The organism is Legionella sp. km535, assembly GCF_003990085.1.
Lineage (GTDB): Bacteria > Pseudomonadota > Gammaproteobacteria > Legionellales > Legionellaceae > Legionella > Legionella moravica.
The window spans coordinates 1-110,615 of the sequence record NZ_RZGU01000014.1 but is presented as its reverse complement, the minus strand read 5'-3'; the positions used below and the strand labels follow the sequence as shown (position 1 = coordinate 110,615).

Below are 110,615 nucleotides of genomic sequence, written 5' to 3'. Positions count from 1 at the left end.
CTCTTTTTGATTTTGGCACCAGGTTTATCGCTATTTTAAAGGCATAATGAGCGGCAACGTCCAGGCGATTGGCCTGGGGATTTTTTTGACAATAACTCTGGGTCAACAGAGCCATCATTTGCAATTCTCGAGGCGTGATTAACACGTCGGTGGTTGAGCAATCCACCATAAATCGATACACATCAAGAATAACGCCAGACAGTTGAACGACTTCGGCATCATCAAGAAATTGGTGTTCCAATGCCGGTTTTAAAATCTTTTCAAACAAAACAGCAACAGGCAACGGCTCAAACTCCACCGCATTTCCGTGACGCTCAAAAAGTGTTGCAAGCCGTCGCTCATCACCATAACTCACCGGATTTCCAGCAAAAATCACTTTATGCTCGTCACTCAGAGGATAATAGGCACCCTCATAAAAAATACCCGAAGGAGTATGGAACAGTCCTTCAAATAAAGACCAATTCCCCGAGTTTAAAGTCGCCTCATCCAAAAACAGGTACTTCCGACCGGTTCGGGCATCCTGCGCCCAGGATTTTATCGCATCGATGCCTTGATGCAGTTGTTCTCCCTCGTGCACGAGCTCCTGGGTTACAAAAGTCGTTTTTCCGACCCCAGACAGTCCCGAAAGAAACACATAGGGCGCTACGTCAAGCATTTGGTGCACTAAAGCGATTCGTGCCTGGGTAGATTCTTCTGCCTCCTGCATGGCCGTCATTGGATTTAGCGCCGCGAGGGGTTTGATTTGTGCCGTGTGCTGAGACAGCCCTGACCAGGCCGCATGACGTTTATGACAGTCAGGAAAGGCCTGCCAATACCTGGTTCTGGCTTTTAGTTTGCACAACGGTTCGGTGGCGATAAACGGCTCCAGTTCATGAGGAAACTCACCAAGGCAGACTCTTTTATCCTGTTCACTGACTTCATGAACCTGGGTTTCAACCCATTGAAAACTCTTTAAATCTTCGGTAATCAAAAGTAATCGTCCGGGCTCTATCCCTGTTTTCTTCCGTTGCACGATTAAAGACGCTAATTGGTCTTCCAGCTCTTTAGAAAAATGCCCTTTCAGAACAATATTCTTGCCTTCAGATAAAGCGTCGAGCAACCAGGATGAACGTTGATGAAATTCAAACTGAAGCGCGGCTTCATTCAATCGTCCGTCAAGACGCGTGAGTAAATCAGAAACCATTAATTCTGATACATCAATAATATGCCAATTCTGTTGGGATGCTGCCAACAGGGTAAGCGTTACATCACTATCCGTACTGTGTATCACTTCAGTTGGGTAAGGAAGAGCCTGATGCCAATTCGTCCGTTCCACAGGATTCACTACGGTATTGAGTTCCAATGAATCAGGAAGTGATGCTCCCTGAGCACACTGAACTCTTAATTTGACCTGATGCTTTTGGCATTCAGTTAAAATCCTGGCCCAGTCATCTAATGAAATGGAGCGAGTGAGCATCACATCCAGAGTACTGTGCTGTGCCTGCTCGATCAACCCCGGTTCTTTTCTTAAACTGCGATCACTGGCTTCGGGGCGGTAAAAATGAAAATAATGGGCCAGACGGTGAGGATTCAGAACATGAGGAACCTCATTCTCGCTGGTGTCCTCATCGGATAAATAATCGACCTGAAGCCATTTTTTTAATTCATTCAGAGCATATCCCTCTTGTTTATTCAGTTGGATAAGAGCTGGGACAGGAATGGAACTGCCGGGGAAATAGCGTGTTCCAGGATAACCGGCTTCCATCCAAAACAGGTTAAAATCCTCATCATCCCAAGGGCCATTTTGAATGGTAATGAGTCGCCCTTGCAGATTGGACAAAGCTCCTTCCTGAAAGGTCAAATGAGAGCCATCCAGATCCCAACGACCTAACAAGCGCTCTTTCCAATCACTGGCATTGAATAAATTGATCACCACTCCCTCAGCAGCTTCCTCATCGATGGCGGTGGCTAATGGCGGGACCGATTGTTCTAATTGTTTTGCAGGGATGGGGCAGCGTTCTTTGGTGTTAAATCGCGAATAAAAATCATCCCCCTGATAGCAATCCGGTTTACTGGTATTGTACAAACCAATAATCTGGACGTGTTCAGGCACTGGTGTTCCGTCGGCATAGCCCTGTTCATCAAGCAGCGCGTTAAAGCGGACGATTTCCTCAGCAGAAAAGTGCTCGTAATTCACCAGGAGTACCGGTGATTCCAGCCGATAATCCTCGGTTAAAAAATCATGAAGCGGACCGCCCGGTCCTTTGCGTAAAGTACCGCGATTATTGAGATCTCGTTGAATAAAAGAGGCAGAGCAGATTAAATCATCCGGGGAATGGATGTAATACACGGGTCTATTGTTTAAATGACATTGTCTTTGTAACGCAAGCCGTAGTGCGTGCACCGACGCTGTAGAGTCAAGTTCAATCAAATGCTTTTTGTTATCGGTAGGGTGTAACACCTGCTTGCAATATCCCTCCAGTGTATCGACTGATTTTGAGGGTTTATGCCAGGTTTTCAATACCTGCTCAAAATAATTACTATCCGAACTGCTTCTAAGAGCGTCAATGAGTGTACTGGTCTCTTCTGAAGGTTGTGACGGCGCCGGACAACCCATTATTTCAAAAAAAGAAGAATGATATTTAGGGCCTGATCTGAGTAGTGTGTTAATTCCTTGCTGTTTTTGTTCCGGAGTCAGCCGTTTCATGCTTTTTTTCAACATGGCAGAATAATCATTTGCGCATACGCTTCTCAATTGAGCTAATAAATTACAGGTCAACTGCACTGTGTGAGGGATATTAATCCCTCTGAACCACGCAGGAATGCCCTGTAAATCCTTGAGCAACACACCTTGAAGTGCATCAACACTAAATTGAAAATTCTCGGGGATGAGGTCTAACAACTGCTTGGAACTGCTCCCATAAATTAAATGAAACAATCCTCCGTTTTGAATGAACTGATTGGGATCACGAATTTCGGGAACTATGACATCTTCGTCCATTTTAATACGAATCAAATGACCTAAATCAGTATGAATATGGTGCATGAGTTCCGTTGTAGAAACGGACTTAACCCCTTCTTTGTAGTTAGGGTTATAAATCAGCCACTGACCATCCTCGATTAAACGGATGCAGAGCGTATGCCAGAAATTGGATAGGATGCATCCTTGTTGCAACTTGATTTTCAGAGGATTTTGTATCGGATCGTCCTCTAAGCCAGAGAAGAGTACTGAGGATATCCAATCATCGATATCATCATCATTCAACTGAAGACGAGAACCAAAGATAGTATCATTTACTGAATTGCTGATAAGAAAATGCTCCAGACTGTCTCCAATGTATTGAACATTCGATTTCATGCTCAATTGATATTGCTGAATGACCTCCCAAAGCTTCTTAAAATCATTCTTTAATTCATCACTAATTGTAGATAACTGGCCATCCCAAGTCTGCAATCGAATAATGAGATCATTCCACTCCTCAAGGGTGCTTCTTTGAAACAAATGACTTAAAGCAGTACAAATTCCATCCTGAATTTTGGGTATGTACTGTGTGTTGATTTGGTTTAAACTGAAGTATTGTGAGAGCTTTTCAATAATCATGTTTTGATCTATTGATGAACTCTTACCTTTGAATTGAAATTTAAAATCTTCCGGTGTCGGTTCAAAGTCTTTGTAGTCTGCAAGATTATATTCCAAACCTGGCTCATCATCACTACACTGCTGATGATCACTATCATAATCGTCTTCATCTTCATCTTCATAATCCCATCGAAAATACACATCAAGATCGGGGTACTGTCTGGATACTTTTTCACTAAAAGCGCTACTGATATTAATGCAATAAATTAAACTCAGTGCTTTGAGGTTTGTCGCAGTCTCTACGATTTGCCATACGGATTCATGATTGATGGTTCCATTAACATCACTCAAATCAACCGCCTCAAGCTTCTTACACGAAGAAACATCATAGACCAGATCCAATCTACCCGTGGCGGTATTCTTGATAAATCCAAGTCTTTTGAGGTTAGGGAAATACTGAAGTAACCTCTTTAAATTCTCTTCTTTTGCAAAAAAAGACTCTGAGATAATGAGCTCTTCAATCTGTTCCAAACACAAGGCATTCTGTTCTGGAAGATTGACAAAATTAAAATCATTAAGATGAAGACACTTAAGGTTCGTTAGTTTATTACTCAAAAAGACAGAGACACTCTCATCCCAAATCAGGCCAGATAAACAAAGATATTCAAGCTGACTCAGTAAATCCTTGTTGATTTTATCCAATTCAAAAGAACCATGATTTTTCCTATAAGTCTGGTCTCCCAGGGTGAGTTTTTTTAAGTTGGGAGTTATCGACAGAAAGGAATTTAATTCCTCAGTAGTTAAAGCGGTGTTCATGAAGTCCATTTCTCTCATGTTGAAACATTGCGGTATATCTAATAAATTATATCCATCCATTGCACCAACATCTCTTATTGTGCTGTTAATAAAGAAAAATTGTTGAATGGATTGTGCTTGTTCCTTCAATAATTGAAACACTTGTTTTAATGAGATTCTCCCCAGGAGTATTTTCAAAGATTCTAACTGAACCCCTTGGGTATTCAGAGCCGATTTTGTTTCCATCCACCGAATTGAAAGCCCTTTAAGATTGGGAGCGGCGATTATAAACCCATCTAACTGTTTGATGTTCTTTTCCACACTTAGATAAATCAGATTCTTCAAATCAAAATCGGCGGGATTAATAGTACTTTCAGGCGAATGAAAATGAAGTTGCTCTAAAGATGATGCATTGGATAATAGTTCCAACCATCGTTCCTGAGTATACGCAGCTGGTGTAGGATTAATAACTTTTAGGCACTTTATGTCATTAATACCAGGAAATGCCTTCTTAAAGCGGTCTAACTTCAAAGTGGATTCTTCTGGCAATATGTCCTCAACCAACACATTTAATGGAGGATTTAATTGTTCAAGAGACCCTTTAAGGATTAATCTGTCTTCTTCATTGAGCCGCATATAATCGCTTAGATTAAGCGTACGAGGGGCATTAAGCTCTTTGCTGCCAATCAAGCGATCAACCCAATAATCATCGAGAATGAAGGTTTCATCCTTAGACATTCGATGTCGCATTGCGGCTTTAATGATAAGGTCTTTCGGATGCGTCATTCGGATATCCGATCGAACATCCTTTCGATCGAGGTTCATTACATCATCCCTTGATAAGGGATAAACTTGACCAAGTTGTTGAATGTATATGGAAAAACCCTGTTCCATTAACTGCAGTAATGCTTCCTGAACGACTGTAATTTTATGATAGGACCAGTGTTCTGCAGTCCAATCACTCAGAATAAGCTTTTTAGGTTGCCGCACAAAACTGGATGGTACTATCCATGGGGCTTTAGACTGGATGAGTTTATTGACATCCAAAACATCGGTTGGCGTGTGGCTATAAGCAGGTTTTGTCTGCGACAGCGTGTAATAAAACTCAACAGGGATGCTCATTTTTAATCTCACAATGTATCATTTATCCAGTCATGCCATCTTATTATCTCAGCAGTTGGAACTGTAATAGTCCTGACCGCTCTACTGGAAAAAAGATGCGCCACAAAATCCTCTGACTCAAATTATCGAACAGTAGCTGATCTAAAATAATACAGCTCACATATTAAGAAATAATGAAAATTGGCAGTAAATAATTAATAACGGTTATTTATTTTTTTAATGGCTTTTCTCCATATCATAACTTGAATGATTGGGTTGGATTGACAATTTGATCGTAATAGCCTCGAAAAAAATCAGCTGCCCAGCATGAATTAGACCATGCTTCAGCCGTTTCTGGTGAAAGAAATACAGCCTGGATATTCAAATTTATATCAATACACTATAAGATTACCCAGATGCACTGACCCCTCGGGCAGTGACTTTATTCATTATTTTGGAGGACTTGATCCATGAGACAGGTACCTGATACAAAGTCTTTAAACTCGATTCAAATCACATTCTTCACCCATACAGGGAGAAGTCTATGAAAATTCATGATTTTAAAATGAACAAACAGGCAGGTAAAAAAATTTCCATGCTGACCTGTTACGATTATCCCTCTGCCCGCATCATCGCTGAATCGAATATCGATTGCGTTTTAGTTGGCGATTCCGTAGCAATGACCGTACACGGGCATGACACGACCATAATGGCGACCATCGAGATGATGGAGCTGCACACGAAAGCAGTTGCCCGTGGCTTGAAACAGCAATTTTTAGTAACCGATCTTCCCTTTTTAAGTCATAAACTCGCTCTATCTCAAACGGTTGATCAGGTAAAACGCCTTTTACAGGCCGGAGCCCACGCCATAAAGATTGAAGGAGCCGATGAAGATACCTGCAACACCATATCCTATCTGGTCAAAGCGGGTATTCCTGTGATGGGTCATATTGGCTTAACTCCTCAATCTATTCATCAACTGGGTGGCTACAAAATCCAGGGAAAAAATCAGGAGCAAGCCGATCACTTGGTACAACAGGCAATCGCGTTGGAACAAAGCGGCTGTTTTGCGTTGGTCATTGAATGTGTTCCCCAAAATCTTGCTAAAACCATCACTAATTCACTCGTTATTCCAACTATAGGAATTGGCGCAGGATCTGATACCGATGGGCAAGTGCTGGTATGGCATGACATGCTGGGGTTGCAATCCACATTCACCCCCAAGTTTGCAAAAAAGTACACTCAAGGCAAAGACATCTTTCTTGATGCAATCAATGCTTATGTTCAACAGGTACAGCACGTTAATTTTCCAACCCCTGAATATGCCTTTTAAGAGAGCCGCTCATGCACATTTTTCATAACATTGATGAGTGGATAAATTGTCGCAACAGTTTATCCACCGAACTTAGCTTGGGATTTGTCCCAACCATGGGCAATCTGCATGCCGGACATGCATCCTTATTGTCCAAAAGCAGGGAAGAAAATGATCGTACCGTGTCCAGTCTGTTTATAAACCCCACTCAATTTAACAATCCTGATGATTTTAATCATTATCCAAAAACGTTGGATGCTGATCTCGAATTAATGGCTCAATCCGGAGTGGATTTTTGTATTTTACCCAATGACAAAGAGATGTATGCTGATGGTTATACCTATCAGATCCAAGAAAATAAGCTGTGCCAATTAATGGAAGGCAAACACCGGCCAGGCCATTTTAATGGTGTTCTGACCGTGGTCATGAAATTACTGAACATAGCACGCCCCACCCGGGCGTATTTTGGTGAAAAGGATTATCAACAGTATTTGCTTATTCAAGGCATGGTCAAAGCCCTGTTCATGAATGTTGATATTAAAGCGTGTCCAACGGTTCGAGAAGAAAGTGGTTTGGCCTACAGTTCACGAAATAACCGTTTATCAAGCGAGCAAAAAAAACGTGCCGAGAAGTTTGCACAGATATTCCATCAGAACAAACCTTGTGTAATGATAATAAAAGAGCTAGAAGAACAGGGAGTCACTGTGGAATACGTTGAAGAATACCTGGGCAGGAAATTTGCTGCAGTGTTTATTGATAAAATACGTTTAATTGATAATTATCAAATCTGATGATCCAGACTAATTGGTATGTCATTACAGGCGCACCTTCGTCGGGTAAAACGACCTTAATTAACCAATTAGCAAACGCTGGCTATACCATTGCTCCCGAAGTCGCGAGGGACTACATTGAAGGTTTGTTGGAAACCAACCTCACTCTGGATAATATAAAACAGGATAACTTGCGACTTCAAAGGGGAATACTGGCTATCGCGCTAAAAAGAGAGCGGCGATTACAAACCAATCAACTCATTTTTTTTGATAGAGGAACACCCGATAGCCTGGGTTATTTTCGCTATTATAATATCAAAGCAGATCAAGTCGCTCACTCGTGCCAGCGTATTCGTTATAAAAAGCTGTTCTACTGCCATCAGTTGCCTTTGGAGCATGATGCTGTTCGAGTGGAAGATGATTCGAGTGCTCTAAAGATAGGGGAATTAATCTACGAGGCCTATGATCATTTAGGCTATGAACTGATTGAGCTTCCCGCAGTATCGGTTGAACAGCGTATGTCCATTATTTTGTCTCATGTATCCGGAAAGTAGATAAACACAAGCTCTGGGTTATGAGTTTTGGCTGTACATTGCAATAGCTGCTGCAATTACTGCCGCTTTATGATTAGGTAATGATTTATTTGAATATTTTAACCATTCAGGATGAGAATCAATCAGATGGGTCGTCAATCGCCCCTCCTGAAACTCTATGGATTGAATCATTTCAAGATAGTACGAAATAGTCGTCTTAACCCCAAACAGGCGCATTTCTTCCAAGGCACGGCGCGATCGATGCAATACTGAAGGCCAGTCAAGAGCCCAAACAGTGAGTTTGGCACATAAGGAATCATAATCCGGCGGAATGGTATAACCGGTATAAATGGCACTGTCAGTACGCACACCTGGCCCTCCCGGGGCATAGTAACGGGTTACGCGACCAAAACTGGGTAAAAAATCATTCTGCGGGTCTTCTGCATTGATACGAAATTCTATTGCATACCCTCTGGAAATAATGTGTTCCTGATTCATTGATAATGGTTCGCCAGCAGCGATCCGAATTTGTTCTTGAACAATATCAACGCCAGTAATTTGTTCGGTAACGGGGTGCTCAACCTGTAAACGAGTATTCATTTCTAGAAAATACACATTATTTTCATCATCCAAAATGAATTCGACAGTACCTGCGTTGGTGTATCCCACTTCTCTAGCGCCTTTGAGGGCATAACTAAAAAGAAGCTCCCTGGTTTGTGGATCCAGATTGGGTGAGGGAGCTATTTCTACCAGCTTTTGATGGCGGCGTTGCACGGAGCAATCTCGCTCAAAAAGATGCAGCACCTTTCCATAATGATCCGCCAGAATTTGAATTTCTATATGGCGAGGATTTTTAATAAATTTCTCCATATAAATGTGCGCATCGCCAAAGGACTTCTCTGCTTCGGATTGCACCCTTTCAAATTGTTGTGTGACCTGGCTTGCATCATGGCATAATCGGATCCCTCGACCACCGCCACCGAACGTAGCTTTGAGCATCACTGGATATCCCAGTTTTTTTGCGCAGGCAAGGGCAGCATCAATTGAATCAAGATTACCCTCACTGCCCGGAATAGTAGGTATGCCCGCTTTTTTCATAGCATCACGGGCAGCAATCTTGGAACCCATCGTTGCTATTACAGAAGAAAGTGGGCCAATGAATACAATTCCAGCCTCTTCACAGTCTTTGGCAAATTCCGCATTTTCAGACAAAAAACCATATCCAGGATGGATGGCCTCACATCCGGAAGCCTTGGCACATTCAATAATCCGTCGCCCATTCAGATAGGCTTCAAGTGGATTTTTGCTTAAGCAATGAGAATGAGATGATCGTTTTACATGCAGCGCAAAACGATCCGCCTCACTATGAATTGTTACAGTGGAAATACCGAGTTCCTTGCAGGCTCGCACAATACGCAATGCGATCTCGCCCCGATTGGCTATGAGGATTTTTTTAAACATTAAGCCCCTTAAAGCGATTAATTAAAAAATCTCATGCAGAAAGTGACGCATGGCCAATAGTGAACGTTGCTCCGCCAACGAATTAAAAACCAATCCCAATGACGCATCATGTGCCTGAGGATTGGTAAATGCATGCTGGACATGTCCATACATATGAACTTGCCAATCAGCTTTGGCCTCTGTCATTTCCTGACAAAAAGCATGCACTTGCTCGGGTTTGACCATGGGATCATCATAACCATGTAAGACCAAAATTTTCGCTTTAATGTGTTCTGATTCAAGATGTTCGGGTTTATTTAAAATACCATGAAAAGTCACAACACCTCTAAGGTCAGCTCCGCTGCGTGCCAAATCAAGGGCGCATAAACCACCAAAGCAAAAACCAATTACCGCAATTCTGGTCTTATCCACCTCAGGTCGTGCTGCCACTGTATGATATGCAGCAAGCAAGCGATCCCTCAAGAAGGCGCGATCACCAATCAAAGGCTGCATTAAAGCCATTTTTTCTTCATTGCTTGCACCTAGTCGACCCTGACCGTATGCATCCAAAGCGAATCCAACATACCCCATTTCAGCGAGCATTTTGGCTTTTTGGCACGCAAAATCATTACGGCCAGTCCAATCATGGGCAACAATCACTGCTGGACGAGGAGTGGTACTCTGTTCATCGAAGGCTAAAAATCCATGTAATTCCTCAGCCCCATGATGATAGATACACTTTGCTTCATACATATTCTGTCCTTATAAATAATAATGAAAATAGTCTAGGACAAATAGAATAAAAGTCCAGTAATTCAAGAACGATAATTCATTTTAGGGCGTGTTGACAATTGTCAACACGCCCTAATGGACTTCGCTTTGAAAACCTTGAAATTGAATGATGTGTTACCGGATCCCAAACTCAAAAGCCCAGTTTAAAGCCACTTTCGGTTTTTTGTACATTCGTTTCAAGACAGGATGATAATTCAGCCAATTTCGCTTCATCACTTTGATCACTCAGGCAAATTTCTGCTACTTTTCTGGCAGTACCTAAATTGGAACGCGATTGAACTTCATCCAAAAGGGCTAACTCCACTTCGTGCAATTGACTGCTGAACGTTAAAAACAGAGTCTTGGCAGGATCCTTGACCTTAAGAAGACGAGGATTTTTAGGGTGTCCAACAAGTTCCATTATATCGGACTGTTTGCGTAGCTGATTTAGTTTTATTACTTCTTCACCAAAATTCAAATACTCTGCAATAACTCGAAATGCCTTTATTTTACTTGAATAAGTTGTAAACACCATAAACCCGTAATTAAATTAAAATAGAGTCGATTTAATCATTTTGACTGCTTATTTGTCAATAAAACAAATTATTGGGCCTCCGTAGATAAAAAAACCATCATGCCCACACAGGCGGGCAAGACAGGTTTTTTGTCATGTACAGAACTGGTTGATTCAATCCAGAAAACTCAAAGGGTTAAACTAAGCAAGGCATGTGCCTGTTGCTTTCGTCAGATGTTGAAGCAACCTCTGCTGAAAAGAATGCATAGGGATTTGTTGATGTTGATGACAATGCTTGCCTGGATAACCTCAGCTCTGGTATCAAATCCCGAACAGAAGCCAGTATGTCTTGATGGCTCTTGGACAAAAACAAAAGACCGGTATCGGATACACTTACCGAGAGAAGCGCATCAAGACGTTCAGATTCCGGTATCAGTTCTAAAATGATTTTCAATGACTCAGGGTTTAATTCGTGTATAAACAGCGTCACCCTTTTGTCATAAACTTCGCGAATAGCGTCTAACCTTTGCTCTACTGAAATCAGTTCGAACAAGATAAACGCCAGTTCAGGGTTTGAAGCTGCTTCATGCACAAGCTACAGCCAAAAGGACTAGATGTTCTCATTATGCCAAACCTTTGATCCTCAGGTATCTTTTCCCAAAGGGCTCTCAGCAATTTTGGATTGCGCAGTGTGAGTTTTGACAGCATAGAACCACCATTGTCTTTCTGAAAAATGGCATCAAGCCATTGAGCTTCAGATAAAAGATCGAAAATGGCAGCCATGGACTTAGCGTTATACAATAGGTCGTCTAGCAAACTATGGCCATCACTATTTTCCTGACAAACAACTTCAACTCGTTGCTCTTGAGGAAAAAGTTCTAAAACAATTCGCAATGATTTTCTACTTGATGCAGCATAATCCAACACCCTCTTACCCCAATCATTGACTTGACACACTGCCTCAACCCTTTGCTCCTGGGGATAAAGATCAAGAACATATCGTAACGATTTGGAATGGGTTGCAACCTGGTGCAGCAAGGTCTGACCATGGGGATCAACCTGACGTGCGATCTCAAGCCGTTGAGCTTGCGGGAAAAGCTCCAAAATAATTCGCAGTGATTCGTAAGTTTGAACAGAATAATCCAACACACTGCGCCCATACTCATTAACCTTAAGGACAGCATCGCGTTTTTGGTCTTCGGAATAAAGCTCCAGAACCATGTTCAACGATTCCCTATCTTCTGTAGCCAAATGCAGCACCGTAGTGCCATAATGATTCACTGTATTGACCGCTTTAAGCCTTTGAGATTCAGGCAAAACTGCCAGGAGAATTCTCAACAAATCAGGTTTCATCGCAAATCGATGCAGTATCGTATACCCACTTTCATCAAACTGGCATATTGCATCAATCTTTTGCGTTTCAGTAAGACCATTCAAAAAAGCACTGAGTGCATCAGGGGTGGTACACTGATGCAACAGAGTTTCTTCCTCTTTAACCGAATCAAATGTGCTATTTTCGTCTTCATCATCATATTGACGCTCGTCTTCAGAACCCGTAGTTCTTTCTGGTGATTCGAGACAGAATGGCGTCTCAGATGCCTGAATATTGTTCGATATCCCCGCTAATATGATCGCATCAAGCCTTTGGTCTTCGGGCAGTAATTCAATGATGGTTCTAATTAATCCCCTTTTTTTTCCCGCTAAATTTAATACAGAAGCACCTGAACTATTCTTCACACTAAGAGCCTCAAGCCTTTCTTGTTCTGGATAAAGGTTGAGAAGAATTCTCAACGATTCAGAATGAACGGTCGCCTGATGCAGGACTGTATTGCCTTCATGATTAGCGTATCGAACTGCGTTTCGCTTTTGAGCTTGTGGATAGAGCTCAAGAAGATCATTCAGCGTGTCAGGATAAGCGGCAGCATCATGCAAAAGAGTATTGCCATGACGATCTGGAAGTCTAATGGCATCTAACGTCTCATTATGCTGAATCGATTCAAGAAGAATTCTCAATGATTCTCGATGAGCGGTCGCCAAATGCAATGTCATTCTGCCAGAAAAATCAGACATTCGAATGACGTCCAGTATTTGGTTTGCCGCTAATGATTTTAGAATTACCTTTAATGATTCAGGGTAGGCTATCGCTAAATGCAATACACTAAAGCCATAATGATTCCGAAATGAAATGGCCTCAAGCCTTTGACTCTTGGGAATCCTCTTAAGAAAAGCGCTCAACAGGTACGGCTTAGGTGCAACCAGGTGTAATGGTGTTACACCGGAACCTAGCATTGGACGAACAAGATGAAACGTACTGCGTTTAGAAAAAAGATTAAAAATTGCCAGATGCCGTTTAGTAATGTTTTCATCCACAGATAAAATCCCCGAAACCATACGAATAAGAGCCTCTGATTCATCCCAGGGTTGATTCTCCAAAACAAATTGAATCAGTTTTTTAAAAAAAGAATAATTCTCTTCGGTCAAGAACAATGAGGCATCTCTTGGACGAGCAAAAGAATAAGGTGCAGATTGTTGATTTTCATTTAAAAAATTATAAATGACTTGTTTTAATTCACGCATCATTTTTACCAAATGCAAAGGACTTAATCCATTCTCATTCAAAGAGCCAATATAGGCCCCCTTTTTATCCCACTCCAACACCTCATTTAAAGAAACCGCCAATGGATTTTCATTCAAAAAATTATAATAAGCCCGATTAACAGCGAGCAATTGCTCAAATTCCCCGGATCGTTTTCCAGCTAAATCCTGCAATAAATCGAAGGGAAAATGCCAGGGCTTGTCTTGTCCTGAGTAAATAAAGAAAGCAATTGTTTTTTTCAAGAGCTCGTTATTCATCAAGGGTTCAGTAAGACTAAACTGATGAGAAAAAAGGGCTCGGATTCTATGCTCAACAATGTGCTGAAACTTAACGGTTTCACTCTGATTGTAATAGAGATACGGCATTGATTTTTCATACAAAAAACGTTGTCTTTCTGAACTCCTGTACCCCTGATAATCAACTGGTTTTAAGGTGACGGCAGGATAAGTGGAAAGTGACACACGATCTGTAATACCACTGGATTCTCCTGTGTTGACTCGGTTGATCCCCTTATCTTCGCAAAGGAGTAAACCCAGGTAACGATACATGGTGGCAACCAAACTCGAAGAGACTCTGGGTATCGCTTCTATCGAATCAAGACACAGATCACCCTGAGTACTTCTCCAAACCCAGGCCTGTGCAAGAACAGGATCATTCAAATTGGGATGATTTTCATCGCCTTCAAACAGCACATAAAAAGCACCATTTGGTGACTTAATTCCATGTATCACACAGTCAATTGCTTTACTATCCAAAGATTGACAGCAGTAGGTCATTTTGCCAAGACATACCGCAAGAGCCGCTTCTCGAACGTTTGAGGTATTTAGTTTGGTCAAATATTTGCCGGGATAACCCACATCTGAGCCTTTCAGAGTAATAGCAGGAATAGCCTTATCATCATTATTTCGGTCCAACGAATTAAACAGGGCGATACTTTTTACATTAATCCCATGATCAATCATGAATTGTTGTGCGAGTTGGTTCTGTAATTCATGCTCTTCATAAAAAGCCTGTAAAACAAGCAAAGATGCCTGATCCAGGGATATGCCTCTGGCAAGTGCTGCCAATTGCAAATACAAGCGAGATTGTTCTTGCCTTAAACTGTTTACCCGACCTGTACGTGTTACTTTATCAGCCAAGGTTGGGTTTTGGACAGGAGTTTGCACAAGTGATCGATACATGCGGCTTACCTTTGCCAGCTCTTTTTCCTTGTCTTTAATGTGTTGCATCTCTATACGAGCAGGCGAACCTAATGAGCTAATTCGCTTTATGGCCACTGCATGAGCCAGTAGTGTTCTAAAGCGTGGATTCAGCATGTTTGCTTTCATCTGAGCCATTTTTTTCCACATGGCGAAATGACTCTGCTCCATGGGAGGTATATCAAACCGGCAGGCATCATAAACTAAATGTTTGACTTTATTTCCTTTAGGAAAATTAATGAGGTACTGATAAACCGCTTTTTCATTATCAAAAATGCAGGATAATTTCCAGGCATGCTCTTTTGCTATTCCCTTTCGCTCTTCAAGATACGCCAATTGACACAGCGGAAGTATCTTTTGATAAAGGGCTTTGTTCTCATGAGGCATGCGGGGTTTTAAGTGTGAATAAATCGTAGTATCTACCTGGCTGCTTGATGCCGCATATGCACGATCTCTCTCGCCTGATTGATCTTTAAAAAAGATTCGAGCGATATAATCCGCAGCGTTAGAACCATTTTCTTGCTGAACTCTTATCAATAATCGCTCTAACCGACGTTTTGCTTTTTCCTGATGTAGTTTGTCCCTAAGCTGGACGTGAATTCTAATCTCTGCACTCATGTTCTGAGTATCAGTATTTTGGCTGCCTTTTTTGATAAGAATGATTTTTTTCAGTATTTTGGTTAATATCATCAGTAAACCAGGAATGTTTGTTTTATTTTGACGCGGAGTGACAATAGTATCATTCTGTCGCCAATTTCATATACATTGCCCAATAAACCCAGGAGAAAATCCTTTATCCTGGCTTATAATGGATGAACAACAGAATTATTTATCACTCTATTTACGTTTATAACCACCCTCTGAACTCAAGAGAGTTCTCAAGTTCAGAAGTGGATTTGCTGACTGATTATTGAAGGGGTAGCCGATTACTCATAGTTGATGATGCAATTTCTTAATCAACGTAGGACACGCAGCACTAAACGCATTTAATGTTTCGTAGTAAAATCATTCACAGTTTCCTCCACTAATTCCTTGCTAATGCTACTGGCGGAGGCTGCATCAATACAGAAAAAGCCTCTCCAACGTGATGAAGAATGATTAACTTTTCGTTCATCCTGGACGGGTTCGGACTTAGTATCAACATTCACCTTTTGGCAGGAGTTATACAACGTGATTAATGCGTCCAGACGGTGAGCAGGAAAGCTGTCAATTGATTTTATTGCATTCGTTATACCTAAGTACATGGATGATTTCGCTTCATAATGCCCTTTCATTTCTTTGGCTAATATTTTGGCAGCGTTTCTATCTCCTTTTGCCTCCCAAAGCAACATAATCGCCAATGTCCCAGAGTTTCCCATATGCGCGGCAATTTCAATTGGTGTAAGTCCGTCCTCTGATGTCAAACTGAAATCATGATGCAAAGGCAAAATCTGTAACAATGCTTTTTCTTCATGAATGGTAGCAGCAAGATGCAGATCGGTTAAACCAAAACTGTTCAGATCTTTAGTTCTCATTTCTTGAAATAATTGCTCTAATTCGGGTGTTCCTTTCGCTAAAAACTCAGCTGTGTTCTTGTGTTTGTTTTCACTATTAAATCGTGCCCCATAAAGCAACAGGCAACGCACCATTGAGGTATTTTTCATTTTAACGGCCAAGTGCAATGGGGTATTGCCTTGTTCATTTTGCTGATTGACAGGCACATACTGATGACACAACCATCGAACCAAATCAATGTTTCCACTGCGAACAGCGCAATGCAAAATCGAGTCATTGTTGTCATTCCTTGCATTCGTCTTAGCGCCTCGTGCTATCAAATTTTGCACCATGAGCAAATGTCCGTTCACTGCTGCTGAATGCAGTAAGGTATTACCGAAGTTGTACTCAAAATCACCATAATCATAATGCTTGTTAATTCGTTTTAACGCTTTTTCTGGATTGATATCCAGTACTCTGGACACCATATTCCAATTATTGGTTATTGTGGAGTGAAGCAACGCAACCTGAATCATGATGCTTGAGAACTGTTTCTTATGAGTAAGTACTAAATCCAATATGTCTTCATGACCTTGGCTAACAGCCGCTAACAGTACGTGCTCCAGTTCCTCGGAAAATAGATAGTGATGTTTCATTTTTGCAATCAAGATGCCGACCATCTCGGTATATCCTCGCGACGCAGCAATTCGTACCGGAGTCATATGATGACTGTTACTAACCCACGGATTGGCGTCATGTTCCAGCAGCCACTGCATTGAGGATAAATTGTTAATCATCGCGCACATATGCAGTAGTGTATTATTTTCTGTGTACTGAGTATTTAAGACCACATTTTGGTTATATAAGATATCGACTATATCGAGGTATCCATAAACCAGCGCTATGACCAATGGTGTATAACTCAGGGAGTTAGGCTTATCTGTTTTAATATTCTTCAAAGTCAGCAGGTATCTGGCTGTATCAGGATGTTTAAATCGCAATGCGACGAACAAGGCAGAGTCAGCGCTGATGTTTACAGCGTTTGCATCTGCTCCTTCACGAACTAACCATTGAACTACCTCCGTATGACCATTCCATGCCGCATGAATTAAAGGGGTATTGCCGTATACGTCTCGCTCATTCAAAGCATTATCCGAATAGAGTGCTTGTACTAAATCCAAATGACCATAGAAGCATGCCAACATAAAGGGAGTATAATCATTACTTTTCAGTACTACTCCATCAGCCATCAATTGTAGAGTCCGTTCCAGATCGCCCTGACGAATAGTATCGTAAAGTACATCATGATCAGGCTGTTCAATATTATCGGTTGGTTCACTTTCACCAAAAACTGGTTCTAAAGCTACAAAATGTGCCGTTTTAACGAGTTCAGTATACATAGACGCTCCTAAATCCATTTATGAGTGAGATATAAATAAGCTACTTTTTTACTTTAACTGAATTAATTATCATTGTAACCCTTTAAACTAGGTTGACTCTGGCAAAACAAGAGTTCCAATCGTCCTGATAAATTTCACCAACATCCAGTCCTCTCTCCTTGTAATTTTGGTCTAAACTTAAAATAAAACCTGAGGGGAATATCATCATGATGACCAATTCACTCACATACATAAGAGATTTTTTACATGCACAGCTTTGCTATCAACTGTTCATTACTCCCCTTCATTTTCCCTTGGAAAAAAAATATCGGGATTTTGCCAAAATGGCATGTGAGTATATCGAAGTAAAACGCAGCGAAGTGATCCACAAAGAACAACCTCGCCATCATGTCATTCATCGCTTTGCTCCAGCAAAAACACCTAATGGCAAGAAGATTCTGATTTCACATGGCTGGATGTCGCGCGCTGCTTATATGGTCCGCTTGATCAGAACCCTGCATCTGCAAGGTTATGAGGTTTATGCCCTTGATTTCCCAGCGCATGGTGAGGCACGAGGTTTACAACTACCCTGGACTGACGCCGTTGCAATTTTAAAAGAAACGATTAATCAATATGGCCCGTTTCATGCCGTAATCGGGCATTCTTTTGGTGGTTCGATGTTGTTAAGTACTTTAAATTTAGCAGGTCAACTTCCTGAATGGCAGTTAAATTCCAGGCCGGATCGTGTTGTATTAATTGCATCACCAACTCAAATGCGCACTCCTGTTAATACGATTGCACGACGCTTGAAGCTCAGTGGACATGGTTATTTGCAACTGCGCCAGTTAATCCGTCAGCAGGCAGAAATTGATCCTAAATTAATTCGGTTACGATATTTTACTTCCCAGACTCCCGATACTCCCTTTTTATGCATTCACGGAAAGAACGACAGCACCGTACGGCCGAGGGAGTCCATTATTTTTTGCAGAGAATATAAAAACGCCAACCTGTCATTACTACCTGATGCAGACCATGTAAGCGTATTAATGGATGAACGGGTAGAACAACTGGTCAGCGATTTTTTAAGTTAAATCGTTTTTTAAAAGAAGCTTAGCCTTCCATGAATTGACGAATTTTCTTCATGGCGTTTTTTTCAAGCTGCCTGACACGTTCTGCGGATACACCATATTTTTCAGCCAAATCATGTAAGGTTAATTTTTCTTCGGCTAACCAACGTTGCTGAAGAATATCCTGGCTGCGTTCATCAAGCTGTTCCATAGCGCACATCAATTGCTCACGGCCTTGATCACCAGTATCTTCTTTTTCCAGCATTAACGCAGGATCATCATTAACATTGAATAAGTACCGCTCAGGCGCTTTATAAGCATCATCATGCTCATCCGCTTCAGGAGCATCATACGGCGAGTCCATGACGTTTAAACGCTGCTCCATCACTAATACATCTTCTCGGCTCACGCCCAAATCTTTAGCAACAGCGTCCACTTCTTCATTGCTAAACCAGCCTAAGCGATTTTTCATTTGGCGAAGATTAAAAAATAATTTGCGCTGTGCCTTGGTTGTTGCAATTTTGACAATACGCCAATTACGCAAAACAAATTCATGAATTTCTGCTTTGATCCAGTGCACTGCAAAAGAAACAAGACGGACGCCCATTTTAGGATCAAAACGTTTTACTGCCTTCATTAAGCCGACATTACCTTCCTGAATTAAATCATTCAAGGGCAAACCATAACCTAAATAGCCTCGAGCTACTCGAACCACATAACGTAAATGAGCAAGAACAAGGCGTCTTGCCGCTTCAATATCTCCTTCAGCATGAAAACGCTCCGCACAAGCAATTTCCTCTTCCAAACTCAACATTGGAATTTGATTTACCCGATGAATATAGGAATCAAGACTACCTACGGGTAGATTCATTGCAGCGAGTTGCAACTGTTGACTCATACTACTTCCTCCAGTCATCAACACTAAAGTAATTATCAAATAGATTATACACTAATTATAAGGTTCTATAGAAGCCAGTTGCCTTTTCACCGACAATCGAGCTCCAAGCCACCCGAGTATAATCGCAAAAAGCACAAGTATCAAGATTTGTCTTATTGACAGCCCTGCAAGCGGATAATGCATTTGATAGGCAATGGCCAATTGGTTCACTACAATACCTAAGCTCAAAATAAATATATTGACTAAAAACACAGCACAAATGGCTCCGGCCATCCCATACCAAATGCCAGAGTATAGAAAGGGCCTGAGGATAAACGCATCAGTAGCACCAATTAGTTTTAATATCTGGATTTCTTCCTGCCGATTCCGGATAGCAAGGCGCAAGGTATTACCAATAATTAAAACAACAGCCAATGCTAGTAAAGCCATAAGCGCATTGGCCAAATTGGCTACAAAGCCCAGGATGGCATGCAATCGACTAATCCATTCCATATCCAGCTTGACCTGCTCCACTCCTGGCAATGCCTTTAATTGCCTTGAGAGCAGATCCAGTTTTGCTGGCGAATCAATAACCAGTGCGGGTACGATTTCAATGACAGAAGGCAAAGGATTTTCAGGAAGGTACCGCATAATATCATGCATCCCCTCCTGTTGGGTTAATTCAGACAATCCTTCCTCAGACGATTTTAAGGTGGCCTGGCCAACTCCCTCGGTGCTGCGTACCTTCTCCTGCAATTGCATTTGCTCGGCTTGAGTCAGTGAGGGTTTCAAATACAATGAAATATGGCCGCCCTGTTGCCATCCAATAGTCAAATTTCCAAGATTATCGGTAAACACCCAAAAAAGGGCGGGTAAAGCCAAAGCAATGGCAATAACGACTACGGTCATCATCGTTCCCAAAGGCTTCCGGCACAACAAATTCAAGCTTTGCGCGGCAGCCTGAGCATGATATACGAATAAAGATCGCGTCCTTTTTAACACAGCCGTCCCCCTTTAAGCATCACGATACGATGCTTCATTCTGGCTATCAGAGCCAAATCATGTGTTGCTATCAGAATGCTTACCCCAACCTGATTGAATTGTTCAAAAATAGACATGATTTCAGAGGACAATTTGGGATCCAGATTTCCTGTTGGCTCATCAGCCAGTAGCAATGCCGGTTTATGGACTACTGCACGAGCAATCCCCACGCGCTGTTGCTCTCCCCCGGAAAGATGCACCGGCAGCATTTTTTCTTTACTTAACAAACCGACCATATCCAGAGCTGCATGCACGCGCTTGGCAATCATAGGATAAGGTTCTCCCTGAATTTGCAACGGAAGGGCAACATTATCGAAGACAGTCCGATCATTGAGCAAATGAGGGGATTGAAAAGTAATTCCCAAATGGCTTCTATGGGCAGCAACATCTCTTTTTTTAAGCTGATTTAACTTCAGGCCATTCACGATTAATTGACCTGATGTTGGCCACTCCAATAAAGCAATCAATTTAAGAAAAGTACTTTTGCCAGCTCCAGAATGCCCCGTAAGAAAGGCCATTTCGCCCTTTTGCATGGAAAAACTCACCTGACTTAATGCTTCGAAGCCGCCCGGATAACGTTTAGTAACTTGGTCAAATGTGATCATCATTGAATATTGCACCGACAAATTGCGCTGCATCAAAGGGCCTTAAATCTTCTATGCCCTCACCAACACCCAGATAACGAAATGGTATCCCTAAATCATTAGCTATGGCAAATAATATCCCGCCTTTGGCTGTTCCATCAAGCTTGGTCATGGTTATCCCGGTTAGTTCTACCGCTTCATGAAACTGACGTGCCTGATTCAGGGCATTTTGCCCTATACTCGCGTCCAGAACCAACATGGTTTCATGAGGCGCATGGGGATCTATTTTCTGTAACACCCTTTTTACTTTCTTTAATTCTTCCATCAAATTATTTTGCGTATGTAAACGACCGGCTGTATCGGCAATTAACACGTCCATTTTTCGAGCCTTGGCAGCCTGAAGAGCATCAAAAATTACCGAAGCACTATCTGCACCTGTATGCTGTGCTATTACAGGAATGTCATTTCGTTCCCCCCAGACATGTAATTGTTCCACTGCAGCAGCTCTGAAGGTATCGCCAGCAGCCAGCATCACTTTTTTGCCTTGTTTTTGAAATTGTTTTGCCAGTTTGCCAATAGTGGTTGTTTTACCCGCGCCATTAACCCCAACCATTAACAGAACAAAAGGTGAATGATCGGGAGTTTCAAGAGATAGAGGTTGTTTTTCTTGCCCCAAAATGTTCTGTAAATGTAGTTTCAAGGCCTCATAGACTGCATCCCCATCCGATAATTGTTTTCGCTCCAAACCATCGGTAATTTGTTTCAAAACGGCTTGAGTAGTATCTATTCCCAAATCCGCGCTGATGAGCAAGGTTTCCAATTCTTCCAATAAGTCATGGCTGATTTCTTTTTTTCCAAGCAACAGACGGCCAATACCATCTCCCAGCTGATGCCGGGTTTTACTTAAACCTCGTTTCAGGCGCGCAAATAATCCCTCTTTGGCCAGCGGTTTTTCAGTTTCCACTGCTTCAATTTCGGAGTCAGGCGACGTTTCCAAACGCTCTTCTGCTGGAATATTAGGCTGCTCAGAGGCCTCAATAGGCGCTGAGTCTTGATTTCGTTTAAACCATTTAATCATTTTAGTGTACAATTCCCGAGAAATATGAAATTCTATCAGCTTTTTTGCTTTGAGGTTAATTTATGCGCAAAATACTTATCACCCTGCTTATGGTACTATCTTGCCAGACCTTTAGCCAAGTTCAAGAGTATATCTTGAATAATGGATTAAAAGTATTGGTTAAGGAAGATCATCGCGCACCGATTGCTGTTTCCATGATCTGGTACAACGTTGGTTCGGCAGATGAGCCAGGCGAATTGACTGGTGTTTCCCATGCAATTGAACACATGATGTTCAAAGGGACGAAAAAATTTCCTCAGGGCGTATTTTCCAAAACGATTGCGGCTCAAGGCGGACAGGAAAATGCCTTCACCAACAATGATTTCACAGCCTACTTCGAAAAAATCGATGCATCCCGATTAGCCACCAGCTTTGAACTGGAAGCGGACAGAATGAACAATTTACTCCTGGACGCTAATGAATTTGCCAAAGAAATCAAAGTGATTCAGGAAGAGCGTCGTCTGCGTACCGATGACAACCCGCAAGCCTTGGCTTTTGAGCGTTTTCTGGCAACTGCCCACCTATCAGCCCCCTACAACCACCCTGTTATTGGATGGATGAATATATTGCAGCAGATGAGCGTCGAAGACCTAAAAAAATGGTATCAAGCTTATTATGCACCCAACAATGCCACCCTGGTGGTCGTTGGTGATGTAAGCCCCGAGAAAGTGCATGCTCTTGCGGAACACTATTTTGGATCCATTGCCAAAAAACCCGTTATCGAAAGAAAACCTCAGATTGAACCGCCTGCGTTGGGTAAGAAATCGATAGTCATAGAAGCACCAGCTAAATTGCCTTTATTCATGATGGGCTTTACAGTTCCCAGCGTTAAAACAGCACAAAATGCTTGGGAGCCTTATGCATTAGAACTGATTGCAGGCATCCTGGACTCAGGAGAAAGTGCGCGATTTGCAAAAAACCTGATAAGAGGAAGCCGTGTAGCCACAGGAGCAGACGTCTATTATAATCTGTATGCACGGTATCAGACCCAATTTATTATGTATGGCGCACCCAGCCAGAATGCTCAGGTAGCCGATCTGAAAAAGGGGCTTCTTGCTGAGTTAAATTCGTTAAAGATTACCCCGGTAAGCGAAAAAGAACTGAAGCGAATTAAAAATCAAATTATTGCTCAAAAAACATTTGAAAAGGATTCCATTTTTGGCCAGGCCATGGAGTTGGGTATGTTAGAAACGGTGGGTATTGGCTGGAGAAATACCAACAATTATGCTGAAGCAATTAACAACATTACACCAGAACAAATTCAGAAAACTGCTCAGCGGTATTTCCAGGAGCCGAATATGACTGAAGCAGAATTAAAGCCCACGAACAAAAATGAGGTAAAATCATGAGAAAATTCAATGCATTCATTACAGCTCTGATTGTACTCTGTTCACAAAATGTCATTGCGAATACCTTTAAAACTGAAAAATGGCTTACCTCTAATGGGGTACAGGTTGTATTCTATCAAGCCATGGAAGTGCCCATGCTGGACATCAGCATGGCCTTTGCCGCTGGATCGGCCTACGATGGCTCTCACTATGGACTTAGCGCACTAACTGCACATCTGATGAATCAAGGCAATGGAGGTAAAGATGCGACAGTTATTGCCGAAGCTCTAGCGGATACAGGCGCACAGTTTGATGTTGAAGTCAGCAGGGATATGGCCGTTTTTAACTTGCGGACTCTGACCAGTAAAGACGCTTTGCAACAATCAACCCAAGTATTTAACCAAATTATTAACCATCCTGATTTTCCGGATCGCGCATTTGAAGATGAAAAACAGCAACAGCTAATGTCTATAGAACAGGTTGATGAATCTCCGGATGATGTTGCAAGCATTAACTTCTTTAAAACGCTCTATCAAGAGCATCCATACGCTCATCCGGTTAATGGTACCATTCCTACTTTGAGCGGCATTACCCAGAAACAGGTTGTCGAATTCTACAAAAACTATTATGTAGCCAATAATGCAGTTCTTGTTATGGTCGGGGCACTGGATAAGAAACAGGCTCATCAATTAGCAGATCTCTTAACCAAAGAGCTGCCTAAAGGAAAATCAGCAGCGGCCATTCCAAAAGCCAATCAGTTAAATAATGCAGAACAAATCAATATTCCTTTCCCCTCCTCACAAACTGTGGTCCGATTGGGTCAGATTGGAATTGATCACCACAACCCGAACTATTTCCCTCTTATCGTAGGTAATTATATTCTGGGAGGCGGTGCCCTCGTGTCACGATTGGGAGTTGAAGTAAGAGAAAAGCGAGGATTGACTTATGGCGTGGACAGTCAATTTGTGCCCATGCCCGGTGAAGGCCCCTTTATCATCAGTTTATCAACCAAGAACGATCAAGCGACCAATGCATTGGATATTACTCATCACACCTTGAATCGTTTTATCTCCAATGGACCAAGTAAAGAAGAACTGGATTCCGCAAAAAAATACTTAACCGGGAGCTTTCCACTGTCATTATCCAGTAACCGGAATATAGCAGGATTGTTACTACGTATGGCCTTTTACCACTTGCCTGAAAATTATTTAGATACATACGTTCAACGAATTAATGCCGTTACTCATGATGAAATCAGGCAAGCATTCAAAGAACAAGTCAATCCTGACAAATTATTACTCGTAACAGTAGGACAATCTTGAAACACAGCATTCGTATTATAGGCGGCCAGTTCAGAGGCAAAAAAATCCAGTTCCCCGATGTAGAGGGTTTAAGACCCACACCGGATCGGGTTCGGGAAACGCTTTTCAACTGGTTAATGATGGATATCAAGGAAGCTCGCTGCCTGGATGCATTTGCAGGTAGCGGCGCTCTGGGCCTCGAAGCCTTTTCACGAGGCGCATCAGAAGTGGTCTTTATTGAGCAGTCTCCACTCGCTCATGCCAGTCTGCGCCAGATTATTGCTCACTTTAACCATCCGGCTTTAAAGCTGGTCAAAGCAGATACCTTGTCTTATTTGCAGCATTGTACTCAACAATTCGATATTATTTTTTTAGATCCTCCTTTTGCAAAAAACTACATCCCGCAATGCATCCAGATCATCCATCAAAAGCAGCTCCTGCCGCAAGGAGGTCTTGTTTATATTGAATCACCAACAGCGATTGAGCTGGATGAACAACACTGGCAACAATTAAAATTAAAACAAGCGGGACAAGTCCTGTTTGGTTTATTTAAAAAACTCTAAACAACAATATCTTGACAAGGAGCCGTGCTCCTGTTTCAATCAAACTAATACTCCTAGATATAAAAGAACATTGAATGAGCAATAAGATTGTCATGATGTTTATTGTTTCAGCCATGCTGGTCGGCTGTGCTGGTACATTGAGAAAACCACCCGTTAATAATCCCAGTGACGATGCTACTATTAAATTGGCAGAAGCCGCTGTGTCCGTAAGTGACTCAATGCTTGAAATGGCTCGAATTGAAAAAGTGATTACGCCGCCAAGTAAAGACAATACACTGACAATACCCAATGCCTATAACATGCAAGCAAGAGCCAGTGTTGACTGGTCAGGCCCAATAGAAGAACTCACTGCCCGAGTAGCCAAGGCAGCTCATTTTAAATTACGTGTTCTGGGACAAGTACCAGCGGTACCCGTTTTAATAAGTCTAAGCTTAAAAGACGTAAGCTTGGCAGAATTACTTCGTAATATTGACTACCAGGCAGGTAAAAAAGCCAATATTCATGTATACCCTAACAGTCAGGTTGTTGAATTGCGCTATGCCAAAATTTATTCCTAGTTTAACCATTATACTGTCAGCCTTGCTGATTGCCTGTACGTCTTCCCGAGGAAATCTGGGAGATACAGGCTCATTGGCAGGTATTCAATCCATGGCTAATTCCAAGTACACCCGGGTTCAATCCAAGAAAAAGATGAGCAAGATTCGGGAAATGGCGCTGAAAGATATTGCGCTCAGTCTAGGCGCACAGGCAGGATTAGCATGGCGCGCAAAAATCATTGACCAAGATTTAACCAAACAGGCGAGAAACCTGGACACCATTTACGATTTTAACTCTCTTGTTCTTGAGCATAATATATTACCCCCTGTATTACTTGAAGGCAGAAACACGCTGAATCTGGCGGATGCTCAGAGCATACGCGTTTCCGACCGCACCTATAAAGTAGCCAAACAAGCCCATTTTATCACTACGCCGCCTACCTGGCGTCAGTATTTGTGGATGGATTATGTAAAACCCGAAGCGCCTAATTCCACACTACTGCCTAAAACTAAAGCTGAAAAAGAATTATGGTGCATTTATACCGCAAAAGGATGGAGAAATGGCATAGAACAAGCCAATACCATTCTTGAAGAAAACATAGCGCGAATTAAGGAAGATTTTGGTGGAATGATTCTCTACCGGAAACTATTAGCCATGAATATGGTATCTCCACCCTACGTCTCTCATACTGATCTGGGCGTCACCGGAGATGGTTCTGAAATCCACATAGATGACAGAGTACTGAGAATTACTGCCTTGCCAGCACTCAATGTGAACAGCAATGAGTGGAAAGCGGCCGTTGCCAAAGACGAAAATGCACTGGAACAGTTTAAAAATATGGAAAAAATTGCGAATCAGTCTAAAATTATCATAACGAATAAATCCTGGCAGCCCACCATTGCTCCAGTAAATTAACGATGAATTATGACTAATATTAACTTAATGCCTGATGAGCCCACACGGTTTACTCCAGTATTCATGGATAGAATGCTGGAGCATGCAGAAAGTTTAAATGCGTCGGATATTACCATACAGACTGGTGAGCCTATCTACGCTGAAGTCTACGGAAAATTACTAAAGATTACGAATCGACGTTTATCCAATACGGAGTTAGGCGATTTAATCAATGCCATTTATGGCCCCAACGCCACCACACAACTTTTATCGGGTAAAGACATCGATACTCACTATGAATTTCGCCCAAATCGTGGGGTTCGTTATCGATACAGGGTCAATGGTACAGCCTGTCTGGTTGAGGGACATGATGCCATTCAATTGACCTTAAGAACCATTCCAACTACTCCCCCTCATCTGAGCAGTATGAATCTTCCAGATAACATACTGGAAGCCATAGCGCCACAGGAAGGCATTGTATTCATTACAGGAGCAACGGGTTCTGGAAAATCAACTCTTCTGGCATCAATCATCCGCGAGTTAATTGAAACCGCTGACTCCAACCGAAAAGTGTTAACTTATGAGTCGCCCATAGAATTCGTTTATGATGAAATTGAAACCATATCGTCTGTGGTCAGCCAATCTGAAATTCCCCGACATCTGCCCAGCTTCGCGGATGGGGTGCGAAATGCCTTAAGAAGAAAACCACGTTTGATTATGGTGGGTGAGTGTCGTGATGCCGAAACAATAAGCGCGGCTTTGGAAGCTGCACTTACAGGGCATCCGGTCTACACCACACTGCATACCTCAGGTGTTGCAGAAACCATGCGTCGTTTGGTTACTTCATTTTCTGGAGAAGAACGTTTGGGACGAACCATTGATATTCTGGAAACCATCCGGCTGTGTATCTGGCAAAAGCTGGTTCCTACAGTTGATGAAAAACGGGTTGCATTAAGAGAGTATCTGGTTTTTGACGAAGAAGTCAGGGACATTCTACTTGAGGGCGATCCGAACGATGTCACTTCTGCCACTCGAAAATTGGTACGCCAAAAAGGTCAATTAATGACCTGGGACGCAAAAGCAAAATTTGAGCAAGGTATTATCAGTGAACGTGTATACAAGCTGATTATTGCCGGGGCCAAAGAGTATCAGCAATAAAAGAAAGCGTTCAATCATTCTCATCTTATTTCGTTAAACCCTATCCGTCTTGATAGCTCTTGATCCATTTCCTCACATCTGGCTAATCAATAAATCCCTCCTGGAGCTCGATTATTCTCGCTGATTTCCCAGCCAACTCGCTGTTTATTTTAAAAAAGGCTGGTACTATTTGTTGTTTTATTGAGGAAGTCCAGGACAGTAACAATAAGCTGAAAGGAATACCAAACGTCCTGCATTGAGACCAATAACTGCCTGCTCTATATTTTCAAGGATAAGATATATCATGTACTATAATAAGAAGCTGAAACAATTAATCAGTGCTCTGACTTTGTATTTTTGCACTGTACTTTTAACAACTCTCAACGCCACCAATACCCCCTCCTCCACTAACTCCCCTCTAATCGAAATAAAAATATTGGGAATTAATGATTTTCATGGCCAAATCAGTACAGGAAGAATGGTTAAACATGAGCCCGTTGGTGGAGCTGCCGTGCTCGCAGCATACATTAAGCAAGCCCAATCAGGAATGGAAGATCGAACCATAATCACCATCATGGGCGATCAGGTAGGAGCATCCCCTCCTTCTTCAGGGATACTTCATGATGAGCCCACCATTCTGTTTACTAATAGCTTGGGCAATAGACACTGCAGTACCGAAGCGCGCATGAACCCCCTATGCAATATAGTTGCCACGGTGGGTAATCATGAATTCGATAAAGGCCAAAAAGCGATGTTCGACCTTATTTATGGCACAGAAAATCCGCCAACAGACCACTGGATTTCTTTGCCAACTTATCCCGGTGCAGCCTATCCGTATATATCTGCCAACATTGTTGACGATCAAACCGAAAAACCTCTTTTCCCTCCCTATGTCATTAAAGTTATTGATGGTGTTCCGGTAGCCTTTATAGGGGCTGTATTAAAAAATGCAGCGGGTTCCATGTTCCCTGATAATGCCAAAGGAGTTAAATTTCTGGATGAAGCCCCAACCATAAACCGGTATGTTCCCGAAATGAAAGCCCAAGGAGCTCAAGTCATTATTGTGCTCATTCATGAAGGAGGCAATCAGGCTCCCTACGAAGGAGATACCAGAAGCAATTCTCAAGTTGATGGTGAAATTAATAAAGTGATCGAACAATTAGATGATGACGTGGATGTGGTGATGGCCGGTCATACCCATCAATTTCTTAATGCCTATATTCCCAATCATAATGGGGTTAATATTCTGGTTACCCAGGCATACAGTTACAGTGCCGCGATAGCGGAAGTCAGCTTGAAAATAGATGCTACGAGTCATAAACTAAAACAAAAATCTGCTCGAATTATCACGACCTATGCGAACCGCGGTCCTGGAACACAGCCTGATGAAAAAGCACTACAGTTGGTTAAATTAGCTGAAGACACAATAGAACCCATAATCAACAGTTACATCGGAACAGCTCAAAACTCATTATTAAGAAAACAAAACGATGAGGGTGAATCCAACCTGGGCAATCTGATAGCCGATGCCTTTAAAAATGAAATGAATGCGGATATAGGTCTGACCAATCCAAGCAGCATGCGTGATGACATAAAATCGGGTCTGGTTAATTGGGGGCATATATACGCTGTTCTTCCTTTCGGAAACAAGATTGTCAATGTTACCTTAACAGGGCAAGATCTTTATGATCTATTGGAACAACAATGGATAGGACCTTATGACAACATGCTGCAAATTTCCGGTCTGACTTATAGTTATGACCTGAAAAAACCATTAGGTCATCGAATCATTACCCTGTTCCATCAAAACAAACCACTGATTAAGAATAAAACGTACACCATCGCCACCAATAATTTCCTGGCTACTGGCGGTGGAGTATTTTCAGTGATGAAGCGAGGAACAATAATCAAAGTCGGCGATAGCGATCAAGATACTGTCATGAACTACATTAAAAAAGTACCGCAACCCTTCACTTCATCTATAGAAGGCAGAATACAAAGAGTCTAGAATCTGTTGACATGTCATCTGTCGCCTACGTGACGCGGCAGGTGACCTATCAACAGACTCAAATAGTTATGATAAGATATTGATACATAATAACAATTAATCTTGAGAAATCACCATAGACAGGAACGCTGAACGTTATTATAAAAGCTCTAAGGCTTTATTTCTTCCGGTAAAGCCAATAGAAGAAATTAATGGTTTTGAGCTTGTACTTGGATCTCGTCATTATCTATTTCGGGAATGTGAAACTCCGTTTAATAACATCAGCAGTTCCAACATTGCAGCCAATAAATACTGTACGAGCAAATTATTGGAAAAAGCGGGAATTCCTGTTCCACAGGCAGTTGCTCTCCATATCGAAGATTTTCAGCAAAATAAAACCAGAGAATTGATTGACGACCTCAAATTTCCCTTAGTCATAAAACCTTTGTTAGATGGCTCTAAAGGCAAAGATGTTTTATGCAATATTCAGACATTAGATCAGCTCATGCACTTTTTAAGTCACTATTTCACTATCTACGATTATTTAATAATCGAAGAATTTCACGGAAATTTAAATTCATATCGAGTGCTGGTTTTTAACCGACGGGTTATCGGTGTAGTCCGACGATATCCTGCGTGCGTAATCGGTGATGGCACACATACTATCGAACAACTGATTGCTTTGACCAATAAAGAGCGAAAAACAATTAATGATTTTTTAGGCCCCATCGTAATAGATGATGAGGGTAAAATTAAACTGAAAGAACTGGGAAAGAGTACCGATTATGTACCCGCTGTTGGAGAGCGAATTACTTTAGCCTACACCTCTAATGCTACCCGTGGAGGTACCTATGAGTCTCTTGGTACGCGCATGTGCAAGGAAAACCGAAGGTTGATGAGCAAAGTTGCTTCAGTATTAAATTTAGGACTTGCCGGGATTGACGTAGAATGTGCCGATCTCAATATTCCAATAACTCAATCGAATGGCGTTATCATCGAGGTCAATCATAGACCCAGTATTCGTATTCATGAACTGCCGTTAACCGGCAAACCCCATCTTGTAACCCAAACGATCATGCGTTCATTTATCTACCGTCATCCACTGAGCTATTTATATGCGCTTTATACACACAAACCCACTTCATTTTATATAAGAGCAACTACCGCATGCATATTAATTGCGATACTTTATTGGTTAGCAATTTAAATACCGATGCTTCAGGCCATTATCCCCAATTAAACTCTGTTTTATATCTGGTTTCCGAGCTTATTAGACGCATAAGTACTATAATTAAAAGAAAAGGAATTAATAACAAACTCCATGATGTGATAGAGGTAACCAAATGAACTCAATTCAGCTTTTAGATGCATCCTTAAGAGATGGAGGGCATCGAACGAATTTCCATTTTAGTGATGATGAGTTACGGGGTATTTTACTGCCTCTTGATAATTCTGGTGTAGAGTTCATAGAAATTGGTTACCGCAATGGTTCTTTGCACCCCATAGCGAATATAGGCCGGGCAGGAATAACAGGCAGGGACTATCTGCTTTTCTGCCAATCCTTAATTAAAAAATCAACGATTGCCGTAATGGCGCATCCTAATAATATCTCTGAAACCGATCTGTTGGAGCTAAAAGACTGTGGCGTTGGGTTGTTAAGAATCTGTATTGCTAAAAATAAATTGGCGGATGCCTTTTCTGTTATTCAACTGGCGCAAAAATTGAAATTCTTGGTATCCGTGAACTTCATTCATATGACCTACTACACCGATGACGAATTAGATGAAGTAGTTGAACAGGTCAGCCACTACAAGCCGGATATAATTTATTTTGCAGATTCCAATGGCAGTATTTTACCGCAGAGACTCAAAGCCATTTATGATCGGTATACAAGCAACTACACTATTCCCTTTGGGTTTCATGCCCATGATAATATTGGCCTGGCTCAATCCAACGCGTTGGCAGCTATGGACGCCGGTGTTCAATTTATTGATGCCTCTCTAGCCGGAATGGGTAAAGGTACCGGAAACCTGAAAACCGAGTTTTTCATTGCCTGTCTGCACGCCAATCATGTTAAAAAATATGATTTACAAGCCGCATTAACTGCATCAAACTACGTACGGGATGCGCTTAATATCGGTCATGAGGCAATTGAAATGGATGAATTTATAAGAGGAATTTCCGATTTTTCAACTGCAGATCTTAAATCATATACACAAAAAACAACTCCTGGTCATTAGTGTGTATTGACCAATCAACACCCAAACTCCCGCTGACTCGGCGCGGAACATTGGAACTAAGTTGAAGGATACCCAACGCAACCTGAATATTTAAAAATTCACCCATGGGATCATAATGAAAAAAAAGAAAATATTGGTTCTGACTCCCGATACACCAGATCCATCATATATTGAATTTGTTGTCAGCCCATTAGCCTTTCTTGAAGATGAATACACGATTCACCCCCTGGACTCGCTATGCATCATGGAAGACATTCCCCAATCTTCTTTTTACCATTTATGGGCACAAAAACTGAAAGAGTACATTCTTTTGTATGATGCTTTTTTTGGATTTTCCTTTGGTGGAGTCATTATTCAACAATGCTTTTCTTTATTCGCAAACACTGAAAAACCCATAGTACTGTTTTCAACGCCTACTTTTGCCGATATCCCTCTTAAAAATAAACTGCAAGAGGTTGTTGCACTGTGTCAAAACAGGCAGCTTGATTTAGCGCTCCAAACTCTTTATCAACACGTTTACTATCCCAATGCTGTGCCCTTACAATCTCATAATATTTTAAATAATTCAGAAGCAGCACAACGAGTAATCTATGGATTGAATCGTGTTTTAGAGACCGATTCCACTTCAATAGTGAGAACATGTCCCGTCAAACACCTGCATTTAATCGGTGAACACTCTCATTTAGTCAATAAAGACAATGTAGTTCAACCTAAAACAGGAACTCTCCTTCAGGTCCCTGAAGCAGGAATGAGAGTATTAAGAGATAATCCCCATTATTGCCAAACAGTCATATGGGAGGCGTTACATGTTTAAGGCAGATGAGGTTTTGAAAATAGCCGTTTTACCTGGAGATGGCATCGGGGCTGAAGTGACGCAAGCCGCAATTCCTCTGTTTGAGGTCTTGCAACTCCCCATACAGCTGAGTTTTGGGGACATTGGATGGCATTATTGGAAAACAGAGGGCACCCCAATCCCAGACAGAACCTGGCGACTCATTTCTGCTTCAGATACCGTATTATTAGGAGCAATCACCAGTAAACCTCAAAGAGAAGCGATAAAAGAACTGGCGAGCCAATTTCATAAAGATTCTCTCGGTTACAGTTCACCGATTATTCAATTAAGACAAAAGATGGATCTTTTTGCGAACATCAGGCCGTGCTTTTCTATTAAAGACGATAAACAGCAATTCAGTTTTTGCATTATACGTGAAAATACTGAAGGTCTATATTCAGGTTTTGATTATTATCCATTGCCTGAATCACTAATCGAACTAATCCATGAAAAGGAACGCTGGCGGACAATTCCAGGAAGTGAGATCAGTTGCTCTTTAAGACTACAATCAAAATCAGGGTTAATCCGTTTATTTCAGTTTGCTTTTGATTACGCTACCACGCAGGGCATGAATCGAGTTACTTTTGCCGATAAACCCAATGTATTACGACAAAGCAGTGATTTTGCCCGAGAGGTTTTTGAGGGTATTGCCAGTCACTATCCGCACATTAAAGCAGACATCTTAAACGTGGATGCTGTGGCTTTATGGTTGATTAAGCGACCGGAAGAATTTGGAGTAATTGTTGCCGAAAATATGTTTGGCGATATATTGTCTGATGTTGGAGCCGGGGTTATGGGAGGATTGGGGTTTGCGCCCAGTGCCAATATTGGCGTAAAAGGCAGTTATTTTGAGCCGGTTCATGGTAGTGGCACACGAATGAAACCACAGAGTGCTAATCCAAGTGCGATGTTCTTAACCATTGCCATGCTTCTCAATCATTTTGGTTTTAAGACGCAAGCAAAAAAAATCGGGGATTCGGTAGCAACCATTGTCCGTGAAGGGCGTTATACCACTTATGATTTGGGAGGTTTTAGCACGACAATGGATATGGCTAAAGCAATTATTGAACACTACTTGCGAATGGATACTGCAACCAATACCCTTAAAAATACAGAACGATTACCTTCCTCCATTCAGAAACTTAAAGAATACAGTACTTCAGAGCTATCCGATGCGCTTGATGCTTGTGGTGTTGAAGGGGCCTTGCTGAATATTAAACCGTTAATACCTGGACTGAAACTTGTTGGACCGGCTTATACCGTCCAATACAAAACAAACAAAAGAAAATCGTCAACGTTTAAAAATGCAGCGAATTATATTGATAATGTACCGCCTCATTCCGTCATCGTAATCGATAACCAGGGTAACAATGAGTGTACTGTTTGGGGCGATATTCTGACTCAGACTGCTCAGCACAATCATGTAGCAGGTACTGTCGTTCATGGAGCAGTTCGTGATGTTCAGGCGATTCGGAAAAGCACCTATCCCTTATTTTGTTCGGATGTATTTATGCGTTCAGGTAAAAATCGTGTTCACAAAGCGAATGAACAATGCCCGTTGAACATTAATAATGTCATTATTCATCCGGGTGATATAATTGTTGGCGATGATAATGGAGTGATCGTCATTCCAATACATTGCCTGGCAGAAGTTCTCGATAAAGTGGAACGTATTCAATCAAACGAAAACAAGATAAAAGATGCAGTGAACTCAGGCAGTACTCTGAAACAGGCTCGAACCAGATTTCATTACGATCAGCCCTGGCTGGATCATAAAAAATAAGGAATTATCGTGCAGAATCTTGATGCATATGATTTGATTGATATTCACTATCATGCCAATCCAGATCTATATCTGCGTCGCTGGGACGCCCTTGAAACAGGTAAAATCTATAAGAACTGCAATGGAATTGTCGTTTTAAAAAGTCATCTGGGAGCTACCAGCATTCAGGCCACTCTGGCTCAAAGAATGGGGCTGCCTGTATTGCCCTCATTAGTGTTAAATCATCTCGCAGGAGGGATCAATTATCGAGTTGTCATTCAGGCACTCAATGAATATCAACCCTTAATACCGGCCAGGATGATTGTACATTTCCCAACAATAACAGGACGAGCAATCAAATCACGATTATCTCGAACATTAACTCATCCCCAATTATCACCATTCAGTCTGTGTCCTGAGACACTTTTTAATGATAACAGCCAACTGAGAAAAGAAGTGATTGATGTATTAAAGATGGCTAGAGATTATCCGATTGTCCTTTCTACCGGACACGCATCAGCCGACGAAGTCTATCAATTGGTAGATGCCTGTATTCAATATAATGTAACCTCTTTATTACTGAACCAACCAGCAAACCCACTCACCAACTTACATGCCGCACAATTAAAAGAATTAGCTCAAAACGAATTTATCTGGATCGAACAAACGTCGTTAACTTATTTGTTACACCACCAAAGTAAAGAGGATTTTTGTGAGGTACTCAGCTCGTTACCCAGAGTGATATACAGCTCTGATCTGGGACAAACCGACCAATTGGACATTCATCAATGGATTGATTATTCAGAACATTTGTTTACTGAGCTAAGAATATCCAAGCAAAGAACAAAAGAACTGGTTCTTCTCAACGCGATAAAAATTCTAGCGTTATAATCTCGTACTGTTCTCAAACACCTCTTCCGCCTATTGATTTTAAACTAATCTGTATTCATGGGCTTTCACTGGATTATTCAAAAAGCTCTCGTAAAAAATCCAGGGTAGTTATCCATGAGCGATTATCAGCACGCTCATTGTAATGCAATCCCATTTCATCATCATTAGCCTTCGGATTAGTAAACGAGTGTTGAGTATGCCCGTACATATGAATTTGCCAATCGGCTTTTCTTGCGTTCATTTCATCGGCAATATGATGTATCTGATCTGGTTTTACCAAAGGATCATCATAACCATGCAAAATGAGAATTTTACTTTTAATCGGTTGATAAGCAGAATGCTCAGGAGAAGTAAGCAAGCCATGAAAACAGACGACTCCCTTAACTGCCGCTTGTGAACGAGCTAAATCGAGGACACATAATCCGCCAAAACAATACCCTATAGCCGCAATCTTAGTATGCTCAACAAAGGGCAATGAAGCTAATACATGAAATGCCGCATTAATTCGGGAAGCTAATTTAGACCGATCCTGCATCAAGGGGGCCATTAACGCTCTTCTCTGTGTTTTATCCGCTCCTGTCCGTGCGTCCCCATACATATCTATAGCAAAACCCACATACCCCATTGCGGCAAGTTGTCTGGCTTTATTGCACATACTTTCACTTCGGCCAACCCAATCATGCACCACCATAACAGCTGGCAATGGATGAGACACATTGCTGTCGTACGCAATGTAGCCTCTGCATTGCGTTGAATCGTCTTGATATTCAATTTCCTTCGTTGTTATCACATTGAATCTTATAAGAAAATAATGAGTACTATATAAAAGAGAGCATAGAGAATCAAATCGTATTTAAATCCCACGGCTGTCCCATTAAAAATGTGACGTCTTTCCGAGCGTAGCGAGGAATCTCCTGCAAATTGGCACAATCTGAATTAATGCATTAATTATCATTACCTTTTAAACTCTTTTTTTTACAAGGAATTTAATGATGTCATCAGACGTACGCAAAGATCATGCTCCTGAAAATAGGGCGATGGTTCGGCATATTATTTTGAACAGGTTACAAAATACCAAAAAAAATTTAAAGATATGAGCATTAGGCGCCTGCAGAAAAAGGCTGGCTCGGGAGACTCAACTCTTGATATGATTTTAATGGCTGCATTTTAATGGGATCGTGCAACCTTGCAGGAGATTCCTCGCTACGCTCGGAAAGACGTCATTTTTTTAATAGGACAGCCGTGATTTAAATCCTTTGGCAATTACTCTAGTCGTTCAATATACAAACCACTGAGAAGAAGAAAGCGATCGAGCCAGTCGATCGCTTTTTGAATGGATTTCCGATTACTCTGCGCCGGCTCCACCACCAGGCGGTTTTCGACCACCACCACCGCCCCCACCGGAGGAAGGTGAAGAACTTGGTCCTGTTTGACTACCGGAAGCTGTAGCATCTCCCCCTGAAAGAGATTGACTTCTAATGCCAATCCCAGTTTTTTCAAGTTGTTCATCTGCGATACCGCCCAGTTTTTGACCCATTTGGGATTGCGCGCCCTGGGTCTGTTCAGCACCAGCTTTTACCCCTGCTTTTAACTCATCGCCCCAACCTGCTGCTTCCTGGCCAAGACTTTCAGGTGTACCACCTATCCAGCGTAAAACCTTATCGGGCAAATAAGCAATCAAACTAAATGCTTTTTGCACAATAATAAGGTACATCGTGGTATATATTAATATCGAGAAGAAGTAAGCATAGACTCCCGCCCAATCAGTATAACCTCCTGTACCAGATCCTTCCTGCGGCTTATCTTGACTTGACATTTGGAAACCGCCATACTTGGTACCGGATTTATCCAGATCATAATTACCCGTTTGAATAAACGATATGGCATGATCGAATCCCGCATTCAATATCCAAACACCAACATAGGACAAGGCAATTGCCGCAATATATCCAATGATCATCATGGAGGGTCTTAAAAACACATTCATCAATATCATAACGGCTGCTTCGCCTTTACCAAAAGCATCATGACCTTCAGGATGTGTTACCCCCAGAGCAACGATAGGAGCCGCGACCATGGCTTCTATCACGGCAATAAGCCAGGCAATCGAACCAAAGGTAAAAATCATATAGGGCAATACGGGTATATAATACGCCGTAACAAACCCGACCGAAACCATGGTTCCAACCCATGCCAGTAACAGGGGCATGGCTAACCCGATTAATGCAAAGATAAACAATCCAAAAGGAATGATAATTGCACTACTCACCGCTATATTTACGAGCATAAGCCATAAATTAGCCGAAAAGTTAATGTACATCACCCCCATGTTTGCCAGAGCGACGATCGGATTGACCCCCGGCTCCGATACCTTTATCAATCCCGCTTTAAATATTTCTTTCATTCCTTCCAAAGGAACCATCAAAAAGGCCATAACAACTTGATTAATAATATCTGAGAACATTTTCAAGAGCATGTTATAGATATTTCTGAATATGGCGTTATAAAATAAATTACCAAACATTCTTCCCAGACAGAATGAGAAGAATAGTATTCTGACTCGACCGCATTCAAAATCCCCTTTTGGCAGATAATATTGCTCCGTTGAAATACTAAATTTCATCATATTGGCAAATTGAAGCGGGGCTATCCCTGGCTGCCCTGGTAGTCGAACCATTACTGAATTATTGATAAACCCATATACAGTTGATGATTGCAGGTTATTGACTACCTTACGTTGTGCATCATCCTTCAAACTGGGTTTCTGAACCATATCACCTAACGAAGAACCATTAATTACTGATTGTACTTTATCGAGAGGTGCCTTATCGCCACCAAACCAGGAGCATAATAAAGCATAAGGACCAACGCAGGTTTTATTCGAACCAAAACTTGAAATCAGATTTGTTGGATCGAAAGTACTCGTGTCCAATCCAGTATTGGAATCAAATTGATTTGCACTGGTTATTGCATTGCCGTTTAATCGCACCAAATCAAAGAAATAAGAGCCGGCCATAATCCAACCCTCATTTGTTGCTTTATTAATAAAATCACGGGATGAATTATCATTCTTCGCATCATTTGCTTGCCTGATAAGATTAATTGTTGGCATCATGATGGCGTTATAATCAGTAATTGCTCCTTGGAACTCTGTCCCGTTAAATAATACACCGGCATTAGTACCTGTTGGTGTCGGTACAGGTCCCCAAATCTCGCATCCTTGTGAATAATCAGTACAGATTTGTCCTTGGGCAGTATAGGGAACACCAAATTGCTGCTTGGCGACTTTTGAGAAGTTAGTAGTTGTAGATCCTGTGTTCGTACTTGCCAAATCAGGATCGTTATTAACAATGACCTGCGCGACGGAAGATAAAGTAATATACATTTGCTGAATTGCGATTGCCCTGGACATTTGCGCTGTCTCAAGCTGGGAATCGGTAAGCTGTTGATAAAGATTGGGTCTTTCGGTCGTATTTTTGCCATTTTTTGACGTTGTAGTCATTGTTTTATTCGGATCGACCAGATCACTTATAGTGTTCCATTTAATGGTTCCACAAATTCCATTTAAAAAATACAAGGGCGAATTTGAATCAAAATTAGGCATTGGCAGAGAATAGCTGCTGGCTCCTTTGTTATTATTCTGAGTCATCACGGCATTAACCGTTCCCAAAAAGTCAGGAACCGTTGTTTTGCAAAAATTATCCATTACGGGTGTTGGATTCCCTGCACAAGGTCCCACATCATTGGCTTGAGATTCCAGATAACTTTTTCGTTGTGCTTCTATTTTATTTTGCAAGCCCAGCATACACACCTGGCCAGCAAGAATAGTCATTGCCCCATCGGACACACCACCAGTAGCCGATGCAGTCAATGCCTCCGTCGGGTTGGCTTGAGCCTGGATGATAACCCCTCCTCGATTTAGATACCCCAAAGCGGCTTCCCAAACTTTATCTGCCGCCCCAATACCCTGGACGATGACCCACATGACAAAAATCTGCATTAAACAATAGCCTGATGCCTTTGGTATGAGCAAGGCTAAACCCATAGTGGAACGCAAAGGAATCCAGATTGAAGACCATTTTTGTCCAAGCATCTGGCCTTCATGAGCGGTATTCATAGTGGATACCAGCAGGGTGTACATAATGATGATTCCACCCAAAGCGAGCACCGCAGAGTTGAAAACGCCAAACATGGTGCCCATGATCTGGCTTCCCGTGCCATGCAACACGCCGTCAACTACACCAAATAAGTTCCCAAGAAAAATAACGGAAAGATCGCTTGCTGGAGGAGCAAAACTCAATGCTGAGGAATCGGCAGCGAATAATAGAGCAGGACATAAGAACAGAAGAACAGTTAAAACCAGTTTATTCATTCTTTCTCCCCCATGATACCTTGCTTATACCATTCTTTGATTGTACAACCCAATTTTCTATGTTTAATTTGGAAGTACCAAAAATGGTAACGAAATGCCAAAACCAGTGCGATCAACATGACGACCAGACTCACAATAACCGCTTTAAACGATCCATAAAATAATTGATAACCGGTGTAAAAAAGTATCATTACTGCAGCGGCTAACATCACCATACTTAATCGAAATAATGCATTTTGCTTTATTAACAATTCAGCTTCAGATAACTTCAGTTTATTTACAGCCGAATCAAAAGACTCAACCTGAACATTCTTCTGAGTGACGAATAAACGCTTGAACCCGTTTACCAGATAACTGCTAAACGCCTTCATCCTGTCCCAGTCAGACCATGCACGAATGTTGATGATTCGCTTGAAAATACTTCCAATCCGCTTACCCGATTTCTTTTTCATATTTTTTACTTTTTTAATAATGGACTTTTACCCTTCATAATATACTATAGTAGTATGTAGTGGATTCGTCCATCACCTTATCACAGTAAAAAAAGAGTAAAAAATGCCTGATCTCAGCCACGAAGCATCTGCTAAATATTGGTTTGAATATTTAGATCCCATGATTTACAGGGTAATTACCTTTATGGAAAGTGTTGAGGACTGGACTCTTGATGGAAATCCTGAATTTGAAGAAGCAATGGCTCAGCTAGGCAGAGAGCTGGATGATATTGAGAAAATTGATCTGGGGATCATGGCCGAAGAGGAAAAATTTATCCGTATTGTAGGGAACATTAAGTCAGGCAGAGGACTACGCTTGCTGCAGGCAATAGATACTGTTCATCCAGGAAGTGCATCAAGAGTATTAATTCATGCCGAGGAAACCAGTATTGGCAGCCATGATCCTGCAGGTTTTTTTCTCAAAAGAAATATAGTATTTGAACGTTTACGTTTATTGTCGCGAGTTTTTTGTCAGTACCGCCTGAAACTCGTTTTACGCGCACTTGAAGGGGATGAATAATGAAGTTACTGTCAAAATGTTCACTAATGACGTTGTTATGCCTTAGCAGTTATTCTGTTGTTGTTACCGGTACCGACAATATTATGGACACGCCAAATCCAACTCAAAGCAACAGCAACAGTGATCTGACCAAATATTTAAAAAATCTGGGAAATTTTCTGGGCTTTGATTTGACGACCAACAATCCTCCAACGCCACCAAAAGATTTCACCACATCGTTACTCAATGAAGTGGATGCCAGTCTCTTTCAAAACTATGTATTCAGTACTTTTTTTGGCGCAATTCCAGTCAACGCAATGAATCAAATCGTGAAACAATTTGTACCGACCTCGGTTGCTGGCGCCAAGGGTATAAACGATCTTGCCAATTTAACGTTTAAGAATTACGGTGACGACTCTGCGTCTAACGCATTGGGGGTTACTGCTTCTTCTATGCTGGATCAGGCAACGAGCAATAAAGGTTCATATTTGCCCGATCCGGTTAGTCAGGCTGTTTTTAACATTTTGGGAACTCCGGATTATACCTATTGTATGGATAACAATGGTACCAACTGGAACAAAGGAGAATGCCAATATAAATATGAAGATAAAGTAATCTTTAACACGGCTGGCTATATACCTAAAGTAACAGAGTACTTTAGTTACAACTACAATCAAAAATTCATCAATCAACTCAATAGTAATTCATTAATAGCACCATTAATGTACTCAGAAGATCAAATTCCTTATGATGCAATGCAACCCTCATTAAAACCAGGCTCTACTCCAGGTTTAACAGCACAGAATCAGGCTCAACTTGCAAATAACTTCATTCGCTATGTCTCTGGACTGGTATCACCCTCAGCTTTACCTAAAATGAAAGACTATGGCGATTTGTATGATTTGGCAACCAAAAACATGGGAGCAAATCCTCCAGACGCAAAACAAATGCAAGCCCAAGCCACATTAAGCAGCTACTTTAACAACCTGCGAATTTACGCGGCGCAAAGTTCCGTTGGAATCAGCAACTTATACTACATCATGTCCAAACGATTGCCTCAGGAGCAACCCTCTGCTGGCAACGGTAGTTCATCCGTGGTTTCTAGCCAGGCATTAAGTGAATTTAACATGGCAACATGGCGAATATTAAATCCTAAAGCAAAAACAGGAGCTGATGGTCTTCCAACCCAGTGGATGCAGCAATTGGATACTGCGTCTTCAGCTACGATTCAAAAAGAAATTGCCGTATTACTGGCAGAAATTAACTATCAAATGTATTTGGATCGCCAATTGCAGGAGCGAATTTTATTAACCAATACGATCATGTTGATGCAAAATTTAAAAGCCAGTGAACCTTCTGCCGATTTTAGCAATCAAGGTAGTGATGCTGAAGCCACTAATGCTGAAACCAGCGAATAAGGTCTTAATTTAAGCTCCTGGTCCCAGCCAGGAGCAAATTCATCCTCAACACGATTACACCTCATAGACACAAACCCAAGATAATGCCTTTAAAACAGCCGTGCATATCTCAAGAAAATACCATCAGACTTGACAATCAAATCGTTTCCCTTCACTCCCAAAATGGGCCTTGTATTAAATCCAGAAACTCCAGCCAGCTCCAGTTCAATAGTGTTCTTAAATCAAACAAATTATTCTCGTTTTAATTAATTTTGGTAAAACAGAGGTGCAAAAAATAGCTGATATGATATTATTCAGATCAAAATATAAATATGCCCTGAAAGTACCTTCAAGGGAATAATTAATCTCAGGATGAGTTAACCTTTATATACATCAGTGAACAGTTATGTCCAAACCCTATGTTTTTTATATCAGCGGGATGAGCTGCACGAGTTGCAGTAACGGAATTGAATCATTTCTAAGAGGAACTGGAGCCCTGGAAATAGAATCTTTTCATGTTGATTTCTCAACTCCAGATCCCAAAAAAACCACCATAATATGTAGCCCAAAGCTTGAAGCAACTGAAGTAAATCACCAAGAGTTTTGGAATAAAATAAAAAACTACATTAAGGAGATGGAATACGATTGCGAAGATTATCATTACGAGCCACATAAAAAAGACACAAAGCCAGCACACTCGACAACCTCAAACCTCGAACAAAACAGCAACTCACAAAAACAAACCTCCAACACCCTATGGGTACTGGGAAAAAAAATTCTGACCTCTCATTGGTTTCTTGGAGCACTAGGATGCATTTCAGGAATTGGATTACTGGTACTTACCTTGACGATGGGGGCATTACCTCTGATTGCCATGATCCCTATTGCCAGTCTGAGTGTTGTACTGACCCTGATACTCGGGGCGCGCTCCTACCATGAAGCATGGAAAAAATTAGTTACCACACAAACCTTAACCATGGACACCCTGTTTGCGATAAGCACCATTTCAGTGGTTGTGGTGTCACTTGTTTCATTTTTCATACCCTGGCTTCCAATGATGTTTGAAGCAGGATTACTTATTTATGGCTTCAGGCATATCGGTATTGCTATAGAAGAAACAATCAAGGAAAAAATCAGTTCGGTACGCTTTCAGGACAGGGTTCCAAATCACGTCAGACTGTCCTTGCCTGACGGTACACAAGAAATCGATTTAAATCAGGTTAAGACCGATGACCACATTTTAATCCTCCCGGGTGAAATCATCCCGCTGGACGGCCATTGTGTGAATGAAAGCAGTATCTATACCACCATCATCACCGGAGCGATTTTACCCAGACATTTTCGTTCAGAAGAAAAAGTACATGCGGGGATGCGGCTCGCGGAAAATGCTCCTGCTTTAAAAATTCGTGTATTAAAACCTGCCCACCAATCCTTTCTTGCCCGTCTTGATGCAGGTATTGATCAGTCCATCAATGAAAAAGCTCCTCTTGAAATAAAAACAGGGCAACTTCTTGCCTATTTTATTCCTACGGTCATCGCCCTGGCTATTACCTCCGGAATCATTATCGGAGTTTTCTTCCCTGCGGCAATCGCAATACAATGTGCCATATCGGTTCTGGTTTCAGCCTGCCCTTGTACCTTGGGCTTAATTATCCCGTTAGCAGTAAAAACAGGAATTCATAAAGCAGCAGAACATGGGGTACACTTTAAAAACTCCAAAATCCTGCAGGAAGCAGAACAAATCGATACCGTAGTATTTGATCTCAATGGCACTTTGACTACAGGAGTTCCCGTTGCAAAAGATTATTCAGTGATGAGTAACGCCACTATCACCCGCGATCATTTTTTGGCTCTATGTGCTGCTTTGGAAGACAGTTCAACTCATCCCGTCGGTAAATCAATACACAGTTACTGCAGCAAAAACAGTTCAAGCAAATTGACAGTTACCAAACCTAATGACACCCATCATTCAGGTATCTTTGGTTGTATCAATGGCAAGGATTACACCATAGGCAGTCCATCGCTAATGAATGAGATGGGTATTGCAACGGCAACCATCGAAGCAAACCTCAATCTGGAAGCGGGAGATAGCCTTGTATTTCTAGCTGAAGAAAACAATCTAATTGGATATATTATTATTACAGATCCTCTTCGTAAGGATGCCTTTAAAACAATCAAAGCATTGGCCAACATGGGCAAGGAACTACATCTATGTACCGGGGCTGATGAACAAACGGCATTACGTTATGCCAAAGCCTTAGGGGTCACCAATATCCATGCAAACGCAGTGGCCACCACTTTGGAACACGGTGATAAATCCAAACCCGCTTACATTAAAAGCTTACAGCTCAAAGGACATAAAGTAGCAATGGTGGGGGATGCCGCCAATGATGCTCAAGCCATAGCGGCAAGTGATCTGGGCATTGCTGTACTGTCTCAGGATAGTGATGAATTAACCCAGCAGCATGCTGGCGCAGTCATTCAAAAAGGAACTTTATTGCCAATAATTAGTACCTTTGCTGTTTCTCAACAAACGGTGGCTAATATTAAAGAAAATTTGCTTTTTAGCCTGGGCTATAATATTGCTGCGGTGCTGATCGCAGGAGGTTTATTGGTAGCCATAGGAATCACTCTGAACCCTGCGGTGGGAGTCGCCTTAATGGCAATTCAAGCCAGCCTCATTCTGCTCAATGTCTATCACTTTAAAGTACAACCGGTAAAACAACTTCAGGAAACCGAACACCCGAAAGAGCAATTCAGCTCATCTCATCAAGTGATCAACAAGCAGGCACAAACTCATCAGACCACTGCGTCTAATGTGCATGATAAAAAACCTGGTTCTATTGAGACCAAATTAACGGACTCTAATTCAGGCTATTCATGGAGTTTATTCACTGGTTCTGATTCAAAGGTCAATAAAATGCAAGAGCAAGCTCAAAACCAATCCCCTTTGCAATGTGCTCCGTGAGTTGAATTATATAGGCCTTCCGTGTGCCTTGGAATGTGTTTAACTAAACCTGCCGCAAAGGGATTGGCACAGTGTTTTATACCCTCGGCATTGGGTCATCTGACTATTGAGTTAAATGAAGGGAAAAACAATCTTGTCTTAAACCGCTTCTAAAAAACACACCAGAATCACATCATCGCTTTATCTTATTCATTAAGAATGTAAATCCTGCGCTTAGCAAAGTTTGAAATAAAATTAAAGGTACGGTGTTCTCTTTTCCTGAATTTTTTACCAGAACTCGAGGCGCTGTTATTGCCAGGGCATTCAGTAACACGCTTAAAAAACGCCCCGATTTACGATATTTGATTGCCCAAAAAACGGTGGGACTCAAAAGAACGGCAACAAAAACGCCATACTGATTAATGACGTTTTTTAAATAAGCATTATGAATGTGCAGTTGATGTTGATGATTGTTTAATTTCTTTGTTATCAACATTATCTCTAATTTCGTTTTTTTCCGTGAGTTCATGTTTTTTTGGCTCTTTATTCGCTAGAAATTCCCGTGTATTTACAAAACTCATATTTTTTAAATTAATACTTAGGTACTTTATTAAAACAGCCAGGAAGATGGCATTAGCAATCAATAGTACAGCACAGGATAAAGGAAGGCTTTCCAGTAATCGGTATAAGTAATATCCTGAAACAACCAGGGTGGAGAGCCAAACTGACAGGAGAATGACGAATAGCATACAAATATTCAAGACTAATGGAACGATACTCTGACCTGCCAGCCGCGCTTCATACTGTACCAACGATAAAAAAGTCTTGCCCAAATTGATGGATTCGGAAATAGAACCCTCCAAGTGTTCCAATACTTTGATCATTTTCTTAAAAATGCAGCCAATAACATACCGACACCCGCAGCGACTAGAACCGAGGTAAGAGGCTTTTCTTGAATCTTCTGTACCAGTTTATCGGAGTATTCTTTAACGGCCTCTTCAGCATCTGATACTTTATTGATACCTTCATGATAGACTTCATGAGCAAACTTTTTCCCTTCATTCAGTAATTCTTCTGCGGCTGCAGCAACATGAGAACTATTGGGATTTTGATTTTTAGTTTCAACTTTAGATTTTGTAGAAGCCATTTTAACCATCCTTGTAAAAATTATATTATTTAGTGTAGTTCAGATAGCAGTATTTTGCACTAAAGCTTCTCTTAATGCAGTATGACTCAACAAAAGCATGGGGGTATGTTAAATTACCACCCCCTGGTATTCTTTTAAAGAGTAGTCCTTTAGAATGCTCCCAAAGATCAGGAGTCACAATGAATCATTTTTTGCATGGCATGCTTTATTTATTTCAGGGTTTTCGACATCTTCTGTCTCCTGGACTGAAGCGATTTATTATCCTTCCAATGACATTAAATTTTATCTTGTTTACAGGATTATTTTATTTTACTTATCATTATGTGTTCACTTTCACATCGTACTATTTGGATAAGTTACCCTCCTGGTTAAGTGTTCTCAGCGGGGTATTTTTTATCATCTTTATAATCAGTTTTTTCTTACTTTTTTTCTCCATGTTTTCTGTGGTATTTAACGTCATCGCGGCTCCCTTTAATGGTTTATTAGCGGAAAAAGCCCAAGTTGTTCTGTATAGCAGCCAGCCCCCCTCCCAGCCTTTTATTAACATGGTACTTCGCAGCATAAAACGTCAAGGGCAATTTTTAAATTACTATATACTGCGCTTTTTAATCGTCTGTCTTTTATTTTTCGTGCCCTTCATTCAACCAATTTATCCTTTTATATGGTTTGTGTTCACCGCATGGATGCTCAGTGTGCAATATCAAGACTTCCCAATGGATAACAATTTAGTGAGTTTTATAGACCTGAAACAGAATGTAAAAAAAAATAAAATGCGTTCGCTAGGCTTTGGGACAGGCATCAACTTAGTCAGTTTTATACCCATAATGAATATCCTGATCATGCCTGCAGCCGTAATTGGAAGCACTATGTTGTATTGTGAAAAAAATAAAGATTTACAAAAAAAATCGGCGAACCTCAATTAAAGCAACACAACTTTGGTTTAATATATTGAGTTATGAGGAGCAAGAAAGTACCGATTCAGTCAAAATCACGCTCCCTATAACAAAGTCCTCAGGCAAGATTCATGAGGTGTCACCCTTAAAGGCTATAAAGTTGGAATTCCATCCGGCCATTGCAACCAATTTTTATCAGGATAAGGCAATGTTAAATCAACCAGATGCAAAGTATAGGCATGCCTTGAACGAGCCGATAAATTGGCCTTGCTTTTATGAGGTACTCGCCCATGCAATACAATCAACGTTCCTTTTTCAACAGGCAAGGGGACACTGCGATCTTCAGGCCAGGGCGTTGTATCATACTCTTCAAAATAGATCTCATTGCCTTGACGAAACATTCGCTGCTTTAAGGGAGTGTTGTCAGGACTTGGAATAATTTCAAGACACCCGTTTTCCAAAGTAGCCTCTTCAAGAGCAAACCAGAATCCAAGGGCATCGCTGTCCTGACCATAAATATAAGTGCTGTCTTGATGGCAAAGCACTTCTGCACCTATACCTGGTTGCTTGAAAATGTACATGGATTGGACCAACCCAATTGTCTTCAAACCAAGTTGATGGGCGATATTTTTTATCCGTTCATCACGGGAATGCTGTCTAAAAACCGGATCCAACTCATGCAGGGCATGGCCGATCTTATTTATTGATTGCTCAAATGGGCGGGTTTGTACTCCCTGCTCATCAAAAGCCTCGGCTTCAAAAAAATAATGAATTTTATCCCCGGAATCTAAAAAATACTGTTGTTTCGCATGCTCGTTGGTTAAAGTTGAAAACACTGTTTTCGGAATGTCATCCTGATTAATCTGAATGAGGGTCTTTATTCTATCCCGCAAAATATCACAGACTTCTTTTGTAAAAAAATCCTGAATAACCAGATAACCATTAGTGAAAAAAAAATCACATTGATCATTAGAAAGCTGCATCCTAAGCTCCTGAAAAATCATATAAAAGAGCAATTAACCCTGGCCTGTCGAGCGCTTAAAAAATCCGAGCTAATTGCTCCATCACGTCATCTACTGAAATAAGTTTCATGGCCTCTTCCCCATGCACTTGTGTTCCCCAAGCGTTCTTAGCCAGGGAGCGTCCCAAAACGGTTTCCACTGCCTGTGGATATCGATTAACAACCAAATGCTGAAATGTATAAGGTCCTGAAATTAAGGGATTAGTCACTGCGTGCAGGGCAACCACAGGTGTATTTACAGCGGCAGACATATGTGAAGGCCCAGTATCAGGGCAAAGTACTGCCTTTGCCGAACTGATAACGGCCAGCAATTGCTTGGGTTTGGTTTTTCCGACTAAATCAGTTGCAGGAATCACTTTAAGTATCTGATCAGCCAGCAATCGATCGTATTCTCCAGGACCGCCAGTCAACACGATTTGCGCATCCCATCGCTCCATGGCCTGTTGCAAAACAGTAATATACCGATCAACTGGCCAACTTCGCTCTGGTTTACTGGCTGCTGGGTTCACAACCAAGAGAGGATCTTTTTGTGGTAAATGGTTTTGTGCCCACTCATAGTCAGCGGAAGATACCGGTAAATCCCAACGAATGACGGGTTCTTTAACACCTAAAGGTTCAGCGAACTTTAAAAACCCCTCCAGAGTATGTTCCTGTCCTGGAGCGATTCGTTCTTTCACAAATAACCCATGTGCGTCATTAGCACGATGAGGATCGTAGCCAATTTTACGCTTTGCTTTGATTAATGGATAAAGTAAATTAGTTCGCAGACTAGCCTGTGGAGCTAATAAGATGTCAAATTGGCGCCCACTCAGCTGTTTTTTAAATTGCCAATAATCCGTCAATGATTTCGGTTTATTAATCACAATAAACTCAATACCATCCATTCCTTCCACCAGATCATAGGCTGGCCGGGAAATGATCCAGGTTAATTGAGCTTCAGGAAAACTGGCTTGCAACGTTCTGATTAATGGAACCAGCATCAGTACATCTCCTAAAGCAGAGAGCCTGACAATACAAATGGATTTAATCATTTTGTAACACAAACCGGGATCCGCAATACGGACAAACCTCAACCCCTGTTTTCTCTATCGGCAAATACACTTTAGGATGAGCATTCCATAACTCCATTTCATCCGTTGGACAACTCAGCGGTAACTCATTTCGATGGACGACATAATTTTTTTTAGCACTTGCCGGTTCTTTAGTTGATTTTGACATGTTGTTCCCTTGCGGCATGAAATAAATTAAGAATGCTCATTATCTAATATTTCCCTTGTTTTCGCCAGAATCTCATCGTTAAAAGTCTTATTTTGAGGATCATAACGAAGAACATTATCCCAATGTCTAAGCCAGGTCAGTTGTCGTTTCGCTAATTGTCTGGTTGCAGCGATACCTTTATCACACAAAGCTGAATAATCAAAGTCGCCTTGCAGATACTCAAGAACTTGCCGGTAACCAACACAACGCATTGATGGTAAATTGGGATCCAGCTGCCAACGGCTTTGCAGTTGTTGTACTTCCTGAACCAACCCATCTTGCAGCATTTGTCTAAAACGTAAAGCAATTCGCTCATGCAACCAGGCTCTTTGTTCAGGAAACAGAACAAAATTAACAAAACGAAATGGTGTCTGCATCTTCTCTTCAGCAAGAAAACGGGACAAAGGAACCCCCGACACATAATACACTTCCAAAGCCCGTTGGATTCGTTGGGCATCATGAGCATGAATACGGCCGGCAGTTTCAGGATCAATTTCCTGCAATTTTTGATGAAGAGCGCCCCAACCTTTAGTAGCTGCCTCCTCCTCTAATTGCTTCCGCAGGGACTCGTCGGCTTCGGGCAGTTGTGATAACCCTTTTTGGAGCGCATTGAAATACATCATAGTCCCTCCTGCGAGCAGCGGAATTTTCCCTTGTTTGATAATTGACTGGCATAGAGAGGTTGCATCGCTACAAAACTGGGCTGCAGAATACGATTCAACAGGATCTTTGATATCGATTAAATGATGCGGTGCAAGTTGCAATTCCTGGCGTGAAGGTTTCGCGGTACCAATGTTCATCTCTCTATAAATCATGGCCGAATCAACACTAATAATTTCAAATGGGAGATGCTGTACCAGTTCACAGGCTAAACCCGTTTTTCCTGAAGCAGTTGGTCCCATCAAACAAAAAATCAAATTAGACATGCAACAACATCCGACAATCTTCAATAGTTAAGGCTTTAAAGGCGCCATGATACTCTTTTTCCAGCTCTTTAGAATGAAGCAACTCATTATTTAACGCCATCCGCTCTTCCTGGCTAAAGTAATTTGGATCAAAACTCTGACTCTTGCTTAAAAGATCAAGCAGTGAATTAAAGTCCATCTCATCCATCTCAAAAAGGGACTGAATGAACTGACTCAGATTTAAATAAGGTAATTTAATGGGTACCGTCCGGATCACTATGCTGTGATCATTGAGCAGATCCATCTGAATTCCTAATTGTGTTAAATTATATTTTATTTCTTCAATACCCAAGCTCGATTGTTTCGGTAATAAATAGGTAACCGGTACTAATAGTGGCCTGCATTCTATCGGTGTGGGTGCATGCCTTAACTGACTTTGGATCCATTTTTGATATAACATGGCGATATCGACAATATAAGGCTGCTGATTTAATAAGACCAAGGTATATTGTTTGTTTAAAATCATCCAGGAGGCATCACATTCAGGTGAAGATTCCAACCCCGACCTTTTATTCGTTCGAGCCAACTTGCAATAAGGCTCGGAATGGTATTCGCGAACTGACGATAATTCGGGTACGTTCGTGCTTCTTTCCGGATTAGATATATAGGAAGCCGGTTCATGAAGATTGGCTACAGGATTTAAATGCGAATTGGTACTGTGCTCATAATCTACATGACGGGTTACACTGGATACCCCCATCGCTTTCCTCAACTGGGAAACAAAGAAATCATGAATCAAACGAGGCTGTTGAAATCGAACCTCATGTTTTGTTGGATGGACATTCACATCGACTTCAGCACTATCAAGAGCAAAATACAACAAACACGCAGGAAATCGGCCTGGATGCAAAAAACCATCATAAGCCTGCTTTAGTGCATGGTTAATTAATTTATCTTTCACCATGCGTTGATTAATATAAACCCATTGCCTGTCGCTCTGGCTGCGTTGGTATGCGGGGCCGCTTAACCAGCCCTGAAGGCTCATACCAGCCATTTCGACATTCAGATAAAAAGCATCTTTCATGAACACAGCGCCAAATATTTTTGTCATACGAGCTAATTTTGACTGTTCATTTAATGCTGGAGGTAAAGATAACACTGGTTTGTTGTTATGTTTCAAAGTAATGGCAATAGCCGGAGCACTTAATGCAAACCGCTTAACCACCATTTCTATGGCCTGGAACTCCAGTTTTTCCCCTTTCAAAAATTTTTTTCTTACGGGAGCATTAAAAAACAAATCAACGACATCAATTGTAGTTCCAACATTTCGCGCGCACGGAGAAACAGTACTGTCGTTGCCTTGAATTCGCAACATCATGGCCTGCTCCTGATGAGCAGGTCTGGAGCTGATAGTGACTTTAGCTACCGAGGATATACTGGCCAGAGCCTCTCCTCTGAACCCCATACTGTTTATAGCGTAGAGATCATCAAGCTTTGAGATTTTGCTCGTCGCATGTGCAGCAACAGCTAAAGGCAAATCCTCTGCAACAATACCCGAGCCATTATCGCTGATTTTAATTTGATTCAAGCCGCCATAGCCAATTTCTAAAGTGATGCTGTTGGCACCAGCATCTAAAGAATTCTCCAACAATTCTTTAACCACCGAAGCCGGTCGTTCAATAACCTCTCCTGCAGCGATCTGATTGGCAATTACCGTCGGTAATTGATGTATTCTCATACCCATGCGGAAGGAATCACCAATTTTTGTCCTGGCCTAAGGGCTGATTTTCCTGAAATACCGTTCATTGCTTGCAGTGCCTCAATCGTTACATGATAACGAGAAGCAATACCTGGTAAAGTATCTCCGGATCGGACAATGTGATAATGGGTTGAAGTCATTGCTTCTATTCGAGTGCCGTGAGGTGGATTTTCCCAAAAATAACTTTTAATCCCTTGAAAGATCGCCTGACTCAAGCGAGATTGATAAGCTGAACTGGTCAGATTACGTTCTTCCCTTGGATTTGAAATAAATCCTGTTTCTACCAAAATGGAAGGAATATCGGTCGATTTCAAGACAACAAAACCAGCCTGTTCTACTTTATTGTTATGCAGATTGGTAAAATTATCCAACTGATTTAATACCTTGCTCCCCATTTGCAGACCAGAGTTAATTGTTGCTGTTTGAGATAAATCAATTAATACAGAACGGACAACGCCATTTGAATCATCCAACTCACCAAGGTTAACCCCACCCAGCTCAGAGTAGTTCTCTTTCTCAGCCAACCAACGAGCAGCCTCACTGGTTGCTCCTCTTTGAGATAATGCAAATACTGAAGCACCGTTAGAGTGGGGATTATTAAATGCATCAGCATGGATGGATACAAACACATCACCATTATACTTTCGAGCAATATCCAGGCGCTGCCTAAGCCCTACATAATAATCACCAGAACGGGTCAATACAGCCCTCATTCCTTGTTGTCTATCGATTAATTGTTTTAATTTGAGCGTAATTGCCAAAACAACATCTTTCTCTTTGCTTCGGCCAGGGCCTCGTGCTCCAGGATCTTTACCTCCATGCCCGGCATCAAGAACCACCACAACATCTCTCAGGTTTTTATTAGATGGGCTGTGCGGTACTTTTATGGGCTGCGAATGCATTATGGCCGGTTGATTGGAACTCACAACCGGTGGCTTGATTGAGCCTGATGTCGCCGCGTTCACTTTTGTGGGTTTCGCTGCCTGTTGAATAGGCTTATTGGTTATAGACTGTTCTGCAACAGGAACAGTGCCTGAAGCCACTAAATCAATACGAAGTCCTCTATTGTCCCAGGGAGCCGACCGGGCTTGAACTGCTTGATTCACATCAAAAACCAGTCTTAAGGTCTGAGTGTTAGAAAGTCCACTGCGGATCTGTTTAATCAATGAATTGTTTAATCCAAGTTGTTTCAGATTAAACTTCAGGCTGGTGGAATTCAGATCCAACACAACCCGATTGGGATTTGTTAGAGTAAATACTCGATGAGTAAAGGGACCATTCAATGAGATAAACAATGAGGTTTTTCCCGATTGCGGAGACAGCGTAATATGGTTCAATTCTGCGGCACAAACAGAACCAGAGCTTATGCACAATATCCAACACAAAACCCATGCACGCATTTTCATTATTCACCTGCCAGGCAAGCTAAAATTCTTTTGCCAGCTACGCTCGATGCAGTAATTTGCATTTCGCGACCAGCCCCTTTAATACTTAATTTAAAACGAATATCATCTTGAGGCAATGCATTTCCAGCATGTTCTGCCCATTCGATGCAACACACACTGTCCCTGGTGAAATAATCGCGAAATCCCAAATACTCCAATTCATCTTCATGATGGATGCGGTACAGATCAAAATGATGCACGGGTACATCATCGCACAGATAACTTTCGACCAATGAAAAAGTAGGGCTTTTTATTGCTGACTGTACTCCCATACTTTTTAGCATTTCGCGAATAATAGTTGTCTTGCCAGTACCAATTTCCCCACTAAAACAAAGGATTAAAGGTGGAGCCAAACAGGACGCCAGCTGATTTGCAAAACGCAAGCTTGCCTGTTCATCTGGCAAATCCAAAATCATTATTTTATCATTTTCTTTATTCATAATGGCTTGATACAATTCAAAATATTGGGAAGAACATTGAGCAAATCACTTGCCAGCACACCGGCCTCCCCCCTGCTTTTCGTGCACTGATCTCCGGCGTCAGCATGAATCCATACCCCCAGCTTTGCGGCGTCAATGAGAGACAATCCTTGAGCACACAGACCAGCAATAATCCCGCTTAACACATCTCCCATTCCTGCCGTTGCCATGCCAGGATTTCCCTTGGGACAAACAAAACGATGTCCTTCAGCAGACTGGATTACGGTACCCGTTCCCTTTAATACAACAACGCCACCATATTGCTGTTGTATTGCCATTGCTGATTGATATCTGTCCTCTTGAATTTCTCTTGATGAACAGGAAAGCAAGCTTGCCGCCTCACCCGGGTGAGGGGTTAACACCCAGTTATCATCCACTTGAGGATGCTCTGAGAGCAATCGTAATGCTGAGGCATCGATAACCATAGGTAATTGCGACGTAATTGCGGTTAAAAATAAGGTTCTTGCCCAATCACTCTCGCCAAGTCCCGGCCCGATGACGCAAACAGTCGCTTTATCGAGTAAAGGAATTAAATCTTGTGCTGATTTTACTCCCCAAATCATGGCCTCAGGTATCATTGGCAAGACGTTTTTTGCATAATCAGGCCAGGTAGCAACAGTGACCGCGCCCGCACCAGCTCGCAGGGCTGCTTTCGCAGCCAAACTGACAGCCCCCGGCATTCCGGGACCACCGCCTATGACCAAAACATGGCCGTAATCCCCTTTATGGGAATTTCTTTTTCTAGGTTGGAGTGGCAAAGGCAATACCGACTTACTTAACAATGTTGCATAGGGAGGAACTTTTTCCACCAAGGATTCAAGAGTTAATGTACTGCAATATATGTCACCACAATAATCCGGTCCATCCAAAGTATACATTCCTGCTTTAAGCGCAATAAAAGTAAGAGTAGCTGTTGCGTTTACGCAAAAATTCTCAACTTGCCCTGTATCTGCGTTTAATCCTGATGGAATATCTAATGATACAACCGGTAATCCGCTTGAATTGATTTGATTGATGGCCGTTGCAATAACACCATGAACGGGCCCCTTTAAGCCAATTCCCAATAAGGCATCGATGATGAGCTCAACTTCACTATCCAGAGGTTCATCTGCTGATTGGCAATCAACTCCTGCATCTATTGCTTTATTTGCTGCATTTTTGGCTACCGGCGGTAAATCAGCAATCGCTTTACATTGGTAAACTACAACGGATAATCCATGTTCGTGTGCTAATCTGGCAAATACATAGCCATCTCCTGCATTATTTCCCGAACCGCAATATACAGCAACATGCCGCACATGTGGAAATTGGCCATGAACAAACATAAATGCCTCAGTTCCAGCCTGGGTCATTAATTCATGTTCATCCAATTGATATAAATGCATGGCTTGCTGTTCGCAGGCTCTAATGTGCTCACAACGATAAAGGGCATTTTCTGGCTTGGTCACCTGGTGCTCCGAAATCTGTATTTGAAAAGTAACTGTTCACCAGACTCTTGACGGGCGGTGAACAGTCACCTCGAAAAAATCCAATATCACAACATATCAGGAAGCTATGGGTTTCAGATTGTCCAGAAACCCGGATAACTTACTCTACTAATTTTAATGATGGTTTTTTTCTTGCGGCAGCTTCAGAATCTGGTGAACTGGTTGGTGGTTGAGGTTCTTCACCTTCTTCAATAGCAAAAGCAATCCCACGACCATTCTCTTTAGCATAAATTTCCAATACCGCATTCGGAACTACGAAGATCTGTTCCGTTTGACCAGAAAATCGAGCGGTAAATACAATACGATCATTTTCCAGCAAAAGACCGCGCGTTGCTGATGGGGAAATATTTAAAACAATACGCTCATGACGAATATGTTCCTTGGGAACCTGGACATTTGGATAAGTTGCATCAACCAAAATATAAGGAGTCAGCTCATTATCTACGATCCAGTCGTAAAAAGCGCGAATCAGATAAGGTTTATTTGATGTCATTGCCATGTTATGCAGCTCTTATTTGTCTCTCAGCATCAGTCAAACTCGCTTGGAACGAATCACGTTTGAATACACGCTGCATGTAAGAGAGGATGCCTTTAAACTGAGGGGCAATTTCCATACCTAATTTAGGCAAACGCCATAATAATGGAGCTAAAGCGCAATCCAGTAAAGAAAACTCATCACTCAAAAAATAAGGTTTATCAGCGAATACAGGATCCAGACTGATTAGGCTTTCCAGCAAATTGACCCGAGCCTGTTCAGCATTATCATCGTTTAGAATGTAATTCATCAGATAGTACCAGTCCTGCTCAATCCGATGCATCATTTTACGGGTTTCTGCTCGGGCAACAGGATATACGGGCAATAAAGGAGGATGAGGGAAGCGCTCGTCCAGATATTCCATAATAATGCGTGCTTCATAAAGAACCAATTCTCTATCAAGCAATGTAGGAACTGTCCCATAGGGATTAATCGCTAACAGATCTGAGCTTGGCTCGCTTTGATTCACAGCAAGAATTTCTACATTAACGCCTTTTTCAGCTAATACTATCCGTACCTGATGGCTATAAACATCATCAACATCAGAAAATAAAGACATTATGGTGCGCTTTGCAACAATTGCCATTAGCAACTCCTATCGATTCATGAAAGCCCGAAAACAGCTTCCGTATTTTACAGTTCAAAGAGCAACATTCTACCACATTTTTACCCTTCCGGGTGACTTTATGCCAAAATCTAATTCATTTATGCAAATATATCATTCAATACTCCAGGGTCTGTTGACAATTCATCTATCCCTCCCCGCTTCCTGCGCATTAAGCGCAGAACGTAGGCTAAGAGCAATTGCCAACGGAACCGAGAAGACTCGGAACGTATGTTATTTTATTCTTCGCCAATAAATATTCTTTAAGCGATAGGCAAAAATAAAAAGAATGCATAAAAACAGAATAACAAAGACACCAATCTTATATCGCACCATTTTGGCAGGCTCCCCGACGTAAACCAAAAAGGTGACTAAATCTTTAACCGCACTATCGAATTCAGCCTGATGCATTTCACCTGGTTGAAGAACTATTAAATCCGAAGAATGGGCAGATTTATTGTGCCTTAAAATTACTGTTCCGATCAATGGCTCCAGGATATTGGGCATGGCAACATCAGGTATCAGCAGATTGTTGGTACCAAAAGGCCTGGAACCATCACTGTAAAAACTCTTTAAGTAAGTATAAATCCACTCAGGGCCTCGATCTCGAGCACTTAAAGATAAGTCCGGAGGCACGATACCAAACCACTGCCTGGCATCTTCTGGAGGCATTGCAATACGAATGGGGTCGTATATTGTTGCTTCTGTAAATATTAAATTACTTTTTAACAAGTCTTCATCCAGCTCGCCATCAAAAGTAGTTAGACCTAATTCATGAGCCATTCGATTGTAACGCATGTACTTTAATGAATGACAACCCGAACAATAATTCATGTACAGTTTGGCGCCTCTCTGTAAGCTCTCTCTGTCTTTTATGTTTATAGTCACGGAATGCATAGGCCTATCATCTGCCCTTGCCAACGGAGCTGTGTCAAGTAAAAAAATGCAGGCCATCACTAAGGTTATGAGTTTCATCATGATTCACCTATTCGGGCAGGAACGGGTTTCGTACGCTCCAATCGACTGTAGAACGGCATGAACATAAAAAAGGAAAAATAGATAACCGTACCCAACCTGGCCAGCAATAAGCGTAGCGGTGTAACCGGAGCTGTACCTAAATACCCCAATAGCAACACGCTCAAAATAAAAAGAGTTAAGCTTACTCGTGAAAACATTCCCTTATACCTCATTGAGCGAACGCTGCTTCGATCCAGCCAGGGAATAAAAAATAAAATAAATATCGCGGATTGCATGCAGGCAACTCCCCATAACTTGTCAGGAATGGCCCTTAAAATGGCGTAAAACGGTGCCATATACCAGACGGGAGCAATATGCTCAGGAGTTACCATAGGATTGGCAGGAACAAAATTAGCATGCTCTAAAAAGTACCCCCCCATCTCGGGTGCAAAAAAAACGACTCCGAAAAACAGGATTAAAAACACTATAATTCCAGAAAAATCTTTAACAGAATAATAGGGATGCAAAGGAATTCCATCCAATGGGATGCCTTGCTCATCTACAGTGTTTTTAATGTCAATTCCTTCAGGGTTATTGGAACCAACCTTATGCAAAGCAACGATATGCATAAACACCAAAAGGAGCATTAAAATAGGGATACCAATGACGTGTAAGGCAAAAAAACGTTGTAAGGTAGCATTTGCAACAGCAAAATCACCTCTTAACCAAACCGCTAAACTTTTACCGATGTAGGGTATTGCTCCGAATAACGAGGTAATCACTTCTGCACCCCAGTAGGACATTTGCCCCCAAGGCAATAAATAACCGAAAAAAGCTTCCGCCAGCAGTATAAGATATAAAACCATACCCAGTAGCCAGACTAACTCTCTTGGCTTTTGATAAGAGCCATAAAGCAAACCTCGAAACATATGGAAATAGATCACAATAAAAAATGCTGACGCACCTGTTGAATGCATGTAACGCAATAACCAGCCAAAATTGACATCACGCATAATGTATTCAACAGAAGAAAAGGCTTGATCAGCACTGGGAGTGTAAAACATGGTCAACCATAAACCAGTGACCAACTGATTCATCAGAACCACTAAAGCCAGTGAGCCAAAGAAATAAAAAAAGTTCAGGTTTTTCGGAACATAATAATTACTAAAATGACTTTTCCAGGTGTTTAACAAGGGAAAACGTGCATCTAACCAGTTCACCAGTCCACTCATGGTTCAGTCCTTATTGTGCTTCCTCACCTATCACTATCGTATGCTCATTAATAAAGTGATAAGGAGGTACTTCGAGGTTTATAGGAGCAGGAACACCCTTGAAAACCCTGCCCGAGAGATCAAAAGTGGAGCCGTGGCATGGACAAAAGAAACCTCCTGGCCAATCAGCTCCTAACTCACCCAAATCAGGTTTATATTTGGGCGAACACCCAAGATGAGTACAAATACCGATTAACACCAAATACTCAGGATTAATGGAACGGTATTTATTTTTTGCATATTCTGGTTGTTGTTCTACTAATGATTGCGGATCTCGCAATCGTGAATCATCAACATTTAACTGTTGAAGCATTTCGTTGGTTCGCCGGATAATCCAGACCGGCTTTCCACGCCATTCTACAATCGCTTGCTCTCCAGGTTCCAATTTTGATAAATCAACCTGTACAGGCGCGCCTGCTGCTTGTGCTTTAGCGCTAGGCAACCAGGATGAAACAAAAGGAGTTAAAGCACAAACAGCGCCCACACCACCCAAAACACAGGTCGAAGTTAACAAAAATCGACGCCGCTCTTCATCTAATGGATTTTCTGGTTTCTTATCCACATCCTGTTTCAGATCAGTAGTTTCACTCACCGTCATGCCGTCCTGATTTAAGATAAACTTATTTATAACAAAGAAATGAACTTTTTCAAACGGATGTGAAGGCTATTTTAATAGAAATAAAAAAAAACCCGCATAGAGCGGGTTTTTAAATAAAACGGTATTAACGTTTGGAGTACTGAGTCGCACGACGTGCTTTGTGCAGACCGACTTTCTTTCTTTCCACACGACGTGAATCTCGAGTTAACAAACCACGAGCACGCAGCTTTCTACGAAATGAATCTGGGCTTGGCTCAGCGTCTTCTGCCAATCCATGCTCATCATAGGCAACCAATGCTCTGGCGATACCCAAACGAACAGCACCTGCTTGACCAGAAACACCACCACCAACAACAGTGATGAAAATGTCAAATTTATCAAGAACGTCAACAGTTTCTAAAGGTTGCATTACAACCATGCAAGAAGTTTCACGACAAAAATATTCTTTCAGAGTGCGATTATTGACTTTAATCTCACCTTTTCCAGGACGTAAAAAAACACGAGCTGTTGAACTTTTTCTACGGCCAGTGCCATAGTATTGCTTCATTTCAGCCATAATACTTATTCCTCAATCTCAAGTTGCTTGGGTTGCTGTGCAGTATGCGGATGTTCGCTACCAACATATACTTTCAGTTTGCGATACATCTCTCTACCCAATGGATTTTTTGGTAACATGCCTTTTACAGCAAGCTCGATAATTCTTACAGGATTGTGTGCCTGCATTTTTTCGAAAGTAACCGATTTGATACCACCAGGAAAACCTGTGTGACGATGATACATCTTGTCTTTAAATTTACGGCCAGTCACTGTGACTTTCTCCGCGTTAGTAACAATGATGTAGTCACCAGTATCAACATGGGGTGTATACTCAGCTTTATGTTTGCCACGCAAACGACGGGCAATCTCAGTAGCTAAGCGACCCAAAACTTTATTGCTGGCATCGACCACTAACCAGTCACGTTTGACTTCATGGCCTTTGGCACTAATTGTCTTCATTAAATAAACTCCGAACCGCCTAAATTGGTAATCTTTCTATCATGGACGGGCGATTTTAACCAAAACAGAAACATCCTACAAGTAAAAAGGATAAAAATTTATTAACAATTAATTAAATCTATATAAAAACATCTAATTTCACATGAAAATGTGAACTGATTCCTGCAATTCAACTGCACTTATTATACATAAGAAATAAATAATTTACTTATCAATTAAAAGCTGTTCTGCGGTTTCTCCCGCAATTAAATGGCTTTCAATTATTTGATCAATATCAGCAAGAGAAGAATAAGAATACCACACTCCCTCAGGATAAATCACTATGCATGGCCCTGAACTGCAGCGTCCAAGACAACCCGACTTACTAACCCGATACTTTCCGGGGCCGTGCATATCCAGTTCCAGAAGGCGAGATTTAAGGTAGTCAAAATATTCTTCGCCACCAGTATTCGCACAGCATTGCTTACCTGCCGCCTTTTGATTCGTGCATATCATTATGTGCTTGGTATAATAAGTCAAGGGTTTACTTTCCTATTGCTTCTATCTTTGTTTTTAATTTTAAGCCCGGCTTAAAGGTTACCACTCTTCTGGCAACCACAGGAATTTCTTCACCGGTTTTAGGATTTCTACCGGGTCTTTCAGGTTTGTCTCTCGGAGTAAAATTACCGAATCCGGATAATTTCACAGGTTGCCCATGCTCCAGAGCATGACGTAGTTCTTCAAAAAAATTTTCTACCAGTTCCTTGGCTACCGGCTTGGAAAGCTTTAAATCATCACACAAGGATTCAGCCATTATTGCTTTGCTCAATGCATTCACGATTAGTCCCTCAATATGATTGAAAATTCATTTTGCAGTGTCTTGATTATAGCATCAATTAGCAAATTGATCTCAGAATCTACTAATGTTCGTGTATCATCCTGTAAGGTCATTGCAACAGCAAGACTTTTCTTTCCTTCTGGCACCCCTTTACCGACATAAACATCAAAGACATCAAATGATTTTAACCAATTTTCTGTAACTGCTGATCGGACAGCGTGTTCAATCTGCATGGCATTTATCTTTTCATCAACCAAAAACGAAAGATCCCGTCTTATTTGAGGGTATTTTGAAATCGTTTTATACAGGGGTGCAACAGGATTCTTCAATGCCTCTACATTTAACTCAAATAACAGAACATCTTGAGCAATATCTAAAGCATCGGACAGTCGTGGGTGCAATACCCCAATCCATCCAGCATGCTCCCCGCCTATGGTGATTTGTGCTGATTGACCGGGATGCAAAGCATCATTAACAGCCGGTATAAACGCCACGTCTTTTAATTTTAATAATGCAAACAACGATTCCAGGTCACCTTTCAAATCATAGAAATCGTAGCAACGTTTTGTTTCATTCCAGTTCAAGCTGCCACGTTCGCCCATCAACAAACCGGCAATACAAGGACGCTCTGTTAAGTTCTGTTTCTCAACATCAAACACGACCCCAATCTCAAAAAATTTAATCGCATTTTGTTGTCTGTGAACATTGTAAATCATTGAGGCAATTAACCCCGGCCACATCCCGACTCTCATCTGCGATAATTCTGAAGAAATAGGATTAAGAAGCTGCATGAATTCCTTCTCAGGATAAAGAGCTTCTTGTATCTCTGGATCAACAAAGCTATAACTTATGGTCTCATGATATCCTCTGGAACGGAACCAATGAGCCAATTGAGCCGCTATTCGTTCATTCGAACAGATAGCACCCGCCTGAACTACTGTATTCATTGGCTCGGCCATTAAATTATCATAACCGTATAAGCGGATGATTTCTTCTACCAAATCTACGTCTTGCTGTATATCAAATCGATGTGAAGGAACCGTTACGTCAAATTGTGTACCGGCTTCATGAGTAATAACGATACCCAATCCCTCCAATAAACTTTTCATTTCCTGTAACGAGATAGTCAGCCCGGTCAGCTGTTTTACTTTTGTGGTATCAAAAGTAAATTGGATTCGTTTGGGTAAGTGAGTCGCATCAGACGATTCAATAATAGGCCCGGCTGTACCGCCAGCAATAGATGTAATTAGCGAAGTGGCTCGCTCCAGCGCTTTCAACTGAAGATAGGGATCAACTCCTCGCTCATAGCGTTGTGATGAATCGCTGAATAAACCATATTTTCTAGCGACACCGGCAATGATAATCGGATTAAAAAAGGCACTTTCCAGAAAAACATCCGTAGTATGAGCCTCGACCGCACTGTCAGCACCGCCCATGATGCCCGCCATGGCCAAAGGTCTTTCTTTATCGGCGATAACCAGAACCTTGTCGTTTAATTGAACCTCTTGACCATCTAATAATTTTAATTGTTCTGAATCATTACTGAAACGAACATTAATTTCACCATCAATTTTCGCCAGATCAAATGCATGCATAGGCTGCCCTAATTCGAGCATGACATAATTCATAATATCAACAATAGGATGGAGTATTCTGATCCCGCCCCGGCGCAGACGCTCACTCATCCATAATGGTGTTTTAGCCTGAGTATCAATGTTTCGTATAATTCGCCCACAATACCTGGGGCATGCCTCTGGACTGTGCAAATGAACGCTAAGGACATCATCTATTGCAGGGGTAATTGTAGCAACAGGTTGCTCCATCAACGGCAATTTATTGAGTACCGCAACTTCTCGGGCTATACCCAATACACTAAAGCAATCTGCTCTATTAGGGGTTAAATCGACATCAAAGACGTGGTCATCAAGCGTCAGATATTCACGTAAATCCATACCGACAGGGGCATCATCCTCTAACTCCATAATGCCTTCAGATTGTTCAGCAAGCCCTAGTTCAGTAACGGAACACAGCATCCCCTGGGACAACTCGCCTCTCAGTTTGGATTCCTTGATCTGAAGGCCGCCTGGTAATTTGGCGCCAATCATCGCTAACGCAACTTTTAAACCAGCGCGTACATTTGCTGCGCCGCATACAATTTTTAATGGTTTATCAGCATTCACGCTGACATCACATAAAGTCAGTTTATCTGCATCTGGATGAGGCTTTGTACTTAGAACCTCAGCAACAACCACATGAGTAAACGCTCCAGCAACAGGATTTACCGCATCTACTTCCAAACCAGCCATAGTCAATTGATCGGCTAACTCTTGTTCTGTTAATGAGAAGTTAACCCATTCACGTAACCATAACTTACTTAATTTCATCTATAGTCCCCATAATTCAATTGCTGCCTCTCATATACATGGTTCACTTCCTCTACGGACTATAATTCTGATGTGTATGATTTAATCCGTATAAAGTTCGCAATAAGAGAGGACAGATATCGGTATTAAATGCTTAAAACTGACTTAAAAATGTTACATCGTTTTCAAACATCATGCGCAAATCATCAATTCCGTAATACAACATGGCCAGCCTGTCCATGCCCATGCCAAATGCCCAACCCTGATACTCCTCAGGAGAGATATTGACCGCTTTGAGAACATTAGGATGGACCATACCACAGCCCAGAACCTCTAACCACCCGGTAAACTTACACGAGCGGCATCCCTTGCCGCTGCACTGAGTACATTCTATATCCACTTCTGCAGAGGGTTCGGTAAAGGGAAAATAGGAAGGACGAAAGCGAAGCGCCAGTTTTCGGCCAAAAAAGTGAGCAAAAAAATCGTTCAGCAATCCCTTTAATCCAGCCAGTGTTGCCTGTTTATCAATTAATAAGCCTTCAACCTGATGGAACATGGGTGTATGGGTCATGTCAGAATCACATCGATATACCCGGCCTGGTGCGATAAGACGAAAAGGAGGTTTACGTTGCTCCATAGTACGAATTTGTACTGGCGATGTATGAGTTCTTAGTAATCTGCCATCCCCAAAATAGAAGGTATCGTGCATTGCACGCGCAGGATGGTGACCAGGAATATTCAAGGCTTCAAAATTATAAAATTCTGTTTCAATTTCAGGGCCATCAACTATATCAAAGCCCAAGCGAGTAAAAAAATCATTAATTATATGTTTTACCTGAGTCACCGGATGCAATGATCCCGACTCACGATGCCGCCCTGGAAGGGTTACATCGATTTGTTCTTGAGCTAATTTTTCCAGCAATTGTTGTTCTTTTAATTCAAGCATTTTCGTCTCGATCAGCAAGCTGATCTCGCGTTTTGCCTGATTAACTAATTGACCCATTTTGGGTTTTTCTTCAGCGGATAAATTCGCAAGGCCTTTTAAAATATCAGTCAGTTTCCCTTTTTTTCCCAAAAAATCGACACGAATTAACTCAAGAGCGGCAATGTCCTGGGCCTGATTAATGGCTTCAGAGGCTTGTTCTTGTATGGTGATGATATCCTGCATTTTTATACCCACAAGTAAAAAGGAGGCCTTAGCCTCCTAAATAATTTTATTAGTACTTTCTTTTGCTGTGATAAATAAAGACTGCTTAACCTGCTAATGCAGCTTTGGCTTGTTCAGCAATTGCAGCAAAAGCTACTTTGTCATGAATCGCCATATCAGCCAGTATTTTTCTATCCAGTTCAATTGAAGCTTTTTTCAAACCATCAATCAAACGGCTGTATGACAAACCACACTCACGAGCCTGTGCGTTAATACGAACTATCCATAGAGCACGAAACTGTCTTTTCTTCTGACGTCTATCACGATAAGCGTATTGGCCTGCTTTGATTACAGCCTGCTTCGCTACGCGATAGGTCCGGCTACGTGCGCCGTAATAACCTTTTGCTTGGTCTAATATTTTCTTGTGACGCGCTTTAGCGGTCACACCACGTTTTACTCTTGGCATATCTTAATCTCCCCTTAACTACCGTGCAACATACGCTCTGCCAAACGCGCATCGCATGGCTTCAAAGTACTGGCACCTACGCGTAAATGGCGTTTTTGCTTAGTAGACTTCTTGGTGAGGATATGATTCCTGTAAGCGCCACGACGTTTAATCGCACCACTTGCTGTTTTGCGGAAGCGTTTAGATGCTCCGCGATGTGACTTTAACTTCGGCATAACAATATACTCCGCATTTGTTACTTAGTTTTTTTGGGTGATAATACCATCAGTAATTGTCTTCCTTCGCGCTTAGCATGTTGTTCAACAACAGCTACATCAGCAGTATCCTGCTGGATTCGCTCCAGAATTTTCATACCGAGTTCTTGATGAGCCATTTCACGACCACGAAAACGAAGCGTGATTTTGACCTTATCACCATGATTCAGGAAACGGATCAGGTTGCGTAGCTTGACCTGATAATCTCCATCTTCCGTCGTAGGACGGAATTTTAGCTCTTTGACCTGAATTTGCTTTTGCTTTTTCTTTGCTTCAGCTTGTTTTTTACTCAGTTCAAAAAGAAATTTACCATAATCCATAATACGGCATACGGGAGGTTTGGCTGTTGGAGATATTTCTACCAAATCCAATCCACCTTCTTCCGCAGCCCTTAGGGCTTCTCGTGTTGATACAATTCCTGCCTGGTTACCATCGACATCAATTAAGCGTACCTCAGGTACAGTGATCTGTTCATTAATTCGTGCGCGATCATTTTCACGCTTAGTTGGTGCACTAATGGTTTAATCCTCCAGTTCGTTATTTACAGAGATCCTTTACGGACAATTTCTTGCGTCAAGGTATCACAAATTGTATCTATTGTCATCACGCCTAAGTCCACACCTTCACGTGAACGAACGGCAACCTGACCATTTTCAACTTCTTTATCGCCTATTACTAATAGATAAGGCACTTTTTGTAAAGTATGCTCGCGAATTTTAAAGCCAATTTTCTCATTTCTCAAGTCCAAATGTGCACGAATACCATTTTTTTGTAAAATTCGTGTGACTTTTTCCGCATACGCGTTCTGTTTTTCACTTATGGTGAGTACAGCAGTCTGTACAGGCGACAACCAAAGTGGTAATTTTCCAGCATAATGCTCGATTAATATGCCCATAAAGCGCTCAAAAGAACCTAAAATCGCACGATGCAACATGACGGGAGTCTGTTTGCTGCCGTCTTCAGCAATATAGCTTGCTTCCAAACGAGCGGGCATTGAAAAATCAACCTGAATGGTACCGCACTGCCAAATTCGACCCAAGCAATCCGATAAAGAACACTCAATTTTCGGGCCATAAAATGCTCCTTCACCTGGCGCATCGACCCATTCAATTCCTCTTTCCTGCATGGCTTGTTTTAGAGCATTCTCCGCTTTATCCCATACCTCATCCGCACCAACACGTTTTTCAGGACGTAAAGCCAGACGGTATTTAATTGCACTAAAACCAAAATCGGTGTAGACGGATTGAACCAGCTCCAGCATCATCGCAACTTCAGATTGGATCTGATCTTCGGTACAAAATATATGAGCATCATCCTGGACCATATTTCGTACACGCATTAATCCATGCAATGAACCAGAAGGTTCACATCGATGGCAATTGCCAAACTCAGAAAGCCTTAATGGCAAATCTCTATAACTTTTCAAACCTTGATTATAAACCTGGACGTGGCAAGGACAATTCATTGGCTTTACGGCATACTGACGATTTTCGGTCTCGGTAACAAACATCTCATCTCTGAAATTTGCCCAATGCCCCGATTTTTCCCACAATACTTTATCGACCAACTGGGGGGTTTTAATTTCCTGGTAGCCAAAATCAGCCAATCGCATGCGCATGTAACGCTCTAATTCCTGATAGATTATCCAGCCATTGGGATGCCAAAAAACCATTCCGGGAGCAATATCCTGAAAATGAAACAGATCGAGGGCTTTTCCCAATTTGCGATGATCCCGTTTTTCCGCTTCTTCGATGCGAAACAGATAATCGGCTAGTGATTTTTTATCAGTCCAGGCTGTACCATAAATTCGCTGCAGCATCTCATTATTAGAATCACCACGCCAATAGGCACCAGCCAGTTTTGTCAGTTTAAAGGCCTTTAAAAAACCGGTAGATGGAACATGCGGACCTCGGCACAAATCTTCAAAATCACCTTGACGGTATAATGAAAGCACTTCACCAGCAGGAATATCAGCAATAATCTTGGCTTTATACTCTTCACCCAGATTTTTAAAATATTGAATTGCTTCATCACGCGGTAGTTCTCTGCGAGTAACAGGATGATTTGCTTTAGCCAGTTCCTGCATTTTTGCTTCAATTAGCTCAAGATCTTCGGGTGTAAATGGTCGCTCAAAGGCAAAATCGTAGTAAAAACCGTCCTCAATCACAGGGCCTATAGTCACTTGGGCTTGAGGGAACAAAATCTTTACCGCCTGAGCTAAAAGATGTGCGGCAGAATGCCTTATAACTTCCAGACTTTCTTCTTGTTTCTCGGTGATAATAACCAAGGAGCAGTCATTCTGAATCAAAAAGCTGGTATCAACCAAACGGCCATCAACACGACCTGCCAGAGCTGCCTTTGCTAATCCTGGACTAATATGGTGTGCTACATCGTAAATAGTCAAAGGGGCTTCAAAATGTTTCACACTACCATCAGGTAATTTAATGTTTGGCATAGTTCTGTCCGTCATTCCGTCCGTCAAGCACTTCTTTTCAAAAAAAAACCCTGCAGAGCAGGGTTAAAACTTTTGTATTCAGTGCAGCAGCTGCTCTATAAAATTGATTCAAATGTATCTTTCGATTTAATTGGTAGGCACGAGTGGGATCGAACCACCGACCACCACCATGTCAAGGTGGTGCTCTACCACTGAGCTACGTGCCTAGAATTCGACCTGTATTCAAATAGGTTTGAATTATATAATAAAGTTATAATATAAAGCAAATTATTTAATCGACTACTTCAAATAATTTCTAAATGATGTCGATATAATAACAAATAACACAAGCTCATATTAGCCCCTGCATTAATAGTTGCCAACACTTCAAAGCATGGTTACATAAAAATTTTCTGTGCAAAACCTGAAATGCAACATCAGGAAAAATCAATCCATTAAAGACACAATTTGAAATGCGGCTAAAAGAAGTAGGCGAAGTACTAGATACACCTGAGTCGTAATATGGAATTATTTAATTTTGACTTAGGAACATGCACGAAATCCAATTTAAAGCGGCTTTAAGCGTAAGAAAACAATTAACATACCTGCTTCAAACAACACCCAACCCCAAAGAAGAGAAAATCTATTATTAACAATGGTTTACATCAACACACCAAAACTGTTAGTATTTTTTTTAGAGATTAAAATCACGGATTTCACCTTACAGAGCTGGTTGAAGTAAGTAGGCGGCATAACGCCTTCTCATACTGTACGCCCTTCTCTAAAGCGCTCATTGTGTGTATTGATTGGCCTTTAATCCCTGCCAGAATCTCGGAACAACAATAACTTATTGGCTAATCTAGCCTGCATATCCTAAGGAAAGAATTTATGCTAGAAATCAACAAAAGAAAACAGTCCTTTTTGGTTGGATTGTTGGTGTTTCTGTGCTCCTGGATGATAATAGGAACAGGACAGGCTGAAATGCCATTATGGACCTTTGAGCCGTTAACAGCCACCACAGCTGGCGTAGCCTGGGAGTAGGCCCAAAGGGCCGTATCCCAGGGTTTCTTTTAAGTTGAAAATGGATTATTGCCATAAAATTAATGAAAGAGGTTGGTCTAAGTGAGTTTGGAGAGTAGATGAGTGGTGAACTTAAGCTGGCATAACAATGAAAACCTGGGATACGGCCCTTTGGGCCTACTCCCAGGCTACGCCGGCTATCTCCATGTAAGGATTCATCAAGATATCCAGGTATTTTTCTAACCTCACTTAAACCATCATGCCCTAAAGCATTAATCCATGCAGTTAATTTAGCTATAATGTGTTTAGGAAGTTTGTTTAAGCTTGGTATTAATGGACATTAAATTATTAACATCGATTTAGTAGGCAAATTGGGTAATGAAATAGGCTATAAACAAATCCAGCAGTACAAGACTTTGAACCCAGGAGTAAAGGTGGGGTGCAAACGTATCAGTTCAGGCTTTTCACGATTAACGCGATATAGCACAACACTGACAACAGAACGCTCTCCATAAAAAAACTTATCGGTTCAAATATTTTGTACTGCTGGCTAAAATGATTATAGCGCCTGAATTATCTTACTGATTAATATTAGTCACTATTTTTTACTCAGCCAATCGCTTAGAAAACATCGGTTTAATTAGCGATTGGGATTTATTGCTTTACCCTGTCTAGCTCCTTGCCATGGCGTTTTTTCATAATAAAACTTTTTTCTCTAAGCTCTGTCTCATTGCACGGTGAATATTGGCCCGCATAGGAGGACAAATCCAAAGTATAACGCGGCAGACTAACCTGAACTTCATTTTTTTCATTTTTCATCACATCTACGTTAATAGCAGAAACTGGCTCGCATTTATTGTTTTCTATATCACCAATATCATCTTGACGGCATATAGAAAATGTAACGTTATATTGATAATACTCAGGCTCTGGATTAACTAAAAATATTTTTAAATCAAGAGCTTTTTTGTGATTACGAACACACAAAGTCTGGTATCCGCTTTGTGTTATCTCTCCATTTCTAGTTTCCAAAATATCAGCTCTTAAATACTGATACTCATCATTATTCAATCCCTCTGCATAGGTTTTATGGACAGTTAACAAATCAGGATGGCCAGAGACGTTATGAGCACTTAGTGTTAATGAAGTAAACGATAGTAAACAGGTTAATATTCTTTTCATTTTTTTCCTTAGTTTAAGATGAAACACATACACCAGCATTGAAACTCTTTTAATTTTTCTTTTTTACGCTTGAAAATTTCTTCACCATTAGGATCAATCTCTCTTGGAGCATCGATTCCAAGCTTAATATTTCCAGGATCGTTTTTTGTGAAAAAAGGATTTCTGTCGATTTATTAATTATTGATAATTAGGACTAATTTGTTTTCGAATTGAATGGTTCTGATTTCCATAAAATTGCTCGCTTTTAAATAATTTTCCATAATAACTGCAACCAGATTTTAATAATTTTTTTGCACCAATACAATTGATTTGCTGCATTTTTAAAAAATTAACTTATAGGGGTTCTTCTCAGGAAGGTAGGAATATCCTATTCTAGCTGGCGTAGCCTGGGAGCAGGCCCCAAGGGCCGTATCCCAGGGTTTCTTTTAAGTTGAAAATGGATTATTGCCATAAAATTAGTGAAAGAGGTTGGTCTAAGTGAGTTTGGAGAGTAAATGAGTGGTGAACTTAAGCTGGCATAACAATGAAAACCTGGGATACGGCCCTTGGGGCCTACTCCCAGGCTACGCCTGATAGCCGATCAGGAAATCTGGCAGGACAAGCTGGTCTTAGGTTTAAACAGCTCGGGGTTATTGGTTTTAATCTTAAGCGCTTCGTCTGCCGGTAGTTGCACGCCAAGAAACTGGATATCAACATGACAAGTTCGCTTTTCGCCTCCATCTGTGGAAGGTATTCTCATCACAAAATTAAGTGTTAAATCGACGGGATAGAAGTATTCCTTAAAAAATTCGTCTTTTTTTGGGGCGACCTTTTTTTCTCCAATGGCGGAGTTCCAGAGTAATTGAAGTTCATTTTCCAACGATCCAACGCCATCATTCTGTATGTGATGCTTAATACGCTCCATAGGCAGTCCATCAAAGTTGGTGATTCTTATATTGCCATTTATTCCCGGAAAAATTTCATAAAGCATCTCTGACTCGGCAAAAGCCAAGGCGCCTCGCAATATACGCACCTGAGCATCGCGAGTATCCAGTTCCTTGGCAAAATCCTGACGTTTGACCTTTGAGATTGATGATTGCACTTCATGAGCACTGGCTGACATATCACACCCCCTATTTATATGATTCGGTCTGATGGTATATTTTAAAGAAATATAGATCAAGAGTGAGGCTGTTCATTATTTCTGCCGGCACCTCGGATGCCACTACCTGTCGACGCAGTATATAAGAGCTTTGGAAAATCTCATTTTTGATATTATCACACGCCAAGCTACTGATTACGGTGAACATGAAATTGATACTCAAATTAAAAAGAAACAACTAATAAGTAAACTTGATTCTGGCGACGCTATTATTATCTATTCCTCTAAAGAAGATTTTTGCGACATTATTAGGGCAGAAGACTTTAAATCCTTCCAGACTCAACCAAGTTATCCATAAATGTTGTCCACGATGAATCATTTTTGATAAAACGTTCTATCAATAGAGCGTACCTCATTGAATGAAGAAAACCTTTAACACTACTCAGATAAATTAAAATCGCAGCCCATTTTAGGCCCTCTAACTCAAATTAAGAGATTTCTTACATGATTATGCGCTATTTTGAGTATAACTCATTAAAATTATTCGCTATGCTTAAATCAGTACGAGGAAGGACAGCGGATGTCTTATTAAGGATTATTTGAACGCATCAAGGACGATGCACTACCACAAGGATGTGGTCTGCCTCCTCGGAACACCATTCACTATAGCCATTATAATTAATCAGAATTTATTACGATTTTTATCACATCTCAAGCCAACGAAACCACTAGGTAAACCCCTCCATTAATTCAATTATTTTGGTATTAATTTGAACCTTGATTAATGGAGACAGTTTTTGAACTAGCTTCCCAAGTGAATTACAAATTTTGAAACATCCTTTTTACGGATTCTCAAACCCATCCTTTAACAGACAAAAGAGTCTGTCTTGGCGCCTAAAAAAGGCTCCTCTGAACAGTTCACAATTTATTTTATATCCATTGCAGGCAACTCTGGGTCCATTAAGAAGATAAATTATGGTTGAACCCAGCAATAAAATTTTTGATAATCCCATACTAGCACTCGCAATCTGGCTGCACTGCATGCCTCCCGGATTAATATCAATGATACTATAGGAAATACAATGAGTAAGAATGGCCCAAAACACATCAAAGAATATCGTGTATTCAGAACTACATACAGCACCGGAGCACTGCTCTCTCTTGGTATGAACTTCAAATTACATGGTTTGAGTTTTAAACTACTCTATTGCCTTTTATCTTGGATGAATGTGGGTTATTTGATAGCGTGAAATTGCCACTCATAAAAAATTCCAATTATCATGGCTCGGAGTGAGCATTTGGAAGGGCGGAGCTTGCTTTTTACTAGGTATATTGCTTTGGAGCAAAAAGCAAGATACTTGTACATTAATGACTTTAAACATTTAAAATTGCTTGTAACACGCGAACCACATAAAATTCAGAGTTTTTTATAAAATTGACTTTGAATCAAAACGCCCCCAAAGTCGTAGCTTTTAAGCTATATAATCCCATATAATTAAACGCTAATTACTTCTACGTCTTGCTCAAAGACATTTTTGTATGGTTAAAGTGATGCCAAAAGAGTTGCGACAATTTCTCACGTTTCTAGTATTCGTTGTATCTTCAATGACTTATTCCCGAGCGACTATAGATGAGCTACCAGACACAGCGCAGGATGCTTATTGGCTCTATATTCTCGGCTTGGCAATTCTTGCTGGTTGTTGTGAGTCCATTGAGGTATACGATCATCTTTTTCCGGCGCAATGTGATGAATCTAATGATGCACATGAAGAGCAGAAACAACCATCATTACTTCAGCCTGCAAAAACGAGTGATATTATAGTCATGTCAACGGGCTTGATGTTACTTGCACCACCATTAGCCATGTGTGGTTGGGCGCATCGTTTACAAGGTAGCTTATTGGCCAGTTCATTAGGGATACATGATAATGAATTTTTAGGATTGGTTTTCGCTGCACCTGCGTTAATAAAGTTTTGTGCTATCTCGATACCTCACCTTTTTCACACCCTGAATGGTACGCGCGAGCATTATAGTTTGAGTGTAACGAATAGTCAGATAATTGAGAGACCACAAAGCTCATGGCCTCCTTTAAAATGGTGGTTGATGTTGGCAGCAATGGTTTATCTGCATTTACCAGAAGGACAATTAATCGCTGCCCCAATTAACCAAGAGTTTTACAAGCGTATTGCTGTATATGGTTTTGCCATTGCAGAGTCTGTTCCTCATCTTAATCAAATGGAACAATTACCCAATAATATTGCCAACATGCTTAGGCATGGTGATTCATCTTCTATGATTTTATCATTGAGTGTTGGGGCTTTGGCTGGGGTTGCACATGCCTCTCAAGCTCTGCTTGCAGCCATCGCAAATGGCGTAGATTATACTGCCTGGCTTGGGCCTTTAATTGAGTTTGTAATTGGATTTAGTGAGGCACAGCAACACGCCGTTCCAGCGGCAAGAAGACTGTATCGTTCGACTTTTTTCAACTCAAGATCTCCTATTGAAATAGAAGCGAGTGCTTCAATGCCAACTGAAAATGCCATCAACACAGACATACCGAAATTAGCATGATGAAGAAAGCACCATACCAGGGATGAAATTGCAGTCATAAAGAGAGAGTATCGATATGATTTGAATTTTAAACAGTGAAGCATTAATATGATCAAAAATGCCGAGACTGGTTGATGTTATGGACGATTCACACACTTATCATTCCCCTCAATTGCAACAATTGATTGAAAAATCAGGATTATCCAATTGGTCGATTTCTGAGTTCGATTGGGATCTACCCCCTATTGTACCAAACGATGTCACAATAACAGATTATGTGGATATGATAAGTCAGCTTTACCATGCGGAACTGTTTACCCTAAAAATTTGTGCCCGATTAATCACTGAAGTTCCAGACTTTCAAGCGCTTCGTTTTATCTGCACGCAGATGAATGACGAGGCACGTCATGCCGATGTATATGCAAAATATATTCAATTGCTTGGCGAAATTGCACCTGTCAATGAACGGCTTGCAGATATTTTTTCCAAGACGCTAGCTTGGACTGGATCCTATTGCGGATTGATTGTTGCCTTAAATGTAGTCATGGAAAGTGAAGCACTGAATCAACAAAGAAAGCGGATTGAAACGCTACCCTGCCCTATTTTCAAGGCAATTAATTCACGTATTATCCAAGATGAAGCCAGACATTCTGGATTCGGTTTTATCTATATGCGAGACAAATTACCTCTTCTGAGTGAAATAGAAAAAAATAATATTATTACCTGGATTGAAGGCCTTTGGTCTGATTGGAAACTGGCTAATGAAGACCGTTATATGGAAACGGGGGCTGCAATTTTAAGAACTTCTCCTGAAGAACTTGATATCCGGTTGAAAGCACAACAACGTATGTTTTGCAAATTAGGGTTAGTTACTTCACCTCATGCTGTTACCGAGGAAGTCCTCTAAAATAACTTTTTTGCGTTTGATCATAAGGACAATTGATATGGCAAAATTATTTAAGTTTAGAGATCTTAAAACCGCAACTGAATTTGCGGAGTTTTCCAAAGGATACATGGACTCTTTTCAGGGGAAACGACTTGATCCAATACAGGCTATCAAAACGGAAAATCTATTCTCCTATAAGCGCATTATAGGTGTTTATGAGGGCACACAATTAGTCGCTGGATACATAATTAATCAATATCCACATCGTTGTTTTGAATATTTTACGGCTGAAGAACAATTAAATATTATTGAAGCTTTGGGTGGCAAGCAAAAGGTCTGTGAAATAGTTGCACTTTGGAAATCAAAATCAATTTCTCGCGTGATGTTTAACTTGAAAATTGGGTCCCATATTATTTTTGATGCTCTAAAAGAAAATCGTCCCATCATTTTTGGCTGTTCCTATGCCGGCCATGGAATGATAAAACGCTACACTTTATTAAGCCCAAAGCTTGTTCGCAAAGGAATACACGATAATGATCTCACTGTCTTTTATTTTCGTCGCAGACAGATGATCATGACCTATTTATTGACACTGACCATCACAATTGCGCAAGCAATTTATCGTAAACTATTTCGAGTAAAAAAATCGGCACAGGTGATAATCAATGACTGATCATCGAAATTTAAAAATACCCCATTATCTATTTTTTGATCTTCTTAGTGCATTCTTCGCCGTAGGTCCTGCCGTTTTATCATGGTCTGTTATTATTTTTCTGGTCTTTTATTTTTCTGGCTCAACTACCTTATTGATTCTTGTTTTATTACTGTCACCTTTATTGTCAGGTTTGACCTTCATATCTTTTTTAGCACTATTTAAGTTCTTTATTCCTAAACTAAAACCTGGCGTGACCCATATAGGATTCAATAAAAATACTCTTTCATGGTATTGTCATTTAGCATTAAATCGTTCCATAAAGGTGTCTGGACTTAAGTATCTTCTGAATATTTCCTATTTTCTTAAATTTTTACTATATCGTGCATTAGGCGCCAAAATTGGCTTTGGCATCAATACGCCAATGGAATTTACCTTTGTTGATCTTCCCTTGTTAACCATTGGTTCAGGAACAACTTTCGGTGAAAATGTTCATGTCTCTTGTCATTATTTTACAGGGGATCGCCTGCTATTAAAGCCTGTCACAATTGGAACAAATTGTTTTCTTGGCGCAAATTGTATTATAGGCCCTGGCAGTAAAATCGGTGATAAAGCGTATGTAGGCTATGGAAATATTGTGTCTGGCGACGTTATTGCCGATAACGAATACATTGGAGATTTGGAATGGAGAAATGGCAGTCCAATAAGGGCCATGAAGATTCAAAAAATCAATTTAACACGCCCCAAAAAAATACAACAACATTAGAATTGATGTACAACGATCTCTTGGTCCCACTAGAACAATATAACCGCTATCTCGTTATTTTTTTTGTTCTATTAAGTCTGTATCAATATTTTATTCTGCCCTTTTTATTGCCAGAGACAGGTATCTTCTTGATACTAAATTTACTGCCCCTTATGCTGGTGAATAATAGCTTCTGGTCACTAATCCACGAGGGAATCCATTCCAAACTATCAATGAATCGAAGGGGTAATGATACGATGAGCCGCCTATTGGCTATCTGTTTTGGCTCACCCTTTCGAGCGATTCAACAGGCTCACCTTTTACATCACAAATTTAATCGAACAGCAATGGAACGACATGACGAATATGATCCAGCTCTACTATCGCCACGAATAGCCCAACTTGCTTTTTATTTCCGTTTATTCATTGGCTTATATATTCAGGAATTATTTTTTCCGCTAATTGCCTTATTATCACGCAAAACACTAAAAACTAAATTAACGAAATATTTTCCTGCCAACTCTTATCAGTTGATTGCGATTGAACGATTCTTAAAAAAGAACAATAATTTGCCAGAAACCAGAGTTGATCTTTTATTGATTTTTTCTATGTTTTTTCTTAGCTTTTATTGCTATGGCTCACATTGGCCTGTATTAATTATTTTAATGATGGCTCGCGCATTATTTATTTCTGTATCGGATTATTCTTACCATTATGGGAGTAAAACAGACGATGTATACTTTGCTTTTAATTTCAAGCTACCAACGTGTTTCGCTATTTTTATCCTTAATTTTAATTATCATGGAACACATCATCGTTTCCCAAGGCTTCCCTGGCATGCTCTACCAGTAGTTTTTGCTTCTGAAGGGAGGGATTTTGAATACAATTTCTTTCATGGAGTAGCAAGACAATTGCGAGGCCCCCATCCCGTTTCAAAAATAGAACGGATTTAATCGGAAAGAAAGATAATAATTCGCTTTTCTTATGATTTACTGCATTTAAAATGATTTATATTTTCCTCTGTACTAAAATAACAATGATTAAGTGATGAATATGGATTTATCCTATGTCGAAAAAACACATTCTTCTCGTTGAAGATAATACCGTTGCAGCACAGGTTGCGAAATTTCTATTTGAGACTCTAGGCTGTGATGTAGACGTTGTTAGTGATGGGATCCAAGCGCTCCTAAGAGCAGAACAAACAGATTTTGATGCCATCTGCATGGACATAGGGCTTCCTTCAGTATCCGGCCTTGATGCGTGCAAAATGATTAGAGAGCATGAGGCTAAAAATAAAATTGCTTGTGTTCCTATTATTGCTGTCACTGGAAACGCCAGTCCTGAGGAAACGCAAAAATACCTGGCTGCTGGCATGCAAGATGTTATTCTTAAACCTTTAACCAAAGAAAAAGCTGAACATCTTCTCACTTTTTGCAAAAAATGAACCTCTGCATCAACCCCCTATAGAACCATAATGTTCCGGCATAATTAGTGTAAAAGTTGCTCCCTTACCTTCGGTGCTGTCTACTTGTATTGAGGCATTTATTAATTTTGCTCTTTGTTTGGCAAGAAAAAGACCAGCGCCAACACCATGGAATTGAGCACCATATTTATTGGCACGTGATAACATGGTGTATTGCTCAAAAATGAAATCCATTTTATCCTCAGGAATTCCCCTACCCGTATCAGCAACCTGAAAAAAGTATGTCCCGTTTTTCTTGTTAACAGAGACAATCACCCTACCGTTTTCTGTAAATTTAATTGCATTGGATATCAACTCTATTAAAATCAAATGAAATTTGAGCCTATCTGTTTCTATTAAATCTCCTTCATTAGAGTTGAATGGTTTAACCATAAATTTTAGTTTTTTAGCATAAGCAGAGGGCTTGAGAATACTCTCTATATTTTTAAGTTCATGATTGATGGAAAAAGACTCAACCTTAACTTCAATTTCAGAAATAGAAGTCGCTCGGATAACCTCCTGATATACCTTCTCCCAAGCGCTGCATCCACGAAGAAGCTCTTCAAATAAAGGTTTTAACTCCAGGTATTTATCCCCATAGCCATACAGTAACATGGATGCCATCCCACTAATTGAAGAGAATGGGGTAACCAGCATGTGCCCCATATTCGATATAAATTCAGTCATGATGTAACTGGAGGCCTCTGCTTTTTCTTTTGCCCCAATAAGATCATTTTCTATTTTCTTCTTTTCAGTAATATCTATTGAAAATCCAATCAATCCAATGATATTACCCCCCGCATCTTTTAACGGTTGTTTTTGGGAAAGAAAAATTCTTTTTTCACCATTTGGAGTTATTACCGATTCCTCTAAAATTTGAGGAATTCCAGTCTGCATGATGGCATTATCTATATTGTCAACAGCCTTTGCTGATTCATAATCATCCAATACCTCATAGATAGTTCTGCCTATAAAACCATGACCTGAATCAAACATTTTTAATTGATTGGCACTTGCTCCCATATATATCCCATCCCTGTTTTTCCAAAAGACATAAGAAAATGGGAGACTATTAAAAATCGATTCAATTAAGCCTATCTGATCAAATGGTTTGGTATCCATAAAAAATCTTTATATTATAATAAGATACCATAGACCATATCTGTCTTAATGGCAAAAATGAACAAACATTGAACACATGGGGCTGTTTGTGTTATAATTCAGTCCCCTCCAATCGAGTATTTATGGATAAATATGAAAGTCTATGTTTTTATATACAATGTTGTTGCTATTAAAGCGAATTTGTCCGAATTACCCTACGAAAACGATTCTAAATTTATTTTAATTGCCAGTGATTACTGCATTAATAAATTAACCCAAGAAAACAAACAAATTTTCGATGAAATACACACCATTGATAGAAATTTCCATACGCCTGATGCACATCGAATAGAAGCCATAATAGCTGATTTAATAATCCAATACGGTTCAGAAAAGATAGTCCTGTTAAGTAATGAAGACAGCACGCAACTCACATGCGCCACTATTCGAGAAAAATATCAAATCAATGGAAATTCCGTAAACGAAGTCCTTCCCTATGTAAACAAAAATGTTTCTAAATTAAAACTAGGTGGGCTATTAAAAACTCCTCTATTCAAAATACTTAACAAAGAACAGTACAAAAAAAATTCTCAACACTATACGAGCGAATTAATTCAGGATATTGATTTTCCTATGTTTATTAAGCCAATAGATTTAGTGAGCAGCATAGGAACGTACAAAGTAGAGGATGAAAAAACTCTATCGAACGTTCTTGATATAATCTGCAATAGCCCATGGGAATTTGAAATCGATGAATTCATTGATGGTAAATTATTTCATTGTGATTTTATTATCGTAGAAAACCAAGTGAAATTTTTCGCTGCTTGCCACTATGCCAATCCTTTAGCTCAATTTTCTAAAGGAAGCCCTATGGGCAGCATTCCTGTAAATGATTCTTTGTTATTCAATGAACTTTACGAATTCAGTAGTTCAGCCCTAAAATTATTAGGCACTTTCTCTTCAGCATTTCACGTTGAAGTGTTTAAAGATAAGAACACTGGGCAATTGATTTTCCTTGAAGCAGCAGCAAGAACTCCTGGGGCACTTGTTCCTGAAATGTATGAAATCAGTCATGGTTTCAATCTTGAACAGATGCACTTCATGACCAAAATAGCTCCAGATTTAATCCAAACAAGCCCAAAACCATCAATCAGTGCGGGCTGGATAACTTACCCCAAAACACATGGAGTACTAAGTGATATATGCTTTCCTGAAATTACTATTAACCATAAAAAAATAACGCACATCCAAAAAGGAGATACGTTAAATCAGGCAAATTGCCTGTTAGATAGCGCATGCAGTGTTTTGTTTTGGGATTTTTCTTATGAAAAAATAAACAAAACCTTTGAAAATTTAAAAGAATCAACCCCAGTAAAAACGGATTAAAGTGTTCGCTCATCGCTTTATAGCCCCTTCCCGGGGCATATAAGGCATGTACTTTACTATCAAGTGATTCATTGAGTAGCAAGAAAGAGTCAGGACTTGAATTGTGAATATCAATAAATTCACAATTCAAGTCCGGCCCCTTATACTGACCCTTATAATTCTACTGGTAAGCTCTCTATCTTTGAAGCTATAAAAAAACTGTAGTTGAGGGCGTTTTAACCATGATAACTGATTTATAGCAAGGCAAACCTATGGTCCTGTTTTTTAATAACGACAAAGAAATCAAATTAAATACAATCCAAATTTTATTAGTTAATAGAATTATCGAAAATAATTATGCCGAATTTATATATTTTGCTGAGCAAGGGAAGCTGAATTTGAATTTTCAAGATAGTTGTGGAAATACATTATTACATTTCGCAGCATCATATCAAAACAGTGATATTATTAATTGGCTATTAGATAGAAATGTTGATCCAAATCTGGTGAACAACGAAGATTGCGTTCCTTTAGAATTGTATTATGGAGTTGAAACAGAAGCTTTTGAGCGCTTAGTAACATTAACTAATCGAAAAGTAATTTTGAAGCTAACATCTTGTAGCAATAAATTGCAACGACAACTCTTTTGGTACGCCGAGCACCTTATTGCAAAAAATAGAATCGCTTCTTTGGCAAAGTTGCTTCAAGCAGGATTTGATATAAACATACGAGATCTTGAGTATAATGGAAATACTTTGCTACACAAAGCTGCGATTTACAAGAAATTTGAAATGATGAATTATTTAATTGAGAAAAATGCCATCCCGAATGTTGAAAATAACGCGGGGCATGTAGCACAAGATTACATTGAGAAACCTGAATTAATTGTTATTAATAACGATTTAGTTGATAAATCTTCAAATCATGATATTGACTCTTTTGCCATCAAAAAAAGATCCGAAGAAATAATTCTAAAAGCAGGAGGAGAAATTTTAGATTGGTTGCCAATTATCGATTTAACTACCCCGAGGACTCTTCCACAAATAATAGATCGTGCTCTAGTGCTTAATGCCATGTATCAATTATGTATAAAAGCGCCCAAACATGTCATAGCAAATTGGCTATCAGAAAATAATTTGATAGATGATTTATCACCTGATGAATATTCCCTTTTATCTCAATATGATGAACCACTAACCGAAGGTGAACTTAATTATATTTATTGGCTAATAGAAGCACTATGGGCGTTAGTCTGGGTAACTAAATTAATTAAGAACCTTCCCTTTGACACAGCTGTGGGTGATGAATTAGCTAGCCTTAGCCCCAACCTCCAATTAGGCGAAGACGGGGCTAAATATATCAATTGCATGCAGTTAAGATCATACAGCGAACTATATGAAATGCGTGACCTCTATTATCGATTGCATTGGTGGGTTCATCATTACCGAAATAATATTCCAAATGAGTTTTTTGCCAGAATTCTTCTAAGAAGGAAAGCATTAGAATGGGTATTAAACTGCGAATCTGACTGGGATGAAGTTGATTTGTCATGTTGAATTAAAACAATATAGGATTACGGCACATTCCGATAGAAGGATAAAGTTGTTTAACGATTTTTGTAAGATATTCTTTAAGACAGTTTTTTAAGGGTTCATAAATTCAAACTATTAAATCAAGAAGTTTTATTGGGCTATATGTATGAAGAAGATGAAATCATATTAACCCTATTGAAATTAGGAACACATGAACATTTTTATCGGGATATCAAAAATACCATCTAAAAAAATTACTGTGGAAATTTATTATTTAGTGTATGCCCCAGTGAGTTATAAAGACTTTATTTGTGGCCGAGACCACAATCTGACAGCATCCTAAATGAACAGGCAGAATATTTTATGTGGTTTAAAATAGAAAAAAATTATGTGGTGCTCTCTGTCTATGCCAAGCCCAATGCAAAAAAATCAGCGTTGCTTGCCATTGCTGACGAAGCCTTACATATAGCGCTGCATGCCAAACCACAAGATGGGGAAGCGAATAAAGAATTGATACAGTTCCTATCGAAGCAGTTCAAATTACCCAAATCTCATTGTGAATTAATCCGGGGCGAAAGCAGCCGTCATAAACAAATCAGGGTTCCATTATCAGATCATTTAATTCGACTGATTAATGAGCTCAAACTTCCCAATATAAAATAGAAAGGCCTGAATGGAGGATAGCCATTCAAGCCATTAGTTTGCGAGGTTAACTGCTATGGTTACACCACTGTTCCATTAATTGGACTTAAATGTGATACCGGTTCCATCCGGTATCACGTGCTTCCATGTTTGGACTATTGAAACTGATTCCGTACGTTTCGGAGGCCATTATACTCAGTTGATTTCTATTGTCAACTGATAATTTCCAAACGAAACCAAAAGTTTCCACTCATTTCAAAATTTGCAGGTTTTATTACCCTTTGTTACACTCTACTCAGCATTAAGAGATTAGGAACATTGCTTCCCCATGGAAAAAGTTAACTTAACAAAACAGTTTGCTTACCGCTTGCGAGACGCAATGATTGCTGCTGGATTTAATTCACAACGCTCAACATCAGGAGTGTGTATCCATAAATTAGCAGAAATTACTGGTTACTCTGTTCAAATTTGCCGAAAATATCTGCGGGGTGAAGCCATACCCGAGCCCGTTAAACTCGTTGAAATTGCTGCGAAACTTCACGTTTCTCCGGGTTGGCTGCTGTTTGGTGATGCTCATAATGACCCTGGATTATCGAAAGACAAATTAACAATCAGCAAGAATTTGCTTCACTATATTTTCACACGAGCAGCGTGTCTATATAATGGCGACTTAATGGAAAATGAGGTGCCTGGGTTTTTGATGGAATTGATTAACGACATCAGCTTAATCAACGCTAACGAAGAACAGTCAAAAAAAATTATTGACCTGGCTTTGGCTTCAGTGAAGCATTTTAGCCATCCGCAAGGAACGTAGAGAAGTATTCATGGAACATAGCCGTAAACTGATGCTCCACCCACAGCATCTGGAAATTCTATTTGCATTCAAAAGTAAACTTTCAAACGTATTCAGGGATGTATTGGGAATACATGAAATTCATCACATTGCCTTAACTCGGATTAATGAACGGAATGAGCTGGTTTCCTTATCCTCCACCCCTTCTATGGAATTTAATTTGTTCAGCAGCTCACTTTGGCATTTTGATCAAACCTACGATCCTGAATGGTTTCAATTGGGAGCTCAGGCTAGCTGGCAAACATTATATATACCGGAGCGATATGATGAACTGTATTACCTTAAACAGATTAAACATGCATTCCCGATAGGATTATCAATGGCGGCAAAAATTGATAATGACTACGTTATCTATTCTTTGGCTAGTCGTAAATCATGCCCTCATACACAAGAACTGTTCACTAGCCAACACGATGATTTTTATAAGATTGGCCAATACTGTTCAAATATGCTTAATCCATTATTTAACTATTGTGACTCTTTGTCAGCACAGAATTTACCGCTACAGGTTCATTATGAAACATCAAAATAAAGTAATATTAGGCGGACTGATGGGAAATATTGTAGAAGCTTACGATATGTCCATCTGTTATTTCCTATCAGCCGAACTATCCCGCAATTTGTTAGGCGACACGAAGGGAAAACCCACTGTAATGCTCTCTCTTATTTTTATCGCTTATCTGGCGAAACCGATAGGAGCATTTATCCTTGGGCTACTTTCTGATCTCTATGGTAGAAAGAATGTTCTAATGGGCTCAATTCTCATTATGGGTATCTCTACCGCTCTGATTGGTGTTATACCCGCTTATGACCGGATTGGCATCATGGCTGCGGGCTGCTTGTTAGCTTTTAGGATAATCCAGAGCATGGCTATCGGTTCTGAATTTTTAAATTCATCTTCATTACTGGTTGAAAGTGGCGATACCAGTCAGCGGGGTTTTAGAGGATGCTGGTCATCAGTTGGTGTAAAAGCCGGGTATTTGGTCGCATGCCTGGTGGCAGAGCTTTTCCATTACTATTCAAAAACCAATCCAGATCTTAATAATTTATGGCGCATTCCATTTTTATTCGCTTTACTGACGACCCTGATTGGTTTTTATATCCGTGCAAAAATGCCGGAAAGCTTGGCCTATATTATTTATTACGCAAATAGAAAAAAACCGTCAACACGTGATATCTATAAACAATCACTTGATTTTGTAAAAAAATACCCATTTATGTTTTACTTTGCATTTTTCTCTGTCTTTTTATCCGTTACAACAGGATTTTTCTTTTACTTGTATATCCCTTTGCACGCCATTCAATATGCTCACATACCGCGGAACCTGATTATGATGTCCAATATTTTGTCTTTATTGTGTGTCACCGTGCTTATTCCGCTGTTTGGCTGGTTATCAGATAAACATGACCGTTTAAAAATGTTAATTTTTGCCAGCAGTGGATTACTGGTTATGACCTACCCATTTATGCATATGATCAATTACGGTAATGCCGGATACTTTATCCTAATGCAATTAATAATCTCCATTCCCTGTGCCTGCTATTACAGTGTATCGACTGTCCTTTTGACAGAGTTATTCCCATTACAAATACGGTGTACGGCTCTTTCTATTGTCTATTCAATATCTGCAAGTTTGGCTGCTGGCCTGCCTCCCCTGTTAGCTGACTATTTGGCGAGAACAACGCATATGCCCAGTTCACCGTGCATAATTATCATGGTACTGGCAACTACAGTCCTGATTAATGTTCGCTTTCTGGCTCGTCGTTATCGAAAAGGTATAAACAATTATCAAATTGCGCAGATGGACTCGGAAAACCCTGTTTTTACTGTTCAATATCAAAAACCAATATAATGAACCTTAAGGGTGTTAGCGCTCCTCACCAAAGGACGAAATTGAAAACACCATTTATCGAAGAGATTAGGGACTACTGATTTAAAGTCTCTTCCTTAATTGTGACATTTCATTTAATTGCTCTGTTATGATGCTATAAAATTTCTGCATGGTTTCACTTTGATAAAATGTTTGTTTTTCCTCATCGCTTTGAGAGTTCGCCAAATTGATTAGCGTATCTAAACCAGCAATGGCATCATCCAGTTCTTTTGCAATGGAACTGAGGCTGGTTAAATAGGCTACTCGATTTTCACCTTCATATGCAGAAAAATTATGAATTTTCACATCAATTTCAGCTCGCAACCCCCTTAAGCTCCGTTCAAGATTAATAATATTCTCAGGTAATGATTTATCCAATTTTGAGTGAACCAATTGTGTGTGACTATGAGTATCCGGTTCCATCGATGCCCTCCAGGTAGAAAATAGTTCTTATGTATAATTCTAGTTGAAGCACAGTATTTCGCCATTTGTTTTAATAGTGTTATCATTGTTTTTTTTCATAACATTGAATCCTATGCTACTCCATTACCTTTTTCTTTTGGGCATTTGTGTAGAGGCGATAACTGGTGCGTTAGCTGCCGGGCGAAAAAAAATGGACTTTTTTGGTGTGATGCTTATAGCCTGTATTACCGCGTTAGGCGGAGGCACGGTAAGAGATGCGCTATTTAACACCTACCCAATCACTTGGGTCGCTCATCCAGAGTATTTATTATATACCTCATTATGTGCATTTTTGACTATCTTTATCGCTCATTCCCTGGTCAGAATCATGAAAGTATTTTTAATTCTTGATGCTCTTGGTCTGTCTGCTTTCGTTATCATTGGAACGCAAAAAGTCCTTTCTCACGGAATGTCACCTAGCGTGGCAGTAATCAGCGGGATGTTAACGGGTATTTGTGGGGGGATGTTACGGGATATTTTATGTAATGATATTCCTTTAGTACTGAGAAAAGAATTATATGCTGTAATTGCTCTTGGTGGTGCGGTGTTATTTATTACTCTTGCGCATTTTCAGGTTCCACATAACCTGAATATCTTGATTACTCTGATTAGCATTTTTACAGCGCGGTTATTGGCAATTTTCTTTCATATAGAAATACCAATCTTTGATTATTCAGAAAGTATAAAAAAGCGAAAAAAGAAATAACTGGAATAACGTTTTAGCCCAAATCAATGGCATTGGTAATTGAGTAGCAAAAAATTCGTCCTTGTGTCGCTCCAATAGATTCTCGCAAATTCACGCGACTCTCCTTCGCCTGCTTCATCACCCTCAGTTCCCGTCACCCTCCACGAAAACGTGGGGGCAGAATCAGGAGAAACTTGGTGAGCTGCTATAGACCCTCCGCTTTCGCGGAGGGTGACGAGGAGGTAAAGCGAAGGGTTACGTATTGGGTAACGCGGAGATGAAGAGCCGTGAAGTTGCGAGGGACGATGGGAGCTGTTTAGGTCGTCGCGCACAAGCATCACTTCGCTTGCAGGGAAAAGTGAACCTCAGATGGTTCACCTTATAAATTTTATTTTTTACTGAGAAAAAAACTTATTAAACTTCTTTGATTGAAATGATGCTCACTTCTTCTAAAGGCACATCGCCATGCCCCATTTTCTGTCCTGTTTTTACCTTTGCAATCGCATCGACAACATCCATACCCTCAACCACTTCACCAAACACACAATAACCAAAGCCTTGAGCATGATCGCCACTGTAATTAAGAAAACCATTATCCGCCACGTTAATAAAAAATTGAGCGGTAGCAGAATGAGGATCCATGGTTCTTGCCATTGCTATGGTTCCACGCTTATTAGGCTTGGCATTTTTGGCTTCATTTTTAATGGGTTCTTCGGTTGGCTTTTGCTGCATATCCGCATTTAAGCCTCCGCCCTGAATCATAAATCCGTCAATAACCCGATGAAAGATCGTATCATTGTAAAAACCGCTTCGAACGTAGTTCAGAAAATTTTCTGCTGTTCCTGGAGTACCCTCTGTATCTAACTGTAAATGAATATCACCTTTAGATGTGCTAATTACAACCATTATATCTCCTGTTAAATCTTAAATTATGAGCAATTTATTACTAAAGCCCGCATTTTAGCACAAACATCATGCAATACATGGATATTATGAATGCTGGCCAGAGCCGTAAATAAATTGGCTTTTCTTTTAAATAAATGATGCAAATACGACCGTGAATAATTGAGGCAGGTATAACAAGAGCAACTCGCCATTACAGGGGACAAATCATCTGCAAAACATGATTTTTTTATTTGAATTCGTTCATTCTCGTATTCACTGGAAAAACGTAACCAATTTCCCTCTTGTACCAACTCACCACAATATAACGCCCCATGCCTTGCATTGCGTGTAGGCGCGACACAATCAAACATATCAATTCCCTCTGCAACTACATCCAAAAGATCCTGAGGTGACATACCCACCCCCATTGTGTAACGAGGCTTATGCTCAGGCAAAAAATCACGAACCCAGCGAATAACCTCAACTGTAGTGTTCATATCAAACCCTATAGTCTCACCGCCTATTGCGATTCCGTCTGTATTCATTGATGCAACAAAATCAGCGCATTCCCGCCTCAAATCTTCGAAAATGCCGCCCTGAACAATCCCAAATAAAGCTTGTTGATTCCCATAACGTGATGCTGGATGCTCGAGATGATAATTAACCGACTGTTTTAACCAGCGATGGGTACGAGACATAATATGGGCGACTTCATCCTTGGTACAACTGTCGGGAGTACATTGATCAAAGGCCATGATAATGTCTGCACCAATAATTTTTTGTGTTTCCAACGACATCTCGGGAGTCATATGAATCAGTCCCTGACTCCCAGGAAGTTTAAAATGAGCCCCTTCTTCATCAATGGTACAAATCTCTTTATTTTTAGATAAACTGAAGACCTGAAAACCACCGCTATCCGTTAACATCGGACCATGCCATCCCATAAACGGATGCATTCCCCCTGCTTTTTCTATTACGTTCATACCTGGAGCGCACAACATATGGTAGGTATTGCCACCTAAAATAATCTGACTGCCAGCGGCCAACAACTCTCCTGGAGTCATGTTATTTACTCCGGCACGAGTTCCAACGGGCATAAACACCGGAGTAATGAACTCGCCATGAGGGGTCGTAACACGGGTAACACGTGCTTTAGTACCGGCATGCCGGTACAGCACTTCACAAGAGAATTTATTCATCTAAAAAAGACAACTCAAAAAAAGAGCAATCATAGCCAAATCAAATCATGATTACCAGTTAATAAATTGAAGTGCGTGTTCGTAGAAACAAGAATAATCCTGTAATGGCCATAAAAAGAAAATACAAACTGACCCATCCAGGCATGGAAATACCCAACAGACTCCAGGTGGTTTCGGCACAATCTCCGGACCCCCAAAATAATGCTTTAGCGACAGATTGCCAGGGAAAATAACGGATTAATACATCCAGGCCAGGCATGCAGGCTGGGGCCTGATCGGCAGGAAGTGATTGCAACCACAACTGTCTTAGCGAAAAAAACAGACCGGCACAGGCGACGATAATCTGTAACAAGCTGACAAAATGAGCCTTTTTCAGAGTACCCAGACTCAGTCCCATAATTCCCAACAACAAAAAGACACAAAGACGTTGCATTAGGCATAGTGGACAGGGCTGAAGACCGACTATATATTGAAAATAAAGGGAAGACATTAATACAAAAAGCGTGATCAATGCCAGAAACGATTGAATTTTTCTATAGGCAAATTTAGTCATGATTTTGGCAACATATACTGGACAGCCGCTTTAAGCTCTGCTTCGGTACATTCAACGCAAGTTCCTTTTGCTGGCATAGCATTCAATCCTTTAATGGCTGAGGCAACCAGTTCATCAATCGTCCTACCTGCCAATCGAGGCTTCCAATCTTTTTCATCGCGAAATTTGGGTGCCCCGGCTAGTCCATCACGATGACAAACAGTGCAATATTGTTCGTAAGTCTCCTGGCCTGGTTCTTTAGCTTCTACAGTTGTTGATGCCTTATCCACCGCCCCGGCTCCAGAAGTATCATTACCTTGTTCCTGAATACGCACTTTACCTATGGGTTGAATTCTTTGTTGTATTTGCTGCCTATCGACATCATCCAATGCAAAAATAGAAAATGAACAAGCTGTTAACAGCGCTACGCTAATCAACCTCATTAATGCGCCCTCTCGATTACAATTTAAAAATCATACCGACAAGTGACGCTTTTTTCCAGCATCATTTAAAGAAGACGGCAGAAAAATGCGCTCTAAGTTCTGCAAAAAACGACTAAAGTCCTACTTCTGCCGCAAGTTCGATGTGTACCATCTGACTCTTGGTCTCACTTATGAAATCTTGAGGAAAAGTCAGATTTGCGTCCTCCATTTACAGGATTATTGGGGGAACGGCTAAAGCCATGTTACACTGCCGCCAATGGACAAGAAGCTGAGCTAGGGATGGGAATTCAAGATAACAGTACAGAAAATAATCATTCAGCGTCATCGATTTGGGAATCAGATGTAGAAACCGAACGCTACCCTGAATTCATCAACGATGCGATGGAACACTATTTCGAAGATCGAGTGAAAAAGTCATGGCAAGGTCGGCATATTCTTAATGGAAAAACCCCTACTCCCACCGCGCTTATTTTTTCAAGTAATGACTATTTACATATTAGCCAGCATCCCGAATTAATTAATGCTCAGATGGACGCCATGCGAAAATACGGTAATGGCCAAATGCAATCAGCCGTGTTTTTGAGTAACAATAGCCAATTGCTGGATAATTGCGAACAACAGTTCAGCACCTTTTTAAACTATCCCTCAAGCTTGCTTACTCAATCAGGCTGGTGTTCCAATGTAGGGATCATTCAAGCTCTGGCCAAACGAAATACACCAGTATATCTAGATTTCTATACCCACATGTCTTTTTGGGCCGGAGTTAAAGCGGCTAACGCCAAACCCATTCCGTTTCAACATAATTCGACAGAATCATTAATAAAAAGATTGGAGCGACATGGACCTGGGATTATTGCAATTGACTCGATATACAGCACGACAGGAACAATTAGCCCCCTCTCGGAATTTGTCAAAATTGCCAAAAAATACGATTGCCTGTTAATTGTTGATGAGTCGCATTCCCTTGGAACTTATGGGCCAAGTGGAAAAGGATTGGTTACCCTGCTAGGACTGTCCGATCAGGTTGATGTAATCACCGCAAGTTTGGCAAAAGCATTTTCAGGGAGAGGTGGATTAATTGCCGGGAAAAAACGATTAATTGAATTTGTACGCTATTCCTCCCTGCCAGCAATATTCAGTTCAGCATTGGTTCCTCATGATTTGGCTGGATTTTCATCTTCTCTGGAAATTATTTCCAGGGATGAATGGCGCCGAGAGAAATTGCATGCAAACGCAACGTTTTTACGAGAAGCCCTGTCAGCAAACGGTTTTGATATTGGCGATAGTGAGTCACAAATCATTCCAATTATGACGGGAAACGAAGCAAATACGATTTGGTTACGCAATGAACTGGAAAAGGAAGATATTTTTGGAGCGGTATTTTGTTCACCTGCCACCCCCAAGAACAGAGCATTGATACGTTTATCCCTTAGTTCCAACCACGAAAAAAGGGATCTTCTCCGAGTGATAGACTGCTTGCTCAAGTTAGTAGCGCATCAACGAGATATTCCTTTTTTTAATAGGTAGTATTAAGTAAGGAACATCTCCTCAGCATCTAACTCTTCAAGATATTGGTGATAGGATAAAATTTTATCCAGGCGAACATCAAATAAAACAGCACCTTGCACATAAGCATAGTAATAGGTTTCATCGGAAACAAATTTACGAGCTGGGACCAGACAATTGGTCCATTCGTTCCATTGTGGCGTCACTGAATTAGACTGCCAAAAACAAGGAATTTTCTCTCCACTGAGTAATTGGTCCAGAACCTCTTCACTGGCTCCATTATCCAGCGCCAAATCATAATGAAGGCGCATATCGGCTTCATTTTTTACAATTAAAAAACTGATATTGGCGTCATCATCCAACATGAAAAAACTACCTGAATTATCAGCGAGATAAAATTCCACTATCCCTTTCTTTTTACACAAATCCCAAAATAATTCAGCAAATTTTTTATCATGAAGACAGCTTGGCGAAGTGACCGAGAGCATACGAACAACCATATCGGACATACTTTGGAAGTACTGTAATTGCAAATCATGAATGCTCTTGATGATCAGCCCAGCCACATCGGGATCACTTTTTTTAATGTAGCGATGTATCAAACCTTCATTAAAGGCTTCAATCGCCAGTTTTTCATCAGCCTGTCCTGTTAACAAGATTTTTTTTATATTGGTATCTTCAATTCGTCTGCAAAACTCCAGGCCATCCATTCCTGGCATAGCGTAATCAACAACGACTACGGATATTTCCGAAAATCGTCTCGAATTATAAACTTCAGCATGAATAGCGGCTAAATCCAGATTGATTGTATGATTTGTCAAAGGACAATTTTTAGCTTCTGTATATTCACTAATGCAGCGCTGGCTCAATAGCTCCAACTCACAACGCTTTTTATGGATGCATTCCAACGCTTTAAATGGAGAATCAAAAACGCGATAAGCCAATCCTTCATCTAAATGCAAAACAAAGTTGAGCAAAAAATCGCGACTATCATCTACAAATACCGCAGTACTTGGAAAGTAACAGGTAGGTATAGAGAAATGTTGCATAGCTCCTCCTGAGCAAAACGATATGAAAACAAATCCTATTGTAACGCACTAAATCCTTTACAAACTAAATCAAGAAACAAGGCGAAACCTGCCTATAAAATATCATGATTGACTACTTAAGCCAAATTATTTGCGATTTATATGCATTAATCATCAGTAACTAATTTCTATCATATAAAACTGGGAACGACGAAACGAACATTCGACAACTCCTTGAATATTAGGGGCTGTTGATATTTCATTATGTTCAAGCCTACTTTCCGCGACTTGTTCGCGGAATCGATAGATCTTGCGCAAAACAAGAGTATATTGCGCCTATAAAGAGTGAATTGGATCCCGCGAACAAGTCGCGGAACGTCGAAACTTGAATTGTCAACAGACCCTAGGCTATATTAAATTGACTTCATTACTTTTTTCTTAAAATTCGAAGTCATCCTGCTCACAAGTACTGAAATTAAATAAGGATATTTTTATGGCTAATTCGAATGACGTTTATCAACCAATAGTCGGTGAATTAAAGCGCAACTGGGGTTGGATTTTAGGGCTCGGAATACTCTTTCTCTTTCTGGGCTGTATCGGTCTGGGCATGGTAGTTGGTTTAACACTGGTTAGCATGTATTTTTTTGGCGCATTACTAATCGTCTCCGGTATCACTCATATTATTGATGTATTTAAACATAAAGAATGGAAAGGGATCATCTGGCAAGCCCTGATTGCTGTGCTCTACATTGCAGCAGGATGCCTGGTATTTTATGACCCATTCCTGGCATCAACATTAATAACAGGAATTTTAGCCTCTGTACTCATCGTCATTGGATTTACCCGAATTATAATGGCTTTAGTGTTGCGGGATTCCAAAGGATGGGGTTGGTTATTATTAGCAGGTATCACTGCAATTATTTTAGGGGTTCTGATATTAGCGCAATGGCCTATTAGCGGCTTATGGGTAATTGGGCTGTTTATTGCCATCGAAATGATAGTCAATGGCTGGACCTACATCTTTATTGCTCTATCTTTACGTTCATCACAGTCTTAAAATCAGTGCAAGACGGTTCATTTTAATAACGGCGTCGTTCTAGTTCAATCAGCAATAACGCCGTTACTTCCCAAGCATACACAAGTAACGTGATAATACCCGTGCAAATGGTCTATTAAAGATTGTCCTTGGTTCAGCTGAAGCCAACAATGCACTTTTATGGCATTTCCAGGCACAGGTAGTCCACCCTGCCAAAATTTCTATACCCCCTATTCACGCGCAGTAATGTAGATATTCAAAACATTCTGGGGCAAAGGTTCTGAGCATAAAAAAGGATCGGGCTTATCCTTATCAATTCTCTTGCATATTATTGGCCCGCCAAAATATCCAGTACCGGGTATTTGGCTTCCCTGGATTTCAAGTTCCAATACACAAGACTGATTTGGTGCAAGCAAGAAAAAAGCATCAACGCAGTTCGTTGCACCCCCGCCAATCATACTAATACCAGTCATGGGTACCATAATCAACGGACGGGATAGTTTAGTGTTATTGGTTACGATATAAGTTACATTCCCCGTACCATTAGCTGGAACCCTGACAATATTGCCATTGGGAACTGAAGGAATAATAGAAAATTCAGGCGTAGATCCCGAGTACAAGAGATTCGAACAACACATAAAAAATATCAGATAGATTAAACAGGGTAATTTAGTGCCTTTCATTTTCTACTCCAGAATATTAAAAATTAATCGATAATTGGAAAGCTCAAGCTGAATAAAGCGTAATTTCCTTCTTCAGCGTCACAAGTAATATTGCCCCCAAAACCATTCATCACCAATTTACAAAAAGACAGCCCAATACCAGTCCCCATAAATGTCGTGGTATAGAAATGGTTAAACAAACGAGAAACTTGTTGGCTGGTCATTCCTTTTGCAGTGTCTTTAAAGTACAAATAATTGAATTTATCACCGTATTCGGTCCAAATTTGAATCTCTCCTCGTTGGGCGGTAGCAATCATATATAATGCATTTTTTATTAAATTAAATAAGACATGCTCCATGAGCAACTTCGAACCTTTAAATTGAAAATCTCCTTCCCAGGTAATTAAAGTTCTCTCTCTTGGCGATAAAAAAGGATATCGAGAAATCGCTTCACTTAAACACTCGGCCATGGAACACGTTTCCATAATACAATTGTGTATTGTATTCTCTCGACCCGCCTTAACCAACAACATATCAATAATTGTATTGGCGTAATCAATCTCACTGACAATGCGATCACTAACCCCTTCAAGTTGAAGCAGTCGGCGCTCTCTCAAGGGAGCAGGAATCAACTGATGCTCTTTTGCAAGTTGATAACCCTGAATCAATCCAGGTAAATATTGAACCAATGCCTGTGCACCGCTTTTAATTCCTAATAATGGGGTTCTCAACTCATGAGCAATCATTCCCGCAGCAGCAGCCATTCCAGCCAAACGCTGTTGCTGCAACATAGCAGTTTTATAATTTAAAGTGGAGCCGGCTATTATGGTAAAGACAATCACTAAGGCCATTTCTATATGTTCCTCTCCGAAATAAATATGCGGAGAGAGCCAGTAGTATCCTATTAACGCCATACCAACGCCCAAATTCAATAAGATGGTCAAGCTCAGTAAATCCACGAGCAATACTAACAAAAATACACTGCATAATAAGGACATTGCGGAAATAACGCTGGCTTGATTCATCAAAAAAAGAAAGGTAAAAAAGAACGGTAAGGTAAACAATAAGGTTAAAAACCAATACCAGGATAAATAATTCTTCCATTGGGCAGGCCAATATGGAGTCAGCATTAACCCCAGACCTAACAGACTGCCAATAAGACGCAAGAGCATACTTTCATAAGGCTGAGGAAACCAATATGCCCAAATCAGGTAAAAAAAAGGAAACCCTAAAAAAGCTATGGCGCCAACAGCAACCAATTGATGAGCAGAATTGGAAAGACTCCGCTGCATGGACTCGTCTAAATGCTTTACAATGTTTTTAACTTGCCACATTGTTTACTCCCTTCCCCTTTTTATAAAATGTGTTGAGCAACTCTCAATTGAACCCCAACATCACTTCTCAGAACATTGAAATTAAAAGGCTCAACTCACCCTATAATTCTGAGCTTGCCAAACGACATCCCCTTAGCAGAAAGAACGAATCAATGCTATTATCAGCGCTTATTTTACAAGTATCAGATAATCCATGAAGCAAAAAACCATTCGTATCGCTACACGTCAAAGCCCTCTGGCACTATGGCAAGCAAACCATATCAGAGAAACCCTTTTAATGAAATGGCCTTCTTTGACTATCGAATTACTGCCCATGGTAACCTCAGGCGACAAATTTCTTAAAGATAAATTATTAGTGGCTGGCGGAAAAGGGTTATTTGTTAAAGAACTTGAAGAGGCCTTGCTGGATAATAGAGCCGATTTTGCAGTTCACTCCACAAAGGATATGCCCGCAGAACTGCCCTCTGGGCTTAGTTTGACCGCAATTTGTAAACGACACAATCCTTATGATGCCCTGGTTAGCTCTCGGTTCTCCCAATGTGATGCTCTTCCTCTAAACGCTGTTGTAGGCACATCGAGTCTTAGGCGACAATCGCAATTACTGGCTTACAGACCCGATCTCCAAATTAAAACCCTGCGAGGAAACATCAACACCCGCCTCGCCAAACTCGAAGCGGGTGAATATGATGCCATTATCCTGGCAGCAGCGGGTCTAGAGCGGATGGGACTGGAGCACTCCATTACAGAACTGCTGTCCGACGACATGATGTTACCCGCATGCGGTCAGGGCGCATTGTGTATTGAAAGCCGTTCAGATGATCACGACATGCAAAATATTCTCAGCGTTTTAAATGATCCACTTACCTCACTGTGTGTTCAGACGGAGCGAACGGTGAATGCTCAACTCGGCGGTAATTGCCATGTTCCATTAGCTGTTTTTTGTAAACCGACCTCAAACACTCAACTCCTGTTGAAAGCAAAAGTTTTAAACCTGAATGGGTCTCAAATCATCTGCGATACTCAAACAGGAACTCTGGATCAGTCTCATCAATTAGCAATGCAATGCACCGAAAATCTCTTAAAGAACGGAGCGGCACAGTTACTGGAACGTATCGCTCCATGAGTCAGTCATTGCATGGGCTGCGTGTTTTGAATACACGTCCCAAAGAACAAGCTAAAACCCTTAACAGCGCAATCACTGAAGCCGGTGGAATCGCCATACCATGCCCTACTCTGGAAATAGTTGCAACGGAACAGGAATGGATAAACTCATTACCCGATTTAAATAAGGTACATCATGCTCTCTTTATCAGCGCTAACGCAGTACAATATTGTTTTACTCAACTCGCACGTCATAATATAGTGTGGCCAGAGCATATTAATGTCATCGCAATTGGTCATGGGAGTGCAAAAGAATTAAGCAAGTTTCATATTGAAGTCAAAGAGATTCCTGATGTTCCCGATAGCGAACATTTATTAGCACTCAACAGTCTGCAACAATTAAAAAATCAAACCGTGCTATTATTTAAGGGAGTAGGAGGCAGGCAACTCATTGAACAAAGCCTATTGGAAAAGGGAGCCAATCTATTCAGCCTGGAAGTGTACCAACGAGTAATGCCTGAAGTGAATCATCAACTGATCAATTCATTATGGCGTGAAGATTTGGTGGATATTATACTGTTAACAAGTGAACAGTCCATGCATAACCTTTTTAACATGTTCTGCAAGGACGCTCATTACTGGCTGAAAAATAAACCCTTTATTGTTCTAAGTGAACGACTTGCTCATTCAGCTGCTTTAAATGGTATTACGAAAACTATAATAAGTCATCCAGACAGGATGATGAATGCATTGTTTGATTATTATCAAGGATTAATCCATGACCAATAGCAATGAAAACGAAAAAAAAGAAACAACTCAAGTACACCATGAGGCAGACCGTACCCAGGATAATCCAGTACAAGAACTCAATCATCGTCCTTGCAATAAAAACAATACCTTACTCGCAAAAGCTGCGCTAATTCTAGCCATTACAGCAATAGCCTTTAATCTTTATAACACTCAGACCAATAAAAAATTACAATCGCATTTAGCCGATGAAAATAAAACCCTGATGGCTCAGGTTGAGGACTTGGGGCAAAATCAATCCAACATTCAGGATCAATTGACTGAGAAAGAAAATAAAATACGAGAACAGCAACGCGAACTGCAAAACCGAATCGATAGTTTAAATAAAGAGCTTCAAGTTGCCATGCAACAACGCCTGTATCAAAATCAAGACTGGCTTCTTCTCAAAGCACGTTATTATCTCGAATTAGCGCAAATCAATACGCATTGGAGTGACAATTTCAATGCGTCAATTTCGCTGCTTCAGCAAGCCGATAAATTGCTAAGTCAATTAAACGCTCCTCAGATTTTTGAAATTCGGCAAATAATCGCTAAAGAGATTGCTCAGTTAAAAGCGATGCCACCTATTGATATTCCAGGATTACTAAGCCAGCTGGATGCAGCACAACTCAGTGTGAGCAATCTGACCATTCAATCACCCCTCGAAAAAAATAATGTAACAGGTCAGACAGAACTCCCTCAATCATCAAACGCCTCAACCTGGAAATCACGTTTAAAAGACAATCTCAAATTGTTAGAACAACTGGTCATTGTCCGCCGTACTGATGAACAGATCAAACCTCTGATGTCCCCCTTATTCGAATCTGCATTAAAAGAGAGCATCAGACTGAATCTCCAGGAAGCACAGTGGGCAATACTGAATAATAATACCGAGGTTTATCAATTATCGCTGAAACAAGCCAGTAGTAACATCAAAAGAATATTTGATGAGCAAGCACCCGAAACGCTGGCCTTGCTAAAACAAATAAGCGAATTACAAAACATCAAACTAATTCAGGAAAAACCCGTAACAGGCTCAGCCCTGCCGCAACTGAATCAAATCATTGAGCAAATTGAACAGCAGGACAATAATGTAAATAAAAGCGAGAAGGGAGCGAACTAATAATGATACGAATTCTCGTTGCATTTTTAATCTTATTAGGTTCGGTATATCTGGGAATTCAGCTCAATTACGATCCGGGCTATGTATTAATCGCAATTAATCACTGGACTATCGAAACCACATTATGGGTCATGCTATTCGGCCTGCTTTTCCTGTTTATGGTACTGCATATTGTTTTACAATTGTGTCATAAAATTGCTAAAACCCCTGGAGCCCTTGGTAAATGGAATTCCCGACGGTTGGCGCAAAAGGCTCAAGCGACCACTCGAAAAGGATTAATTGAATACAGTGAAGGCTATTGGCAAAAAGCAAAAAACCATTTAATCCAGGCATTACCCAATACAGATACCCCTTTGCTGAATTACCTGACAGCGGCGCGTGCCGCGCAAAAAATGGGCGACAGTCAATTACGAGACCATTATTTACGTGAAGCACAACAATCCATGCCAGAGGCTAAAATTGCAGTGGAATTAACCCAGGCGCAACTTCAGCTTGCAAACCATCAATGGGAACAGGCATTAGCCACTTTAAGACATTTACAAGATTTAGCGCCACGACATCCCTATGTTTTAAAATTATTGATGAATCTTTATGAAGAAGTTCGTGATTGGCCGCAATTAATAGCCCTATTACCCGATTTAAAAAAGCATCATGTGATTTCTGATAGTGCTTTTGAACAATTACAAAAAAATACTTATCAGCGAGCCATCATTGATTTAACCAAGCAACATCAATCTGAGGCAATAACCAATCTTTTTAATTCACTCCCCAAATCCTTAACGTACAATTCTGATATAGTCTCAGAATACGTTCGTTACTTAAATCAAAAGCAAGAATATGCTCAAGCAGAAGCATTATTAAGGCGTTGTCTGCGCAAAGAAATGGATTCGCAACTCATAGAGCTCTATGGTTTATTTTACTGTGACGAACACCAATTATCCTTCGCTGAATCATTACTTAAAAAAAATCCCCATTCAGCCCCCTTGTATCTATGCCTGGGACGACTCAGCATAGCTCAACATTTATGGGGAAAAGCGAAACAATATTTAGAGCAATCCATTGAGCTAAATCCTACGCCGCCCGCCTACAATGAACTGGGTAAACTGTATGAAAAACTAAACGACCCATTTATGGCATGTCAGAGTTTCAGGAAAGGATTGGAAATAGCGATAGACAAGTCTTGATGCAGCCCTCACTCAATTTGAATTAAGATTGAGACACTTAGGCTATGGTTGTTCAGACGCATCAACTGGCCAATAAGCAACGGCTATGTTATAACTAACCCATTGAGCTTAAAATCTGAGAAGTCTGTAAATTATTTTATGTCTTATCTATGGAGAAAATAAAGGTTTATCATGGTAAAGAAATCAAAATGGCGTAACAGAACGTGGTTGTATTCAGGCATTATTTCTGGATTTTTATTAGGATTCTTTTATTTTGCTTTTGGGGTATATACTCACTCACAAGGAAAAGTTCATTCAAATTTGAATCATCTAAACCCAGAACATGTTCATGCTGGAAGCACACAATGAAACAGGAAAAAAAACTCACTTATATAGAAAAAGGCTTACAATACGTGCTTGGAATGTGCATTGGCACTGGTCTTTGGGCATTAACATTAATGATTTTGCTTATCCTTAATTGACTAAAAACCGATTCTTTGCCTATACCCATAAATTACTGGATTATTTTCAAATTCACTCAGCCCATTAAATCCAGGTCATTGGTGAATGACAGGCATCATGACAATCCTTTTCTGTCTTTTCTGTCTGAATCGTCACATGTTGAATCCCGAATTGTTTTCTGAGCTGCGCGACCATTTCTGCTCTGGATTCGTCCGTTAAAATATCATCAGGCATATAAAGATGTACTGAAAGTGCATTTTCTTTAGTACTCATAGCCCAGATATGCAAATCATGAATACTCTGAACTCCAGGCCAGGAAATAAGGAACTCACTTACCGCCGCCCAAGAAATCCCCCTGGGAACACCATCAATAATGAGCCTAAAGCTATCGGCAAATAATGACCAGGTTCCCTTAATTATCACCATGGCAATTAATAAGCCCACAACAGGATCTATCCATAACCAACCAGTCCAATACAATAATGCAGCAGAAATAACCACACCAACAGAAACTAACGCATCATAAAATAGATGCAAATAAGCGCCTCGAATGTTGAGATCATCAGATCCGCGCAAAAATAATAGAGCCGTAGTACCATTTACAACAATTCCAATCCCTGCAACAACCATTACAGACACCGCTTGAATTTCCGTGGGAGAAAGTAATTTATACATTGCTTCTGTGGCGATTATGCCGCAAGTAAAAATTAATAAGCCTCCGTTGACTAATGCAGCCAATATGGACGTTTTCTTCAAACCATAAGTTGCTTTTTTGGTCGGTTTAAGACTCATCAAGCCGATAGCAATCCAAGCCAAAATCAAGCCAAGCACATCACCTAAATTATGAAAGGCATCAGCTAATAAACTGGTTGAGTTGGCTACATAGGCATAGATAATCTGTAAAACCACAAAGACACTATTGGCAATAATCGCAATTAGAAAGGACTTGTTGTAAGTGACCTCACCGTGATTATGACCATGGTGGTCATGATGATTATGTGATCCTTCTTGCGAATGTTTGCTCATAATGCTCCTTGTGATTACTGCTCGTCGGTATAATAATTGATCCCTATTTTAATTCTGTCACGAGTTTTTTGTTTTCGCCAGGCATTGGTGTCTCTTAAGGAGTAAACACAACCACAATACTCCTGTTTATAAAATTCTTCCCGTTTAGCGATCGCATACATTCGTTCAGAACCACCATTTTTTCTCCAATTATAAGTCCAATATACCAAATCGGGATAATGACTTGCTGCGCGAACGCCACAATCGTTAATTTGATTCATATCCTTCCAGCGCGAGATCCCTAATGAACTGCAGATAACCGGAAATCCGTTTTCATGAGCATATAAAGCGGTTCGTTCAAAACGCATATCAAAACACATGGTACATCGTTTACCGCGCTCTGGCTCCCACTCTAAGCCCTTGGCTCGCTCAAACCAATTGTCCTTATCATAATCAGCATCAATAAAAGGAATGTGATGTTTTTCCGCAAATTTTATATTTTCCTGTTTTCTAATTTCATATTCTTGCACCGGATGAATATTGGGATTGTAAAAATAAATAGCGAATTCAATTTCAGAAAATACCAGTGCCTCCATTACCTCTCCGGAACAAGGGGCGCAGCACGAATGCAATAGTAATTTATTCGCTCCATTAGGTAATTCCAGTCGTTCTCTTTGTATCATTTTGTTACTTCCGGCAAGTTGATGAAATGCTGACGATAATATGCTAGTTCATTAATTGAATCTTTAATATCATCCAAGGCAAGATGCTTGGATTCTTTAACAACTCCATTCAATAATTCAGGCCTCCAACGAATAGCCAATTCCTTTAAAGTGCTTACATCCAGATTTCGATAATGAAAAAAAGCAGCCAGCTCAGGCATGTATTTATATAAAAATCGTCTGTCCTGACAAATACTATTCCCACACATAGGTGATTTACCTTTATCCAGGTATTGTTTTAAAAAATCGATGGTCAATTGTTCTGCCTGGGCTTCACCAATATGACTTTCCAATACCCTTTTTACCAAACCAGACTGATTGTGTTGCCTTGTATTCCATGCATCCATTCCATCAATCAGGGCTTTGGGTTGAGACACAGCAATCACAGGACCTTCAGCTAAAATATTCAGGTGAGGATCTGTGACAATAGTTGCCATTTCAATAATTCTATCCTGCTCAGGATCCAATCCTGTCATTTCTAAATCTATCCATATTAAATTGTGATTATTTTTCATTTCATTTCCAGGAATTTAGTAATTGTTTTACGCGGGCTACACGACGTGCATGCAAAGCCTCCTTGATGGCCTTTCCTTCATAGCCTTGCTCTATTAACTCTTTGGGGGTTACTTTAACACATTCAGATAAAATTTTAGACCATAATTCTCTTTGTTTATAGTCTAGCGAGTTTCCACGCCCCTCAGCATCCGCCTGGCAAGCGATCAATAATTGATGAAACAGATTGGGCCTTCTAAATGCATCGGTACGCTCCAATAAATTCACCATAGTATTAGCTCGCAATTCGAAAAAACGGTGAATGGTCAAATGATGCCGTGAAACAAGAGTAGCCAAAACACGGTAATCATTGGGTATTCGCAATCGCATACACAAAGCTTCGATTACAGCAACTCCAGTCTCTTCATGCATATAATGTTTTGGCCATTCGCGTATCGGCGTCATGGCTTTACCCAGATCATGTACCAAAGCAGCAAAACGGATTACAGGATCCGGGCTTAAGGCTACCGCCGATTGCAAGACCAATAAACTATGGATCCCGCTATCTATTTCCGGATGATGTTGATAGGGATTAGGTACCCCAAACAATGAGTTAATTTCAGGCAGAATCACTTCAAGAGCGCCACAAGAACGCAAGGAAATAATAAACTGCTCGGGATTTTTCTCTTCCAGGCTCCTTTGGAACTCTTGCCAAACTCGCTCAGGAACCAGATGAGATAACTCACCTCGTTTAACCATCTCATACATTAAAGAACGCGTTTCATTTGCCAGAGTAAATCCTAGACTATGAAATCGGGAAGCAAAACGGGCGACTCTGAGAACCCGTACCGGATCCTCTATAAAAGCCGGAGAAACATGCCTTAATATTTTACGTTCAATATCCCTTTGCCCGTGATACGGATCAATTAACGTGCCTTGCTCATCCATCGCCATGGCATTAATAGTTAAATCACGGCGTGCCAGATCTTCCTCCAAAGTGACCTCGGAGCTAAAATCACATTCAAAGCCATAATATCCTGGAGCTGATTTTCGTTCCGTTCTTGCCAAAGCGTATTCTTCATTAGTTTGAGGATGCAAAAACACTGGAAAATCACGACCTACCTGCCTAAACTTCATGTTGAGCAACTGTTCTGGAGTTGAACCAACCACAACCCAATCACGCTCCTGAATTGGAATGCCTAATAATTGATCCCGAACCGCTCCACCCACCAAGTAGACTTTCATTAAATAGGATTTACCTTCATACTGTATCATTAATAAACGAGACAATTATAATATAGATCGATACCATGAGTAAAAGACGAATCAATAAACAACAAACCGCACGTATTGAAAAAATACAGCAAAATTATCAAGAGGCAAAAGAAAACAATCCTGACTCTCTTGCTGATGGTTTAGTGATTACTCGATTCAGCAGACATGTTGAAATTGAAGACAATCAGGGAAATCGCATACGATGTTCGATCAGACCCAATCTGGATACCTTGGTCGCTGGGGATCGAATTGTCTGGCAAATGGAAGGAGTAAAACAAGGGGTAGTAGTCAGTCTTTATCCCAGAGGAAGTATCCTGGCAAGGCCTACCAGCACCGGTTTAAAAAAACCTGTGGCTGCGAATATCACTCAACTCATTATTGTAATAGCCCCTAAACCTGAAATTAGCTGGCCATTGCTCGACAGTTACCTCATTATGGCTGAAATCCTCCATCTTCACGCGTTGATTGTCCTGAATAAAACCGATCTTCCCTGCGATGAAATCAGAACACAATTAATCAATGATTATCAGAATTTAGGCTATCCCATCATCATGACCAATAAAAAAGAATCCATTGGATTTGAACAACTCAAACAAAGCCTGAACCATCAAATTAATGTTTTTGTAGGGCAATCCGGTGTTGGAAAATCGTCTATGATTTCAAGAATTCTTCCACATGAAGAAGATATTGCGACAAATGAGCTTTCTGAAGGCAGTGAACTAGGGCGACACACTACAAGCAACTCGCGCTATTATCATTTACCAAGCGGTGGTGCTTTAATCGACTCACCAGGTGTTAGAGAGTTCAGTCTCTGGGATATGGAATCCTCCCTGCTTGCCCAGGGTTATACTGAATTTAAACCATTCCTGTCTCGTTGCAAATTTCGAAATTGCACCCATGTTGACACCCCGCACTGTGCCATAATTGCAGCAGTACAGAATGGTGAGGTATCATTGAGACGCTATGAAAATTTTATAAAACTATGTACTCAATTTAGCAAGAACAAATATTAAATCGCGTCTATCCAGGTTCCGTAAACAAAATTTAGTTATTGCATAAAAAACCTTCATTGCGAGTATTAGCGTAGCAATCCAGATCAAATCTTCGCTAACACGCTGTAATGGATTGCTTCACTTCGTTCGCAATGACGACTTATTTGCAATAGATTAAAAATTCGTTCACAGAACCTAGAGGCTGTTGGCATTTCATTTTTTCAAGCCTACTTTCCGCGACTTGTTCACGGAATAGATAGATTTTGCGCAAATCAAGAATATATTGCGCCTATAAAGAGTGAATTGGATCCCGCGAACAAGTCGCGGGACGTCGAAACTTGAAGGGATTATCGAAGCTTGCCAGTCTCAACGTCCTAAGACGCCATCATGGCTATTGTCAGCACACCCTGATGTTTTTATAAGGAGCTACCACAAATGTATTTGGAAATCAGATTACGTTGGAGCACCCAAATAATCCAAACACTGAGAACTATTGCTAGCTACTTCCAATTCACCAACGGTTAAAATAGGACGCGCCAGGTTTCTAAGATAAGACAACATCGATTGGCGTGAACTCTCAGTCAATTTCAGGCTTGGCGAACTCGACGCTTCTTTGAACGCATCAATAATGCAACTTACCTGTTTTAAACCGGTCATTGAAATGGAAACTTTTGATTTATCGGCACGACAAACAAAGCTGTAAAACAACTGGGGATGTCCAGGCTGACTTAAATTGATTTGATTTAATCTGTTTCCAATATGATGAGCACAATTATCGAGAAAGACAGTGCTGGTTTTACCTAAATCATACAATTGCAGTAACCTTATCAAATCTGTTTTATCCTCTGCATCAAATTTCTTCAATAAGCGAGTAAAAAATATATTCACTCGAAACCGCTTTAACAAGTCACTGCCTGTTTGTGCATACGTATGGAGTAGTTCATCAAGAAATAAATTAATATGCGGTGTTATAACAGAACTTGTCGGTTTAAAACGTAATAATGCATGAAGTATTAACTCGGGTTCATGCCAATATACACCTAACCTATTCAGCGTTTCTTGCCTTACATGCTCATACCACCTTGTTGTAGAATAAAATCCTGAAATCCAGGAAAAAAAACCCATTTTTACAGGAGCCGGAGCAAAATAGTGCTGCTTTACAAACAAATAAATGGCCTCTAAATCCTGCTCCCTGTTTTCATTTAATGCAGGTAAAAAACAGTTATAAATTTCCATAGCCTCAGGAAAAACATCATTGTTCAAGTCCCACAGACTGATTGTCCTCTCCGTTAAAGGCCACATTTCAAAGGCAGAGGTCATCAATGATACGATTAAACGGTAACAATGCTTCAAAGGTTGGTGATGATCCTCAGAGGGAATACTCACGGACTGACCGCTGCTACTGCTACTTGAAGCTAGCGAGGTGATTGAGTTGTAAACAGATTCTAAAATAGCAAGAGAGCTTTTCAATGCAGGGTTAATATTATATAACCACAGCAACAATGTATGAAGCAATTGATCTAAATCATAACTGCGAGACATGTTGATTGCGATTAAAAAGTCCAATAAGTAATAGTCCTTTGATTGAAAGGATATCTGTTGCCCATAAAAACAATTAATATTGTGTAAATCACCCTGGGCAAGAAGCCGAAAAAACTCATTGGCTGACCTTTTAAAATTCGTATAATCTGCGCTAGCATTTTTAAAAGTATGATATTGCTCTACCAACCTTAATAAACGAGGTAAAAGTTCCATGGGCAATTCCCCGTTATCCAACAGACGGGGAAAAACTTTTCTATTCAAAAAATCCCAAAAGTTTACAAAAACTTCACTGCCAATTTTAAACTCACCATTGGTCTGCTTGCAGGATTTGAGCCTGCTCAGCTCATCAACAGTCACCAGATGCAATTTGACATTTGAAAGATCGCGATAAGTAGACAGCATAAAACCATTTTTTAATAAATGCTCACAAAACCCTCTTTTACGGTACAGAGTGTGTCCTCCATGCCCTACATAAAAATTGTCCATTCGGGTTGTTTCAGTTAAACAAGTTAGATTGTTAAAATCTTTGTCATTGGTTATAAAAGGAATTAATATCTGAAACAGATGTTTCTTGTTCTCTTCAGCTAATTCCTGGGCAAACTTAATCCATACCTGATTTATTCCCTGAGAGTTCAAAGTATAATCGTCTTCAGTATCCATCACACTCTTCCATCGTGCTTTATAGGATTCCAATAAAAACTGAACATCTGCAGAACTAAGAACATCCATTGGGTCACTGTCTTTAAACCGAGCGGATAGAGATTGATGTAACTTGATATCACAGGGGATTAATGGGCCTGACGATTCTAACTCCTGTATAAGCTGTATCACTCTGAGCACTAGCAAAGGACTTAATATCTGAAACAGATGTTTATTGTTTTCTTCAGCTAATTCCTGGGCAAACTGAATCCATACTTGATTTATTCCCTGAGAGTTCAAAGTATAATCGTCTTCAGTATCCTTCACACTGGTCCATCGTTCTTTATAAGATTCCAATAAAAACTGAACATCTGCAGAACTGAGAACATCCACTGGGGCACTATCTTTAAACCGAGCGGATAGGGATTGATGTAATTTGATATCACAGGGAATTAATGGACCTGACGATTCTAACTCCTGTATAAGCTGTATCACTTTGAGCACTAACATCGGAAATAACAATCCTTTACAAAATCAAAATTGGACGGAGTATAGCTGTTCAATAAATAGCAAATCCTAATAATAACCTAATCTAGGAATCAAGATAAGCTTTTCTAAAAAATAATCAATTATGAGCGGGCTAGGAATATAAAATACATATAATAATCACTAAAAAAGCAGTCTCGATTTCTTCATTAAAAATAAAGCGCGTCATATTTATAAACCGCTGCAGTACATGCAAAGTAAAGTATTTCCCTTTCGATACATTCTTAGCCAGAAATCTTTAAATATTATAGTGTATACTGAATATTATTTAGTTTTCACTTTGCCATGTTGATTGAGCATGCTTAAATTATTTCCAGGATAAGTCATGACATTATATATTTATTGGTTCTTATTAGCGTTGATTCTGCTTGGTCTGGAACTGGCAACAGGAACTTTTTATTTACTCATACTCGCCATTGCAATGGCTATTGGTGGAGTCTTCGCTATGTTAGGTCTGTCGTTTTCAGCACAACTTTCACTGGCAGGATTGGCGAGCATCGCCGGTATTGTTTTGTTACGTCGCTGGAAAAATGAGCATCCTTCCGATGCAACATCTTTAAGCCTGGACATCGGTCAACCAGTCGTTGTGTTAACGTGGAGAGATGATGAAACCGCGCGTGTCTTTTATCGAGGCACTGAATGGGATGCACAGCTGGAAACCAAAGAGATTAGACATGAAGGCAGCTTTTACATCAAGGATGTTCGAGGTTCTGTTCTAATATTAACAAATCGAAAACCGATTTGACTTGCGGATATACTTTATGGAGGCGTTATGGAAATTGCATTATTGATTTTAGTTGTAGCCGTAATTTTTATCGTTACAGCATTGAAAGTTGTACCACAACAAAATTCATGGATAGTTGAACGGCTTGGTAGATTTCATGCTGCATTGTCACCCGGATTGAATGTCGTCATCCCCTTTATCGACAGGATTGCATACAAACATATGCTCAAAGAAGTTCCCCTGGACGTTCCCAGCCAGATCTGTATTACTAAAGACAACACCCAATTGCAAGTTGACGGTATCCTGTATTTTCAGGTCACTGATCCCAGACTTGCGTCTTATGGTACCAGTGATTATGTATTAGCAATCACCCAGCTCGCGCAGACCACCTTACGTTCAGTTATAGGAAAAATGGAGCTGGATAAAACATTTGAAGAGCGAGAACATATTAATGCCGCAGTGGTAGCTGCGCTTGATGAGGCAGCTACGAGTTGGGGGGTAAAAGTATTACGCTATGAAATTAAAGATTTGACCCCTCCAAAGGAAATTATCCATGCGATGCAAGCCCAGATTACTGCAGAGCGTGAAAAACGCGCTCTGATCGCCGCCTCAGAAGGGCGAAAGCAGGAACAAATTAATATTGCCACCGGTGAGCGAGAAGCCTTTATCCAAAGATCTGAAGGAGAGAAACAATCTGCAATTAACCGCGCACAAGGTGAAGCTGAGGCCATTAAAGCAGTAGCGTCAGCTAATGCTCAGGCCATTCAACAAATAGCCCAGGCCATCCAGTCATCGGGAGGCATGGAAGCTGTAAATTTCAAAGTGGCGGAGCAATATGTAGAAGCCTTTTCCCAGGTAGCTAAAGAAAACAATACTCTCATCCTGCCAGGAAACCTGGCGGATCTGGGAGGATTAGTTGCAACGGCCATGAGTATTGTAAAGAGTAAAAAATAATCCCGATAGGGGCAAAGCAATTATTAACCCCTGAGTATCATGCAGATAAGGTGAGTTTTAAGGAGACCGCGTCATGAATGCCATTATTCACACCGGTGATGGTATTCTGCGCTGCTCTGATATTAATAAGCTCTCTCTGATAAAAAGCATGACCGTAACTGAAATCAACAGTCAAATGCTCCAGCATTTGATATCCCATAGAAAAACCAACAGTCAAACTATCACCAGTACCTATTTGAAACGCTCCATTTGAAGGAGATTGATTATAAGTTCCTGCAACCCTGACCTTCCATTTTGACGATAAATTATAAATCGATCCCAAGGTCAAAAGCCAACTATTATGGAAGTTGTAGTCTATGCGTCCCCTTGGAACAATAAATGCCTGGCGTCCAGATTGCGCTACAAAATTATAGACATAAGCCTGTTTAAATACATCCCATTGAAGGTATTGAATGGTTCCCACAAAGCCAAGCTTTTCATTTAGAAAGTGACTCAGTGAAAAAACGCTTCTCGCGGGTGTCCAGAATTTAAAATGAAAATCATCTGATGAGACATATTCTGGACTGGTGATGGTACTGGTTCCTTTAAAGTTATAAGTAATTGCACTACGGTAATTGAATCCTAAAGAGGTCCATTTACTTAATTGAATCAAAATCCCCAAGTCACCACCTAAGCCCCTTGCTTTAGTATTATTGATACTTCGGCTGTCAGGAATATTTAAACGGGGCACACCTGAAATCGGCTCTTGGTACAAGTGAGCACGAGAGATATTTAGATTTCCACCTACAGATAAGAATTGATTAATTTTAATGCCTATTGCTGGTACTAAATCTACAGCATCCGTTTGATTACGCGACTGCACGTAGCGAAGAACAGAATGATTATCCAGATCCCGATTAAAATCATTAACTACCAGGGCAAAACCACCAGAAAATTTATCGTTTATGGGAACGCTGAGGTACATAGAGGGCAAAATAAAATGTGATTTTGTAGTCACAGCCCCTGACTCGGAAACACCGAAGGGAACTTGTTGTGCGCTTCCAGCAAATTGAAATTGCGCTCGTGCCATGGTTCCTAAAAGAATAAGTTGTTGATGGGGAATTACCGTTAAGGCAGCCGGATTAAAATAAACCGCTGTAGCGTCTCTAACAACTGCAGCTCCTAATGTTTGTTCAATAAAAGAGGCATGTAATAAACTGCTTAATAACAGAAGCCCTATAGTCACATAATGCTTAATACCGATTGATCTTGCCATTAACGTCCAGGTTAAAAATGTAGTTCTATTTTATTTGTAAGATCATTTTTGAGGTTACAGACTCTTAAGTCAATATGTATTATATAACATAGGATTTTTTCGCTTCACTTATGCAGTTAGATGATCTATATGGGATATATACGCTATAGTATAATCAACATCTTTTGGTAGAGAATGCTATGGCAGACGTGATTAATCTGAATAAGAAAAGAAAAGCTAAAAATAAAGTGGAAAAGGAAAAAAAAGCTTCTGAAAATCGTATTAAATTCGGAAGGACAAAAATAGAAAAGCAATTAGATCAGCAAGACTTTGAACGACAACAACGTCATCTGGATGGCCACAAATTAGAAAATATAGATAAAAATAACGAGTAATTATTCTGATATCCTCACCTAATTCATGATCGCCACGAAATAAATTAATCTAGTGTGCTCCATAGTATTTGCAATTTTACGTAACGATAAGCTTCAAGATAAACCGATCGAATTTGCTTATGGAAACACCAAGGAATGAAAGAAAACTGACGAAGAAAAAAATACCTACGGAAATTTAATATATCCTTATGATTTTAAAATCGATAAATAAATTAACAAAAAAAAAGCGGCTAAAAAGCCGCTTTTCTGGAATAAAACCCTGGCGATGACCTACTTTCGCATGAGGAAACCTCACACTATCATCGGCGCATGTTCGTTTCACTTCTGAGTTCGAGATGGGATCAGGTGGTTCCAAACCGCTATTGTCGCCAGGAAAACTGTTTGCCTTCAGATTGATGATTGGTTTCAATCAACAAGCCCAAGGCCTGGTAAAGATTCGAGGTAACACATTCTACTCTATTTTATCGTCTACTTCTATAACCCAAAGTAACTCAGATTATATGGTCAAGACAATCAGCCAATTAGTACAAGTTAGCTTCACACATTACTGCGCTTCCACACCTTGCCTATCAACGTCGTAGTCTTCAACGGGCTTCATGGGAAAA

At 40.5% G+C, this 110,615-nt stretch carries 103 protein-coding genes, 1 tRNA gene, 2 rRNA genes and 1 pseudogene; 48 read left to right on the top strand and 59 right to left on the bottom strand.

Annotated elements, in window-relative coordinates; genetic code table 11:
* A partial coding sequence (locus tag ELY21_RS09845; protein ID WP_148111688.1) for a hypothetical protein occupies nt 1-5,476 on the bottom strand: 5,476 nt, incomplete at its 3' end.
* Nucleotides 5,477-5,999: 523 nt separating this feature from the next.
* On the opposite strand from ELY21_RS09845, the gene panB reads away from it, so the two are divergent.
* The 3 genes from panB to ELY21_RS09830 are packed head-to-tail and all read left to right on the top strand — an operon-like array spanning nt 6,000 to nt 8,091.
* Entirely contained in the window at nt 6,000-6,788 is a 789-nt protein-coding gene (gene panB, locus ELY21_RS09840; RefSeq protein WP_127109060.1) for a 3-methyl-2-oxobutanoate hydroxymethyltransferase, read from the top strand.
* Nucleotides 6,789-6,799: 11 nt separating this feature from the next.
* The gene (gene panC, locus ELY21_RS09835; protein ID WP_127109058.1) at nt 6,800-7,558 is read left to right on the top strand and encodes a pantoate--beta-alanine ligase; all 759 of its coding nucleotides are present in this window, start codon (nt 6,800-6,802) and stop codon (nt 7,556-7,558) included.
* Nucleotides 7,558-8,091 carry an AAA family ATPase gene (locus ELY21_RS09830; RefSeq protein ID WP_127109056.1) on the top strand — a complete coding sequence of 178 codons (534 nt, stop codon included), beginning with the start codon at nt 7,558-7,560 and terminating at the stop codon, nt 8,089-8,091. Before panC ends, ELY21_RS09830 begins: the two co-directional genes overlap by 1 nt.
* An 18-nt stretch (nt 8,092-8,109) precedes the next feature.
* Here the strand turns inward: ELY21_RS09830 and ELY21_RS09825 are convergent, their stop codons facing one another.
* The 6 genes from ELY21_RS09825 to ELY21_RS09800 all read right to left on the bottom strand — a co-directional run bounded on the left by ELY21_RS09825 (nt 8,110) and on the right by ELY21_RS09800 (nt 17,463).
* Nucleotides 8,110-9,531 carry an acetyl-CoA carboxylase biotin carboxylase subunit gene (locus tag ELY21_RS09825; protein WP_127109054.1) on the bottom strand — a complete coding sequence of 474 codons (1,422 nt, stop codon included), beginning with the start codon at nt 9,529-9,531 and terminating at the stop codon, nt 8,110-8,112.
* Between the two features lie 21 nt (nt 9,532-9,552).
* The gene (locus ELY21_RS09820) at nt 9,553-10,263 is read right to left on the bottom strand and encodes a dienelactone hydrolase family protein (protein ID WP_127109052.1); all 711 of its coding nucleotides are present in this window, start codon (nt 10,261-10,263) and stop codon (nt 9,553-9,555) included.
* A gap of 169 nt (nt 10,264-10,432) precedes the next feature.
* Nucleotides 10,433-10,816 (bottom strand): hypothetical protein, encoded by a 384-nt coding sequence (locus ELY21_RS09815; RefSeq protein WP_127109050.1) that lies wholly within the window; start codon nt 10,814-10,816, stop codon nt 10,433-10,435.
* A gap of 175 nt (nt 10,817-10,991) precedes the next feature.
* The gene (locus ELY21_RS09810) at nt 10,992-11,348 is read right to left on the bottom strand and encodes a hypothetical protein (RefSeq protein ID WP_127109048.1); all 357 of its coding nucleotides are present in this window, start codon (nt 11,346-11,348) and stop codon (nt 10,992-10,994) included.
* Entirely contained in the window at nt 11,336-15,280 is a 3,945-nt protein-coding gene (locus tag ELY21_RS09805; protein ID WP_127109046.1) for an ankyrin repeat domain-containing protein, read from the bottom strand. Before ELY21_RS09805 ends, ELY21_RS09810 begins: the two co-directional genes overlap by 13 nt.
* 296 nt (nt 15,281-15,576) lie before the next feature.
* Entirely contained in the window at nt 15,577-17,463 is a 1,887-nt protein-coding gene (locus ELY21_RS09800; RefSeq protein WP_158618542.1) for an ankyrin repeat domain-containing protein, read from the bottom strand.
* A gap of 206 nt (nt 17,464-17,669) precedes the next feature.
* Here ELY21_RS09800 and ELY21_RS09795 point away from each other — a divergent pair, with 206 nt between their 5' ends.
* Nucleotides 17,670-18,533, top strand: a complete 864-nt coding sequence (locus ELY21_RS09795; protein WP_127109042.1) for an alpha/beta hydrolase — start codon at nt 17,670-17,672, stop codon at nt 18,531-18,533.
* 19 nt (nt 18,534-18,552) lie between these two features.
* On the opposite strand, the gene rpoH is transcribed toward ELY21_RS09795, so the two are convergent.
* The 4 genes from rpoH to ftsY are packed head-to-tail and all read right to left on the bottom strand — an operon-like array spanning nt 18,553 to nt 22,089.
* Nucleotides 18,553-19,407 (bottom strand): RNA polymerase sigma factor RpoH, encoded by an 855-nt coding sequence (rpoH, locus tag ELY21_RS09790; RefSeq protein ID WP_028383316.1) that lies wholly within the window; start codon nt 19,405-19,407, stop codon nt 18,553-18,555.
* A gap of 51 nt (nt 19,408-19,458) precedes the next feature.
* A complete protein-coding gene (gene ftsX / locus ELY21_RS09785; protein ID WP_127109040.1) occupies nt 19,459-20,388 on the bottom strand; it encodes a permease-like cell division protein FtsX in 930 nt (309 codons plus the stop codon).
* Nucleotides 20,382-21,032, bottom strand: a complete 651-nt coding sequence (gene ftsE / locus ELY21_RS09780) for a cell division ATP-binding protein FtsE (protein ID WP_028383318.1) — start codon at nt 21,030-21,032, stop codon at nt 20,382-20,384. The genes ftsX and ftsE overlap by 7 nt, the downstream gene beginning before the upstream one ends.
* Entirely contained in the window at nt 21,019-22,089 is a 1,071-nt protein-coding gene (ftsY, locus tag ELY21_RS09775; RefSeq protein WP_199741690.1) for a signal recognition particle-docking protein FtsY, read from the bottom strand. Before ftsY ends, ftsE begins: the two co-directional genes overlap by 14 nt.
* A 62-nt stretch (nt 22,090-22,151) precedes the next feature.
* On the opposite strand from ftsY, the gene ELY21_RS09770 reads away from it, so the two are divergent.
* The 12 genes from ELY21_RS09770 to ELY21_RS09715 all read left to right on the top strand — a co-directional run bounded on the left by ELY21_RS09770 (nt 22,152) and on the right by ELY21_RS09715 (nt 35,600).
* Nucleotides 22,152-23,477, top strand: a complete 1,326-nt coding sequence (locus ELY21_RS09770; protein ID WP_127109036.1) for a pitrilysin family protein — start codon at nt 22,152-22,154, stop codon at nt 23,475-23,477.
* Nucleotides 23,474-24,778 (top strand): pitrilysin family protein, encoded by a 1,305-nt coding sequence (locus ELY21_RS09765; RefSeq protein ID WP_127109035.1) that lies wholly within the window; start codon nt 23,474-23,476, stop codon nt 24,776-24,778. The genes ELY21_RS09770 and ELY21_RS09765 overlap by 4 nt, the downstream gene beginning before the upstream one ends.
* Nucleotides 24,775-25,320: a 16S rRNA (guanine(966)-N(2))-methyltransferase RsmD gene (rsmD, locus tag ELY21_RS09760; RefSeq protein WP_127109032.1), complete on the top strand. Its 546-nt coding sequence runs from the start codon at nt 24,775-24,777 to the stop codon at nt 25,318-25,320. The genes ELY21_RS09765 and rsmD overlap by 4 nt, the downstream gene beginning before the upstream one ends.
* Nucleotides 25,321-25,394: 74 nt before the next feature.
* On the top strand, nt 25,395-25,877 hold the full coding sequence (dotD, locus tag ELY21_RS09755) for a type IVB secretion system lipoprotein DotD (protein ID WP_028383323.1): 483 nt from the start codon (nt 25,395-25,397) through the stop codon (nt 25,875-25,877).
* The gene (locus ELY21_RS09750) at nt 25,858-26,772 is read left to right on the top strand and encodes a type IV secretion system DotC family protein (protein ID WP_127109030.1); all 915 of its coding nucleotides are present in this window, start codon (nt 25,858-25,860) and stop codon (nt 26,770-26,772) included. The genes dotD and ELY21_RS09750 overlap by 20 nt, the downstream gene beginning before the upstream one ends.
* 27 nt (nt 26,773-26,799) lie before the next feature.
* Nucleotides 26,800-27,909: a Dot/Icm type IV secretion system ATPase DotB gene (gene dotB / locus ELY21_RS09745; protein WP_028383325.1), complete on the top strand. Its 1,110-nt coding sequence runs from the start codon at nt 26,800-26,802 to the stop codon at nt 27,907-27,909.
* A 283-nt stretch (nt 27,910-28,192) separates the two neighbouring features.
* Nucleotides 28,193-29,896 (top strand): bifunctional UDP-sugar hydrolase/5'-nucleotidase, encoded by a 1,704-nt coding sequence (locus ELY21_RS09740; protein WP_127109028.1) that lies wholly within the window; start codon nt 28,193-28,195, stop codon nt 29,894-29,896.
* Nucleotides 29,897-30,005: 109 nt separating this feature from the next.
* Nucleotides 30,006-31,082 carry a UDP-N-acetylmuramyl peptide synthase gene (locus ELY21_RS09735; protein ID WP_370272592.1) on the top strand — a complete coding sequence of 359 codons (1,077 nt, stop codon included), beginning with the start codon at nt 30,006-30,008 and terminating at the stop codon, nt 31,080-31,082.
* Nucleotides 31,083-31,218: 136 nt separating this feature from the next.
* On the top strand, nt 31,219-32,115 hold the full coding sequence (locus tag ELY21_RS09730; RefSeq protein ID WP_127109024.1) for a 4-hydroxy-2-oxovalerate aldolase: 897 nt from the start codon (nt 31,219-31,221) through the stop codon (nt 32,113-32,115).
* A gap of 115 nt (nt 32,116-32,230) precedes the next feature.
* Entirely contained in the window at nt 32,231-32,929 is a 699-nt protein-coding gene (locus tag ELY21_RS09725; RefSeq protein WP_127109022.1) for a hypothetical protein, read from the top strand.
* The gene (locus tag ELY21_RS09720; protein ID WP_127109020.1) at nt 32,922-34,730 is read left to right on the top strand and encodes an isocitrate/isopropylmalate family dehydrogenase; all 1,809 of its coding nucleotides are present in this window, start codon (nt 32,922-32,924) and stop codon (nt 34,728-34,730) included. The genes ELY21_RS09725 and ELY21_RS09720 overlap by 8 nt, the downstream gene beginning before the upstream one ends.
* Before the next feature lie 9 nt (nt 34,731-34,739).
* The gene (locus tag ELY21_RS09715; RefSeq protein ID WP_127109018.1) at nt 34,740-35,600 is read left to right on the top strand and encodes a DUF6282 family protein; all 861 of its coding nucleotides are present in this window, start codon (nt 34,740-34,742) and stop codon (nt 35,598-35,600) included.
* A 73-nt stretch (nt 35,601-35,673) separates the two neighbouring features.
* Here ELY21_RS09715 and ELY21_RS09710 read toward each other — a convergent pair whose 3' ends face one another.
* The 3 genes from ELY21_RS09710 to icmV all read right to left on the bottom strand — a co-directional run bounded on the left by ELY21_RS09710 (nt 35,674) and on the right by icmV (nt 40,424).
* A complete protein-coding gene (locus ELY21_RS09710) occupies nt 35,674-36,390 on the bottom strand; it encodes a dienelactone hydrolase family protein (protein ID WP_127109016.1) in 717 nt (238 codons plus the stop codon).
* 555 nt (nt 36,391-36,945) lie between these two features.
* Nucleotides 36,946-39,972: a type IVB secretion system protein DotA gene (gene dotA / locus ELY21_RS09705; RefSeq protein WP_127109014.1), complete on the bottom strand. Its 3,027-nt coding sequence runs from the start codon at nt 39,970-39,972 to the stop codon at nt 36,946-36,948.
* The gene (gene icmV, locus ELY21_RS09700; protein ID WP_127109012.1) at nt 39,969-40,424 is read right to left on the bottom strand and encodes a type IVB secretion system protein IcmV; all 456 of its coding nucleotides are present in this window, start codon (nt 40,422-40,424) and stop codon (nt 39,969-39,971) included. The genes dotA and icmV overlap by 4 nt, the downstream gene beginning before the upstream one ends.
* A gap of 103 nt (nt 40,425-40,527) precedes the next feature.
* Here icmV and icmW point away from each other — a divergent pair, with 103 nt between their 5' ends.
* From icmW to ELY21_RS09685, 3 genes are all read left to right on the top strand, one after another.
* Complete coding sequence (gene icmW, locus ELY21_RS09695; protein WP_028383335.1) at nt 40,528-40,983, top strand: type IVB secretion system protein IcmW; 456 nt, start codon at nt 40,528-40,530, stop codon at nt 40,981-40,983.
* Nucleotides 40,983-42,380 carry a type IVB secretion system protein IcmX gene (icmX, locus tag ELY21_RS09690; RefSeq protein WP_127109010.1) on the top strand — a complete coding sequence of 466 codons (1,398 nt, stop codon included), beginning with the start codon at nt 40,983-40,985 and terminating at the stop codon, nt 42,378-42,380. Before icmW ends, icmX begins: the two co-directional genes overlap by 1 nt.
* Nucleotides 42,381-42,765: 385 nt before the next feature.
* Nucleotides 42,766-45,327, top strand: a complete 2,562-nt coding sequence (locus ELY21_RS09685; RefSeq protein ID WP_127109008.1) for a cation-translocating P-type ATPase — start codon at nt 42,766-42,768, stop codon at nt 45,325-45,327.
* A gap of 172 nt (nt 45,328-45,499) precedes the next feature.
* Here ELY21_RS09685 and ELY21_RS09680 read toward each other — a convergent pair whose 3' ends face one another.
* Nucleotides 45,500-45,835, bottom strand: a complete 336-nt coding sequence (locus ELY21_RS09680) for a hypothetical protein (protein ID WP_148111687.1) — start codon at nt 45,833-45,835, stop codon at nt 45,500-45,502.
* A gap of 351 nt (nt 45,836-46,186) precedes the next feature.
* Nucleotides 46,187-46,453: a DUF883 C-terminal domain-containing protein gene (locus ELY21_RS09675; protein ID WP_035921344.1), complete on the bottom strand. Its 267-nt coding sequence runs from the start codon at nt 46,451-46,453 to the stop codon at nt 46,187-46,189.
* A gap of 179 nt (nt 46,454-46,632) precedes the next feature.
* On the opposite strand from ELY21_RS09675, the gene cysZ reads away from it, so the two are divergent.
* Nucleotides 46,633-47,376: a sulfate transporter CysZ gene (gene cysZ, locus ELY21_RS09670; protein WP_127109004.1), complete on the top strand. Its 744-nt coding sequence runs from the start codon at nt 46,633-46,635 to the stop codon at nt 47,374-47,376.
* A 122-nt stretch (nt 47,377-47,498) separates the two neighbouring features.
* On the opposite strand, the gene ELY21_RS09665 is transcribed toward cysZ, so the two are convergent.
* From ELY21_RS09665 to ELY21_RS09550, 24 genes are all read right to left on the bottom strand, one after another.
* Entirely contained in the window at nt 47,499-48,329 is an 831-nt protein-coding gene (locus tag ELY21_RS09665) for a phytanoyl-CoA dioxygenase family protein (protein ID WP_127109002.1), read from the bottom strand.
* A gap of 55 nt (nt 48,330-48,384) precedes the next feature.
* Nucleotides 48,385-49,398 carry a glycosyltransferase family 9 protein gene (locus ELY21_RS09660; RefSeq protein ID WP_127109000.1) on the bottom strand — a complete coding sequence of 338 codons (1,014 nt, stop codon included), beginning with the start codon at nt 49,396-49,398 and terminating at the stop codon, nt 48,385-48,387.
* Complete coding sequence (locus tag ELY21_RS09655) at nt 49,391-49,585, bottom strand: zinc-finger domain-containing protein (RefSeq protein ID WP_028383344.1); 195 nt, start codon at nt 49,583-49,585, stop codon at nt 49,391-49,393. The genes ELY21_RS09660 and ELY21_RS09655 overlap by 8 nt, the downstream gene beginning before the upstream one ends.
* A 26-nt stretch (nt 49,586-49,611) precedes the next feature.
* Nucleotides 49,612-50,550: a tRNA (adenosine(37)-N6)-dimethylallyltransferase MiaA gene (miaA, locus tag ELY21_RS09650; RefSeq protein WP_127108998.1), complete on the bottom strand. Its 939-nt coding sequence runs from the start codon at nt 50,548-50,550 to the stop codon at nt 49,612-49,614.
* The gene (gene mutL / locus ELY21_RS09645; RefSeq protein ID WP_127108996.1) at nt 50,543-52,273 is read right to left on the bottom strand and encodes a DNA mismatch repair endonuclease MutL; all 1,731 of its coding nucleotides are present in this window, start codon (nt 52,271-52,273) and stop codon (nt 50,543-50,545) included. Before mutL ends, miaA begins: the two co-directional genes overlap by 8 nt.
* A complete protein-coding gene (locus ELY21_RS09640) occupies nt 52,264-53,694 on the bottom strand; it encodes an N-acetylmuramoyl-L-alanine amidase (protein ID WP_127108994.1) in 1,431 nt (476 codons plus the stop codon). Before ELY21_RS09640 ends, mutL begins: the two co-directional genes overlap by 10 nt.
* On the bottom strand, nt 53,694-54,176 hold the full coding sequence (gene tsaE / locus ELY21_RS09635) for a tRNA (adenosine(37)-N6)-threonylcarbamoyltransferase complex ATPase subunit type 1 TsaE (RefSeq protein WP_370272591.1): 483 nt from the start codon (nt 54,174-54,176) through the stop codon (nt 53,694-53,696). Before tsaE ends, ELY21_RS09640 begins: the two co-directional genes overlap by 1 nt.
* Complete coding sequence (locus ELY21_RS09630) at nt 54,170-55,660, bottom strand: NAD(P)H-hydrate dehydratase (protein WP_127108990.1); 1,491 nt, start codon at nt 55,658-55,660, stop codon at nt 54,170-54,172. Before ELY21_RS09630 ends, tsaE begins: the two co-directional genes overlap by 7 nt.
* 139 nt (nt 55,661-55,799) lie before the next feature.
* Complete coding sequence (locus ELY21_RS09625; RefSeq protein WP_028383350.1) at nt 55,800-56,198, bottom strand: ClpXP protease specificity-enhancing factor; 399 nt, start codon at nt 56,196-56,198, stop codon at nt 55,800-55,802.
* Between the two features lies 1 nt (nt 56,199).
* Nucleotides 56,200-56,820 carry a stringent starvation protein SspA gene (gene sspA, locus ELY21_RS09620; RefSeq protein ID WP_127108988.1) on the bottom strand — a complete coding sequence of 207 codons (621 nt, stop codon included), beginning with the start codon at nt 56,818-56,820 and terminating at the stop codon, nt 56,200-56,202.
* Nucleotides 56,821-57,072: 252 nt separating this feature from the next.
* Complete coding sequence (locus ELY21_RS09615) at nt 57,073-57,816, bottom strand: cytochrome c1 (protein WP_127108986.1); 744 nt, start codon at nt 57,814-57,816, stop codon at nt 57,073-57,075.
* Nucleotides 57,813-59,027 (bottom strand): cytochrome b N-terminal domain-containing protein, encoded by a 1,215-nt coding sequence (locus tag ELY21_RS09610; protein ID WP_127108984.1) that lies wholly within the window; start codon nt 59,025-59,027, stop codon nt 57,813-57,815. The genes ELY21_RS09615 and ELY21_RS09610 overlap by 4 nt, the downstream gene beginning before the upstream one ends.
* A 10-nt stretch (nt 59,028-59,037) precedes the next feature.
* Nucleotides 59,038-59,664: a ubiquinol-cytochrome c reductase iron-sulfur subunit gene (gene petA, locus ELY21_RS09605; RefSeq protein WP_199741689.1), complete on the bottom strand. Its 627-nt coding sequence runs from the start codon at nt 59,662-59,664 to the stop codon at nt 59,038-59,040.
* A 124-nt stretch (nt 59,665-59,788) separates the two neighbouring features.
* A complete protein-coding gene (rpsI, locus tag ELY21_RS09600) occupies nt 59,789-60,220 on the bottom strand; it encodes a 30S ribosomal protein S9 (RefSeq protein WP_028383355.1) in 432 nt (143 codons plus the stop codon).
* Nucleotides 60,221-60,225: 5 nt separating this feature from the next.
* On the bottom strand, nt 60,226-60,660 hold the full coding sequence (gene rplM / locus ELY21_RS09595; protein ID WP_028383356.1) for a 50S ribosomal protein L13: 435 nt from the start codon (nt 60,658-60,660) through the stop codon (nt 60,226-60,228).
* A gap of 204 nt (nt 60,661-60,864) precedes the next feature.
* Nucleotides 60,865-61,179, bottom strand: coding sequence for a ferredoxin (locus tag ELY21_RS09590; RefSeq protein ID WP_028383357.1), 315 nt, complete (start codon nt 61,177-61,179; stop codon nt 60,865-60,867).
* Between the two features lie 4 nt (nt 61,180-61,183).
* A complete protein-coding gene (locus ELY21_RS09585) occupies nt 61,184-61,477 on the bottom strand; it encodes an integration host factor subunit alpha (protein ID WP_028383358.1) in 294 nt (97 codons plus the stop codon).
* A gap of 2 nt (nt 61,478-61,479) precedes the next feature.
* Entirely contained in the window at nt 61,480-63,861 is a 2,382-nt protein-coding gene (gene pheT, locus ELY21_RS09580; RefSeq protein ID WP_127108982.1) for a phenylalanine--tRNA ligase subunit beta, read from the bottom strand.
* Nucleotides 63,862-63,994: 133 nt separating this feature from the next.
* Nucleotides 63,995-65,008, bottom strand: coding sequence for a phenylalanine--tRNA ligase subunit alpha (gene pheS / locus ELY21_RS09575; RefSeq protein ID WP_127108980.1), 1,014 nt, complete (start codon nt 65,006-65,008; stop codon nt 63,995-63,997).
* Nucleotides 65,009-65,093: 85 nt separating this feature from the next.
* Entirely contained in the window at nt 65,094-65,453 is a 360-nt protein-coding gene (gene rplT, locus ELY21_RS09570) for a 50S ribosomal protein L20 (protein WP_028383361.1), read from the bottom strand.
* A gap of 14 nt (nt 65,454-65,467) precedes the next feature.
* Nucleotides 65,468-65,668, bottom strand: a complete 201-nt coding sequence (gene rpmI, locus ELY21_RS09565; protein ID WP_083500053.1) for a 50S ribosomal protein L35 — start codon at nt 65,666-65,668, stop codon at nt 65,468-65,470.
* Nucleotides 65,669-65,688: 20 nt separating this feature from the next.
* Nucleotides 65,689-66,225 carry a translation initiation factor IF-3 gene (gene infC / locus ELY21_RS09560; RefSeq protein ID WP_035921352.1) on the bottom strand — a complete coding sequence of 179 codons (537 nt, stop codon included), beginning with the start codon at nt 66,223-66,225 and terminating at the stop codon, nt 65,689-65,691.
* Between the two features lie 23 nt (nt 66,226-66,248).
* Nucleotides 66,249-68,162, bottom strand: coding sequence for a threonine--tRNA ligase (thrS, locus tag ELY21_RS09555; RefSeq protein WP_127108978.1), 1,914 nt, complete (start codon nt 68,160-68,162; stop codon nt 66,249-66,251).
* A gap of 131 nt (nt 68,163-68,293) precedes the next feature.
* Nucleotides 68,294-68,368, bottom strand: a tRNA-Val gene (locus ELY21_RS09550).
* A gap of 661 nt (nt 68,369-69,029) precedes the next feature.
* Here ELY21_RS09550 and ELY21_RS15615 point away from each other — a divergent pair.
* Nucleotides 69,030-69,182, top strand: a complete 153-nt coding sequence (locus ELY21_RS15615; protein ID WP_158618541.1) for a hypothetical protein — start codon at nt 69,030-69,032, stop codon at nt 69,180-69,182.
* Nucleotides 69,183-69,815: 633 nt separating this feature from the next.
* Here ELY21_RS15615 and ELY21_RS09545 read toward each other — a convergent pair.
* Together ELY21_RS09545 and ELY21_RS09540 are read right to left on the bottom strand one after the other, a co-directional pair.
* Nucleotides 69,816-70,343: a hypothetical protein gene (locus tag ELY21_RS09545; protein WP_127108976.1), complete on the bottom strand. Its 528-nt coding sequence runs from the start codon at nt 70,341-70,343 to the stop codon at nt 69,816-69,818.
* A 580-nt stretch (nt 70,344-70,923) separates the two neighbouring features.
* Entirely contained in the window at nt 70,924-71,445 is a 522-nt protein-coding gene (locus tag ELY21_RS09540) for a hypothetical protein (RefSeq protein WP_127108974.1), read from the bottom strand.
* 130 nt (nt 71,446-71,575) lie between these two features.
* Between ELY21_RS09540 and ELY21_RS09535 the strand changes: the two genes are divergently transcribed.
* The 8 genes from ELY21_RS09535 (at nt 71,576) to ELY21_RS09505 (ending at nt 77,701) form a co-directional block, all read left to right on the top strand.
* Nucleotides 71,576-71,782, top strand: a complete 207-nt coding sequence (locus ELY21_RS09535) for a YheU family protein (RefSeq protein ID WP_233588697.1) — start codon at nt 71,576-71,578, stop codon at nt 71,780-71,782.
* Nucleotides 71,783-72,506: 724 nt separating this feature from the next.
* Entirely contained in the window at nt 72,507-72,674 is a 168-nt protein-coding gene (locus ELY21_RS15610; protein WP_158618540.1) for a hypothetical protein, read from the top strand.
* Nucleotides 72,675-72,975: 301 nt separating this feature from the next.
* Complete coding sequence (locus tag ELY21_RS09530) at nt 72,976-73,995, top strand: hypothetical protein (RefSeq protein WP_127108972.1); 1,020 nt, start codon at nt 72,976-72,978, stop codon at nt 73,993-73,995.
* A gap of 118 nt (nt 73,996-74,113) precedes the next feature.
* On the top strand, nt 74,114-74,881 hold the full coding sequence (locus tag ELY21_RS09525; RefSeq protein ID WP_127108970.1) for a ferritin-like domain-containing protein: 768 nt from the start codon (nt 74,114-74,116) through the stop codon (nt 74,879-74,881).
* A gap of 37 nt (nt 74,882-74,918) precedes the next feature.
* Nucleotides 74,919-75,533, top strand: coding sequence for a hypothetical protein (locus tag ELY21_RS09520; RefSeq protein WP_127108968.1), 615 nt, complete (start codon nt 74,919-74,921; stop codon nt 75,531-75,533).
* On the top strand, nt 75,526-76,278 hold the full coding sequence (locus ELY21_RS09515; protein ID WP_127108966.1) for a DapH/DapD/GlmU-related protein: 753 nt from the start codon (nt 75,526-75,528) through the stop codon (nt 76,276-76,278). The genes ELY21_RS09520 and ELY21_RS09515 overlap by 8 nt, the downstream gene beginning before the upstream one ends.
* Nucleotides 76,197-77,210 (top strand): fatty acid desaturase, encoded by a 1,014-nt coding sequence (locus tag ELY21_RS09510; RefSeq protein WP_127108964.1) that lies wholly within the window; start codon nt 76,197-76,199, stop codon nt 77,208-77,210. Before ELY21_RS09515 ends, ELY21_RS09510 begins: the two co-directional genes overlap by 82 nt.
* A 113-nt stretch (nt 77,211-77,323) precedes the next feature.
* Nucleotides 77,324-77,701, top strand: coding sequence for a response regulator (locus ELY21_RS09505; protein WP_127108962.1), 378 nt, complete (start codon nt 77,324-77,326; stop codon nt 77,699-77,701).
* Between the two features lie 9 nt (nt 77,702-77,710).
* Here the strand turns inward: ELY21_RS09505 and ELY21_RS09500 are convergent, their stop codons facing one another.
* Nucleotides 77,711-78,841, bottom strand: a complete 1,131-nt coding sequence (locus ELY21_RS09500; protein ID WP_127108960.1) for an ATP-binding protein — start codon at nt 78,839-78,841, stop codon at nt 77,711-77,713.
* Between the two features lie 132 nt (nt 78,842-78,973).
* Between ELY21_RS09500 and ELY21_RS09495 the strand changes: the two genes are divergently transcribed.
* The 7 genes and pseudogenes from ELY21_RS09495 (at nt 78,974) to ELY21_RS09465 (ending at nt 85,065) form a co-directional block, all read left to right on the top strand.
* On the top strand, nt 78,974-80,206 hold the full coding sequence (locus tag ELY21_RS09495; RefSeq protein WP_127108958.1) for an acetyl-CoA carboxylase biotin carboxylase subunit family protein: 1,233 nt from the start codon (nt 78,974-78,976) through the stop codon (nt 80,204-80,206).
* A 251-nt stretch (nt 80,207-80,457) separates the two neighbouring features.
* Nucleotides 80,458-81,741: a DUF4272 domain-containing protein gene (locus tag ELY21_RS09490; protein WP_127108956.1), complete on the top strand. Its 1,284-nt coding sequence runs from the start codon at nt 80,458-80,460 to the stop codon at nt 81,739-81,741.
* 93 nt (nt 81,742-81,834) lie between these two features.
* Nucleotides 81,835-81,966, top strand: a pseudogene (locus ELY21_RS15850) (type II toxin-antitoxin system RelE/ParE family toxin); the annotation flags it as partial.
* Between the two features lie 114 nt (nt 81,967-82,080).
* Nucleotides 82,081-82,380 carry a DUF167 domain-containing protein gene (locus ELY21_RS09480; RefSeq protein WP_028383372.1) on the top strand — a complete coding sequence of 100 codons (300 nt, stop codon included), beginning with the start codon at nt 82,081-82,083 and terminating at the stop codon, nt 82,378-82,380.
* Nucleotides 82,381-82,687: 307 nt separating this feature from the next.
* Nucleotides 82,688-83,173: a helix-turn-helix domain-containing protein gene (locus ELY21_RS09475; RefSeq protein WP_028383373.1), complete on the top strand. Its 486-nt coding sequence runs from the start codon at nt 82,688-82,690 to the stop codon at nt 83,171-83,173.
* Between the two features lie 10 nt (nt 83,174-83,183).
* The gene (locus ELY21_RS09470) at nt 83,184-83,744 is read left to right on the top strand and encodes a hypothetical protein (protein ID WP_028383374.1); all 561 of its coding nucleotides are present in this window, start codon (nt 83,184-83,186) and stop codon (nt 83,742-83,744) included.
* Nucleotides 83,728-85,065 (top strand): MFS transporter, encoded by a 1,338-nt coding sequence (locus ELY21_RS09465; protein ID WP_158618539.1) that lies wholly within the window; start codon nt 83,728-83,730, stop codon nt 85,063-85,065. Before ELY21_RS09470 ends, ELY21_RS09465 begins: the two co-directional genes overlap by 17 nt.
* A gap of 81 nt (nt 85,066-85,146) precedes the next feature.
* Here the strand turns inward: ELY21_RS09465 and ELY21_RS09460 are convergent, their stop codons facing one another.
* Nucleotides 85,147-85,506, bottom strand: coding sequence for a hypothetical protein (locus ELY21_RS09460; RefSeq protein WP_028383375.1), 360 nt, complete (start codon nt 85,504-85,506; stop codon nt 85,147-85,149).
* 112 nt (nt 85,507-85,618) lie between these two features.
* On the opposite strand from ELY21_RS09460, the gene ELY21_RS09455 reads away from it, so the two are divergent.
* Entirely contained in the window at nt 85,619-86,251 is a 633-nt protein-coding gene (locus ELY21_RS09455; protein ID WP_028383376.1) for a trimeric intracellular cation channel family protein, read from the top strand.
* A 393-nt stretch (nt 86,252-86,644) separates the two neighbouring features.
* Here the strand turns inward: ELY21_RS09455 and ELY21_RS09450 are convergent, their stop codons facing one another.
* Genes ELY21_RS09450 through ELY21_RS09435 form a run of 4 tightly spaced genes read right to left on the bottom strand, consistent with a single transcriptional unit; the run spans nt 86,645 to nt 89,289 of the window.
* Nucleotides 86,645-87,136, bottom strand: a complete 492-nt coding sequence (locus ELY21_RS09450; RefSeq protein WP_127108952.1) for a peptidylprolyl isomerase — start codon at nt 87,134-87,136, stop codon at nt 86,645-86,647.
* 23 nt (nt 87,137-87,159) lie between these two features.
* A complete protein-coding gene (gene tgt, locus ELY21_RS09445) occupies nt 87,160-88,314 on the bottom strand; it encodes a tRNA guanosine(34) transglycosylase Tgt (protein ID WP_127108950.1) in 1,155 nt (384 codons plus the stop codon).
* A gap of 58 nt (nt 88,315-88,372) precedes the next feature.
* Complete coding sequence (locus ELY21_RS09440) at nt 88,373-88,867, bottom strand: disulfide bond formation protein B (RefSeq protein WP_127108948.1); 495 nt, start codon at nt 88,865-88,867, stop codon at nt 88,373-88,375.
* Nucleotides 88,864-89,289, bottom strand: a complete 426-nt coding sequence (locus ELY21_RS09435) for a cytochrome c5 family protein (RefSeq protein WP_028383380.1) — start codon at nt 89,287-89,289, stop codon at nt 88,864-88,866. The genes ELY21_RS09440 and ELY21_RS09435 overlap by 4 nt, the downstream gene beginning before the upstream one ends.
* A gap of 195 nt (nt 89,290-89,484) precedes the next feature.
* Here ELY21_RS09435 and cqsA point away from each other — a divergent pair, with 195 nt between their 5' ends.
* Nucleotides 89,485-90,816 (top strand): alpha-hydroxyketone-type quorum-sensing autoinducer synthase, encoded by a 1,332-nt coding sequence (gene cqsA, locus ELY21_RS09430; RefSeq protein ID WP_233588696.1) that lies wholly within the window; start codon nt 89,485-89,487, stop codon nt 90,814-90,816.
* A gap of 2 nt (nt 90,817-90,818) precedes the next feature.
* On the opposite strand, the gene ELY21_RS09425 is transcribed toward cqsA, so the two are convergent.
* Nucleotides 90,819-91,844 (bottom strand): response regulator, encoded by a 1,026-nt coding sequence (locus ELY21_RS09425; protein ID WP_028383381.1) that lies wholly within the window; start codon nt 91,842-91,844, stop codon nt 90,819-90,821.
* A gap of 472 nt (nt 91,845-92,316) precedes the next feature.
* Between ELY21_RS09425 and ELY21_RS09420 the strand changes: the two genes are divergently transcribed.
* Nucleotides 92,317-92,880 (top strand): HdeD family acid-resistance protein, encoded by a 564-nt coding sequence (locus ELY21_RS09420; RefSeq protein ID WP_127108946.1) that lies wholly within the window; start codon nt 92,317-92,319, stop codon nt 92,878-92,880.
* Between the two features lie 209 nt (nt 92,881-93,089).
* Here ELY21_RS09420 and ELY21_RS09415 read toward each other — a convergent pair whose 3' ends face one another.
* Entirely contained in the window at nt 93,090-93,542 is a 453-nt protein-coding gene (locus ELY21_RS09415) for a hypothetical protein (protein ID WP_028383383.1), read from the bottom strand.
* Nucleotides 93,543-93,565: 23 nt separating this feature from the next.
* Entirely contained in the window at nt 93,566-94,855 is a 1,290-nt protein-coding gene (locus tag ELY21_RS09410; RefSeq protein WP_127108944.1) for a sensor histidine kinase KdpD, read from the bottom strand.
* 193 nt (nt 94,856-95,048) lie between these two features.
* Between ELY21_RS09410 and hemC the strand changes: the two genes are divergently transcribed.
* From hemC to ELY21_RS15605, 5 genes are all read left to right on the top strand, one after another.
* Complete coding sequence (gene hemC / locus ELY21_RS09405) at nt 95,049-95,978, top strand: hydroxymethylbilane synthase (protein WP_127108942.1); 930 nt, start codon at nt 95,049-95,051, stop codon at nt 95,976-95,978.
* Nucleotides 95,975-96,745: a uroporphyrinogen-III synthase gene (locus tag ELY21_RS09400; protein ID WP_028383386.1), complete on the top strand. Its 771-nt coding sequence runs from the start codon at nt 95,975-95,977 to the stop codon at nt 96,743-96,745. The genes hemC and ELY21_RS09400 overlap by 4 nt, the downstream gene beginning before the upstream one ends.
* On the top strand, nt 96,735-97,865 hold the full coding sequence (locus tag ELY21_RS09395; protein ID WP_127108940.1) for a uroporphyrinogen-III C-methyltransferase: 1,131 nt from the start codon (nt 96,735-96,737) through the stop codon (nt 97,863-97,865). The genes ELY21_RS09400 and ELY21_RS09395 overlap by 11 nt, the downstream gene beginning before the upstream one ends.
* 2 nt (nt 97,866-97,867) lie before the next feature.
* Nucleotides 97,868-99,049, top strand: a complete 1,182-nt coding sequence (locus tag ELY21_RS09390; RefSeq protein WP_028383388.1) for a heme biosynthesis HemY N-terminal domain-containing protein — start codon at nt 97,868-97,870, stop codon at nt 99,047-99,049.
* Nucleotides 99,050-99,220: 171 nt separating this feature from the next.
* The gene (locus tag ELY21_RS15605; protein WP_155824908.1) at nt 99,221-99,397 is read left to right on the top strand and encodes a hypothetical protein; all 177 of its coding nucleotides are present in this window, start codon (nt 99,221-99,223) and stop codon (nt 99,395-99,397) included.
* A 177-nt stretch (nt 99,398-99,574) separates the two neighbouring features.
* Here the strand turns inward: ELY21_RS15605 and ELY21_RS09385 are convergent, their stop codons facing one another.
* The 4 genes from ELY21_RS09385 to ELY21_RS09370 are packed head-to-tail and all read right to left on the bottom strand — an operon-like array spanning nt 99,575 to nt 102,954.
* Nucleotides 99,575-100,516 carry a cation diffusion facilitator family transporter gene (locus tag ELY21_RS09385; RefSeq protein WP_127108938.1) on the bottom strand — a complete coding sequence of 314 codons (942 nt, stop codon included), beginning with the start codon at nt 100,514-100,516 and terminating at the stop codon, nt 99,575-99,577.
* A 14-nt stretch (nt 100,517-100,530) separates the two neighbouring features.
* Nucleotides 100,531-101,178 carry an epoxyqueuosine reductase QueH gene (locus ELY21_RS09380; RefSeq protein ID WP_028383390.1) on the bottom strand — a complete coding sequence of 216 codons (648 nt, stop codon included), beginning with the start codon at nt 101,176-101,178 and terminating at the stop codon, nt 100,531-100,533.
* A complete protein-coding gene (orn, locus tag ELY21_RS09375; protein WP_028383391.1) occupies nt 101,175-101,732 on the bottom strand; it encodes an oligoribonuclease in 558 nt (185 codons plus the stop codon). Before orn ends, ELY21_RS09380 begins: the two co-directional genes overlap by 4 nt.
* 1 nt (nt 101,733) lies before the next feature.
* Nucleotides 101,734-102,954 carry a multifunctional CCA addition/repair protein gene (locus ELY21_RS09370; protein WP_127109062.1) on the bottom strand — a complete coding sequence of 407 codons (1,221 nt, stop codon included), beginning with the start codon at nt 102,952-102,954 and terminating at the stop codon, nt 101,734-101,736.
* Nucleotides 102,955-103,019: 65 nt separating this feature from the next.
* On the opposite strand from ELY21_RS09370, the gene rsgA reads away from it, so the two are divergent.
* Entirely contained in the window at nt 103,020-103,997 is a 978-nt protein-coding gene (gene rsgA / locus ELY21_RS09365; RefSeq protein WP_127108936.1) for a small ribosomal subunit biogenesis GTPase RsgA, read from the top strand.
* Between the two features lie 432 nt (nt 103,998-104,429).
* Here rsgA and ELY21_RS09360 read toward each other — a convergent pair whose 3' ends face one another.
* Nucleotides 104,430-106,667 carry a hypothetical protein gene (locus ELY21_RS09360; RefSeq protein ID WP_127108934.1) on the bottom strand — a complete coding sequence of 746 codons (2,238 nt, stop codon included), beginning with the start codon at nt 106,665-106,667 and terminating at the stop codon, nt 104,430-104,432.
* A gap of 361 nt (nt 106,668-107,028) precedes the next feature.
* Between ELY21_RS09360 and ELY21_RS09355 the strand changes: the two genes are divergently transcribed.
* Together ELY21_RS09355 and ELY21_RS09350 are read left to right on the top strand one after the other, a co-directional pair.
* Nucleotides 107,029-107,448 carry an NfeD family protein gene (locus tag ELY21_RS09355; RefSeq protein ID WP_127108932.1) on the top strand — a complete coding sequence of 140 codons (420 nt, stop codon included), beginning with the start codon at nt 107,029-107,031 and terminating at the stop codon, nt 107,446-107,448.
* A 27-nt stretch (nt 107,449-107,475) separates the two neighbouring features.
* Nucleotides 107,476-108,381 (top strand): SPFH domain-containing protein, encoded by a 906-nt coding sequence (locus ELY21_RS09350; RefSeq protein ID WP_028383396.1) that lies wholly within the window; start codon nt 107,476-107,478, stop codon nt 108,379-108,381.
* Between the two features lie 37 nt (nt 108,382-108,418).
* On the opposite strand, the gene ELY21_RS09345 is transcribed toward ELY21_RS09350, so the two are convergent.
* Nucleotides 108,419-109,636 (bottom strand): OmpP1/FadL family transporter, encoded by a 1,218-nt coding sequence (locus tag ELY21_RS09345; RefSeq protein ID WP_127108930.1) that lies wholly within the window; start codon nt 109,634-109,636, stop codon nt 108,419-108,421.
* Nucleotides 109,637-109,815: 179 nt separating this feature from the next.
* Between ELY21_RS09345 and ELY21_RS09340 the strand changes: the two genes are divergently transcribed.
* The gene (locus ELY21_RS09340; RefSeq protein ID WP_028383398.1) at nt 109,816-110,010 is read left to right on the top strand and encodes a DUF4169 family protein; all 195 of its coding nucleotides are present in this window, start codon (nt 109,816-109,818) and stop codon (nt 110,008-110,010) included.
* A 257-nt stretch (nt 110,011-110,267) separates the two neighbouring features.
* On the opposite strand, the gene rrf is transcribed toward ELY21_RS09340, so the two are convergent.
* Nucleotides 110,268-110,383: ribosomal RNA gene (gene rrf, locus ELY21_RS09335) — 5S ribosomal RNA — on the bottom strand.
* 127 nt (nt 110,384-110,510) lie between these two features.
* Nucleotides 110,511-110,615: ribosomal RNA gene (locus ELY21_RS09330) — 23S ribosomal RNA — on the bottom strand; the annotation flags it as partial.

What these genes read in the sequence shown, in the direction of transcription:
- panB (WP_127109060.1), top strand. Translation starts at nt 6,000, where the DNA reads ATGAAAATTCATGATTTTAAAATGAACAAACAGGCAGGTAAAAAAATT.
- panC (WP_127109058.1), top strand. Translation starts at nt 6,800, where the DNA reads ATGCACATTTTTCATAACATTGATGAGTGGATAAATTGTCGCAACAGT.
- ELY21_RS09830 (WP_127109056.1), top strand. Translation starts at nt 7,558, where the DNA reads ATGATCCAGACTAATTGGTATGTCATTACAGGCGCACCTTCGTCGGGT.
- ELY21_RS09825 (WP_127109054.1), bottom strand. Translation starts at nt 9,531, where the DNA reads ATGTTTAAAAAAATCCTCATAGCCAATCGGGGCGAGATCGCATTGCGT.
- ELY21_RS09820 (WP_127109052.1), bottom strand. Translation starts at nt 10,263, where the DNA reads ATGTATGAAGCAAAGTGTATCTATCATCATGGGGCTGAGGAATTACAT.
- ELY21_RS09815 (WP_127109050.1), bottom strand. Translation starts at nt 10,816, where the DNA reads ATGGTGTTTACAACTTATTCAAGTAAAATAAAGGCATTTCGAGTTATT.
- ELY21_RS09805 (WP_127109046.1), bottom strand. Translation starts at nt 15,280, where the DNA reads ATGATATTAACCAAAATACTGAAAAAAATCATTCTTATCAAAAAAGGC.
- ELY21_RS09800 (WP_158618542.1), bottom strand. Translation starts at nt 17,463, where the DNA reads ATGTATACTGAACTCGTTAAAACGGCACATTTTGTAGCTTTAGAACCA.
- ELY21_RS09795 (WP_127109042.1), top strand. Translation starts at nt 17,670, where the DNA reads ATGATGACCAATTCACTCACATACATAAGAGATTTTTTACATGCACAG.
- rpoH (WP_028383316.1), bottom strand. Translation starts at nt 19,407, where the DNA reads ATGAGTCAACAGTTGCAACTCGCTGCAATGAATCTACCCGTAGGTAGT.
- ftsE (WP_028383318.1), bottom strand. Translation starts at nt 21,032, where the DNA reads ATGATCACATTTGACCAAGTTACTAAACGTTATCCGGGCGGCTTCGAA.
- ftsY (WP_199741690.1), bottom strand. Translation starts at nt 22,089, where the DNA reads ATGATTAAATGGTTTAAACGAAATCAAGACTCAGCGCCTATTGAGGCC.
- ELY21_RS09770 (WP_127109036.1), top strand. Translation starts at nt 22,152, where the DNA reads ATGCGCAAAATACTTATCACCCTGCTTATGGTACTATCTTGCCAGACC.
- ELY21_RS09765 (WP_127109035.1), top strand. Translation starts at nt 23,474, where the DNA reads ATGAGAAAATTCAATGCATTCATTACAGCTCTGATTGTACTCTGTTCA.
- dotD (WP_028383323.1), top strand. Translation starts at nt 25,395, where the DNA reads ATGAGCAATAAGATTGTCATGATGTTTATTGTTTCAGCCATGCTGGTC.
- ELY21_RS09750 (WP_127109030.1), top strand. Translation starts at nt 25,858, where the DNA reads ATGCCAAAATTTATTCCTAGTTTAACCATTATACTGTCAGCCTTGCTG.
- dotB (WP_028383325.1), top strand. Translation starts at nt 26,800, where the DNA reads ATGCCTGATGAGCCCACACGGTTTACTCCAGTATTCATGGATAGAATG.
- ELY21_RS09740 (WP_127109028.1), top strand. Translation starts at nt 28,193, where the DNA reads ATGTACTATAATAAGAAGCTGAAACAATTAATCAGTGCTCTGACTTTG.
- ELY21_RS09730 (WP_127109024.1), top strand. Translation starts at nt 31,219, where the DNA reads ATGAACTCAATTCAGCTTTTAGATGCATCCTTAAGAGATGGAGGGCAT.
- ELY21_RS09725 (WP_127109022.1), top strand. Translation starts at nt 32,231, where the DNA reads ATGAAAAAAAAGAAAATATTGGTTCTGACTCCCGATACACCAGATCCA.
- ELY21_RS09720 (WP_127109020.1), top strand. Translation starts at nt 32,922, where the DNA reads ATGTTTAAGGCAGATGAGGTTTTGAAAATAGCCGTTTTACCTGGAGAT.
- dotA (WP_127109014.1), bottom strand. Translation starts at nt 39,972, where the DNA reads ATGAATAAACTGGTTTTAACTGTTCTTCTGTTCTTATGTCCTGCTCTA.
- icmV (WP_127109012.1), bottom strand. Translation starts at nt 40,424, where the DNA reads ATGAAAAAGAAATCGGGTAAGCGGATTGGAAGTATTTTCAAGCGAATC.
- icmW (WP_028383335.1), top strand. Translation starts at nt 40,528, where the DNA reads ATGCCTGATCTCAGCCACGAAGCATCTGCTAAATATTGGTTTGAATAT.
- icmX (WP_127109010.1), top strand. Translation starts at nt 40,983, where the DNA reads ATGAAGTTACTGTCAAAATGTTCACTAATGACGTTGTTATGCCTTAGC.
- ELY21_RS09685 (WP_127109008.1), top strand. Translation starts at nt 42,766, where the DNA reads ATGTCCAAACCCTATGTTTTTTATATCAGCGGGATGAGCTGCACGAGT.
- ELY21_RS09680 (WP_148111687.1), bottom strand. Translation starts at nt 45,835, where the DNA reads ATGAACTCACGGAAAAAAACGAAATTAGAGATAATGTTGATAACAAAG.
- ELY21_RS09675 (WP_035921344.1), bottom strand. Translation starts at nt 46,453, where the DNA reads ATGGCTTCTACAAAATCTAAAGTTGAAACTAAAAATCAAAATCCCAAT.
- cysZ (WP_127109004.1), top strand. Translation starts at nt 46,633, where the DNA reads ATGAATCATTTTTTGCATGGCATGCTTTATTTATTTCAGGGTTTTCGA.
- ELY21_RS09665 (WP_127109002.1), bottom strand. Translation starts at nt 48,329, where the DNA reads ATGCAGCTTTCTAATGATCAATGTGATTTTTTTTTCACTAATGGTTAT.
- ELY21_RS09660 (WP_127109000.1), bottom strand. Translation starts at nt 49,398, where the DNA reads ATGATTAAATCCATTTGTATTGTCAGGCTCTCTGCTTTAGGAGATGTA.
- ELY21_RS09655 (WP_028383344.1), bottom strand. Translation starts at nt 49,585, where the DNA reads ATGTCAAAATCAACTAAAGAACCGGCAAGTGCTAAAAAAAATTATGTC.
- miaA (WP_127108998.1), bottom strand. Translation starts at nt 50,550, where the DNA reads ATGTCTAATTTGATTTTTTGTTTGATGGGACCAACTGCTTCAGGAAAA.
- mutL (WP_127108996.1), bottom strand. Translation starts at nt 52,273, where the DNA reads ATGGGTATGAGAATACATCAATTACCGACGGTAATTGCCAATCAGATC.
- ELY21_RS09640 (WP_127108994.1), bottom strand. Translation starts at nt 53,694, where the DNA reads ATGAAAATGCGTGCATGGGTTTTGTGTTGGATATTGTGCATAAGCTCT.
- ELY21_RS09625 (WP_028383350.1), bottom strand. Translation starts at nt 56,198, where the DNA reads ATGGCAATGACATCAAATAAACCTTATCTGATTCGCGCTTTTTACGAC.
- sspA (WP_127108988.1), bottom strand. Translation starts at nt 56,820, where the DNA reads ATGGCAATTGTTGCAAAGCGCACCATAATGTCTTTATTTTCTGATGTT.
- ELY21_RS09615 (WP_127108986.1), bottom strand. Translation starts at nt 57,816, where the DNA reads ATGATGAAACTCATAACCTTAGTGATGGCCTGCATTTTTTTACTTGAC.
- ELY21_RS09610 (WP_127108984.1), bottom strand. Translation starts at nt 59,027, where the DNA reads ATGAGTGGACTGGTGAACTGGTTAGATGCACGTTTTCCCTTGTTAAAC.
- petA (WP_199741689.1), bottom strand. Translation starts at nt 59,664, where the DNA reads ATGACGGTGAGTGAAACTACTGATCTGAAACAGGATGTGGATAAGAAA.
- rpsI (WP_028383355.1), bottom strand. Translation starts at nt 60,220, where the DNA reads ATGGCTGAAATGAAGCAATACTATGGCACTGGCCGTAGAAAAAGTTCA.
- rplM (WP_028383356.1), bottom strand. Translation starts at nt 60,660, where the DNA reads ATGAAGACAATTAGTGCCAAAGGCCATGAAGTCAAACGTGACTGGTTA.
- pheT (WP_127108982.1), bottom strand. Translation starts at nt 63,861, where the DNA reads ATGAAATTAAGTAAGTTATGGTTACGTGAATGGGTTAACTTCTCATTA.
- pheS (WP_127108980.1), bottom strand. Translation starts at nt 65,008, where the DNA reads ATGCAGGATATCATCACCATACAAGAACAAGCCTCTGAAGCCATTAAT.
- rplT (WP_028383361.1), bottom strand. Translation starts at nt 65,453, where the DNA reads ATGCCAAGAGTAAAACGTGGTGTGACCGCTAAAGCGCGTCACAAGAAA.
- rpmI (WP_083500053.1), bottom strand. Translation starts at nt 65,668, where the DNA reads ATGCCGAAGTTAAAGTCACATCGCGGAGCATCTAAACGCTTCCGCAAA.
- thrS (WP_127108978.1), bottom strand. Translation starts at nt 68,162, where the DNA reads ATGCCAAACATTAAATTACCTGATGGTAGTGTGAAACATTTTGAAGCC.
- ELY21_RS15615 (WP_158618541.1), top strand. Translation starts at nt 69,030, where the DNA reads ATGCTAGAAATCAACAAAAGAAAACAGTCCTTTTTGGTTGGATTGTTG.
- ELY21_RS09545 (WP_127108976.1), bottom strand. Translation starts at nt 70,343, where the DNA reads ATGAAAAGAATATTAACCTGTTTACTATCGTTTACTTCATTAACACTA.
- ELY21_RS09540 (WP_127108974.1), bottom strand. Translation starts at nt 71,445, where the DNA reads ATGTCAGCCAGTGCTCATGAAGTGCAATCATCAATCTCAAAGGTCAAA.
- ELY21_RS15610 (WP_158618540.1), top strand. Translation starts at nt 72,507, where the DNA reads ATGAGTAAGAATGGCCCAAAACACATCAAAGAATATCGTGTATTCAGA.
- ELY21_RS09530 (WP_127108972.1), top strand. Translation starts at nt 72,976, where the DNA reads ATGCCAAAAGAGTTGCGACAATTTCTCACGTTTCTAGTATTCGTTGTA.
- ELY21_RS09525 (WP_127108970.1), top strand. Translation starts at nt 74,114, where the DNA reads ATGGACGATTCACACACTTATCATTCCCCTCAATTGCAACAATTGATT.
- ELY21_RS09520 (WP_127108968.1), top strand. Translation starts at nt 74,919, where the DNA reads ATGGCAAAATTATTTAAGTTTAGAGATCTTAAAACCGCAACTGAATTT.
- ELY21_RS09515 (WP_127108966.1), top strand. Translation starts at nt 75,526, where the DNA reads ATGACTGATCATCGAAATTTAAAAATACCCCATTATCTATTTTTTGAT.
- ELY21_RS09510 (WP_127108964.1), top strand. Translation starts at nt 76,197, where the DNA reads ATGGAGAAATGGCAGTCCAATAAGGGCCATGAAGATTCAAAAAATCAA.
- ELY21_RS09505 (WP_127108962.1), top strand. Translation starts at nt 77,324, where the DNA reads ATGTCGAAAAAACACATTCTTCTCGTTGAAGATAATACCGTTGCAGCA.
- ELY21_RS09500 (WP_127108960.1), bottom strand. Translation starts at nt 78,841, where the DNA reads ATGGATACCAAACCATTTGATCAGATAGGCTTAATTGAATCGATTTTT.
- ELY21_RS09495 (WP_127108958.1), top strand. Translation starts at nt 78,974, where the DNA reads ATGAAAGTCTATGTTTTTATATACAATGTTGTTGCTATTAAAGCGAAT.
- ELY21_RS09490 (WP_127108956.1), top strand. Translation starts at nt 80,458, where the DNA reads ATGGTCCTGTTTTTTAATAACGACAAAGAAATCAAATTAAATACAATC.
- ELY21_RS09480 (WP_028383372.1), top strand. Translation starts at nt 82,081, where the DNA reads ATGTGGTTTAAAATAGAAAAAAATTATGTGGTGCTCTCTGTCTATGCC.
- ELY21_RS09475 (WP_028383373.1), top strand. Translation starts at nt 82,688, where the DNA reads ATGGAAAAAGTTAACTTAACAAAACAGTTTGCTTACCGCTTGCGAGAC.
- ELY21_RS09470 (WP_028383374.1), top strand. Translation starts at nt 83,184, where the DNA reads ATGGAACATAGCCGTAAACTGATGCTCCACCCACAGCATCTGGAAATT.
- ELY21_RS09465 (WP_158618539.1), top strand. Translation starts at nt 83,728, where the DNA reads ATGAAACATCAAAATAAAGTAATATTAGGCGGACTGATGGGAAATATT.
- ELY21_RS09460 (WP_028383375.1), bottom strand. Translation starts at nt 85,506, where the DNA reads ATGGAACCGGATACTCATAGTCACACACAATTGGTTCACTCAAAATTG.
- ELY21_RS09455 (WP_028383376.1), top strand. Translation starts at nt 85,619, where the DNA reads ATGCTACTCCATTACCTTTTTCTTTTGGGCATTTGTGTAGAGGCGATA.
- ELY21_RS09450 (WP_127108952.1), bottom strand. Translation starts at nt 87,136, where the DNA reads ATGGTTGTAATTAGCACATCTAAAGGTGATATTCATTTACAGTTAGAT.
- tgt (WP_127108950.1), bottom strand. Translation starts at nt 88,314, where the DNA reads ATGAATAAATTCTCTTGTGAAGTGCTGTACCGGCATGCCGGTACTAAA.
- ELY21_RS09440 (WP_127108948.1), bottom strand. Translation starts at nt 88,867, where the DNA reads ATGACTAAATTTGCCTATAGAAAAATTCAATCGTTTCTGGCATTGATC.
- ELY21_RS09435 (WP_028383380.1), bottom strand. Translation starts at nt 89,289, where the DNA reads ATGAGGTTGATTAGCGTAGCGCTGTTAACAGCTTGTTCATTTTCTATT.
- ELY21_RS09425 (WP_028383381.1), bottom strand. Translation starts at nt 91,844, where the DNA reads ATGCAACATTTCTCTATACCTACCTGTTACTTTCCAAGTACTGCGGTA.
- ELY21_RS09420 (WP_127108946.1), top strand. Translation starts at nt 92,317, where the DNA reads ATGGCTAATTCGAATGACGTTTATCAACCAATAGTCGGTGAATTAAAG.
- ELY21_RS09415 (WP_028383383.1), bottom strand. Translation starts at nt 93,542, where the DNA reads ATGAAAGGCACTAAATTACCCTGTTTAATCTATCTGATATTTTTTATG.
- ELY21_RS09410 (WP_127108944.1), bottom strand. Translation starts at nt 94,855, where the DNA reads ATGTGGCAAGTTAAAAACATTGTAAAGCATTTAGACGAGTCCATGCAG.
- hemC (WP_127108942.1), top strand. Translation starts at nt 95,049, where the DNA reads ATGAAGCAAAAAACCATTCGTATCGCTACACGTCAAAGCCCTCTGGCA.
- ELY21_RS09400 (WP_028383386.1), top strand. Translation starts at nt 95,975, where the DNA reads ATGAGTCAGTCATTGCATGGGCTGCGTGTTTTGAATACACGTCCCAAA.
- ELY21_RS09395 (WP_127108940.1), top strand. Translation starts at nt 96,735, where the DNA reads ATGACCAATAGCAATGAAAACGAAAAAAAAGAAACAACTCAAGTACAC.
- ELY21_RS09390 (WP_028383388.1), top strand. Translation starts at nt 97,868, where the DNA reads ATGATACGAATTCTCGTTGCATTTTTAATCTTATTAGGTTCGGTATAT.
- ELY21_RS15605 (WP_155824908.1), top strand. Translation starts at nt 99,221, where the DNA reads ATGGTAAAGAAATCAAAATGGCGTAACAGAACGTGGTTGTATTCAGGC.
- ELY21_RS09385 (WP_127108938.1), bottom strand. Translation starts at nt 100,516, where the DNA reads ATGAGCAAACATTCGCAAGAAGGATCACATAATCATCATGACCACCAT.
- ELY21_RS09380 (WP_028383390.1), bottom strand. Translation starts at nt 101,178, where the DNA reads ATGATACAAAGAGAACGACTGGAATTACCTAATGGAGCGAATAAATTA.
- orn (WP_028383391.1), bottom strand. Translation starts at nt 101,732, where the DNA reads ATGAAAAATAATCACAATTTAATATGGATAGATTTAGAAATGACAGGA.
- ELY21_RS09370 (WP_127109062.1), bottom strand. Translation starts at nt 102,954, where the DNA reads ATGAAAGTCTACTTGGTGGGTGGAGCGGTTCGGGATCAATTATTAGGC.
- rsgA (WP_127108936.1), top strand. Translation starts at nt 103,020, where the DNA reads ATGAGTAAAAGACGAATCAATAAACAACAAACCGCACGTATTGAAAAA.
- ELY21_RS09360 (WP_127108934.1), bottom strand. Translation starts at nt 106,667, where the DNA reads ATGTTAGTGCTCAAAGTGATACAGCTTATACAGGAGTTAGAATCGTCA.
- ELY21_RS09355 (WP_127108932.1), top strand. Translation starts at nt 107,029, where the DNA reads ATGACATTATATATTTATTGGTTCTTATTAGCGTTGATTCTGCTTGGT.
- ELY21_RS09350 (WP_028383396.1), top strand. Translation starts at nt 107,476, where the DNA reads ATGGAAATTGCATTATTGATTTTAGTTGTAGCCGTAATTTTTATCGTT.
- ELY21_RS09345 (WP_127108930.1), bottom strand. Translation starts at nt 109,636, where the DNA reads ATGGCAAGATCAATCGGTATTAAGCATTATGTGACTATAGGGCTTCTG.
- ELY21_RS09340 (WP_028383398.1), top strand. Translation starts at nt 109,816, where the DNA reads ATGGCAGACGTGATTAATCTGAATAAGAAAAGAAAAGCTAAAAATAAA.